Consider the following 112,605-nt stretch of genomic DNA (forward strand, 5'->3'; position numbering starts at 1 on the left):
AAGACGATAGGCTGAGTAAATCGGCGCAATTCTTCTTCACGATCTCGAACGTGCATGGAAGATCCTGAATGCCAGAGATCGGCTGGAAGAGATCGACAGCAAGACTGCCTGGTTTTCATCCGAGATTAAAAACCTTCGAAATCGCGTCGCCCGATTTAGATTTGGGCAACACTCTTTCGCTAATGTCGTCGATAACCGTAACGATGCTTCGCCGAGCGCAAAGCCATCGCGTGGTATGAAGGCAAAGCTTGTCCGCGCCAATGGTGGCGCATCCGCTTCTGCCCTGGCTTACGATAGTTGGGAAGAATTCTAATGGCCACGATCAATTCGACTAACTTCAGCGGCGATACGCTCGAAATTATTGCCTTCCGCCTGCATGACCAGGAATTCTGCGTCAAGACCACGACCATCCGCGAAATCCGCGGCTGGGCGCCGTCGACGCCGATCCCGCATGCGCCGGCCGATGTCATCGGCGTCATGAACCTGCGCGGCTCGGTGATCCCGATCATCGATCTTGCTTTCAAACTCGGCATGAAGAGCACGGTCGCCAATGAGCGCAGCGCCATCGTCGTCGCCGAAGTTCACAGCATGGTCATCGGCATGCTTGTCGACCGCGTCTCGGATATCCTCACCATCTCCTCCAGCCAGGTCCAGCCGGTGCCCGAGGTGACCGCCTCCTTCGACCGCGCCTATTGCGAAGGCATCATTGCCTCGGAAAACGGAATGATCTGCTTCCTGAACCTCGCCAAGATGTTCAAGGAAAACGAGACGGATGAACTGGCTGCCTGATCGGCCAATATAATTCTCGACAAAAACCGCCCACCCGGGCGGTTTTTTGTTGCGCATCGCAAGCAAGCCTCGGCCGCCACCATCCACCTTGGCGCCTCTTGATTAGAAACAGCTTCTATACCGGAAATTAACCACGTTCCGTTATCATGGGATACTCAAGGATGACACGATTTCCGCCAATCTGGGAATGACAGCCAGTACCGTTTGTCTTCTCATCACCGGCATTCCTTGTCCGATCGGCTTCGCTTTACCAGACGAAGCAGCAGAGAACTGTGCATTTCAGAGGGACGGGATGTTTGGTCTATCTTCCGATTCGAAATATATTCTCAATGCCATTTCCAAATCGCAGGCGATCATCGAATTCGACCTCAAGGGAAATATCCTCACGGCGAACGAGAATTTCTGCAATGCACTTGGTTATCGCCTGAGCGAGATCGTCGGCAAGCATCACAGCATGTTCTGCGAGCCGGCCTATACGATAACCTCTGAATATCGCGCCTTCTGGGCGCGGCTCGGGCGCGGCGAATATGATGCCGGTGCTTACAAGCGTCTCGCCAAGGGCAACAGCGAGATATGGATCCAGGCTTCCTACAATCCTGTTCTCAAGGGCGGAAAGCCATTCAAGGTGGTGAAATTCGCGGCCGACATCACGGCCGCCAAGAAGCAGGCGGTCGAGGATTCCGGCAAGCTGGAGGCGATCTCGCGTTCGCAGGCGGCGATTGAATTCACCCCGAAGGGCGAAATCCTGACCGCGAATGAGAATTTCTGCAAAGCCATGGGATATTCCCTGGCCGAGATCACCGGCAAGCATCACAGCATGTTCTGCGATCCGGCCTATGTCAGCACCGAGGATTACGGCAACTTCTGGCGCCGTCTGGCCAATGGCGAATTCATTGCCAACGAATTCGTCCGCTTCGGCAAGGACGGCCGCGAAATCTGGATCCAGGCCGCCTATAACCCGATCGTCGATGCCGACGGCAAGGTCTACAAGGTCGTGAAGTTCGCAACCGACGTCACCCAGCGCATGAGCGCGATTTCTCTGCTTGGCGGCGCGCTGCGTCAGCTGTCCGAAGGTGATCTGACAAGGACGGTGGACACGCCCTTCGTCCCGTCGATGGAACAATTGCGCCACGATTTCAACACCGCGATCAAGGGTCTTGCCGAGACGATGAAGACCATCGGCGAGAATGCCAGTGCAATCGCCAGCGGCTCACGCGAGATCGGCGCATCGGCGGATTCCTTCTCCAAGCGGACGGAACAGCAAGCCGCATCCATCGAAGAAACCGCAGCCGCGCTGGAAGAGATCACCACCACTGTCAACGATTCCAGCCGTCGCGCCGATGAGGCCGGCCGCCTTGTCGCTCAGACCAAGCAGGGCGCCGAGCAGTCCGGTATCGTGGTCCGCAATGCCGTCGCCGCCATGGGCCAGATCGAACAGTCCTCCCGCGAAATCACCAACATCATCGGCGTCATCGACGATATCGCCTTCCAGACCAACCTCCTGGCATTGAATGCCGGCGTCGAGGCGGCCCGCGCCGGCGAAGCCGGCAAGGGCTTCGCCGTGGTGGCCCAGGAGGTCCGAGAGCTCGCCCAGCGCTCCGCCACCGCCGCCAAAGAGATCAAGTGATCAACACGTCGGGCGAGCATGTCAGGAACGGCGTCGGCCTGGTCGGCCAGACGGGTAAGGCGCTCGAGGAGATCGTCACCCAGGTCGGCGATATCGACGGCAACGTCGTCGCCATCGTCGAAGCCTCCAAGGAGCAGGCAACCGGCCTCAAGGAAATCAACCAGGCGGTCAATACGCTGGATCAGGCAACCCAGCAGAATGCCGCCATGGTCGAGGAGAGCACCGCTGCCAGCCATAGCCTTGCCAAGGAAGCCGAAACGCTGCGTGTCCTGCTGACGAGGTTCCGTCTGCCAGGCCAGACCCAGACCGTCAGGCATGAGGCAAAACAGACGGGCTCACCGGCGCTGCATCTCGTTTCACGTGTCGCAAAGGCGCAGGGCGCCGCCGCAGCAACCGCCCAGAGCTGGGAAGAGTTCTGATCTCAGGCTCCCCGCACAACGTCATTCTACCGTGCCGCCGCCAGGCGGCACTTTGATCAGATTGCGCTGTATACGAAGATAAACGCGTCGCATGAACACCCATGCGACCCGCTTTGATGGTTCACGCGAACAGCGCGAAAGTCGCCCGCAGCGTCACCCAGACACCCCAGAGCAACGGCACGCCGACGACGGCCCAGGCAAGCATAGCCCTGGCGTCCAGCCCGCCTGTGCCGATGCCGAAGGAACCGGTCGGGCCGGCATTGACGGCCGCCGACTTCGCCTGCAGTGCAGCGACCTCGCCATCGGACATGAACCACTTGTCCGAAAGCGGCCTGATCAGCGCATTGGCAATGAGCCCGAGCGCCAGCATGCCGGCGAGGATATACATGGTGCCGGTATAGAGGGTTGGCCCGGGCGCAACGCCGGCGGCGATCTGCGCTTCGCGGATGTAGTTGACGACGACGGGACCGACGATACCGGCCGTTGCCCAGGCGGTCAGCAGCCGGCCGTGGATGGCGCCGACGAACTGCGTGCCGAAGATATCGGCAAGATAGGCCGGGATGGTCGCGAAGCCTCCACCATACATCGACAGGATGATGCCGAAGGAAAGAACGAACAGCGCCTTGTTGCCCATGCCCGCGAAGGTCGGCGCCAACGCATAGAGCACGATGCCGAGGACGAAGAAGCAATAATAGGTATTCTTGCGGCCGATCTTGTCGGACAGCGACGCCCAGAAGAATCGTCCGCCGATGTTGAAGAGCGACAGCAAACCGGCAAAACCGGCGGCGATCGTGGCGATCGATGCCTTCTGGCCGGCGTCGAGCTGGGCGAAGCCAACGTCCGGCAGGCCGATCAGCGAGCCGGCGAAGATTTCCTGCAGCATCGGCGAGGCCATGCCGAGAACGCCGATACCGGCCGAAACGTTGAGGCAAAGCACGGCCCAGATCAGCCAGAACTGTTTGGTCTTGTGGGCATCGCGCAGGTCCACATGTTTGGTGGTGATCATCGTGCTCTTGGCCACAGGCGGCGTCCAACCCTCAGGACGCCAGCCGGCCGGCGGAATGCGATAGCCGAAGGCACCGCCCATCATGAAGACGAAATAAATCGCCGCCATGACGATGAAGGTCTGCCAGACGCCGACCGAACTGTCGGTCTTGAAAGTATTCATCAGCAGGTTGGCAAGCGGGGCGCCGATCATCGCACCGCCACCGAAGCCCATGATCGCCATGCCGGTCGCCATGCCGCGCCGGTCGGGAAACCACTTGATCAGTGTCGAGACCGGCGAGATGTAACCGAGGCCGAGACCGATGCCGCCGATAACGCCCGCACCGAGCCACATCATCCAGAGCTGATGAGTGATGACGCCGATAGCGGCAAGAATGATGCCGCCGCACCAACAGCAAGCGGAAACGACGCCCGCCTTGCGCGGACCGGCCCGCTCGAGCCAGCCGCCCCAGATGGCGGCGGACGAACCAAGCAGAACGAAGAACAGCGTATAAATCCAGCCGAGATCGGCAACACGCCAGTCGCAGGTCGTGGTGAACAGCGCCGAGGCGAGTGTCAGATCGGGGCAGGCCGTCGAGGCCGTGATCCCGAGCGACTTGGAAAGCGGCAACCAGAAGACGCTGAAACCATAGGCCATGCCGATGCAGAGATGGATGGCGAGCGCTGCCGGCGGCACCAGCCACCGATTGAACCCGGGCCTTGCGACGATCCTTTCACGATCAAGCAGGCCTACCCCCGCCAACGCCCCATCTGTACGTGTTTCCGCTGCAGCCATAAACAACTCCTCCTTGATTCAGACCTGGCTTGATTCAGACTTATCGTCACCGGCGCATGCGCAGGCAACTTGCTGCTGCCTCCCCTCCCGCATCGGCCGATACTGGTTACCGTACCTAAAGCAATTCCAGGAAAAGTGTGAAACGGTTTTCCGTCCGGAATTGCGTAAAAACAAAAGGTTAAGAGCGGTTCTGCGCTTCCGTGAAAAGCTGAACCGCTCTAAAGCACGTCGCGCAAAACTGTGCAGCGGTTTTGCGGTAACGACATGCGTTGGAAATAAAGACCTAAAGCGCGAGAAGCCAATCTGAAAGATTGCGACGCGCTTTAGTGTGTCACCGGCTCCGGCTTTCGGATCAGAGGAGCAGCCTGAAGCACGAGCGCATCCAGACCATTTTCCTCATTCTCCAGAATTTCGAACAACTGCCGCCGCATGCGCGGGTCCCAGAATTTGTTGATATGGGTGGCGACCCCCTGCGCGGCCTCGCTTTCCGGCTGGCTCTTGAAGAAGGTGGCGATCTGGTTTGCCATATAGACGAGCTTGGTCTTGGTATCATGCGACATCGGCAATGCTTCCGGGCGAGATGCGGTGCGGGTGGGTGAAGATCTCGAAATCCTCGCCGCGCACCAGCGCGACGAGCGTCATGCCGGCCTCTTCGGCCGTGCGGATGGCGAGAGCCGTCGGCGCTGAAATGGCGATGAGCACCGGGCTGCCGAGGATCGCCGCCTTCTGCACCATCTCGAGGGAAAGCCGGCTGGTGACGACGACGGCACCGTCCCCACCTCTTTCGCTGGCGCGGATGACGGCGCCGCAGAGCTTGTCCAGCGCATTGTGCCGGCCGACATCTTCGCGCACGGCAATCAGCCCCCTGCCGGGAAGATAGAACCCGGCGCCATGCACCGCCCGTGTCTCACGATGCAGCGGCTGTGCCTCGTTCAGAAGCGAAACGGCGCGGACGATATCCGCATGCGACAGCGCCAACGGCAATGTCGAGACATCAGGAACCGGCCGCACCGCCTGTTCGATCGATTCGATGCCGCAGAGCCCGCAGCCGACCGGCCCCGCCATGCTGCGGCGCCGTGCCCGCAACCGATCGGCGACGTCGTCGACCAGGCTCACCTGCACATCGATCCCCTGCTCACCCTCGATGACCTCGACGGCCGATATCTCCGCCGGCCCGGCAATGATTCCTTCGGTCAGACTGAATCCGACGGCAAAATCCTCGAGGTCCGCAGGTGTCGCCATCATCACCGCATGCGAACTGCCGCCATAGGAAAAGGCGATCGGCACCTCTTCCGGCACGATGCGAGAGCTGGTGTGCATAATGCCGTTGCGGCGGGCGGTTTCGAGAGCACGGGCGGTGACGGTGAAGCTCATGATGCGCGTTCCCCCTTCTCCCCCGCGGGGGTTCGAAGGACGGGTCGAGACCCGTGGCTCGACCCCGTTTGATGCCCGTCAGGGCAGATGAGGGGGTGAGCGACGATAGGAGCGAACGAACGAGCCGAAGCGAGTTCGCACTCGTCGAGCCGCCCCCTCATCCGCCCTCCGGGCACCTTCTCCCCGAGGGGAGAAGGGGAAGCCACACCAGACCGCTCCCGCATCGTCACTCCGCTGCCTCGAGCTTGCCGGCGATGCGGCGTGATTGCCGCGCCTGCTCGTCATATTCCAGCTGCCATTCACTCGGCCCGTTGGAGGGCGAGACCTGCACCGCCGTCACCTTGTATTCCGGGCAGTTCGTCGCCCAGTCGGAGAAATCGGTGGTGATGACGTTCGCCTGCGTCGTGGGATGATGGAAGGTCGTATAGACGACACCCGGCGCGACGCGATCGGTGATCAGCGCCCTGAGCGTAGTGTCGCCGGAGCGGCTGCCGAGCTTCACCCAGTCGCCATCGCGAACGCCACGCTGCTCGGCATCGTGTGGATGGATTTCCAGCCGGTCTTCCGCATGCCAGACGACATTCTCGGTCCGCCGCGTCTGCGCCCCGACATTGTACTGGCTGAGGATGCGGCCGGTTGTCAGCAGCAGCGGGAAGCGCGGACCGGTACGCTCGTCGGTCGCCACATATTCGGTGCGGATGAACTTGCCCTTGCCACGCACGAAGCCGTTGACGTGCATGATCGGCGAGCCGAGCGGGTTCTTCTCGTTGCAGGGCCACTGCACCGAGCCCATTTTATCGAGATAGTCGTAGGAGACCATCGCGAAGCTCGGCGTCGTCGCGGCGATCTCGTCCATGATCTCAGACGGATGGGTATAATTCCAACCGAGCCCCATCGCCTGGGCAAGCTTCTGCGTCACTTCCCAGTCGCCATAGCCGTTGCGCGGTGACATCACCTTGCGCACGCGATTGATGCGGCGTTCCGCATTGGTGAAGGTGCCGTCCTTCTCGAGGAAGGTCGAGCCCGGCAGGAAGACATGGGCGTAATTGGCGGTCTCGTTGAGGAACAGATCCTGCACGACGACGCATTCCATCGCCGCAAGCCCGGCCGCGACATGTTTGGTATCGGGATCGGACTGGAGGATGTCTTCGCCCTGGATGTAGATGCCTTTGAAGGAGCCGTCGACTGCTGCATCCAGCATGTTCGGAATACGCAGGCCCGGCTCGTTGTTGAGCTTCACGCCCCAGAGTTTTTCGAAGATGTCACGCGTCGCATCGTCGGAAATGTGCCGGTAGCCCGGCAATTCGTGCGGGAAGGAACCCATGTCGCAGGAGCCCTGCACATTGTTCTGGCCGCGCAGCGGGTTCACGCCGACGCCGGGACGGCCGATATTGCCGGTCGCCATCGCCAGGTTGGCGATCGCGATGACCGTGGTCGAGCCCTGGCTGTGTTCGGTGACGCCGAGGCCGTAGTAGATCGCACCGTTGCCACCCTTGGCATAGAGCCTTGCCGCGCCGCGCAGATCCGCCGCCGGCACGCCGGTGAAGATCTCGGTCTCTTCGGGACTGTGCTGCGGCTCGGCGACGAAGGCCGCCCAGTCCTCGAACTCCGACCAGTCGCAGCGCTCGCGGATGAACGCCTCGTCAAACAGCCCTTCGGTGACGATCACATGCGCCAGCGCCGTCATGACCGCGACATTGGTGCCGGGCTTCAGCGGCAGGTGATAGGAGGCCTCGATATGCGGCGAGCGGACGATATCGGTGCGGCGCGGATCGATGACGATGAGCTTGGCGCCCTGGCGCAGCCGCTTCTTCAGCCGCGAGCCGAACACCGGATGCCCGTCGGTCGGATTGGCGCCGATGACGACGACGACATCCGAATGCTCGACGCTGTCGAAATCCTGCGTACCCGCCGACGTGCCGAAGGTCTGGCCGAGGCCGTAGCCGGTCGGCGAATGGCAGACGCGGGCGCAGGTATCGACATTGTTGTTGCCGAAGCCGGCGCGGATCAGCTTCTGCACCAGATAAGTTTCCTCATTGGTGCAGCGCGACGAGGTGATGCCGCCAATCGCCTCGCGGCCGTATTGATACTGGATGCGGCGGAACTCCAGCGCCACATGCGCGAAGGCTTCGTCCCAGCTCACTTCCCGCCAGGGATCGCTGACCTTTTCGCGGATCATCGGATTGAGGATGCGGTCCTTGTGGGTCGAATAGCCATAGGCGAAGCGCCCCTTGACGCAGGAATGGCCGCGATTGGCCTGACCGTCCTTCCACGGCACCATGCGCACCAGTTCCTCGCCGCGCATCTCCGCCTTGAAAGAACAGCCGACGCCGCAATAGGCGCAGGTGGTCACTGCCGAATGCTCCGGCTGGCCGATCTGGATCACCGATTTCTCCGTCAGCGTCGCCGTCGGGCAGGCCTGGACGCAGGCGCCGCAGGAAACGCATTCGGAATCGATGAAATGTTCGTGCATGCCGGGCGAAACGCGCGAGCCGAAGCCGCGGCCCTCGATCGTCAGCGCGAAGGTGCCCTGCACTTCCTCGCAGGCGCGCACACAGCGCGAACAGACGATGCACTTGGAGGGATCATAGGTGAAATAGGGATTGGATTCGTCCTTCGGCATCCATTTCAGATTGATGCCGCCATTGCTGCGCGCCTTGACGTGGTTGTCGCCCTCATAGCCGTAGCGCACATCGCGCAGGCCGACGGCGCCCGCCATGTCCTGCAATTCGCAATCGCCGTTGGCCGCGCAGGTGAGACAGTCGAGCGGATGGTCGGAAATATAGAGTTCCATCACGCCGCGGCGGATATCCTTCAGCCGTCTCGTCTGCGTGTGCACCACCATGTTTGCCGCCACCGGCGTCGTGCAGGAGGAGGGCGTGCCGTTGCGGCCCTCGATCTCGACGAGGCAGAGCCGGCAGGAGCCGAAAGCGTCGACCATGTCGGTGGCACAGAGCTTCGGCACCTTGATGCCGGCCTCCATCGAGGCGCGCATGATGGAGGTGCCCTCCGGCACGCTGATCTGCTGTCCGTCGATGGTGAGCCTCACCATGGCCTCGGATTTCGAAGCCGGGGTCCCGTAGTCGATTTCATGGATGAGAGACATGATGGGTCTCCTTGCTTGAGATGGTGAGGTCAGCGCAGGCGTTCCATGAAAAACTCGTCATTCCGCCGCCTCCACCAGAGGTGCCGGCGAAAAATCCTCCGGGAAATGCGTCATGGCGCTCATGACCGGATAGGGCGTGAAACCACCCAGCGCACAGAGCGAGCCGAACTTCATCGTGTTGCAGAGATCGGCAAGCAGCACCCGGTTCTTCTCCGGTTCGATGCCGTGAGCGATCTTGTCGGCCGTCTCCACGCCGCGCGTCGAGCCGATGCGGCAGGGCGTGCACTTGCCGCAGCTTTCGACGGCGCAGAATTCCATCGCGAAACGCGCCTGCTTCAGCATATCGGCTGTGTCGTCGAAGACGACGATGCCGGCATGGCCGATAAGCCCGTCCTTGGCGGCGAAGGATTCGTAATCGAACGGCGTGTCGAACAGCGCCCGCGGGAAATAGGCGCCGAGCGGTCCGCCGACCTGCACGGCTTTGACCGGCCGTCCCGTCACTGTACCGCCACCGATCCTGTCGACGATATCTCCGAGCGAAAGACCGAAGGCCGTCTCAAAGAGGCCGCCATATCTGACATTGCCGGCGATCTGCAGCGGGATGGTGCCGCGTGAACGGCCCATGCCGAAATCGCGGTAGAAGGCCGCACCCTTTTCCATGATGACGGGCACCGAAGCCAGCGAGATCACGTTGTTGATGACGGTCGGACAGTTAAACAGCCCCTTATGCGCCGGCAGCGGCGGCTTGGCACGCACGATGCCGCGCCTGCCCTCGAGGCTGTTGAGCAGAGCCGTCTCCTCGCCGCAGACATAGGCGCCGGCGCCGGTGCGCACTTCGATATCGAAGGCGCGGCCGGATCCGAGCACAGATGGTCCGAGAATACCGGCCTGGCGCGCGAGGCCGACGGCCTCGGTCATGACAGCGATCGCATGCGGATATTCCGAACGCGTATAGACGAAACCCTTGGTCGCCCCGGTCGCGAGCCCTGATATCGCCATGCCCTCGATCAACACGAAGGGATCGCCCTCCATGATCATCCGGTCGGCAAAGGTGCCGCTGTCGCCCTCATCGGCATTGCAGACGATATATTTGCGTTCGCCGGCGGCATCGAGAACGGTCTTCCACTTGATGCCTGTGGGAAAGCCGGCGCCGCCGCGTCCGCGCAAGCCGGAATCGGTGACTTCCTTGACGACTTCGGCTGATGTCATCGAAATGGCGCGGCGAAGCCCGGCAAGACCGCCATGCGCCTCGTAATCGCCAAGCGAAAGCGGATCGGTGACGCCGCAGCGGACAAAGGTCAGGCGAGTTTGTTCCTTGAGGAACGGGAGGTCTTCAACCTCCCCGAGACAGAGCCGATGCTCGCCTCCATCAATCATCCCGGCATCAAACAGATCAGCCACATCCTTGGACTTCACCGGTCCGTAACCGATGCGCTTGCCGGCAACCTCGATCTCGACCAGCGGCTCCAGCCAGAACATTCCGCGCGAGCCGTTGCGCACGATCTCGGCATCGAAGCCGTGGGCGGCGATCTCCTGGGCAATCGCCTTTGCCACCTTTTCGGCCCCGAGCGCCAGCGCTGCGGCATCGCGCGGAACATATATCCTGACGGTCATCGGCGTGCCTCCGCGATGAGTTCCGCCGCCGTCTGATCGTCGACCCGGCCATAGACCTCGCCGTCGAGCATCACCGCCGGCGCGCAGGCGCAGAGCCCGAGACAGTAGACCGGCTCCAGCGTCACGCCGCCATCGAGCGTCGTCTGATGAAAATCGATGCCAAGCAGCGCCTTGACGCGTTCGGCCAGCGCATCGCCACCCATCGATTGACAGGCTTCGGCGCGACAGAGCTTCAGCACGTGCCGGCCGGCGGGATGGTCGCGATAATCGTGATAGAAGGTCACCACGCCATGCACCTCGGCACGGGAGAGGTTCAATTCCTCCGCGATGACGGGCATGGCTTCCTGCGGCACATAGCCGAACTCCTGCTGAACCTCGTGCAGAATGGGAAGCAACGGCCCTTCGAGAAAGCGAAGATCGGCGACGATGGCTCGGGTGCGCGCTGCAATATCGCCTTCGGCGATATGAATGGTCATAAGGCAGCCCTCCCGGCAGCTTGCTCGTTGCGGAATAGCGGGCCTCCCCCGGCCGAGTGCTATTCCACAACCACCATTTCAGGGAAGCAGCCGGTGATCAATAAAGCTATCTCGTTGCTTGATAGGTTTTTTCTATCAGAGTTCTTCGTCTTGCACGAGCACCCTCGCCTCGTGCAGCAAGGCCGATACAAGCGGCGTGAAGGGCTCGCGATAAGGCGCAACAAGGCCGACCAGATGATGCGCCTCCGGCTCGACGATCGGGATCATGCGGATTTCCACTGGAAATCCAAAGGATTTGGCGACGTTGCGCGGCATGATGCTCGCCCAGCGTCCAGTCCTGACATGCGAGAACAGCACGATCATCGAGTTGGATTCGAGCGTCGGATGCGCAGTGGCGCCTGCTTCCGTCAAGTGGCGGTTGATGATCCGACGGTTCTGCATGTCGGCAGTCAATAGACAAAGCCGAAGATCGCCGATCTCCCGCCAGGTCACGTTGTCGCGATCGGATAGCGGGCTGCCTGCAGCCGTGATCAGATTATAGCGCTCGGCATAGAGGGGAACGGTCGTGACGCGGCCGAGCGGCTCGTTTTCGAGATAGGTGATGCCGGCATCGATTTCGAGGTTTTCGAGCATGCTCAGCACCTGCAGCGAATTCCGCGAGACGATCGAGAAGGTCACGCCGGGATGCCGCTCCTGAAAAGGCGTGGTGATGCGCGAAAGCATGGCGAGCGCGGTCGGAATGGCGGCGAGGCGGATATGGCCGGAAAGGCCGCGGCGCGCGGCACGCATCTCCTCGCGCATGGTGCGGGCATCGCCGACGATGCGTCGAGCCCATTCGAGCACGCGCTGCCCCTCAGGCGTCAGCCCCTGGAACCGCGAACCGCGCTGCACCAGCATGACGCCAAGCTGATCCTCGAGCTGCCGGATCGCAGCCGAAAGCGTCGGCTGCGAGATCCCGCACTCCTCCGCGGCGCGGCCAAAATGCTTTTCATTGGCAAGGGCGATGAAGAATTCCAGCTTGTCGATCATCCGGTCTCCCGATCCGGCATGACATCATCCGGGTCAGTTCATCTTTGACGCAGCAGCCGTGCTCCGCAAGGGCGATCTCTAGATCAGGATGATTTTAGGCGCGATCGGCCTAAAATCTGAATCCTGATCTAAATCAAAGAAATAGAGCATGATGTCGTCCGAAAACCGCGCACACTTTTCGGCATCATGCTCTAACTGTTTTCAGCAGCCGGAAAAAGATCGAACAGCGATTCGAGGAAGGCAAGCACGCTGACATTGCCGATGCTGTAATAAACCAGCCTGCCCTGACGGCGCGTATGGACCAGGCCTTCGAGCCTTAAACGCGCCAGCTGCTGCGAGACCATTGCCTGCTGGATGCCGAGGATATTTTCGATTTCACTCACCGTCCGCTCCTCGTTCGCCAATATGCAGAGGATCAGAAGTCGGGTCTGGTGCGCTAGCGCTTTCAGCAGATCGCTCGCTTCGTGGGCTTTTCCAGCGAGTTTGTGCAATTCCTGGCCGGTCATCCCCGGCTCGGGTTTGGGCAACGGCATGCGGTATCTCGGAAGGGAGGCGATGAGGTAGATCAGCACAATAGCATATTCGCACAAGCGAATTGGTCAAAAGTGATGAAATGCCAAAAAAGGTCCAAACAAATCAGCAGATAAGCTGACCGCCGTTGATCTCGATCACCTGTCCGGTGATGTAGCCCGAGAGCGAGGGAGCCGCCAGGAACAGATAGGCGGGAGCGCAGTCCTCCGCCGTGCCGAGTCGCTGCAGGGGGATGGATTTTCTCGTCTGCTCAAGCTTTTCGCGGGAGGAATAGCGCTCATGGAATTCCGTCTCGATCGTACCTGGCGACACGCAATTGACGCGGATTCCGTCCGGTGCAAGCTCACGGGCAAGCGCCTTGGAATAGGTCGCAACGAAGGCTTTCGAAGCCGAATAGATCGAGGAACCGGGGCTGCCGCCGGTCAGCGCCGAAATCGAAACCGTGTTGACGATGGCAGCGCCCTCGGCCGCCTTCAATGCCGGCAGCAGCGCGCGCGTCAGCGCCACCACCGATGTCTGGTTGAGCCGCACGACCGCCTCATATTCTGCGTCGGTGAGCGTGGCAGCGGGAAAACGGCCAAGCATGGTACCGGCATTGTTGACGAGCACATCGACCTTGTCGAAGAAGGCGAGAGCATCTTCAGCAAATTGCGCTGCCCCACCGACTGCAGAGAAATCAGCATGCAGCAGCAGCGCCCGTCTTTCGGATTCGGCCGTCAGCAGGAAATCCGGCAGATCGCGTCCCGGCTTGCGCCCGGTATGGACGATCACTTTCGCGCCGCAGTCCAGGAACTGCCGGGCCACTTCGAGGCCGATGCCACGACCGGCGCCGGTTACGACGACATTGCGATTTTCGAACAGTCTGGGGTGGAACACGAAGCCGTCCTCCTCGCGGACAGTGCCGCCGGTTGCGTCACTCGCCCTTAACATATGAGCGCGCCGACCGAAAGAAAGGCAGGCGTCAATCTTTCCGGGAGAGACTTGGTCTCGCCCCGGAGAGACTGGTCTCCCCGAGAAGGTCCAGCCTTTTAGTTTTCGGTCTCCAGAAGCCGCGCGCCTGGCCCCTCCTTGCCGAGCCGGTCGCAGGGATTGCGCAACGGACAGCTTTCGATCGACAGGCAGCCGCAGCCGATGCATCCGGTCAGACGGTCGCGCAGCAGGCTAAGCCGCCTGATTCGCGCGTCGAGATCATCTTTCCAGCGCGCCGACAGCGTCTGCCAGTCGGCGACGGTCGGCGTGCGCCCCTGCGGCAGGGACTCGAACGCCGCCTGGATTTCCGAAAGCGGAATGCCGACACGCTGCGCCACCTTGATGATGCCGAGCCGGCGAAGCACATCGCGCCCATAGCGCCGCTGATTGCCGCGGGAGCGAATGCTCGAGATCAGCCCCTTGGTCTCGTAAAAATGCAGCGCCGAGACGGCCAGGCCGCTGCGCTCCGCCACTTCACCGACCGTCAGGAGCTTGCCGAGCGGCGCTGCAGGAATTGTATCCATCACCTCTTGACCTCAATATTAGTTGAGGTTTTATAACCTTGGCTCCTGCAATCGTAAAGTCCAATCGCAACAAGGAGCGACGCATGAAAACATCCACCAGGCTGGCTGTCATCTATGGGAGCACGAGAGAGGGCCGCATCTGCGACCGGGTGGTCAAATGGCTGACGCAGGAGCTCGTCCGCTTCCCGCAATTTGATATCGACATCATCGACCCGCTCGATTTCGCGCTGCCGGCCAACCGCGATATGACGCACCCCGAAATCGACAGGCTCGCCGGACGGCTTGGCATGGCCGACGCCTTCATCATCGTCACGCCGGAATACAATCACAGCTTCACCGCCCCGTTGAAGTCGATCATCGATCTCTTCTTCGAGCCCTGGCAGGGCAAGCCGGTCGCCTTCGTTTCCTATGGCGGCATCTCTGGCGGCCTGCGCGCCGTCGAACAACTGCGGCTCGTCTTTGCCGAACTGCACGCCGTGACGATCCGCGATTCGGTGAGCTTTGCCGCACCTTGGAACCGCTTCGACACGGACGGGCGGCTCGACAACCCCGCCGACGCAATGCGTTCGCTCGATCGGATGATGACGAGGCTGGAATGGTGGACGCAGGCGCTCGTCGCTGCCCGCAGCGATCGTCCCTATACGGACATCGCCGCCTGAGGCAGCAAGCTGCGGTTCCGTTCCCGGCAGGTACGGAACCATTGGAAACACCCGGACAGGACCTCCGTCCGGGTGTTTCCCGTCACATCAGGCTCATCCCGACCGCGCGGACGGGTTCGCAATTTTGCTGTTGCGGGGAGAAAACCCCGGTGATAGTTTCCGCGCAAATAACAGGGGAGCTCCGTATCGCCGGGGCTGAGATGTGAGGTGCAAGCCTCTGGACCCTTCAAAGCTGATCTGGGTAATGCCAGCGGAGCGAGGTTCAGATGTTCTCAGGCGCACAAGTGTCACTCTATCCGATGTCCGGCAATTTTGTCGGCATTATTCTTGATGCCGTCAAGGCGCTCGATCCTTATCGCGACCGGCTGCGCATCGAGACCGATGACATCTCCACACTGCTGGTCGGCCCGCCTGACATTCTTTTCGCCGCCATGCACGATCTTTTCGCCGCCGCCGCCAAGACCGGCGAGCATTGCGTGCTATCTGCTGCCGTTTCACGCGGCTGCCCCGGCGAGCCCGACGACGCCATCTGCGGCGTCAACCCTTCCCTCGGTCAGGCGGAGCCGCTTGCCGAGCGTATAACAGCTGCACTTGCCGCTGTTGAAATCACCGCCGAGACCGGACAGCCGGCCGCTGCGCAATTCTCGCTCTACGTCATGGGCACCGGTACCCATATGGACGAGATCTATGGCTGCATCGACTTCCTGAAGCGCTCCGGCACTTTCGACCGCGCCAAGAATTTCTGCACCAGGCTTTCTGGCGATGCCGGCCCCGTCTTCGCAACCATTCGGGAGGCCTTCTATTGCTTCGGCGACCCCGAAGGGCATGTGACCCTCGACATCACGGTGTCAGCCAATAGCCCAACGAAAGCCTGATCGAACGCCGATGACACCGTCACAACCATCGGATTCGCGCCTTGCCGCGTTCCGCGCCGCTCTCTACCGGGGCATACCCGCCTTGCTGGCCGGCTGCGCCTTTTTGGCGGCATGGGAACTCTATGTCGATCTCTCCGGTATCAAACCTTCCATCCTGCCGGCGCCTTCGCGCATCGTCATCCAGGGCTGGCTGAACCGCGAGGCGCTGATATCAAACACCTGGCCAACGCTCGGCGCGACACTCGGAGGTTTCGCCCTGTCGCTTGCCTTCGCCTTCGCCGCCTCGATCCTCATGGATTTCGTGCCCTTCATGCGCCGGGCATTGCTGCCGATCTTCATCGCCAGCCAGACCCTGCCGCTGGTGGCGATCGCGCCTCTCGTCGTCCTCTGGTTCGGCTTCGGCCTGTTGCCGAAGGTCCTGCTGGTGGCGCTCGTCACCTTCTTCCCGCTGCTCGTCGCCTTGCTGCAGGGCTATGAATCAACCGACCGCGACATCGCAGAATTGCTGAATTCGATGAAGGCGAGCCGCTGGCGCATTTTCCGCCTGGCGCGGCTTCCCTCCTCGTTGCCCTATTTCTTCGCCGGCCTCAGAATCTCGATCACCTATGCCGTCGTCGGCGCGATCTTTGCCGAATATGCCGGCGCCGCCCGCGGCCTCGGCATCTATATCCTCAACGCCAAGAACAATTTCCGTCCCGATCTCGTGCTCGCCGCCGTCGTCGTCAGCGCCGTGCTGACACTCTGCCTCTTCGGAGCGACGCTGATGATCCAGCGCCTCGTCATGCCCTGGCAGCCAACCGCGGAGCAGCGCCGATGAACGATGGTATGGTCGAATTGCGCAACATCTCGAAGTCCTTCGACGGTATGAAGGTGCTGGGCGATATTTCGCTCACCGTCGCAGACGGCGAGTTCGTTTCGATCGTCGGCCCCTCCGGCTCCGGAAAATCGACGGTGCTGCGACTGCTGACCCAGGCGCTTCGACCCGATTCCGGCACCATGCTTTTTAAGGGCGTGCCGCTGGAACAGGCGCCGCATTCCTTCGCCTTCATGCCGCAACGCGATGCGCTGATGCCCTGGCGCCGGATCATCGACAATGCGGCACTCGGTCTCGAGGTAAAAGGCATGAGCCGTCGCGCGGCCCGCGCCGCCGTCGCACCGCTGTTCGAGAGCTTCGGCCTTGCCGGCTTCGAACATCACTATCCCTCCGAACTGTCAGGCGGCATGCGCCAGCGCGCCGCGCTGCTGCGCACCGTCGTCCAGACCCAGGACATGCTGCTGCTCGACGAGCCTTTCGGCGCGCTCGACGCGCTGACGCGTACGCAGATCCAGGAATGGCTGCAGGGCATGTGGACCGAGCACCGCTGGACGGCGCTGCTGATCACCCATGATGTTCGCGAGGCCGTGTTCCTCTCCGACCGGATCTACGTGCTTTCGGCCCGTCCGGCGCGTATCATCCGTGAATTCCGCGTTCCCCTGCCCCGTCCGAGAAGCATCGCCGATCTCGGCTCGCCGGCGGCCCAGGCGATCGAAACCGAAATCCTGCAAACCCTGCTTCATCCGCAAGAGACCTGAGGAGGTCACCATGCTGCTTCTCACCCGTCGCCAGACGATCTTCGCCGCCATCGCGGCAAGCCTCGCCGGCCGCACTGCCTTCGCCCAATCGGCACCCGCAAAGGTTCGCATCGCGCTCGACTGGACGCCCAACACCAACCATATCGGCATCTATGTCGCCAAGGCGAAGGGCTTCTATGCCGATGCCGGGCTCGATGTCGAGATTCTTCCCTTCACCGATACCAGCGCCGGAACGCTGGTGTCCAACGGCGTTGCCGATTTCGGCATCAGCAGCGAGATCGAGACCCTGACGCAGCGCGCTGGCGGCGGTGACGTGAAGATGGTCTACGGCGTCGTCCAGACGGAAACCGCACGTCTGATCTTCAAGGGCGGACGCGACGACATCAAGAGCCCGAAAGACCTCGACGGCAAGACCTATGGCGGCTTTGGCGGCACCTGGGAGAGCGCGCTGATCTCCGCGATGATCCGCAATGACGGCGGCAAGGGCGACGTCAAGACCGTCACCCTCGGCACCTCGGCTTACGAGGCGCTGGACAATGGCTCGATCGATTTCACGCTGGAGATCTACACCTGGGAAGGCATCGCCGCCGAACTGGAAAACCGGAAGATCGGCCGCTTCCACTATTCCGATTATGGCATTCCCGACGAGCAGACGACGGTCATCGTCTCCAGCGACGCCTATCTCGCCGCAAGTCGGGACCACGCCCGCGCCTTCATCCAGGCGACACGAAAGGGTTATGCCTACTCCGTCGACCATCCCGACGAAGCCTGCGACCTGCTGATCTCTGGAAGCAACGGCGCACTGATGAATACGGAACTGGTAAAGGCTTCTCAGAAGGCATTGATCGAGGGACACTTCCTGAAATCCGAGGCCGGCGTGATCGGTGCGCTCGACCCGGCAAAGGCCGAGGCCCTCGGCGGCTTCCTGATGGAGAATGGCATTCTGGTCGATGCGAATGGCGCCGCACTCAAGGAGAAGCCGGACTTTTCCACCTATTATACCAACGAACTTCTCGACTGAGCCCACCCCCTGCCTTGCCCGTCGCGGCTTTCCGCTGCAAAATCCGAGATACGAATTCAGATCTTGGGCCGACCCGGCCTAAGATCTGAATCAGTAGTCCGAAAACCGCTCACACTTTTCGGCATCATGCTCTGGGCAAGGTGGGGAGGCAGGATGCGACAACAGGAGAGACTGGCCGGAGCGGACTTTCTGCGGGCGACGGCCTGTCTGCTGGTGCTCGCCCACCACTTCGCGCTGCGGCTGGATATGCGCAGAATCCCCGACGAACTCGGACCGACTGCAAATATCCTCCGCTTCGGCAATTTCGGCGTCGCCATCTTCTTCGTGCTCAGCGGCTTTCTTCTTGCCCATCCCTTCTGGCGCGCGCTCGACGCCGGTAGCGCCATGCCGAGCCTCCGCCATTATGCGATCCGCAGGGCGGCGCGCATCGCTCCGGGCTTCTGGTTCGCCGCCACCATCGGCTTCGCTCTCAGCCTGACGCTGCTTGACCTGCCGCTGACCCCGGAGCTTGTGCTCCGCTACGTCTCCGGGCTGCTGTTCATGAGCCAGTGGCATTGGCGCACCTTGTTTCCTGTCGAAGCCGACGGGCCGCTCTGGTCCATTGCCTTCGAGGTCACCAGCTATGTGCTCCTGCCGATCTGCTTTCTCCTGCTGTTTCGTTTGCCCGTGCTGAGGCGGCGCCCGTTGCCTGCCCGCTTCGCCTGGCTTTGCGTCATCACAGCCGTACTTCTCGCCCATCTGCTGATCCTGGCCTTCTTTCCGCTCGACGACATCGGACGCGGCTGGCAGTACGGTCTGCAGGGTGGCGCGAAGGAGTGGATGCCGAGATATAATCCGATCGGCTTCTTCGCCGTCTTCGCGCTCGGCGCACTCGCCGCCGGCGTCGAGGTCATGCTCCCCGCAAAGCGCTCCTCCTGGTTCGATGCCGCAGCGGCCCTGGCCATCGCCGTTGCCGGCTACCGCCTCGTCATATCGCCCGGCGGCTCCGACGCGGCTTACGGCTGGCTCGAAATCCCCTATGGTTTTCCGGTCTTTCCGCTGGCGGCCGCAACGGCGCTCGTTTCGCTCAGCCATTCGCAACGCCTGGGCAGGCTGCTCGACAACGCTCCTGTCCGCTACATCGCAAAGATCTCCTTCGGCATCTATATCTGGCAGGAGATCATCCTGATATTGATCCAGAGGCTCGACCCGGGCTCGTTTGGCTTTTCCTCGGAAAATGTCGTCACCGGCTGGCTGCAATCTTGCGGGCTGGCGGCGGCGCTCATCCTTCTGGTCGCGAGCCTCAGCTACTTCCTGCTGGAAAAGCCGGCAATCGATTTCGGCAACCGGCTGACATCTCACCAACCCAATCGGGCTACTCCTTTCAAAGTATAAATTTCCCAGAAGTGCAACTACAGGCATTAAGGTTAACGCGAAATACTCCCATTTTTGGCGTCTTTAGGGTTATCAAATTCCTATTTATACCGATGACAAACGATACGTGACCATGTATCTGTCTCACTGCTGTTCAGTACCGCATCTAAACTTGTGGACCTTGCGTAATGAATGCTTTTACTTCGAAGACGAATTCACGCTTCGATCCGTCTCAGCGTCAGGACAAAACCAAGACCCTGGTTGTAGCGAACTCCAACATTCGCCAGCCGGATAGCTTTTCCCGTGTAGAAAGAAAAATGGCGTTGCGGCTGGCCATGAAGCGCTTGATCGACATCGTCGCCTCAGTCAGCGCCCTCCTCGTGCTGGCGCCGCTTTTTCTGGCAATCGCTCTTTTCATCAAACTCGACGATGGCGGTCCGGTGTTTTTCCGCCAGATCCGCTGGGGGCTGAACGGCCGGAAGATCACGGTCTTCAAGTTCCGGTCGATGCGCGCCGAAGCTTGTGATCCGAGCGGCGTTCAACAGACCGTCAAGGGCGACAGCCGGGTGACAGGCATCGGCGCGGTGCTCCGCAAGACCAATATCGACGAGCTGCCGCAGCTTTTCAACGTCCTCAGGGGCGAGATGTCGCTGGTCGGCCCGCGCTGCCACGCCATCAACATGCGGGCAGCCGGCAAGCTCTACGAAGAATTGGTGCCGGACTACCATCAACGCCACATCATGCGCCCCGGCATTACCGGTCTTGCGCAGACACGCGGTTGGCGGGGCCCGACGGCGCGATCGCTGGAAGCCCGCGCCCGCATCGCTTGTGATATCTATTATGTCAGGAATTTCAGCCTGCTGCTCGACCTGAGGATACTGCTCAGGACGGTCGTCATAGAGCTGCGCGGCGGCACGGGCTTCTGAGATGATCCGGCATCACTGCCGGAGTTAGACGATCCTGCAGCGCCACGCGTCTTTTCAGACGCGCAAAGATCGCATTCGCACTTTGAATTGCTGCTGCCGCTTCTTCATTTCAGCTCTGCCGACAGCCCGGTCTTTCCGCATACCGACAGATGAAGGCAGAAACAAAAAAGCGGCCATCGCGGCCGCTTTTCATTGATCTCACCGATTGCAATCAATCCTGTTGAACGACGCCGCGCAGATGCGTCAGTTCCATGATGAAGTGCTCGAGCTTCGACTTATGCTCGTGCAATTCGGCATGTTCGAGTTCCGTGCGGGCGGCCTCGATACGACGGGTCAGCTCGTCCTTGTGGAGTTCCTCGACCGGAACCGCGGATTCGGCAAGCAATGTGCAGCCGGTCGGCAGGATATCGGCAAAACCGCCGAACACCACGTAGTCCTGCTTCTTACCCGAGGCCGAACGCACGCTCACGACACCCGGCTTGATCGTCGTCATCGTCGGCGCATGGTTTGCCATGACCGTCATCTCGCCTTCAGTCGCGGGGATGACGACCTCGGTCACCATCTCCGACAGCAGCAGACGCTCCGGCGAAACGAGCTCAAAGTTGAAATTGTCAGCCATCAGTGACTTACCTTCTCGGCTATGGCTTTCGCATCTTGCAATTTGGTCCCGCAGAACGGGCAGTGCATTATCGCTTGATCGAGATAACCGAGGCCTTCCTCGCTCTGGACCAGCCCCACCACCATCATCAGCACGCCGTTATCGGCACGATAGATGGTCGGCGCTGCTGGTTCCGGAAGATCCGCCACGACTCCTTTCAGGGAGTCGCAGCAGAATATCTCGTCTAGCGCGTCGCTCATTAAGCAGCTGCGAGCTTCTTGGCCTTTTCGACCGCTTCTTCCATCGAGCCGACCATGTAGAAGGCAGCTTCCGGCAGGTGATCGTATTCGCCGTTGACGAGGCCCTTGAAGCCCTTGATCGTGTCTTCGAGCGCAACCAGCTTGCCCGGCGAGCCGGTGAAGACTTCGGCCACGAAGAACGGCTGTGACAGAAAACGCTCGATCTTGCGGGCGCGGGCGACAGCAATCTTGTCCTCTTCGGACAGTTCGTCCATGCCAAGGATCGCGATGATGTCCTGCAGGGCCTTGTAGCGCTGCAGCGTCGACTGGACCTTGCGGGCGACGTCGTAATGTTCTTCACCGACGACCATCGGGTCGAGCATGCGCGACGTGGAGTCGAGCGGATCGACAGCCGGGTAGATGCCCTTTTCAGCGATCGAGCGCGACAGAACCGTCGTTGCATCAAGGTGAGCAAACGAAGTCGCCGGCGCCGGGTCGGTCAAGTCGTCGGCCGGAACGTAGATGGCCTGAACCGAGGTGATCGAGCCGGTTGTCGTCGTGGTGATGCGCTCCTGCATCTGACCCATGTCAGTTGCGAGCGTCGGCTGATAACCGACGGCCGACGGGATGCGGCCGAGCAGAGCCGACACTTCGGAACCTGCCTGCGTGAAGCGGAAGATGTTGTCGACGAAGAACAGAACGTCCTGGCCCTGGTCGCGGAAGTGCTCGGCAACCGTCAGGCCGGTCAGGGCGACGCGGGCGCGGGCGCCCGGCGGTTCGTTCATCTGCCCGTAAACCAGCGCAGCCTTCGAGCCTTCGCCGCCGCCATGCTTGTTGACGTTCGATTCGATCATTTCGTGGTAGAGGTCGTTGCCTTCGCGGGTGCGTTCACCGACGCCTGCGAAAACCGAGTAACCACCATGCGCCTTGGCGACGTTGTTGATCAGTTCCATGATCAGAACGGTCTTGCCAACGCCGGCGCCGCCGAAGAGGCCGATCTTGCCGCCGCGTGCATAGGGAGCCAGAAGATCGACGACCTTGATGCCGGTGACCAGAATCTGCGATTCCGTCGACTGCTCGACATAGGACGGCGCATCCTGGTGGATGGCGCGCTTGTGAGCGGTGACCAGCGGCCCGGCTTCGTCGACCGGCTCGCCGATGACGTTCATGATGCGGCCGAGCGTCTCGTTGCCGACCGGAACCATGATCGGAGCGCCGGTATCGGCGACTTCCTGGCCGCGGACGAGACCTTCGCTCGAGTCCATCGCGATGGTACGGACGACGTTTTCGCCAAGGTGCTGCGCAACTTCGAGAACCAGGCGGTTGCCGTTGTTGCTGGTTTCCAGGGCGTTCAGGATCTTCGGCAGTTCGCCTTCGAAAGCAACGTCGACGACGGCGCCGATAACCTGGGTGACTCTGCCGACAGAGCCGATCTTGGGGGTAGCTGCCTCAGCCATTTTCTGACCCTCTTTTCCTAGCCTCAGAGCGCTTCCGCGCCCGAAATGATTTCAATGAGTTCCTTGGTGATCTGCGCCTGACGCTGGCGGTTGTAGCTCAGCGTCAGCTTGTTGATCATCTCACCGGCATTACGCGTCGCATTGTCCATAGCGCTCATCTTGGCGCCCATCTCACCTGCGACGTTCTCAAGGAGCGCGCGGAAGATCTGGACGGAGATGTTACGCGGGATCAGATCTTCAAGGATCGATGCCGGATCCGGCTCGTATTCGTAGACAGCGCCTGCATGGGCGGCATCTTCGGCCTGCACAGCTCCCGTTGAAGCCGGGATGAGCCGCTGCGCCGTCGGAATCTGGCTGATCACCGACTTGAACTCGGAATAGAACAGCGTGCAGACGTCGAACTCGCCGGCAGCATACATCTCGATGATGCGCTTGCCGATCTGGTCCGCATTCTCGAAGCCGACGCGCTTGACGTCGCGCAATTCCTTGCGCTCGATGATCAGCGACGCGAATTCGCGGCGAAGGATGTCGTGACCCTTCTTGCCGACGGTGAAGATCTTCACCGTCTTGCCTTCGGCAAGCAGCTTGCGGACATGTTCGCGTGCAAAGCGTGCGATCTGCGAGTTGAAACCGCCGCAAAGACCACGTTCGGCCGTGCAGACCACCAGCAGATGGACCTTGTCCTGGCCAGTGCCGGTCATCAGCGTCGGAGCGCCATCGGCATCGGTGACGGCCTTGGCAATGTTCGCCAGAACCGCACCCATGCGCTGCGAATAAGGCCGGGCGGCCTCGGCCGCCTCCTGCGCACGCCGAAGCTTCGCCGCGGCGACCATTTTCATCGCCTTGGTGATCTTCTGCGTCGCCTTGACGGAGGCGATCCGGTTTTTCAGATCCTTAAGTGAAGGCATCCGTGATCCGTCCTAACTTAGGGCCTGATTACGAGAAAGACTTTGCGAAGCTATCGAGAGCAGCGGTGAGCTTGCCCTTGGTATCGTCGCTGATTGCCTTTTCCGTGCGGATCGCGTCGAGGATGGCGGAGCCTTCCGAACGCAGATATGAGAGGAAGCCCTGCTCGAACTTGCCGACCGAAGCGACCGGCAGCTTGTCGAGATAGCCGTTGACGCCAGCAAAGATCACGGCGACCTGCTCTTCCGTCTTCAGCGGCGAGAACTGCGGCTGCTTCAGGAGTTCGGTCAGGCGTGCGCCACGGTTCAGCAGGCGCTGCGTCGCAGCGTCAAGGTCCGAACCGAACTGGGCGAAGGCGGCCATTTCGCGATACTGGGCGAGCTCGCCCTTGATCGAGCCGGCAACCTGCTTCATCGCCTTGATCTGCGCCGACGAGCCGACGCGGGAAACCGACAGACCGACGTTCACGGCCGGGCGGATACCCTGGTAGAACAGGTCGGTTTCAAGGAAGATCTGGCCGTCGGTGATCGAGATGACGTTGGTCGGAATGAAGGCCGACACGTCGTTGCCCTGCGTTTCGATGACCGGCAGAGCGGTCAGCGAACCGGCGCCCTTGTCGTCGTTCATCTTCGCAGCGCGCTCGAGCAGGCGCGAGTGCAGGTAGAAAACGTCGCCCGGATAGGCTTCGCGGCCCGGCGGGCGGCGCAGCAGCAGGGACATCTGGCGGTAGGACACGGCCTGCTTGGACAGGTCGTCGTAACCGATCAGCGCATGCATGCCGTTATCACGGAAATATTCACCCATGGCGCAGCCGGCAAACGGTGCCAGGAACTGCATCGGCGCCGGATCGGAAGCGGTGGCGGCAACGATGATCGAATACTTCAGCGCGCCGCGCTCTTCGAGCACCTTGACGAACTGGGCAACGGTCGAACGCTTCTGGCCGACGGCGACGTAGACGCAATAAAGCTTTTCGCCTTCCGGACCGTTGTCGTGGATGGCCTTCTGGTTGAGGAAGGCATCGAGAAGGATCGCGGTCTTGCCGGTCTGGCGGTCACCGATGACCAGCTCGCGCTGGCCGCGGCCGACCGGGATCAGCGCGTCGATGGCCTTGAGGCCGGTCGACATCGGCTCATGAACCGACTTGCGCGGAATGATGCCCGGAGCCTTGACGTCGACCCGCGAACGGCGCGTCGCATTGATCGGGCCCTTGCCGTCGATCGGATTGCCGAGCGCGTCGACAACGCGGCCAAGCAGTTCCGGACCAACCGGAACGTCAACGATGGCGCCGGTCCGCTTGACGGTGTCGCCTTCCTTGATGTCGCGGTCGGAGCCGAAGATGACGACGCCGACATTGTCGGATTCGAGGTTCAGCGCCATGCCGCGGATGCCGCCCGGGAACTCGACCATTTCACCGGCCTGGACATTGTCCAGACCATAGACACGAGCGATACCGTCACCGACGGAGAGAACCTGGCCGACTTCCGAGACTTCTGCCTCTTTGCCGAAATTTTTAATCTGGTCTTTGAGAATTGCGGAAATTTCCGCGGCGCGGATATCCATCAGCCAACCTCTTTCAATGCGAGCTTAAGGGTAGAGAGTTTGGTACGAAGAGACGTATCAATCTGACGGGACCCGACCTTCACGATCAGACCACCAAGAATTGACGGATCAACCGTGACGGCAATCATCACGTCTTTGCCGGTAACGCTCTTGAGTGCCACCTTCAATTCGGTTTCCTGCGCTTGCGAAAGCGCATGTGCCGAGGTGACCTCGGCGGAGATTTCACCGCGATGGTTCGCGGCGATGATGCGGAAGGCCTTGATCATGCCCGGTAGGGCAAACAGGCGGCGGTTGCGCGCCACGACCTTCAGGAAATTGGCGAAGAAACCGCTGATGCCAGCCTTCTCGCTGATGGCGACGATCGCCTTCAACTGGTCCTCGGCGGAGAAAACCGGGCTTGCGACGAAGCGCTTCAGATCGGCGCTCTCATCCAGCATCGCCTGGAAACGGTCAAGATCGGCGGTTACGCCGTCTACGACGCCCTGCTCGAGCGCCAGTTCGAAGAGCGACGAGGCATAGCGCTCGGCAACACCAGAAGTAAGCTGGGACGTGTCTGCCACTGGCACAAATTTCCCTGATTTCAACCCAAAATCCGGCTCTCGGCGGGCGCCGAACCTATGATCTTGAATTCGTTTTGATTTCCCCCAGAAATCACAAGAGAAGCCTCTTGCTTCTTCCGAAATTCGGGGTCCGTCTAACATAGGATGTTCGGACTCGCAACACGCGTAATGCCCGAATACGCCTTTCCCATGAATTTCTGTCTGCAAAATCGCGCAATGGCCTGAAAGCAGGCCGAAGAAGCCGTCTGCCGGCAGCGAGAGTCACGTCTGGGTGAAGCCGAAAACGTAGAGCAGCGGTAGCGCGGCCAACGCAATCTGCACAACCAGGAGTAAATAGTTGACGAGATTACTCCCCTTATCGGACAGGATCGAGATGACACGGGCAAAGGCCGCCATCGTAAAGGCGGCGCCTAACGCCATATAGATCGTGGTCTGGGCGAGCATGATCGCCGACAGCCCGAAACCGAGATAGAAACCGCCCATCGAGCGTCCCTCGCCGAAGCCTTCCGGCCGCCCCTCCTGCGCCTGCAGACCGAGAAGACGGAAAGTCTGGCCCGGCGCGAACATCATGATGAAGCCGGCCAGCGCCGTGAAAGCGGCGGAGCAAAAAGCAAGCTGCTCGCCAAGCTCGGTCGGAAAATAAAACTCCATGCGTCAGCCCCAAATCACCCGGATGAATCAGTGTTTTATGACATGGGCTGAAAACGGAGGGAATGGCGGCGCCATTTGATTTAGAGAAAACTCTGCGGATCGATATCCAGTTGCACCTGCACCGATCCACGCTCCTTGGGCGATTGCGACAGCATCGCCCGCAGGAACCCCTGCATGTCCGAGTTCCGCCGGCCGTGGACCAAAAGACGGAAGCGATGGCGGCCGCGCACCAGCGCAAGCGGCGCTTCGGCCGGGCCGAGCACCGAGATGCCCGACACCTGCGGTGCGGCGTTGCGCATGCCGCGCGCATGGTTTTCAGCATCATGGCGGGTTTCGGCCGAAACGATGATCGAGGCGAGCCTGCCGAAGGGCGGCAATAGGGCACGTTCGCGTTCGGTGATCTCGCGCTCGTAGAAGGCTTCGGAATCGCCGGAGACAATTGCCTGCATCACAGGATGCTGCGGCTGGTAGGTCTGCAGCAGCCCATGGCTCTTGAGGCCGGTGCGCCCGGCCCGGCCCGTCACCTGCGACAAAAGCTGGAAGGTGCGCTCGGCCGCGCGCGGATCGCCATTGGCAAGGCCGAGATCGGCATCGACGATGCCGACCAGCGTCATCAGCGGAAAATTATGTCCCTTGGCGACAAGCTGGGTGCCGATGACGATATCGGCCTCGCCCTTGGCGATCGCTTCCAGCTCCAGCCGCAGCCGCTTCACCCCGCCCATGATATCCGAGGAGAGAACGATCGTCCGCGCCTCCGGAAAATGCCGTTCCACCTCTTCGGCGATGCGCTCGACGCCTGGCCCGCAGGCGACGAGATGATCCAGCGTGCCGCATTCCGGGCAGGCCTCCGGCGTGCGTTCGGCATGGCCGCATTGATGGCATTGCAGCTGCTTGCGGAAACGATGCTCCACCAGCCAGCTCGAACATTGCGGGCATTGGAACCGATGGCCGCAGACCCGGCAGAGCGTCAACGGCGCATAACCGCGCCGGTTGAGAAACAGCAGCGCCTGTTCGCGCTTCTCCACCGTCTTGCCGATCGCCCGGATCAGCACCGGCGACAGGAAGCCGCCCCGCTCCGGCGCGTGCCTGCGCATATCGACCAGATGCAGGTCCGGCATCGCCGCATCGCCGAAACGCGTCGGCAGGTGGACGGTGCTGTAGCGTCCGCTCTGCCCGTTGACCTGGCTTTCGACCGACGGCGTCGCCGACACCAGGATGACCGGAAAATCGCCGATGCGGCCGCGCACGACAGCCATGTCGCGGGCATTGTAGAAGACGCGATCCTCCTGCTTGTAGGCGGGATCGTGCTCCTCGTCGACGATGATCAGGCCGAGATCCTCGAAGGGCAGGAAGAGCGCCGAGCGGGCGCCCGCCACCACCCGCACTTCGCCGGTCACCGCCTGGCGCCAGACCTTTTCGCGCATGCGCGGCGCAAGATCGGAATGCCATTCGGCCGGCTTTGCCCCGAAGCGGTCCTGGAAGCGCTCCATGAAACTGGCCGTCAGCGCGATCTCCGGCAGCAGGATCAGCACCTGCTTACCGCGTTTCAGCGTCTCGGCAATCGCCTCGAAATAGACCTCGGTCTTGCCGGAGCCGGTTACCCCGTCGATCAGCGACACCGAAAAGTCGCCCTTGCAGACATCGGTAACGATCTCTTCGGCCGCCTGCTTTTGCGGCCCTTCGAGACGTGCGGCGGCGAAATCCGGATCCGGCATCGCAACGACCGGCGGCGGCGGCAGGAATACAGTCTCGAAGATGCCGAGCGTGATTAGCCCGTCGACGACGCTCGTCGAGACACCCGCCGCATGCGCAAGGCCGCTGCGCGTCCAGGAAAAGCCGTCGGAGGCCGTATCGAGCACCCGGGCGCGCGCCGGCGTCATCCGCTCCGGTTCGCCGCCGACGAGCTTCAGCCCCTCCACCATCGGTTCCGGCTCGAAGGCGTTCGGCGCCCGGAGCGCCATGCGGGCGACGAGACCGGGCGGCGAGAGCGTATAGGTCGCCACCCAATCGATGAAATCCCGCATCTCCCTGGCAAGCGGCGGGCAGTCGAAGACATGGCTGATCGGCCGAAGCTTCTTCGGATCGACGCCGTCCTCGCCGCCGTCCCAGACGACGCCGATCACCTGCCGCGGACCGAGCGGCACCTGCACGACCGAGCCGGGCTCGACCGCCATGCCATCCGGCACCGAATAGGAATAGGGTTTTGGCGCCGGCATCGGCACCAGCACGGGAACCGTTCGGTTCGCGGGCGGTGCCTCGAAAAGCGCGCCAAAGAGATCGGACGAATCTGTGCTCATCGCGCGAGACCATGCCCGCAAATCGATGGAATTGGAACCGCAAAGACGGAGCCACGCATTGCGGGTCGCCGCAGCGATTTAAACAGTGAAGCTCAGAAATTGCGCTTCACTGGGCCAGGCGGTCGCCACTGCCGGAAGTGGCTTCATTTGTCCCGGCATTGCGCTGCCGCAGGCGAATGATCGCCGACGCCTCGCGAGGATTGGGCGGCAGAACGGCGTTCTTCAACGCGATCGAATAGGCGTGTTTCGGATGTTCGAGCACATCCCTGGCATCGCCGCTCTCCACCACCACACCCTTGCGCATGATCACCACGCGGTCGGAAATGTAATAGGCGGTCGCAAGGTCATGGGTGATGTAGACGATCGAAACGTTGAGCGCGTCGCGCAGATCGCGGAAGAGATTGACGATCGACATGCGAAGCGATGCGTCGACCATCGAGACCGGCTCGTCCGCCACGATCAGCTTCGGCTCGGGTATCAGCGCACGGGCGACGGCGATGCGCTGCAATTGGCCGCCTGAAAGCTCGTGCGAGAAGCGGCCCTTTATCTCCGCCATCGACAGGCCGACGCGTTGGAGGGCAACGTCGGCAAGCGCCTCTTTCTCGGTGCGGCTCTTTGCGCCCTTGAAGCGATGGGCGGTGGCGAGCAGATACTCGTCGATCCGGGTCAGCGGATTGAAGGCCTCGAACGGATTTTGGAAGACTGGCTGGACCTTGGCCATGAAAGCCTCGCGATCCCTGCGGGACCGGACCGCCTTCACATCCGTGCCGTCGAAATGAATACTGCCCCGATCGGCCTTTTCGTTGCCGAGGATCATCTTCGCCAACGTCGACTTTCCGGAGCCGGATTCGCCGACGATCGTGAATATCTCGGGCTTGTCGGCGCTGAGCGCGAAGCTGACATCGTCGACCGCCTTCATCTTTTCGCGCGAGAAGAAGCCGCCGATCGGAAAGAGCTTGGTCACATGGTCGAGTTCGAGGAGATTGCTGCTCATTGGATCTGGTACTCCCCGGCACGGAAGCATGCGACCCGCCCTCCCGTCGCGCTCGGCAGCATGGCCGGCGCCTCGCGTGCGCATTTGTCGATCGCGATCGGACAGCGTGGATGGAAACGGCATCCCGAAGGCGGATCCGAAAGTGCCGGCGGCTTGCCCTTGAGGCTTTTCCGCGTCGAGACATCACCGATGCGTGGCAGGCTGCCGATCAGGTGAACGGTATAGGGATGCTGGGGATTGTCGAACATCGCCTGCGTCGGCCCCTCCTCCGCCAGCCGTCCCGCATACATGATGGCCAGCCGGTCGGTGATGGCGGCATGCACCGACATGTCGTGGGTCACGAAGATGACCGAGGACTGCAGGCGGGCCTGCACTTCCTTGATCAGCGCCAGAACGTCCTGCTGGACGAGCACGTCGAGCGCCGTCGTCGGCTCGTCGGCGATGATGAATTCCGGCTCGCAGACAGTGGCGAGAGCAATGGTCAGGCGCTGGCGCATGCCGCCCGAAAGCTGATGCGGAAAAGCCTCGAGCACATGCGGATCGAGATGCAGCCTGGCAAGATGCGCCTCGACGCGCGCGCGGAAGGCATCTGGATCGAGGTTCATGTGGCGGGAGGCGAAATCGGTGAAGGCGTGTTTGACCCTTCTGACCGGGTTCAGCACGTTCATCGAGCCCTGCATGATGTAGGAAAGGTGACGCCAGCGTGCCGCCTTCATCTTCGCCGGTTCGCCATAGACATCGATCGGCCCGTCGGCAAAATTGAATTTCACCGTTCCGCCGACGACGCGCATCGGCGGGCGGATGGCGCCGGCAAGCGTCTTGATCAGCGATGTCTTGCCGCTCGAGGATTCGCCGGCAATCCCGTAGATCTCGTTCCTGCGGATGGTCAGGCTGATATCGTCGACCGCGCGGATCTCCCGCCGCACACCGAAATAATCGTTGACGTAGTAGCATTTCAGCCCGTCGATCGTCAGTGCGTCCATGGCGTTTTCGGCAAGGGTCAAAGGCTGCGTCCTCATCAGGTTCTGCATCTCCTCAAGCTCCCATGCGGGCGAGCCGCGAGCGCGGGTCGATATATTCGTTCACCGACATGGCGAGCATGAACAGACCAAGGAACAGGATGACGACGAAGAGCATCGGAAAGGCGACCCACCACCATATGCCCGATACCATCGCGGAATGCGCATTGGCCCAGTAGATCATGCCGCCGATCGTCGGCCGGTTGATGTCGGAAAATCCGAGCACCGAGAGCGTCACTTCGAGACCGATCGCCCAGATCATGTTGTTCATCGTCGTGAAGAAGACGATCGGCATGACATAGGGCAGGTGTTCGCGGATGAGGATCTGCCGTGTGCGCATGCCCGAGAAGACCGCGTGCCGGGTGAATTCCCGCTGACGGAGAGACAGGGCGACGGAACGGATCAGGCGGCTGTCGTGCGTCCAGCCGAGCAGCGCTGCGGTGATCGCCAGCATGAACCACGTCATCTGGTCGCGAAGCACGAAGACTAGAAGCAGCAGGATCGGAATGTTCGGCAGTGCGCCGAGTGTATCGTTGACCGCCATGATGATCTGGTCGGTCCGCCCACCGATATAACCGGAGATCAGCCCGACGGCGATGGCGATGATGCGGCTGACGAAGGCGACGATGATGCCGAAGAACAGCGTATTGCGCATCGAGGCGGCAATCTGCCAGAAAACCTCCTGGCCGCGCGAGGTGGTGCCCAGCCAGAATTCGGCCGAAGGCGGCATGTCGGGCGCAACGACATAGATGGCATTCTCGTCATAGGGCGAGAAGAACGACGCCACGATCAACGCCAGAATGATAGCGATCAGGAGGGTTCCGACCAGGAACTCCTTGTTGTAGCGCAGCAGGTCTCTGAGGACTTTGAACATCACGGATTACCCCAGTTTCACGCGTGGATCGATCAGCGGATAGATGATGTCGATCACGAAGACCGCGGCCGCAACCGCGATGATGGCGATGGTGGTGACGCCGAGCACGAGGCTGTAATCGCCGGAATAGATGCCGGAGATCAGAAGCTTGCCGATCCCGGGATAATTGAAGACGAACTCGACGATGACGGCGCCGCCGAAGACATTTCCGAGACTGAGTGCCAGGCCGGTGACCTGCGGCAGCATGGCGTTGCGCGCCACATATTGCGAAAAGATGCTGCGCGAGCGCACGCCGCCAAGTTCTGCATAGACGACGTGGTCGTCGGTAACGATGTTGGAAACCAGCGAACGCATCGAGATGAACCAGCCGCCGATGCCGACGAGCACGAGGGTCAGGGCCGGCAGGATGCCGTGTTCGATCACCGAGCTGATGAAGGCCCAGTTGAAGGCCGGCGCGAGATTGACCTGCGCGCCGTCGCTGATCGGCAGGATCGGCCAGATAAAACCGAAGAGGATCACCAGGCTGAGACCGATGATATAGGTCGGGATCGGCTGCAGCGCCATGATGACGATGCCGGCAACCTTCAGCAGCTTGCTGCTGCGGAAATAGCCGGCAAGCGCGCCGAGAAAATTGCCGATGATCCAGGAAATGATCGTTGCAAGCGTCAGAAGCCCGACCGTCCAGGGCAGTGCACGGCCGATAACGGTCATGACGGGGGTCGGGAAAGACGAAAGCGACGGGCCGAAATCGCCGGTCAGGACACGGCCCCAGAAGGTGAAATACTGCTCCAGCAGCGGGCCGCCGGTGCCGTAGAGCTCGCGCAGCGATTCGCGGAGGATTTCGACGGCCTGCGGATCGGTGGAGCCGAAGCTCGTCAACAGCGACACGGTCTGCTCGATCGGATCGACCGGCGAAAAATGCGCGATCAGGAAGGCCAGCGTGATGCCGGTGAAGACCACGAAGAGAAATTGCAGAAAGCGTTTTGCCGCATAGATCAGAAAGCCGTTCATGACATCGACCTTTCAATAGCAGAACGGGAACAGCCGGCGGCCGGCTGCTCCCACGATATTGCCTCGATCAAGGCTTCGGCGCGTCCGGATTGGCCTTCAGCCCGACCACCATGTAGCGGATGTTCGACCAGTTCGGACCCGAGGCCGAATAGGGATTGTCCGCGCTCGGATAGTTGGTCCAATAGGTCGTATCGAGCGGCGCGAACTTGTTGTAGGCCATCAGCGGGATCATCGGCATTTCCTCGACGGCGAGCTTCAGGAAGTCCTGGCCGAGCTTAGCGACATCGGGCGAATCGAAGGCGATCGATCGATTGCGCTCGATGATCTGGTCGAGACGCGGATCCTGCCAGCGCTGCAGATTGCGCGGCGGCTGGATCTGCCCGACCGGCTTGATGAACTCCGAATGATAGCTGTCGAGGAAGAAGGAAAGGTCGGGATGACCGCCCCAGGTCTCGATGCTCCAGTAGATCGCCGTCTCGAAATCGCCGGTGCCGAGGCGTTGGCCATTGGTCGGGCCGGCGACATCGACCTTGGTGGCGATGCCGGCTTGCGACCATTGCTGGGCGATCACCGTGCCGGCGCGGGCAAGCGTCGGGATGGCATCGCCTTCCACCTGCAGCCGGATCGTAAAGGGCGTGCCGTCAGGCTTCACCCACTGGCGGCCACTTTTCTTGAAGCCTGCCTTCTGCAGCAGCTCGGTTGCAGCCTGAACGTCCTTCTTCCACCAGCCGAAGCCGAATGTGCGCTGCAGCTTGGCCGGATCGGTCGGGATCTGATCGGCCCATTGACTACGCACCATATTGGCGATCTGCGCCGAGATGTTGGGATCGTAGGGCTTGATCTTGCGATATCCGGTGTCGAGCTCGAAATTCGTCAGCCAGTCCTGCATCGGTGCGTAATAGTCGTCCGGGGCAGAACCCGTCGGCGGCGTGGCAAGGGCGGCGATATTGGCCGCGCCGCGGTAGGAGCCGAGCGCCACTTCGCGGATGTCGATCAGCAGAGCGAGAGCCCAGCGCACGTCTTTATTGTCGAAGGGCGCCTTCTTCGTATTGAAGAGAACGGAAGGCAGCGTCGGGTCCGGATGCGCAAACGGGAAGCCCTTCAGCCAGGAGGCTGTGCTCTTGCTGTCACGCATGATCGAGAACATGCCCTCGGGCGCCATGTCGTTAATGACGTCGAGATTGTGGTTGCGTTGCTCGATGACGCGGGCCTCCGGATTGCCGGCGGCGCGATAGACGACGTATTTCACCTCGGGCGGTTGTGCCGCAGCCAGGCCGATCGACGTGCGCTGCCAGTCGTCGCGCAGCTTCCAGATCGTCCAGTTGCCGCCCTTGTCATAATTCTGCAGCTGGTAGGGCCCGAGTGAAACCGGCGGGTTGTTGTTGAAGGACAGCGGATCTGCGGCCTTCTCGAAGACGTGTTTCGGCATGATCCAGGCGGCATTCCAGCGCACGGTGAACAGCGTATGGAAGCGCGAGTTCGGCTTTTTCAGATGGAAGACGACAGTCTGTGGATCCGGATTTTCGATGCTCGCGACATTGACGGTGAAGGGCGCGCTCCAGGCCATGCCGGGATGGTCGATCTGCGTCTGCACGGTATAGACCACGTCGTCGCTGGTGAATTCGACACCGTCGCTCCAGAAGATGCCCTTGCGCAGCTTTACCGTCATCTCGGTGAAATCGGCGTTGTAGCGCGGCGGTTCGCTGGCAAGCGCATTCTGCCAGGCATCCTTGCCACCTTCGGGATTGATGAACCACAGCGTATCGGTGGTCAGCTGCTGCAGGCCGTTGAGGTTTGCCGCCGCCCCGCCGCCCGGAGCCCAGAGGTTGAACCAGTCGGCATTCTGCTGCGGCGTACCCTGGATGATCAGCGTTTCATTGCGCGGTATGCCGGCAATGAAATCCTGCGCAAATGCCGGAAGGGCTATGAGCGACAATAAGGCAATGGCTGCATATTTACGGAACTTCATCGGATGTTCCTCCTCCTCAGCTCGCCGCGGCGAGCGCTTCCCGTAATCAATTGACGATGGCGTCCAGCGAACCCCTGCCTGCGCGTGCCGCAGGGCACATGCACTCCTCGGCGGCGGGCGAACTCACGCCGTAGTTATCGACAATTTTTTGAGAAACGGCAACTGATAATTTTGCAGACTATAAAAAATAGCGCGTTTTCAGGCGTTTTTGACGCATGGCAGCGATGTACTTTTTTATATTATTGACAAAGTGAGCGTTTGGCTTAGCTTTTGCGGCGAGCGCGGCGCCCTCCCAAGAGGCCGTGCTTCATCACCAGACAGGTCGGCTGCTTTCGGGAGGAGGCTTTGGCATGACCGTTCAAGAGGACACCAGGATGAGCAGCCCCTATGACGTGACAATCTCCGTTCACGCCAACCGGCCAACCGGCAAATACCAACCTTTGTGGAACTGGTTCGGATACGACGAGCCGAACTACACCTACTCCCCGCACGGCAGGAAGCTGCTCAAGGAACTCACCGAGCTCAGCCCCGAGCCGCCCCGTATCCGCGCGCACAATCTTCTGACCAGCGGCGATGGCCTGCCTGCCCTCAAATGGGGTTCGACCAATGCCTATACCGAGGATGCGAACGGCAATCCGGTCTACGATTGGACAATCATCGACAAGATCTTCGACACCTATGTCGAAGCCGGCAATATTCCGCTGATTCAGATCGGCTTCACGCCCGAAGCGCTCTCCGATTTCGACGGTCCTTATCGCCATCAATGGGAGCCGGCCGACAAATACGCAACGATCACCACCGGCTGGACGGCCCCGCCGACGGACCTGAAGAAATGGGGCGACCTGATCGAAGCATGGGCGCGCCATCTCACCGAAAGATATGGTGAGGCCGTCGTTTCAAGCTGGCCGTGGGAAGTGTGGAACGAGCCGGACGGCCACTACTGGACCGGCACCATCCCGCAATTTTGCGAAATGTATGACGTCAGCGCCAAGGCCTTGAAGCGCGCGCTTCCGAAGGCCCGCGTCGGCGGGCCGCACACCTGCGGCGCCTTTGCCAATGAAAAGGCCCAGACCTTTCTGCGCGCCTTCCTCAAGCATGTGGTCGAGAACAAGTCGCCGATCGATTTTCTCGCCTTCCACGCCAAGGGCAATCCCGTGATCTATGAGGGTCACGTCCGGATGGGCCTGCACAAGCAGCTCCGCGACATCGAGACGAACCTTGCCATCATCAACGAGTTTCCCGAACTCCGCCACCTGCACGTGGTGATCGGCGAATCCGATCCGGAAGGCTGTGCGGCCTGCTCTGCACGCGTCCATCCCCAGAACGGCTATCGCAACGGCCCGCTTTACGGTGTCTATGTCGTCGAGAGCATGATGCGCACTTACGAACTGGCAAGACGCGCCAACATCCATATCGAAGGTGCAGTGACCTGGGCCTTCCTTTTTGACGACCAGCCCTATTTCGACGGCTTCCGCGATCTTGCCACCAACGGCGTCGACAAGGCTGTTCTCAACGGCTTCCGCATGCTCGGCAAACTCGGCGGCGAATGGCTGGAATCGGAAAGCGATTATCGCCGCGATATCGAAGATATCATGAGCCATGGCGTGCGCGGCAAGCCCGATGTCAATGTCGTGGCGACCCGCGACGACAAGGGCGTTTCCATTCTCCTCTGGCACTACCACGACGATGATGAAGTCGGCCCCGCCGCCGACATTGTGGTCAATCTCGACGGCTGGGACGCCAAGTCCGCCTCGCTCAAGCATTTCAGGATGGACGAGGAGCATTCCAACGCTTTCGGCGTCTGGAAAGCGATGGGCAAGCCGCAGAATCCGGCCGGCGAAGATTATGCCAGGCTGGAAGCCTCGGGAAAACTCGCCGAGATCGAAGGTGAGGCATCGGCTAAGGTCGATGACGGCAAGATCGCCCTCAAAGTCTCCCTACCGCGCCAGGGCGTGTCTCTCCTGCGCCTCGATTGGTGAGCCGGTAGGCGAAGGGAGCGCAATCGAAAGATTGTGCTCCCTTTCACGTGGCCGGTCGCGTCAGTTGTCACTGACATAGGCAAGATAGCGTTTCTTGCTCGGCTGCAGATGGTCGACGCAGAGCTGGGCGAGAACCCAGTTATCCCCACCGCGCAGCATCTCGATCATCAGCCGGTGATGTTCGTGCGAGATGCGCAGCGATTCCTTGCTCGACATCGAATTGGCGCGCACCGGCAGGCTGAGCCGCATATAGAGCTCGATCGATTGCACCAGATGCGCATTGCCGCAGGCGCCGAAGAGCGTCAGGTGGAATTTGTCGTTGGCCTCGTGCACACCCCTAAGATAGCCGGATTCGATGTGGCGGCCATGCTCCTCGTGCAGCGCCAGCAGTTCCTCGATCAATGCCTCGGGTGCCGGCAGCTTTATCCACAGCGCCGCCTGCCGTTGCAGCAGTTCCCGAACGTCGTAGATTTCCTGAACCTGGCGGGCAGTCAGCGAACGGACCGTCGCGCCCTTGTTGCGCTCCCGAACCACGATGCCCATCGTCTCGAGCTGCACGATCGCCTGCCGGGCGAAATGGCGCGTGACGTGAAAGCGGGCAAGGAGCGTGTCTTCGGTCAGACGGGTTCCAGGCGCCAGCCGCCCGAAGATGATGTCCTCCTCCAGCGCGCGGGCAATACTTAGATCATCATGCTCGATGCCGTCTTCGCGGCTTTCGTTGAGCGTCTGCAATGTCATCTCCTCTGAAGCATAACCCCGAAAATCGAAGATTTTCGGAAAGGGATTATGCGCCAATTTAATGTGGTAGAGCGTCCTTAGCGCGTCCTGTCGGACGCGCGGCGCTCTAACGGCGAGCCATGTTACAGTGGATTGCGTTCCGGGTCGAACCGGCTCAAGCGATAGATATCCTCGACGAGAGCAAGCGTTTTGATGTTATCGTCCGGCGATGTCTCCATCGCCACCTTTCCATCGAGGCTGTCGAGGAAATGCGCGATGGTCGCGTCATAGGCACCCTGATAGGTCTCGTCAGGATCGAAGCTTTCCCGGCACTGCTGCGCCCCCTCGGCCGAGAGCAGATTGCCGTTAAGTTCGAGCGTGCCGCGCGTCCCGAAGATGCGCAAGTGATCGCGCGGCGTCGGCGGCGCGCCATGTACGGCGAGATTGGCATTGATGGTGACGAGAACACCGTCGCTCGTCCGGCGCAGGACGACGCTTGCGACATCCTCCGCGACGATATCGCGATTGCTCCTCTCAAGCCGCGCACTCACCACATCCATCTCGCCCAGAAGATATCTCAACGAATCGAGATGATGGATCATGACTTCCATGACCAGCAGGCGCTCCTGCGTCCGGAAGAAGGGCTGGCGCACCAGCGCCGGCCTTCTTCCTTCCGCATCCGCTATCATGCCGCTGGACAGGAATTCGAACTGCACCTGGCGGATCTCGCCGGCAAGCCCCTCGTCGAGCCACGCCTTCAGCCGCCGATAATAGGCGCGGAACCGCCAGTTCTCGTGGATCATCAGCCTGCCCGCGCCGGAAAGCCCTGCCAGCAGCTCGACCGCCTCGCCGTAGGAGGGAGCGAGCGGCTTCTGGCAGATGATGTCGAGGTCCTTTGCCGCCGCCAGCCGCACCAGTTCGACGTGGAACTCCCGCGGCGCGCAGATATCCACGGCATCGAGCTGCTCGGCATCCAGCATCGCCTGCGCACTTGTATAGTGGCGCGCGACATTGAAGGCGGCACGCCGGGCTGCGATCGCACGCGGCGACGGGTCGGCAATCGCCACGACCTCGGCTCTTTCCGATTGCCGCATCCATGCAGGCAGATGGTAGGCGCTGACCCAGCCGGCACCGATAATGCCGATACGCCGTCGTCTCGTTCCCGTCATGGCGTTTCCTCTGCATTCAGTCCAATTTTATCAATAATCTATCCGGCTTCGTCGTAAAAGCCAATCGTTTGATTGTCGAACAAAGGTGCTAATTTCGCAGATTACCATTGTATTTTATGGTGATCGTCGAAGAAATCCAAAAATGCGATACAGTGGCGCCATCTTATTTATTGACAATCCTCCGTATCCCTCTACCCTGACGCCACGGCCATGGATCAATTTGGCGAGGGAGGAACAGGTTTGTCGAACGGTCTTCGCCGCAAGCTGACGAGTTATGGCGATCAGGGATTCTCCCTTTTCCTGCGCAAGGCATTCATCAAGGCCATGGGTTATTCGGACGACGCGCTCGACCGTCCGATCGTCGGCATCGCCAATACCTACAGTGATTTCAATCCCTGTCACGGCAATGTGCCGCAACTCATCGAGGCGACCAAGCGCGGCGTGATGCTGACGGGTGCATTGCCGATGGTGTTTCCGACGATCTCGATCCACGAGAGCTTTGCCTCGCCGACCTCGATGTATCTGCGCAACTTGATGGCGATGGAAACGGAAGAGATGATCCGTGCCCAGCCGATGGATGCCGTGGTCCTGATCGGCGGTTGCGACAAGACCCTGCCGGCCCAGATCATGGCGGCCGCCAGCAGCGAGATACCGGCGATCTTCCTTCCGACCGGCCCGATGGCCGTCGGCCACCACAAGGGCGAACGGCTTGGCGCCTGTACCGATTGTCGCCGTTTCTGGGGCCGCTTCCGCGCCGGAGAGATCGACGAGGCCGAGATCGCCGAGGTCAACAACAAGCTGGCCAGCTCGATCGGCACCTGCACGGTGATGGGCACGGCGAGCACCATGGCGAACCTGACCGAAGTCATGGGGCTCTGCCTACCCCGCGCGGCTTCGGCACCTGCCGTCGAATCCGAACGGGTTCGCCTTGCCGAGGAAACGGGCCGTGTCGCCGCGCGTCTCGCCATGGATGAGGCAGCGCCGACGGTGCGCGATATCCTGACGCCGCAGGCAATACGCAACGGCCTCGTCGCGCTGCAGGCGATGGGCGGCTCGACCAATGCCGTCGTCCATCTTGCCGCGATAACCGGCCGCCTCGGCCTGCGCCTCGACATGGCCGAACTCGACCGGCTGGGCCGGAGCATTCCGCTACTCGTCGACCTGCAGCCCTCAGGCCAGCATTATATGGAGCAGTTCCACGAGGCGGGCGGCGTGCCGGCGCTGTTGAAGGCGGTGCGCCATGAAATCGACGGCAGCGCCCCGACGGTCTACGGCAGGACGATCGGCGAAATCATCGACGCTGTCGTCGATGAGCCGGGCCAGACCATCATCCGCACCGTCGAGAAACCGTTGAAGCCGATCGGAACGATCGCCGTCCTGCACGGCAATCTTGCGCCGCGCGGCGCCGTCATCAAACAATCCGCAGCCTCCAAGGATCTGCTCCAGCATATCGGGCGCGCCGTAGTCTTCGATTCCGTCGAGGATATGACGCTGCGCATCGACAGCGACGAGCTCGACGTCCATGCCGATGACGTTCTGGTTCTGCGCAATGCCGGGCCGAAAGGTGCGCCCGGCATGCCGGAAGCCGGCTATCTACCCATCCCCCGCAAGCTCGCACGGCAGGGCGTGAAGGACATGGTGCGGATTTCCGATGCCCGAATGAGCGGCACGGCCTTCGGCACGATCATCCTCCATATCGCGCCTGAAGCCGCCGATGGCGGCCCGCTGGCGATCATCCGCACCGGCGATCGCATTCGCCTCGACGTCGAGGGCCGGCGCATCGATCTCGATATCGACCAGGCGGAATTCGATCGCCGCATGCTTGATGTCGTCAATCGGCCTTCCCCTGCCCCGTCGCGCGGCTATGCCAAGCTCTATCAGGAGCGCGTGCTCCAGGCTGACGAAGGCGCCGACTTCGATTTCCTGCAAAGCGAGGAGCTCGATGCGCGATGAGCGCCGCTGATATGGAGGCACCGCTTTGCCTGCCCCACCGGCCGCTGACGCGGCTGCCGTGGGCGCCACTGCCGCAAGGCACGGTCGATACGCATTTCCACGTCTTTCGCGCCGGCGCTCCGCTCAACACTCCACGCAGCTACACGCCTGACATCGCGACGATTTCCGACTGGATCGAATTCTCCGGCAGCCTTGGCATCGCCAGGGGCGTATTGGTGCAGCCAAGCGTCTATGGCCTCGACAACAGGGTGCTGCTGGAGGCGCTTGCCGCCTATCCAGATCGTCTGCGCGGTATCGTCGTCATCGATCCCGAAACCGCAAAGACCGAGATAGAGCGGCTCGACCGGTTCGGCGTGCGCGGCGTGCGGATCAATACACGCAACAAGGGCGGCCTCCCGCTCGCCGCCGCCAGGACACTGGCGGAGAGCATTGCTCCTTTCGGCTGGTCGCTGCAATTGCAGATCAATCCCGAACAACTTCCCGATATTGCGGCAACCCTGGCCGGCATCCGCCTGCCCATCGTCATCGATCATCTTGGCTTCATTCCGCTTGCCACGGAGACGAGATCACGGCATGTCGATGCGCTGAGAAGGCTGATGGACGCGGCTGATACCTATGTCAAAGTGACCGCACCCTACCGTTTGACGAAGGACGTGAATGACCAAGGTTTCGCCGAGGTCGGCCGCGCGCTTGCCGCCAGCCACGCGGAAAGGCTGCTCTGGGGCAGCGATTGGCCGCATACCGAATTGTGGGACGGCATGCCCGATGACACCGAGCTGATCGAGACCATGCAAGCCGCCATCGACGATCCCGCGATTGCCGACAAGATTTTTGTTCGAAATGCCGAAGCGCTGTTCTTCGGCCGCTGAATTGGAGAGTACCAATGGCCAGACTGACCGAAGATGCCAAGGGCGTCTATGTGATCGCCGTAACCCCCTTCACCGATGACGGCGCGCTCGATCTCGCCAGTATCGACAGCATGGTCGATTTCTACGAGGGCGCCGGCGTCACCGGCCTGACGGTGCTTGGCCAACTCGGCGAGGCTCCGAAGCTGACCGCCGAGGAATCGCGGACAGTCGTCCAACGGGTGCTGAAGCGTCTCGACGGGCGCCTCCCCGTCGTCGTCGGCGTTTCGGCGCCAGGGCTTGCGCCGATGAGCGAACTCGCCGAAGCCGTCATGGGTGAGGGTGCGGCCGGTGTCATGGTCGCGCCGCCCTGGACCGTCAAGACCGACGATCAGGCTTTCGCCTTCTACCAGTCGGTCGGCGAGGCCCTGGGCGATACGCCCTTCGTGCTGCAGGATTATCCGCTCACCACCAATGTGACGATTGCGCCCAAGGTCATCGAGCGCATCGTCAACGAGGTGCCCAATTGCGTCATGCTCAAGCACGAGGATTGGCCGGGTCTTTCGAAAATCTCAGCACTTCGCGCCGCCAGCGACAAGGGCACCATGCGGCGTATCTCCATCCTCTGCGGCAATGGCGGGCTTTTCCTGCCCGAAGAGATGGGCCGCGGCGCCGATGGCGCAATGACCGGCTTTTGTTATCCGGAGATGATGGTTGGCGTCGTCGAGGCCTATGCAGCCGGAAATCCCGATCGCGCCCATGCGATCTTCGATGCCTATCTGCCGCTCGCCCGCTACGAACAGCAGCAGGGCATCGGCCTTGCCTCGCGCAAATATGTGCTTGCCAAGCGCGGCGTGATCAAGTCCGCCACCCTGCGCAAGCCGGGCGCCAAGCTCTCAACGCTCGATATTACGGATGTCGAGCGGCTGCTGGCGCGCCAGGCCATCCGCCTCAAGGAGATCGGGGCGTAACGCACCGGCGCAAATCCGAAGCCGCTGGATCATCGCTATGGCGCTGCAGCGCGAGCATATGGGTATGCCCATCTCGTCCGTGAGGCTGAAACCCGAGCGACTCCCAGAACCTCGCCGCACCATCGTTTCCCGCATGAACGGTGACGACGTTGCAGCAGGACCGCGCATGATCGAGCAGAGCCAGGGCAAGCATCCGGCCGATGCCGCGCCCGCGCATTGCGGGACGAATATAGAAACGCCGCATCCGCAGCGCCCCTGACATGGCCGTTTCGACAGTCATGCCGCCGATGCCGGCGAGCACCTCATCGGCATAGGCGCCAAGCAGCCTTTCGCCGTCACGATCGAACCTGACGGCGCCGGTCGACCATTCGTCGATAAGGCGGGCGACATGGCGATGGCCTTCTTGCCGGGCCTCGCTTTCGAGATCTGCGATCTCCTGTGGCAATCGATCCCGGAACCTGCGGATGTCGATTGTCATGGCAATGCCGAGCTATCTAGATTGCAGGAACCGGGGTCTCGCGGCGCATCGCCGCGGCCGGCAGGCCGACCGGCACGAAACTCGCGTCGCCATCGGCGGCCATGTCACGCACCGTATGTTTCTCCAGCGCCTTGGTCACCTCGTTGAGGTCGCCGTCCAGCTGTTCGGCCGGAATAAGATTGCCGATGACGAAATCGAAGCGGTCGCCGCGTTTGTTCAGCAGTTCGTGGAACACGGTCATGTCGCGAAGCTCTGTCGACCATTTGGCCAGCCAGTAGAACAGGCCGGAATTGCGTGCCGTCATATGGACGGGAAGGATCGGCAGATTGTATTTGCGCGCCAGCCCGACGGCCGAGGTCTTCCACGGACGTTCGTTCAGCCGGCCGTTCGCCCAATAGGCGATACGGCCTGAGGGAAAGAGCACTGTCGCCTTGCCTTCCTTCACCGCATGGTTGGTCAGCTGCAGCGTTTCGCGCGCTTTCAGCTTGCTCTTATGCTCCTCCCGCCATTCGACGGGAATGATCATCTCGGCAAAACGCGGATTGACGCGGATGGCATCGCGATTGGCGAAGAACATCATGTCCGGCCGGCGGGCTTTCAAGAGATCGAACACGGCAACGCCGTCGGCGATGCCGGTCGGATGGTTGCTGACGAGGATGAAGCCGCCGGTATCAGGGATGCGTTCGCCATTGGTGATGCCGATGTCGAGCCTCAGCACATCGCTCAGATATTCGAACGACTGGAAGCCCGGCATTTTGCCGACCGCATTGGCGAATTCGAGCGCCTTATTGTAGCGCAGCAGCGTGTAGAGGAACGGCCGCATGACCGGCCAGAGCGGATTCTTCACGATCCTCTGGCCGCGTTCGGCAATCAGCGTATCGACGATATGACCGGGCTTTCCCTGTGAAACGAGAGCGATCGCTTCCGCGAGCTGTCCGAAAGCCGTCATGGAATCGCGCCGTGCCATGAAAGATCCTGTCTATGGGGTATAAGCTATCGCAGTACAATATGATCGAAGGATGACAAAGGCTTGGCCGGCATTAGCAATTCCATAACTGTTCCTGCTCCAAATTGGCGGACTTGAAGGCAAAATCAAGGCCAGCAACGTGAACGAACTGCTTGTTATCGCCGATCCGCGCCTGATGGCGGAGCGCGCCGCATGGCTTGAAAACCTCGCCCACGAGCGCCGTCTTTCCGAGCATACGCTCGACGCTTACGAGCGCGACACCCGCCAGTTTCTGACCTTTATGACCGGCCATCTCGCCGGCCCGGTGACGCTCCGCGACATCAGGGAATTGCGCCCCGCCGATTTCCGCGCCTTCCTGGCGGCCCGGCGCAAGCAGGGCTCCGGCGCCCGCTCGCTCGGCCGCAATCTCGCCGGTCTCCGTTCGCTGCTGCGCCATCTCGAAAAGAAAGGCCTGGTCAATGCCGCCGGCGCCGGCGCAGTGCGCTCACCGAAACAACCGAAATCGCTGCCCAAGCCGCTGTCGGATACGCAGGCGATCACCGTCGTCAGCGACGACGCCCAACTCCATGACGAACCCTGGATTGCGGCGCGCGATGCGGCTGTCATGACGCTGCTCTACGGCTGCGGCCTGCGCATCTCCGAAGCGCTTGATCTTACTCCCGCCGACCTGCAGAAGGGCGCGACGGTGCTGCGCATCACCGGCAAGGGCAACAAGACGCGGCTGGTGCCATTGCTCTCTGTGGTTTTCGACGCGGTCGAGAAATACCGTGCGCTCTGCCCATACCATCTCGAAAGCGGCGAACCGCTGTTTCGCGGCGCCCGCGGCGGCAAGCTGCAGGCGGCGATCATCCAGCGCACCATGCAGAAGATGCGCAGCGCCTTCGGTCTGCCGGAGACGGCGACACCGCATGCACTGCGCCATTCCTTCGCCACTCACCTGCTTGCCGGCGGCGGCGATCTGCGCACCATTCAGGAACTGCTCGGCCATGCCAGCCTTTCCACAACGCAGGTCTATACCGGCGTCGATGCATCGCGGCTGCTCGAGGTGTATGATCGGGCGCATCCGCGCGCCTAGCGCATCGGCCCGAAAATCGGAATCGATTTTCGGAAAGCTCGATGCGTAGATTGAAAGTGTTACAGCGTCCTTGCGCGACTGAAAGACGCGCGGCGCTGTAATGCATGTCGCCCAAAAGTGTGCAGCGGTTTTGGGGCAACGACATGCATAAACGATAGGCTTAAAGCGCATCGCTTGGATCCGATTGAATGTCAGGCGCTTTAAGCTCTCGTTAAGGCATTCTCTTAAAGGAATATGCGCAAGCCGGGCGTAGAGCATGAAGCCTATGGAGCATGTGATCGGAACACCCATCATGACGACATCAATCGGCCGCCGGACGTCTTACCTCGCAGTGCCGGCCAATCTGTTGCTCTGGCTGATCGCAGCCTTTCACATGCTGCTTCTTGCCGCGCTGTTTGTCGCCTTCCTGACGGCAAGGCCGGCGGCGGCCGAAGACGTGGCCTGCACCGGCCGCAACCTGATGGTCGAGCTGCGGCAGAACGACCCTGCCCGCTATGCCGAGGCGCTGAAGGAAGCCGACGCCACGCCGAACGGCAAGGGCATCTTCTGGAAGGTCGAAAAGCCGGGACTTGCACCCTCGTGGCTGCTCGGCAGCATGCATGTCACCGATCCGCGCGTGCTCGCCCTGCCACCGCGCGCCCAGGCCGCCCATGACGCTGCCGACACGATTGTCATCGAATCCGACGAGATCCTCGATGAGCGGAAGGCGACCGCCGCCCTGCTCGCAAAGCCGGAGCTGACGATGTTCACCGACGGCACGACGATCGACAAGCTGCTTTCTCCCGAGGACTACAAGCGCCTCGAAACCGGCCTCAAGCAGCGCGGTATCCCGCTCAGCGCCGTTTCCCGCATGCGGCCCTGGATGATCTCGAGCGCCGTCGCCCTGCCGGCCTGCGAAATCGCCCGCAAGGCAAAAGGCGTGCAATTCCTCGACCAGAAGATCGCCACCGATGCTGTTGCTCAGGGCAAACAGGTCAAGGGGCTGGAAACCCTTGCCGAACAGATCCAGGCCATGGCCGATCTGCCGGTCGAATTCCATCTGAAATCGCTGATCGAGACGCTGGAACTCGGCGACAAGATGAGCGATGTCGTCGAGACGATGACCGACCTGTACCTCTCCGGTGATATCGGCATGACCATGCCGATGTTGAAAACCGTGACACCGGAGGATGAAGGCGACAACAGCGACTATGCCGCCTTCGAACAGCGCGTCATCCTCGACCGCAACAAGGTGATGGCCGAGCGCGCCGCCCCCATCCTCGACGGTGGCAACGTCTTCATGGCCGTCGGCGCCCTGCATCTGCCCGGCAAGGACGGCGTTATCGAACTGCTACGCCAGCAGGGCTTCACCGTGACCGCGGTAAACTGAACCCGCCGGTCAGCCGAGCGTCATGCGACGCAGAACATTGCTTTTCCAATAGAACTGATGGACGAGGGCGCCGGCGACATGCGCCGCGATCAGCGCCCAGAGAATGATCTTCAGGACATCCGCGTGGAACGAACCGGCGGGATCGATACCGAAATAGTAGGCGGCGATGCCCGAAACCGGCATTGCGAAGATCAGGATGTAGAGGCCGGCATGGGCAAGCCTCGCTGCAAGACGGAAGATCGCCGGCTCCTGTGCGACCTCGTCCGGAACGCCCTTGGTAAAACGCAGCCCGAGCCTGAGGACGGCAAGCAGCAGGATGGCGATGCCGACATAGGCATGGATATTCGCCGACGAAATCTGCTCCGGCGTCGGTACCTGGCCTCTGCGCATCAGCCGATGCCAGATATTCATGCCGTCGGGAAACAGCAGGTTGAAGAAAATCAGCAGCGCCACGGCCCAGTGAAGAAAACGCTGGCTCAGGCTGTAATTCACGATGGACGGCTGCTGCATTTCTGGACCTTCACGAATGCTCAACTCAACGATACGCAACAACTAAAACAGCCGCCTGCCTTCCGGCAAGCGGCTGTATGCTTTGTTACGAATATGTAAGATTACATATGGATCGGCTTGAAGAAGGTTGCGAGCGCAGCCTCTTTCAGCGCCTCCGACATTGTAGGATGCGCGTGGCAGGTACGGCCGAGATCTTCCGAGGAACCGCCGAACTCCATCAGCACGGCGATCTCGTGGATCATTTCGCCGGCGCCGAAGCCGACGATATGGCCGCCGAGCACCCGGTCGGTTTCCTTGTCGGCAAGGATCTTGACGAAGCCGTCCGTTGCCAGCATCGCGCGAGCGCGGCCATTCGCCGTGAAGGGGAACTTGCCGACCTTGTAGGCGACGCCTGCCGCCTTCAGCTCTTCCTCGGTCTTGCCGACGGAAGCGATTTCCGGCTGGGTGTAGACGACGCTCGGAATGACCTCGTAGTTCACATGGCCGTGCTGTCCGGCGAGGATTTCGGCAAGCGCCACGCCCTCATCTTCCGCCTTGTGCGCCAGCATCGGACCCTTGACCACATCGCCGATCGCATAGATGCCGGCGACATTGGTCTTGAAGTGACCGTCGATCTCGACGCGGCCGCGATTGTCGAGCGTAACACCGGCTTCTTCGAGGCCGAGGCCCGCCGTATAGGGCTTGCGGCCGGTGGCGATCAGCACGACTTCGGCGTCGAGCGTCACCTTGTCGCCGCCCTTGACGGGCTCGAAAGTGACCTTGGCGCCCTTGTCGCCCTTTTCGACGCCTGTGACCTTGGCGCTGAGATTGAAATCGATACCCTGCTTGGCAAGCATACGCTGGAATTGCTTGGAGACTTCGCCGTCCATGCCGCCAAGGATGGTATCGAGATATTCGACGACGGTGACTTTGGCGCCGAGGCGAGACCAGACGGAACCGAGCTCGAGGCCGATGACGCCGCCGCCGACGACGATCAGCGTTTCCGGCACCTTATCCAGCGCGATGCCGCCGGTGGACGAGATGATGGTCTTTTCATCGATCTCGACCTGCACGCCGGGAATGCCGGCGACGTCGGAGCCGGTGGCGATGACGATGTTCTTGCCTTCGATCTCCTGCACCTTGCCGTCATCGGCGGTGACGGAAACCTTGCCGGCCGAGACGATCTTGCCGATGCCCTGGAAGGTATCGATCTTATTCTTCTTGAAGAGGAAGGCGACGCCGTCGACATTCGACTTCACCGTCGCATCCTTGTGGGCCATCATATTGCCGAGATTGAGCGTCGGCGCCGGGACGTCGATACCGAGCGCGCTCATCCCGTGGCCGGCCTGATGGAACATTTCGGAGGCATGCAGCAGCGCCTTCGATGGAATGCAGCCGACGTTCAGGCAGGTGCCGCCATAGGTCGCCCGCTTTTCGACGACGGCGACCTTGAGGCCGAGCTGCGCCGCCTTGACGGCGCAAACATAGCCGCCCGGGCCGGTTCCGATAATGATCACATCGTAGGACATTGCTTCTTTCCCTTTGGATTTTTCGTCTGGAGCATGATGCCGAAAAGTGTGAGCGGTTTTCGGACGACATCATGCTCTAACTATTTAATTTAGAACAGGATTCAGATTTTAGGCCGACCCGGCCTAAATCATCCTGTTCTAGGCGGCCGCGCGCGACATCAGGCCGAGGAATTCGAGAATATATTGCATGCTGTTTTTCCCAGTCGTTCTAGCGGCCGCCGCTCACATTGAGGATCGCGCCGGTTATATAGGAAGCCGACGGAGACAGAAGGTAGAGGATCGCATCGGCCACTTCCTCGGGCGTGCCCGCGCGCTGCATCGGGATCGACGGCGCCAGCTCGCGCGGCCGATCCGGCAGACCGCCGGAGGCATGGAGGTCGGTTTCGATGACGCCGGGCCTTATCGCATTCACGCGGATGCCCTCGGCAGCGACCTCGCGCGCCAGCCCGACGGTGAAGGTGTCGATCGCCGCCTTCGAAGCGGCATAATCGACATACTGCGTCGCCGAACCGAGGATCGCCGCCATCGACGAGATATTGACGATCGCCCCGCCCTGCCCGCCATGCCGGCTCGACATGCGGCGTATGGCCTCTGCGGCGCAGAGTATGGAGCCGGTCACATTGACGCGCAGCATGCGCTCGATTCGCTCCGCCGACATCTCGTCGATACGCTGCGGATAGTCGACGATGCCGGCATTGTTGACGAGCCCGTCGAGCCGGCCGAAATGCCGGTCGACCGCCGTAAACATCGAGACGATATCCGCTGCCTTGCCGACATCGCCTTGGACTGCCACGGCCTCGCCGCCGCTTGCGGCGATCGAAGCCACAACGGCATCCGCGGCTTGACGGTTGGCGGCGTAGTTCACCGCGACACGCCAGCCCTGGCGCGCGGCAAGCCGTGAAGCCGCAGCGCCGATGCCTCGGCTTCCGCCGGTAATGAGAACAACAGGTGTATCGCTCATGTCGCACACTCCTTAAATGTCAGCACGTCCCACGGTGCTACCACGGCCTTGCCCTCACCCCAGGCGCTGGATTCGCGGATGGCGGGACCAAGGCCGGGAAGCACGAGCTTTTCGGCCGCTTCGGCGCCTTCGGGCTGCAGATTGTCCATCTCGCCCTCGGCATCCATGCCGTAGACAGCGCCCTGCCAGACCGTGCAGGCATTGAGATCGGCGCCGGTCGCATCGCCTTCCGGGCAATTGAACATCAGGATGCCGATGGCGCGCACCGGATCTTCCGATGGCATGACATAACCTTCCATCACGACAGGTGTCTTAAGCGCGCTGACCTTGAATTGGTTGCTGGCGGCGGCCGACGGAGAATTCAGCGGTGCAAAGCGCAATTCATAGGCACCATCGCGATCGACGTAGACGGCCTGCTCCTGCTTGCATGCGGCACCGAACGTGGATGCCGGAACGACGAAAAACGCGGCGGCTGCGATTGCGGCCACGCCTATCCGTCTCGCCGTGATCCTGATCCTTCCGCTCATTGCAGCTTCGGCTCCCTCCGCCCGTCGGCATTCTCGACAACGCTGAAATCCGTCAGCAGCACCAGTGCACGGCCGTCCTTGTCGAGCCCCCAGAAGACCGGATAGAAACCGTCACCCCAGCCGCTCCAGAACACCGCGACATTGCCTCGTCTGCCGGCGACCGGCCGGTGCAGCGCATAAGTGCCCTTGTTGGCCTCAAGCTCCGACGCCAGCACGTCGTCGTAATAGTTGACGTCGGAACCCGCTTTCTGCGCCTGCACCTGCTCTTCACGTTCTCCGATCAAATCAAGCGTATCGGCATCCATGTAGCATCCGAGGCCGGCATCGACGGCGTAGCCGAAGATCTCGCCGTCCTTCAGCGTCGCCGTGTCCTGCCCGGGCAGGACCGCAAGCTCCCAATGATCCGGCTTGCCCTCGGCAAACCGCATGCTGGCGGCGGCGATGCGCCCGAAGGCCTGGTAGAGCGTCACCGGATAATCGCCCGGCGCAACCTTTCTTGCGAGCGCCGGACGATCAGGCTGGGCGAGCGGATCGGCGGCAATGATGTGCCCCGAGGTCAGCGCGACATTGCCCATATGGATCGCGCCGATCGACCGGCCGGAGAGTTCGGCATCGCTCAGCGCCACCAGCTCGAAATTGCTGCTTGCCTTGCTGATGTCCCAGCCGGCAGCCGATGCGGAGACCGGAATATGCGCGGCGGCAGCGCAAAGAAGAAGGCGCGCCGCTCGCATGATCCGGTTCCGCATCGAAAGCGCTCCCTTAGAGATCGAGAACCAGACGTTCCGGATCTTCCAGGCTTTCCTTGACGCGCACGAGGAAGGTGACCGCTTCCTTGCCGTCGACGATGCGGTGATCGTAGGACAGCGCCAGATACATCATCGGACGGATGACCACCTGACCGCCGATCGCGACCGGCCGCTCCTGGATCTTGTGCATGCCGAGAATGCCGGACTGCGGCGCGTTGAGGATCGGCGAAGACATCAGCGAACCGTAGACGCCGCCATTGGTGATCGTGAAGGTGCCGCCCTGCATATCGGCCATGGAGAGCGAGCCATCACGGGCTGCCTTGGCAAGACGGCCGAGCTCCTTCTCGATTTCGGCGATCGACATCTGGTCGGCGTCGCGGATGACAGGAACGACGAGGCCCTTGTCCGTGCCGACGGCCATGCCGACATGGCAGTAGTTCTTGTAGATGACGTCGGTGCCGTCGATTTCGGCGTTGACGGCCGGCAATTCCTTCAGTGCATGCGTCACCGCCTTGGTGAAGAAGCCCATGAAGCCGAGCTTGACGCCGTGCTTCTTCTCGAAAATGTCCTTGTACTTGTTGCGCAGATCCATGACTGCCTTCATGTCCACCTCGTTGTAGGTGGTCAGCATGGCGGCGGTGTTCTGCGCATCCTTGAGGCGCTTGGCGATCGTCTGGCGCAGGCGCGTCATCTTCACGCGCTCTTCGCGCGAGGCATCCTCGACCGTCGACGGGCCACGCGCGGCGGCAGGCGTTGCTGCGGGTGCGGCCGCCGGAGCGGAAATTCCCTTGGCGACGGCGGCGATGACGTCGCCTTTCAGCACCTGGCCGCGCTTGCCGCTACCGTCGACCTGATCGGCGGAAAGGTTGTTTTCGGCAAGCATCTTCGAAGCCGCCGGTGCCGGCGGCATGGTGGAGACGGAAGCGCTCGATGACGACGATGCAGCGGCGGCAACTGGCGCTGGCTGGGCAGCCGCCGCCGGGGCTGGCTGGGCAGGCGCGGCGGCCGGTGCAGCAGCAGCCGGCGCGGCAGCAGCGGCAGCACCTTCGGCGATCTGGCCGAGCAGCGCGCCGAGGCCGACGGTCTCGCCGGCGGCAACGACGATTTCCGAAAGCGTGCCGGAGGCGGGTGCTGGAACTTCGATGGTCACCTTGTCGGTTTCAAGCTCGAGAATCGGCTCGTCGGCCTTGATGACGTCGCCGACCTTCTTGAACCAGGTGCCGACGGTTGCCTCGCTGACGGATTCACCGAGAGTTGGAACGCGGATTTCTGTGGCCATTGTTCAGATCCTGATTTCGTGTGTTTTCGTTTATGTGTTTCAGACGGCGGGCGGCCGCGAGATGATCGAAGGCATCGGCAGGATATCGAAACGGAAGCCGAAACCGGAAGTAATGATCGGATCGCCGTCGGCAAGAACCTGTGCCGCCGCCTGATCCTCGACTTCGACGATCGCCATGCCCCAAGCGCCTTCACCCTCGAAGACAGGACCGACTATTATCGCCGATCCCGCAAGGGCGTGCCGATGCCAGTATTCGACATGGCGTTTCATCGCCGCCATTTCCTCCCCGGTCCCGTCATGCGGGAAAGTGGGGCGCGGCGGCTGCAGTCTCAGAAAGAAATAAGCCATTGCGCCCCCCCGTGTTTTAACCGCCCAATGCATCCTCGAGGAATGCGGCGAGCTGCGACAGATGCTTGGACATCAGACCCGTCGCCGGCGAGGCGGCGGCCGGACGGCCGGTATAACGGACGCGCTGGTATTTTGCGTCGATATGGGCGAGCACCCATTCGAGGAAGGGGTCGATGAACGACCAGGCGCCCATGTTCTTCGGCTCTTCCTGGCACCAGACCATCTCGGCATTGCGGAAGCGCGACAGCTCGTTGATGAGCGCCTTTGCCGGGAACGGATAGAGCTGCTCGACGCGTAAGAGATAGATGTCGTCGATGCCACGCTTTTCACGCTCTTCGAGAAGATCGTAATAGACCTTGCCGGAGCACATGACGACGCGGCGGATCTTGTTGTCCTTCTGCAGCTTGATCGGGCCGTCCTTGATCACCTCGGCATCGTCCCAGAGCAGGCGATGGAAGGCGGATTCGCCGGCCATTTCGGCAAGCGTGGAGACCGCCCGCTTGTGGCGCAGCAGCGATTTCGGCGTCATCAGGATCAGCGGCTTGCGGAAGTCGCGCTTCACCTGCCGGCGCAGGATGTGGAAGTAGTTCGCCGGCGTCGTGACGTTGGCGACCTGCATGTTATCCTCAGCGCAAAGCTGGAGGAAACGCTCGAGGCGGGCCGAGGAATGTTCCGGACCTTGACCTTCATAGCCGTGCGGCAGAAGGCAGACGAGGCCCGACATGCGCAGCCACTTGCGTTCGCCCGACGAGATGAACTGGTCGAAAACCACCTGTGCGCCGTTGGCGAAATCGCCGAACTGCGCTTCCCAGAGCGTCAGCGCATTCGGGCGGGCGAGCGAATAGCCATATTCGAAACCGAGCACGGCCTCTTCCGAAAGCATCGAATTGATGACTTCGTAGCGCCCCTGCGTCGGCGAAAGATTGGCGAGCGGGATGTAGCGCTCTTCGGTTTCCTGATCATAGAGAACCGAGTGGCGCTGCGAGAAGGTGCCGCGTTCGCAATCCTGGCCGGACAGGCGGATCTTGCTGCCTTCGACGCAGAGCGCACCGAAGGAGAGCGCTTCGGCCATCGCCCAGTCAATACCCTCGCCGGTGGCGATCATGTTGGCGCGGTTTTCCATGAAGCGCTGGATCGTCCGGTGCGCATTGAAGCCCGCCGGGATCTCAGAGAGCTTGCGGCCGATATCCTTCAGCGTCTTCATCGGCACGGCGGTCTTGCCACGGCGCTGCTCGTCGGCATTGTCGGCCGTGCGCAGGCCCGACCACTCGCCGTCCAGCCAGTCGGCCTTGTTCGGCTTGTAGTGCTGGCCAGCCTCGAACTCCTGTTCGAGATGGGCGCGCCAATCGGCCTTCATCTTCTCGACTTCGCCGTCGGTGAGCAGGCCCTCGGCGACGAGCCGGGCCGCATAGAGCTGCAGCACAGTCTTGTGGGCGCGGATCACCTTGTACATCTTCGGCTGCGTGAAGGACGGTTCGTCGCCTTCATTGTGGCCGTAGCGGCGGTAGCAGAACAGGTCGAGCACAACCGGCTTGTGGAACTTCATGCGGAATTCAGTGGCGATCTTGGCCCCATAAACCACCGCTTCCGGATCGTCGCCGTTGACGTGCAGGATCGGCGCCTCGATCATCTTGGCGACGTCGGACGGGTAGGGCGACGAGCGCGAGAAGGCCGGGTTTGTGGTGAAGCCGATCTGGTTGTTGATGATCACATGCATGGTGCCGGCAACGCGGTGGCCGCGCAGACCGGAAAGGCCGAGGATTTCGGCAATGACACCCTGGCCGGCAAAAGCCGCGTCGCCATGGATCAGCAGCGGCAGAACCTTGGCGCGTTCGGAAAGCGGGATGATGTCGCCGTCCCAGACGGTGGCGTTCATATCCTGCTTGGCGCGGGCCTTGCCCATGACGACGGGATCGACGATTTCGAGATGCGAGGGGTTCGCCGTCAGCGAAACGTGGATCTTGTTGCCGTCGAATTCGCGGTCGGAGGAGGCACCGAGATGGTACTTGACGTCACCCGAGCCCTCGACCTCGTCGGGAGCGGCCGAGCCGCCCTTGAACTCGTGGAAGATCGCCCGGTGCGGCTTACCCATGACCTGGGAGAGCACGTTCAGACGGCCGCGATGGGCCATGCCGAACACGGCTTCCTTGAGGCCGAGATGACCGCCTCGCTTGAGGATCTGCTCCAGCGCCGGGATCAGCGATTCGCCGCCGTCGAGACCGAAACGCTTCGTGCCTTTGAACTTGACGTCGAGGAACTGCTCGTAGCCTTCGGCTTCGACCAGCTTGGCAAGGATCGCCTTCTTGCCTTCCGGCGTGAAGGCCACACCCTTGTCCGGTCCTTCGATGCGCTCCTGGATCCAGGCCTTCTCTTCAGGATTGGAGATATGCATGAATTCGACGCCGAGCGTCGAGCAATAGGTGCGCTCGAGGATTTCGATCATCTCGCGGATGGTCGCGTATTCGAGGCCGAGCACGTTGTCGATGAAGATCTTGCGATCGTAATCTGCGGCCGTGAAACCGTAATTCTCCGCCGACAGCTCGTGGTAGTCGTCGACGGGAGCGGCGATGCCGAGCGGGTCGAGCTTGGCATGCAGGTGGCCGCGCATGCGGTAGGCGCGGATCATCATGATGGCGCGCACGGAATCGCGCGTCGCCTGTAGCACCTCGGTGCTGTCGGCAGGCTTGCCCTGAGCTTCGGCCTTGGCCTTGACCTTGGTCTCGATCACCTTCTCGACGATGCCCCAGTCGCCATCCAGAGCCGACACCAGATCGCCGCTTGCCTGAAGCGGCCAGTTCTTCTTGCGCCAGGAAGGCCCTTTGGCCGCCCTCTTCACATCGCTGGGATCCTCCTCCAGCGCCTTGAAGAAAGACCGCCACTGATCGTCGACCGATGCGGGATCTTCTTCGTACCGCGCGTAGAGCTGCTCGATATAGGCAGCGTTGGCGCCATCCAGAAACGAGGTGATCTGAAACTGCTCGTTGGCTTCTTGCCGTGCCATGGTGATATGCGGACGCTTCCGTCCGCCTCCTGACTTTGATGAATTTGCCGGCTTGATGGCCGGCTGCCGCATTCGATTGCCGCCTGTCCGCGGCGCATCTGCTGGTTTCGTGTTGTCGAGGCCGGGCGGAAGGCGCAGATGCCGTTCCTCCGCCCGGTCTATATAGGTGGCTTAGCCCTTGAGGACTTCAACCAGCGTCTTGCCGAGGCGGGCCGGAGAGGGCGACACCTTGATGCCTGCCGATTCCATCGCCGCGATCTTCGATTCCGCATCGCCCTTGCCGCCGGAAACCACAGCGCCGGCGTGGCCCATGGTGCGGCCCTTCGGCGCCGTACGGCCGGCAATGAAGCCAGCCATCGGCTTCTTGCGGCCCTTCTTGGCTTCGTCCTTGAGGAACTGGGCCGCGTCTTCTTCAGCCGCACCGCCGATTTCGCCGATCATGATGATCGACTGGGTGGCTTTGTCGGCCAGGAACATTTCCAGGACGTCGATGAACTCGGTGCCCTTGACCGGGTCGCCGCCGATGCCGACGGCCGTCGTCTGGCCGAGACCTTCATTGGAGGTCTGGAACACGGCTTCATAGGTCAGCGTGCCCGAGCGGGAAACGATACCGACCGAACCCTTGCGGAAGATCGAGCCCGGCATGATGCCGATCTTGCATTCTTCCGGCGTCAGGATACCCGGGCAGTTCGGGCCGAGCAGGCGCGACTTGGAGCGGTCGAGGCGAGCCTTGACCCGCACCATGTCCATGACCGGGATGCCTTCGGTGATGCAGGTGATGAACGGGATCTCGGCGTCGATCGCCTCGATGATCGCGTCGGCAGCACCAGCCGGCGGAACATAGATGACGGACGCGTTGGCGCCGGTCTTTTCCTTGCCTTCGGCAACGGTTGCAAAGATCGGCAGGCTTTCGCCCTTCGCGCCGGTCCAGGTTTCGCCACCCTTCTTCGGGTGGATACCACCGACCATCTGGGTGCCGTAGTAAGCGAGCGCCTGTTCGGTGTGGAACGTGCCGGTCTTGCCGGTTAGGCCCTGAACGAGAACCTTGGTGTCTTTGTTGACGAGAATGGACATGCGAGGCCTTTGTTTAGGAGAGGTTGGAAGACGTGGGGGACGCACGACGATAGACGCCGCTGACGACCTCCTGCCAAGTATCGCTGCCTGCAGGCGAAAAGCTGACGCCCATCCGGTAGCAGTCTTCATTTTCAAATGTGAATACGGTGCGCTGGCTGCCGCGCGGCGAAGTCTTCATCAGCACAAGCTCATTGCCGTTCCACTCGCCGGACGCCGGCACAGGCGGCGCAAAACCTGCGGTGTCGAACTGGTAGAGCTTGTAGGTCTTGTCCGAAGCATCGAAGCCGAAAACATTTCGCGCCTCGAACGAAACAGCACCATCGCGCGTCTGGCGATAGCGCTGCTCGAGGAAGAACCCGCCGAACAACGCCTCGCCGGAAAACTCAGCACTGGCCTTGCCTTCACTCGTCCACGCCGACGCCGCGACACGCTCATCCCCTTCCCACACGCCGGCGAAGGCGTTGAGGCGGAAATGAGCAGCGGAGGGCGTGGACTGAAAGGCCATGATCGTTCTCAGCCGTTGATCGCCGCGACGATCTTCTTGGCCGCATCGTCCAAGTCGTCGGCAGCCGTGATCGCCAGACCCGACTCGTTCAGGATCTTCTTGCCGAGCTCGACATTGGTGCCTTCAAGGCGCACGACGAGCGGAACCTTGAGACCGACTTCCTTGACCGCAGCAATGACGCCCTCGGCAATGACATCGCACTTCATGATGCCGCCGAAGATGTTGACGAGAATGCCTTCGACCTTGGGATCTGCGGTGATGATCTTGAAAGCCGCAGCAACCTTCTCCTTGCCGGCGCCACCGCCGACGTCGCAGAAGTTAGCCGGCTCCTTGCCGTAGAGCTTGATGATGTCCATCGTCGCCATGGCAAGGCCTGCACCATTGACCATGCAGCCGATATTGCCGTCGAGCGCGACATAGGCGAGGTCCCACTTCGAGGCCTCGATTTCCTTGGCGTCTTCTTCGGTCTCGTCGCGCAACGTCTTGACGTCGTCGTGACGGAAGAGCGCATTGCCATCGAAAGACATCTTGGCATCGAGGACGCGCAGGTGGCCATCCTTCATGACGATCAGCGGATTGACCTCCAGCAGAGCCATGTCCTTCTCGCCGAAAGCCTTATAGAGCGTCGGGAAAAGCGTCTTGGCGTCTTCGGCAGCAGCACCATCGAGCTGAAGTGCCCTAGAGATCGCAGCAACGTCGGCAGCCGTCACGCCGGCTTCCGGATCGATGGCGATCGTCTGGATCTTCTCAGGCGTGTCGTGGGCGACAGCTTCGATGTCCATGCCGCCTTCGGTCGATACGACGAAGGCCACGCGACCGACCGAGCGGTCGACAAGGATCGAGCAATAGAGTTCGCGAGCAATGTCGGCGCCGTCTTCGATATACAGACGGTTGACCTGCTTACCGGCTTCGCCGGTCTGGGCGGTCACCAGCGTATTTCCGAGCATTTCCTTGGCGTGGGAAACGACTTCCTCGATCGACTTGGCGAGGCGAACGCCGCCCTTGGCGTCAGGGCCGAGTTCCTTGAACTTGCCCTTGCCGCGGCCGCCGGCATGGATCTGGCTCTTGACCACGTAAAGCGGACCGGGAAGCGACTTGGCGGCAGCCTCGGCTTCTTCAACCTTGAGAATAGCCACACCTTCGGCAACCGGCGCGCCATAGCCCTTCAGCAGAGCCTTGGCCTGATATTCATGAATGTTCATGGGTCTATCCCTATTTCGATTACTTCAGCGCCAATCACTTCAGCGCAGGCGCGATGTTGATGCAGGCTTCGCAGAGACCGGCGACGGCGCCGACGGACTTGTCGAAGGCTTCCTTCTCGGTCTTGTTGAGATCAATCTCGATGATCCGCTCGACGCCGCCGGCGCCGATGACGGTGGGAACGCCGACATACATGTCCTTGACGCCGTACTGGCCGGAGAGGTGGGCAGCACAGGGCAGAACACGCTTCTTGTCCTTGAGGTAGGATTCGGCCATCTCGATCGCCGAGGCGGCCGGCGCGTAATAGGCCGAGCCGGTCTTCAGCAGGCCGACGATTTCGGCGCCGCCATCACGGGTGCGCTGGATGATCTCTTCGAGGCGCTCCTTGGTGACCCAGCCCATGGTGACGAGATCGGTGAGCGGAATGCCGCCGACCGTCGAGTAGCGGGCGAGCGGTACCATCGTGTCGCCGTGGCCGCCGAGAACGAAGGCCGTGACGTCCTGGACGGACACGTTGAATTCCTTGGCGAGGAAGAGGCGGAAGCGCGAGGAGTCGAGAACGCCGGCCATGCCGACGACCTTGTTGGCCGGAAGGCCGGAAAACTTCTGCAGCGCCCAGACCATGGCGTCGAGCGGGTTGGTAATGCAGATCACGAAGGCGTTCGGCGCATACTTCTTGATGCCGGCGCCAACCTGCTCCATGACCTTGAGGTTGATGCCGAGAAGATCGTCGCGGCTCATGCCGGGCTTGCGGGCGACGCCTGCGGTGACGATGCAGACGTCAGCGCCTTCGATCGCGGAATAGTCGCTGGCACCGGTCAGATTGACGTCGAAACCTTCGACGGGCGACGACTGGGAGATATCGAGACCTTTGCCCTGGGGAATGCCGTCCGCGATGTCGAAGAGAACGATGTCGCCCAGTTCCTTCAGGCCGGCGAGGTGCGCCAGCGTGCCACCAATCATGCCAGAACCAATGAGTGCGATCTTGTTACGCGCCATTTTCGCTGTTTCCTTTGCGATCAAATTCGTCGAACGGACGCGCAAGGCACCGCCCAATGACGCAATCGCATAGACCCAAAGGCAAAAAATGGCAATTCATTATTTTTGATGCAGCGTTTTCAATCGTTTAGATACAAAAATTCTTACGTAAACGTAAAAGATTCTGTCACTGAAATGTTACTCTGCGGCGCGCCTCTCATGGTGCAGTGCAAGATATTCCGCACTGCGCATCTCAAACAGGCGCGACACCGTGCGGTCGAATTCGAAGCCTTCGGTGCCGCGACGCTGCAACAGCAGTTCCTCCGGCATCGCCGCCGCGGAAATGTAAAGCCGCACGGCATGATCGTAGAACGTATCGACCATAATGATGAACCGTTTGATCTGGTTCCGCTTTTCCGGTCCGAGCAACGGAATGTGATCGACAAAGACCATATCGAAGCGTTCGGCGATGGCGAGGAAGTCGACCGCGCCTAGCGGTTTGTCGCAAAGATCGGTGAAAGAGAACCGCGCCATGCGGTCGATGGCGAGCGGCACATGGATGTGGCGCCCCTTCATCGGAATATCCAGCGGCTGCGCCTTGCGCCCATGCAGCGCCTGTGTCCAGGACGCATCCATCGCCATGTCGTTATGCTCGTTGATCGGCACCAGATAGACCGGCTGGCTGCTCAGCTTCTCCATCCGGTAGTCGGTCGGCGAATCCAGGGTGACGACATCGACATGCTGCTTGAGCAGGCCGACGAACGGCAGGAAGAGGCCGCGATTGAGACCATCCGTGTAGAGATTGTCGGGCTCGACGTTCGAGGTCGCGACCAGCACGCATCCGCGCGCGAAAAGCTCGGAGAACAACCGCGACAGGATCATCGCATCGGCGATGTCGGTGACCGTGAACTCGTCGAAGCAGAGCAGCTCGGCCTCGTCGTAAAGCGCTGCGGCGACCGGCGGCATCGGATCGGCCTGCTTCGTCTCGCCGTTCTTGAGCTTCAGCCGGTGCGCCGCGATGCGGTTGTGCACATCCGCCATGAATTCGTGGAAATGCGCCCGCCGTTTTTTCCTGCACGGCGCCATCGCGAAGAACATATCCATCAGCATGGTCTTGCCGCGCCCGACGCTGCCGTGGATATAAAGCCCCTTGATGCCGTCGGCGGATTTCTTCCTGGCGGCAAACAGCCAGCCGAGCGCACTCGATTTTGCCGCCGGCCGCAGCTGCTTCAGGCCGGCAAGCACCCGATCGAGGCTCTTTGCCACGTCCATCTGGGCGGAATCGACCTGAAGGGCGCCCGATGCGGTCAGCGCTTTAAGCTGTTCGCAGACGCTGAGCGCATAATCCGGCATTGGTTGCATGAGGGCATATCCGCCTGTCAGTCAACGGCGGAGACCCGCCGGACCATTTACCGGCTGAGACTGATCGACTGGCCTGTGCTCGTCTGTCCCTGGAAGCGGTTGTCGGCCGTCTTGTAGACGCTGCCGAGCTGGTTGCCGGAGCGGTCCTTGAGCAGCACCTGCTTGCCGGCGACCTCCCAGGAGCCCATCGCCGTCAGCTCGCCGACACAGCCACGCGTTCCACCGCGCGAACCGCTGCCGAGATTGGTGAGCGTCAGGAACATGTCGCAGCTACCGTTGACGCGCCAGCTTCCGACCATCGATTCCTTGGTGATATCGAGCGCATTCGCGGCCATTGCACCAGGTTCAGCGCCCGGCATCGGCGCCGTCGTCGTCGGCGCGGCCGGAAACTGCGAGCCGCCGGTCGGCGGCGGAAGCTGCCCGCCCTGCACCGAGGGCACCGGCTGCGCCGTCAACGGCGCCGGGCCGGCACTGGCGTTGGAGCTGTAATCATATGCCGTACGCTGACAACCGGCTAGCGACAGAACCACCACCAGACCTGTCATCGCATATCGCAACTGCATCATCATACTCCTGAATTCGGCCATCGCCGTAGAGAAACGGGCGTGAGACAAGTCCGATTATCGTAATTCGATTTGGTTAATCAAGTCGTGCTGCATAAATTGCCCGTGACAACAACTAACCGAAAAACGATACAGTTCAATTGTCCCGCTGCAAAACTTCCTGCACATAGAATTTGTCAGCAAGGTGTTGCGCGCGTTCATCTCTGTCAGGATCCCTGTCGAACTCGCGCAATGTCTCGGAATAGCGCTCCAGTGCACCCTGCAGGAACACTTGCACCAGGCCCGGTGGCAGGCCTACACCCATTTCGCGCGTCTGCTTCTTGACATGCACGAGATCGAGTATCGCTGCTCGAAGTTCCGGCGCGACGGAGATCGTCTCAAGGCATTCCAGCATATTCATCGGCGGCAGCACGCGATATGAACGCTGGCGCATCCATTCGAGCGCGATGGCCGGACGCAGGGCGTAGAGCAGCGTCTTCAGCTTGATCACGTCTTCGCCATGGCTTTGAAAATGCCGCCGCATAAGTCCGACATAATGCGCAGCGACCTTTTCCGGCACCATGACGCGATCAAGAAACGCGCCGAGACGAGAGCGAAAACCGGCTTCCTCTTCGTAGGCGATCGGCGATTTCAGCCATTCGACCACCACCGCGTTTCCCTTGAGCGCAAGCCGCAAAGCCTTTCTGAGATCCCAGCCGCCGGTATCGATATCGCCAATGATCGGGAACTCGATGACGTCGCGCGCCGAAACAAGAGCAAGATGATGTTCGACGGGTCGGATGTAGACAAAGCGACAATCATAATCGCTGTCGGGAGATGGAAAGCCCCAGGCGCGGCTACCACTTTCGATAGCAAAACCGATGCGGATGCCCTGTTCGCGCACCGAGGCAAGCCGCGACCTGATCTCTGTGACGGCGTCGGGATCGAAGCCGTCTATTCCGCCATCGGTATGCACCTGATCAAACCCGGCGCTCGACCATCATCTTCTTGATTTCGGCGATCGCCTTGGCCGGGTTGAGGCCCTTCGGGCAGGTCTGCGCACAGTTCATGATCGTGTGGCAGCGATAGAGGCGGAACGGATCCTCGAGATTGTCGAGGCGCTCGCCGGTCGCCTCGTCTCTGGAATCGATCAGCCAGCGATAGGCCTGCAGCAGAACGGCCGGACCGAGATAACGGTCGCCGTTCCACCAGTAGCTCGGACAGGAGGTCGAGCAGCAGGCGCAAAGGATGCATTCATAGAGGCCGTCCAGCTTCTGCCGGTCCTCATGGCTCTGCTTCCATTCCTTGGCCGGCGCCGGCGACACCGTCTTCAGCCATGGCTCGATCGAACGATGCTGGGCATAGAAGTTGGTGAGGTCGGGAACCAGATCCTTGACGACGGGCAGATGCGGCAGCGGATAGATCTTCACCGCGCCCTTGATATCGTCGAGGCCCTTGGTGCAGGCGAGCGTGTTCGTGCCGTCGATATTCATCGCGCAGGAGCCGCAGATGCCCTCGCGACAGGAGCGACGCAGCGTCAGCGTCGGGTCGATCTTGTTCTTGATGTAGAGCAGACCGTCGAGCACCATCGGCCCGCAATCGTCGACGTCGATATAGAAGGTATCGATAGACGGGTTCTGACCGTCATCGGGGCTCCAGCGGTAGACGCGGAATTCGCGGGTGTTCGTCGCACCCGCCGGCTTCGGCCAGACCTTGCCTTCGCGCATCTGGGAGTTTTTGGGGAGAGCGAGTTCAACCATAGTAAGATCCTAGTTTGCCGACAGGAATTCTGTCTTCACATAACCCTTGCAACCACCGAACGCAGCGTTGCTGGCACGAACGAAGGCCACTGCACCAGAACGTTCTAAAACCTCTGCTTTGGTCCCGGGTCGAACCACACAAGCGAGATCCTTGGACATGAACTGATTGCCGACAACCAGGGAATCGTGGGCAGCCTTAGCCGCTTTGGCCGAATTCCAAACTCCAACTTCGTTACTTACGGCGGCACCGACACCGCCCGGAGCTCGCAACTTGTAGCGATCGGCCGGCAAGGCAGAGGACGACACCATCAAGGTAACCGCGACAATTGAGAGAAAGACAGCCTTCCTCATCTTAGTATACACGCGCCTTCGGCTCGATCTTGTGCGGATCGATGCCTTCGGCAATGAGCTCGGTGTGAACAGGCCGGTAATCGAGTTTCACGTCGCCTGCCTCGTTCACCCAGGCGAGCGTGTGTTTGCGCCAGTTGACATCGTCGCGGCCGGCGAATGCACCCTCGGTATAGTCTTCGCGTGCATGCGAACCGCGGCTCTCCTTGCGGGCTTCGGCGCCGTAGATCGTCGTGATGGCGTTGGCCATCAGGTTCTGCAGCTCAAGCGTTTCCACGAGGTCGGAGTTCCAGATCATCGAGCGGTCGGTGACCTTGATGTCCTTCATCTCGCCCCAGATTGCCGAGATGCGCTGGCAGCCCGATTCCAACGATTCCTGCGTGCGGAAGACGGCGGCGTCTTCCTGCATGGCGCGCTGCATCTTCTCACGCAGTTCCGCCGTCGGCGTGCCGCCGCTGGCATGACGCAGACCGTCGAAGCGGTCCATGATCTTGTCGCAGGCTGCGACATTGAGATGCGGGATCGGCGCTGCGCGGTCGATGACCTCGCCGGCGCGGATCGCAGCGGCGCGGCCGAAGACCACGAGGTCGATCAGCGAGTTGGAGCCGAGACGGTTGGCGCCGTGCACCGAGGCGCAGCCGGCTTCACCCACAGCCATCAGGCCAGGGATGATCCGTTCCGGATTGGCACCGTCGGCGTTCAGCACTTCGCCCCAGTAATTCGTGGGAATGCCGCCCATATTGTAGTGAACGGTCGGCAGAACCGGGATCGGTTCGCGCGTGACGTCGACGCCGGCGAAGATCTTGGCGCTCTCGGAAATCCCCGGCAGGCGTTCATGAAGAACCGCCGGATCGAGATGGTCGAGATGCAGGAAGATGTGGTCCTTGTTTTTGCCGACACCGCGGCCTTCACGGATTTCCAGCGTCATGCAGCGCGAAACGACGTCGCGCGAGGCAAGGTCCTTGGCCGAAGGGGCGTAGCGCTCCATGAAGCGCTCGCCCTCGGAGTTGACGAGGTAGCCGCCTTCACCGCGAGCGCCTTCGGTGATCAGACAGCCTGAACCGTAGATGCCGGTCGGATGGAATTGAACGAATTCCATGTCCTGCAGCGGCAGGCCGGCACGCGCCACCATGCCGCCGCCGTCGCCGGTGCAGGTATGGGCTGATGTTGCCGAGAAATAGGCGCGGCCGTAGCCGCCGGTCGCCAGCACCACCATCTTGGCGGCGAAGCGATGGATCGTACCGTCATCGAGGCACCAGGCGACGACGCCGGTGCAGCGGCTGCCGTCTTCCGACATGATCAGGTCGAGCGCGAAGTACTCGATGAAGAATTCGGCATTGTTGCGCAGCGACTGGCCGTAGAGCGTATGCAGGATGGCGTGGCCGGTACGGTCGGCAACGGCGCAGGTGCGCTGCACCGGCGGGCCTTCGCCGTAATTCTGCATGTGGCCGCCGAACGGGCGCTGATAGATCTTGCCTTCCTCGTTGCGCGAGAACGGCACGCCGTAATGCTCGAGCTCATAGACCGCCTTCGGCGCTTCCATGGTGAGATACTGCATGGCGTCGACGTCGCCGAGCCAGTCGGAACCCTTGACGGTGTCATAGAGGTGCCACTGCCAGCTATCCGGCGTCATGTTGCGCAGCGAGGCAGCAATGCCGCCCTGGGCCGCGACCGTGTGCGAGCGGGTCGGGAATACCTTGGTGATGCAGGCCGTGCGGAAACCCTGCTCGGCCATGCCGAGTGTGGCGCGCAGCCCGGCGCCGCCGGCGCCGACGACGATTACGTCGTAGGAGTGGTCGACATACTTGTAGGCCTTGCCATTCTGGGCGGGTGAAGTCGGTGCCATATCAGCTTATCCTACGAATGCGATTTTCAGAATGGCGAAGAGACAGAGGCCGGCAATCAGGATCGCAAAGAACGTGTTCAGCATCAGGAGAACGATCTTGCCGAATTCGCCGTGCACGTAATCCTCGATGATGACCTGCATGCCGAGCTTCATATGAATGACACCGGAGATCACCATCAGCCCCATGACCACGGCGACAAAGGGGTTCGACAGCGCGCGAACCACATCCGCATAAGGCGCGCCGGCATAGGCGAGCATGAAGAAGACGAAGAAGAGGATCAGCGGAACATTGGCGACGGCCGTCAGCCGCTGGCGCCAGAAATGATCCGTTCCGTCCTTGGCGGAGCCGAGCCCGCGAACCTTGCCGAGGGGGGTGCGCATATCCATGAGAGGACCTTCAGAAGCGAATGAGGAAGCCGATCACCCAGACCAGCACGGTCAGACAGAGCGACCCGATGATGTTGGCGATGGCGAGCTTGGTCGAGAACTCTTTCCCGAAGCCATAACCGAGATCCCACATGAAATGGCGGAAGCCGCCGAGCATGTGGTGCAGCAGCGCCCAGGTATAGCCGAGAAGCACGAGCTTGCCGAGAAGGCTGCCGAGCACCCAGTTGGCCCAGTCGTAGGAGCCCTGGCCGCTTGCCGCCGCGATCAGCCACCAGGCGACGAGCAGCGTACCGACATAGAGCGCGCCACCGGTAATGCGGTGGACGATGGACATGACCATGGTGGGAATAGGCTTGTAGATTTGCAGATGCGGCGATAGGGGCCGGTTATTTGTCACGTTCGCCATCAGAACCTCGCGGCGGCTTCTCTGCGCTCCCGGATTTCGGAGCATGCTCAGTCAACCACACGAATGACAAAATTCTCTGTGTGCGTTGCATCAATTGCGACGTTTAATCACCGGGAACGCCGACGACAAGCACAATCGCTGTCTGCTTTTAATTTAATCGATTCGCGTTACCGGGAAGTTTGCAGGCTAAAGAAACTGGTCTTTTCCGCTCAAATTTTGTGCCGGTTGTCCGACCTGAATGGACAAGCTCCGGCTTTTGGCGCAATCTGGCGTTAACGATTTGTTAGGGATCGGAATTCCGGAGGCCGGCCACCCATGTTTCGCAGTCTGTCCGCAGTCGCCCTGATTGCCCTGTCCGTGCTTGCTGCACTTCCCGCCGAAGCCGGCGACCGCCGCAACGATCATCGCTTTCCCGGCCATCGTCACGCTTTCCACGGCGGTTTACTCCTCGGCGAACGTATCGGCTGGCGCGATCGTGGCATCCGTTTCGACAATGCCTATCGATATCGGAACCGCAAAGAACGGATGCCGTACCTGAAACAGTTTTCATCGCCGGCGACAAATCGCATCGCCCGCAGCAATCTCATCGTCGTCCTGCCCCAAACGCAGGGCGGCGGCGACACCTATGCCGGCACGTCTTACGTCTATCAAGCCGATGGCGGAACCTATGTCGGCGGCGAGCGCTACGGCTTCTATCCTCCCGCGCGGCCTGAGCCGCTAGCCCCGAAAGCGAAAGTCATCGATATCGCAGTGCAGGACGATCCCTGTGCCTACGAGGCCAATGTCTGCGTCATCCGGCCTTAGAGCATGTCGCGCAAAAGTGTGCCGCGGTTTTGCGACAACGACATGCGTAAGGCAAAGACCTAAAGCGCGAGGAGCGAATCTGAAAGATCGCGACGCGCTTTAGCGCGCGATGACGAACGCAGGCGGCTCAAATTTGCCCGGCCCCACTCTTTCGCGACGCGGCTACGTCGATACGGATGGCGCACATCGGCGGGAGATTCTTGTCCTCAAACGTCGCCCGCCGTGGCGTTCCGCTATCCGGCATCCAGGCATCCCAGGCTCTGTTCATTTCCTCGAATGAAGCAAGGTCCCTGAGCCAGATGTTGACGAGAATGATCTCTGACTTGTCGGTACCTTCGCGTAGCAGCATGTCATTGATGCGTTCCAGTATTTCGTTGGTTTGCGCCGTCACGCTCGCTCCCCTCGCGAGGTTTGCGACCTGGCCGGGCAGATAGGCGGCATCTGCAAGGAGAGTTTCGTCAACTTTGGCTTGCCCCATCATCGTATTCGCAGACTTCCATGAATGCTTGAGATTGGGTCGTCGACCCTTCATCCGATCACTGTGGGGCTTCGCTCGCCACTTCGGTAGAGGGAATTAAATTGACCCGATATAATGGAAGCTGAACGCTCCTAGCTGGACAATATGGCCGTATGCCGCGAAATGAAGTCCACAAGATAGCGCGCACCTTCGGCCGTCTCGGATTGAGCATACAGACCGATTTCGATGCGCACTGGACCGGGCAGGTCCGCCGATCGGTCAAGCGTCCGGCAGCCCTCCGGTTTCGTGTTGAGCATCATTGGCGCGATACCGATACCGACGCGAACCGCGGTCGCCATGGCCACCAGCGTCGATGCGACGCACGCCGTCTTCCACTTGACGTTCCGCTGGGACAGGGCAGCAAGCGTCGGGAGCGTCCAGGGACACTCCTCCTCGAACATAATGATCGGAAGCGGTTTTTCGGCATCCGCCACAAAGTCGGATCTGACCGTCCACATCAAATATTCGGTCCAGATCAGGGTCGGTTTTCGCGCGAGGCAGGTGATGTCGCAAACCACGAGATCCAGCTTCCCGTCTTCAAACAGGCTGGCCAGGCGGCGATTCGGCTCGACAATGATGTCGATATCGACCTTCGGGTTCTGGGCTCTGAAGTCACTAAGAATGTCGATCAGGTGGCCGGCTGCGAAGTCCTCAACGACGCCGAGGCGAATGCGGTCCTCGATCATCTTGCCTGTCAGCCTTTTCTCGACCTCGTCGCTGAGGGCGACCATTTCGCGGGCATAAGCCAGCATGATCTGCCCATGGCTCGTGAGCTCGAGGCCTTTTGACGAACGCGAAAACAGCGTAACGCCGACAAGCTCCTCCAGCTTGCGGATCTGCATGCTCACGGCGGCCTGCGTTCTGTTCAGCTTGAAGGCTGCTCCATTGACGGTGCCGATCTCCGCGACGGTCAGAAATGCACGAAGCAGATAGGAATCAAGATCAAGCATCAGAAGCCGCATTCCATACTTTGTGGCGCTCGAGAGCCGAGGGCCTCTCCGCCTATAAGCGGATATTGGACGAACCATGTGCTTCCGGCAACTGGTGACCCTTAGCCCCCGGGCGCAGCGCAAGCTGCGCCCGGTCAATGCCAGCTTATCGCGCGAACAGAACGCATGCCTCGGGGGGAATGGAAACGCTGATCTCCTGCCCGCGCGCGAAGGCTATGTCCGGACGGTTCGGGCAAGCCGAGATTATGCGGTCGCCACTGACGAGGTCCAGAACGATATGCCTGAAGGCACCGAGTGTCACAACGTCGGCAACGCGTCCGGGCATGGCCCCGGCACCCGGAGCGCCGGACGATATCTCGACGCTTTCCGGCCTCACGCAAATCTCGGCGGCACCTGAAAGACTTCCGGTGAATGCGACCGGAAACTCCCAGCCGGATTCGGAGCGAAATTTGCCGGCCGTTCCGTCCGCGGCCGAAATCGAGCCATGAATCCAATTCGTCCGACCCATGAAATCCGCGACGAAATGCGAGTCTGGACGCCAATACACATCATCCGGCCGGCCGGATTGCATGATGGCCCCACGATTCATCACGAATATGCGCTCTCCCAGGCTCATCGCCTCCTCCTGGTCGTGGGTTACCACGATGGCGGTCGAGCCGACCGCGGCGAGCACATCCTTCAATTCGGTGCGCAGCTCATGGCGAAGTTTGGCGTCGAGGGCCGACAGGGGCTCATCCAGAAGAACAAGGCTCGGATGGGTGGCGAGCGCCCGCGCAAGGGCAACACGCTGCTGCTGGCCGCCGCTCAACTGGTGCGGCCGCCGCTGTCCGAAACCGGTGAGCCGGACGAGCTCAAGCATCTCGGCAATGCGGCGCGGTATTTGCCCCGGCGGATGGTTGCGATGGCGAAGTCCGTAACCGATGTTCTGTTCGACGGTCATATGCGGGAAAAGTGCATAGTGCTGGAACAGCAGCCCGACATTGCGCTCATAGGGTTTCAATCCGGCCATCGGCTCGCCGTCGATCAGGATCGAGCCTTTGTCGGGCCGCTCGAATCCGGCAATGAGCCGAAGAATGGTGGTCTTGCCGCAGCCGCTCGGTCCAAGCAGTGCGATTGTTTCACCTGGGTTCACCGAGAAGGAGATATCACCGAGGGCGACCGTTTCGCCGAAGCGCTTGCTGACCCCTTGAAATTCCACGGCAGAAATCATCGTATTGTCCTCATGAACGAAACAAACCCTGACCGACGACGGTGTCGAAGCCGACGACACGGTCCAGCACAACGATCAGCAACGCGGTGACGGCAATCAGGACCACGGCCGCCGCGGCGATCGTCAGATCGAAAGCCGCGCGCATGTTGCTGACCAGCGTAACAGGCAAGGTCGTGGCGGACGGATCGCTCAGAAAAAGACTGATCGATACGTCATCTATCGAAATTGCGAAGGCGAAGATTGCGCCGGTGACGACGCCGGTCCGCATGAGCGGTAGGGTAATGGTCCAGAAGGCCTGGCGCTCGGTGGCGCCGAGAACCATTGCGGCTTCCGTCAACCGTTGGTCGCTGCCGAGAAGGCTGGCGAGGCTGGTCCTTATGCAATAGGGCAACGTGATGATCACGTGGCCGAGGAGCAGGCGCGCCATGCCATTTGTGATACCGGCCTTGGAAAGGAAAAGCAGCAGGCCGAATCCGATGACAACAGGCGGAACGATGAGTGGCGAGAGAAAGGCCGAAGTCAGCGCTGCCTTTCCTGGAAAATTGCCACGGGCAAGGCCGACAGCCGCCGCAGTTCCGATCGTGACGGACAGAACCGTCGTGAGTACCGCCAAGATGAGGCTGGTGCGTAGGCTGGTAAGGATATCCGCCTGAGAGACCAGCCGTTCGAACCAGTGAAGCGACAAGGCAGGTGGCGGCAGCGGACCGAGGTAGGTCCTGGCGTCGAAGGCCATGAGGCATGTTATCACCAACGGGATGGCGAGGAACGCCAATCCAAGGCCGATGACACCGTAGGCGAGGGAAAGGGCGATCCGGTCTCCGGTTCGCGCTGTAAGAGACTGTCTGCTCATCGGGAAACCTTCCAGGCCTGCGCAAACGTTATGACAGCGACGACCGCCAAGGCCGCGGCAAGCATGACGAGCGAGATCGCCGCGCCGCTCGGATAGTTGGCGATATCGCTGAACCGGGTGTAGATGACGTTCGATATGAAAAGCACCCGGCCCCTCCCGAGCACCATGGGAATGACGAAGGCGCTGATTGCGAAAGTCAGCGAGACAAGCGTGCTTGAGATCAGAGCCGGGAAGCTCAGGGGAAGCGTGATCGACAGGTGGGCTTTCCATCCCGGCGCGCCGAGCGACTGGGCTGCATCGAGCAGACGCGGATCGATCGATTGCATCGCGCCAATCAGCGTTAGCGTTGCGACCGGTATGATCGAGTGAACCAGACCCGCAGTAACGACGATATTGATATATTCGCGGCTGTTGGGCGAAAGGCCAAGTGTCAAGAGGAGGGGTCGGAGGATGCCGACCGACCCGAAGGTCAGTTCGATCGCGTATGTCTTGATCAGGACGCTGGATAGAACGAGCGTAATCAAAAAGCCGAGGGTGAGCGCCCGCATCCGCGGGGAAATGCGCCGCACGATGAAGTAGGCCAGCGGGAATGCCACAAGCTGGCCGATGATCGCGGCAACTCCACCGATCCAGAAGGTCGTCAGCAGGACACTCGCAAACGCCTGGTTTACAAGCTCGTAATAGTTTTGGACCGTTGCCGCGGCATTTTCAACGGAACCGACGCGCCCCGGCGTAAACTCCTTCAAGCTTTCGATTGCCAGATTGATTAATGGTGACAGAAAACCGAATGCGAACACCAGGAGGGCTGGCCCGAGCGTCAAGGCCGCATCTCGGCGATCAGGTATTGAAATGGCAACGGGTTGCCGCCTTACCTTGGACATGGTGGAACAGCCTTTTCCTCGCCCTTACGGGCCATGAGAAAGGGAGGTTATCGAAGCCCGCGTGGCGCCTTAGAGCATGTCGCGCAAAAGCGTGCAGCGGTTTTGCGATAACGACATGCGTAAAAACAAAGACTTAAAGCGCAAGGAGCGAGCCTGAAAGATCGCGACGCGCTTTAGAGCAACGGGGCGATGTCCTGCTCCCAGCGTTTGGACCAGGCATCCTGCTGTTCGAGAACGACATTGTAGTCCGGCACATAGACGAAGCTCGAAAACTCGTCCGACGTGAAGGACAGATGCTTGAGATTGTCGGGCGTGACCGCCTTGCTGTTCAACGGCGCTTCGCCCGCCACCTTGGCGTAGAGCGAGTTCATGTCCGGGCTGATCGCGAAGTTGACGAAATCGAGGGTCGCCTTGGTGTTCGGTCTATTCTTCAGTACGCCGAAACCGCTCTGGTAGAGGAAGGCCTTGAAATTGCTATCCTTGGTGAAACGAGTAACCGGGAAGTTCTTCGCCACGGCCGCCCAGCCGGGCTCAGCGAAGAAGCCGATGGAGGTCTCGCCCGACGTCAGCGAATTGGTGAAATCGATATCGGTGATGGCGACGCGGCCGATATTACCGGATTTCGCCAATTCCGTCATGAGCTTCCATCCGGGTTCCATATTCGTTTCACTGCCGCCAGCGTGAAGGGCGAGCGCGACAATCTGGAGCATCATGCTCTGTGTCGGGCCCGGCCAGCAGATCGCGCCCTTAAGATCGGGGCTCAGCAGATCATCGATGGTCTTCACAGCGATAGGAGCCGTGTCGGTTCGCGCACCGAAATACATGCCGCCAACTGCGCGTGGGACCGCTTTGATATTGCCCTTGCCATCACGAATGATGATTTTCTCGGGAATATTCGCAAGGTTGGGAACATCGGCAGGATTGATGGTCTCGAGCCAATCCTCCTTCACCATGCTATTGAATGAGCCTTCCCAGCCGGCGACGTAGTCGTAGTCGACATTCGGCCAGACGGCCTTGATCTTTGGCAGGATCGCGCCCGCGCCGCCCTGATGAAGAACCCAGTTGAATGTCGCCGTATTCTGGTCGGCGGCAATCTGCTTCATGGCTTCGACGACATCGCCGCCCCATTCGACAGCGGTCAGATTGCCGCTGCCGGCTGCGGCGGATCTCGCAAACCCGGTCATCGTGCCGGCAATCCCCGCGGCAGCGGCGGATCCGAGGAAGCGGCGGCGTGTCATATCGTGCAACATGGTAGGTCCCCTTTGTTGTCGGCCCTCTGCCGGACCGTTCGCATCGGAGACTGCTTGGAGGTTGCCAACCGCGGTAGTGGGAAAATTCTCGCCGGGTTATAAAGTTTTCTGAACGTCCGGATGAGCGCACTAACAGCTTCGCGGAGCCTCGGCAGACCTGGTCTATCAAGAATCGTTATATCCCCTCTCGAATTTTCGCGGTTCCAAGAGAAGCGGGCGGCGCTGATGATGATCGCAGCATCAATACCGTGGGAGCCTGCCTTGACCATTGACCGGGATTTTCTGGAAGACTTGAGAAAGCGCTTCGGCAGCGCTGCAGGCGGAGAGATGGAAGATCCGCACTTCCGCGCCGTGGCGGCGAGCGTATTCAAGGACGGCGACAGCCGCAAATGGCCCTTCGCCGATCCCGCCACCTTTCTGGATGCCCGTTTCATCGAGAACGGCTTGCGGCCCGAGGTGCTTGAGGCGCTTGACGTGGCTTTGATCGGCGTGCCGATGGACCTCGGCGTCACCAATCGCGCCGGCGCACGGCTGGGGCCGCGGGCCGTCCGGGCGGTCGAGCGTGTAGGCCCCTACGAACATGTTCTGCGTGTCGCGCCGATGGGAGGGCTAAAGGTCGCCGATGTCGGCGACGTGCCGATGCGCAGCCGGTTCGGCCTGGCCGAGTGCCATGCCGACATCGAGGCCTGCTACCGGATGATCGCGGCAACCGGGGTCATCCCGCTATCGGTCGGGGGCGACCATTCGATCTCGGGCGCCATCCTCAAGGGCCTGGCAGCCAGCCAGCCGGTAGGCATGATCCACATCGACGCTCATTGCGACACCGCTGGTCCCTATGAGGGCTCCAAGTTCCATCACGGCGCGCCCTTCCGCGAGGCGGTTCTGGCGGGCGTGCTCGATCCGAAGCGTACGATCCAGATCGGCATCCGCGGCGGCGGCGAATATCTCTGGGAGTTCTCCTTTGCCTCCGGCATGACCGTCATTCACGCCGAAGAGGTGGCCGAGATGGGCCTCAAGGCCGTGATCGCAAAGGCTCTGGAGGTTGTCGGCGCCGGTCCAACCTATCTCAGTTTCGACGTGGACAGCCTCGATCCGGCCTTCGCGCCGGGAACCGGCACGCCGGAAGTCGGCGGGCTTCAGCCGAGGGAGGCCTTGACCCTGCTGCGCGGCTTCAAGGGCATCAACCTCGTCGGCGGCGACGTCGTGGAAATCGCGCCGCAATACGACAACACCACCAACACCGCGCAGATCGCCGCGCAGGTCCTGTTCGAACTCCTGTGCCTCGCGATGTTCAGTCCCGCGGTCAGGACAAAGCTGACCTGAGAACCAGCTCCACAATGGCAGCGGGCCTCGCGCCCGCTGCCATCCATCACCTGTCGCACAACACGTCTCAAAAAGGGGAACGACATGACTGCTCTTATGAAATTGCGCTACACCGCCACCGCTGCAATTGCCGTATTCGGCATCCTGGCGGGGGCCGCGCAGGCCGACGAACTTGCCGATATCAAAGCCGCAGGCGAGATCAACATCGGCATCTTCTCCGATTTCCCGCCATTCTCTTCGGCAAGCGCCGATATGAGCATCAAGGGCTATGACGTCGACGTCGCCCAGAAGATCGCCGACGGGCTCGGCGTGAAACTCAATCTCGTGAGCGTTACTGGCCAGAACAGGATCGCCTACCTGAACGACGACCGCGTCGACCTTCTGATGAGCGTCGGCTATTCGAAGGAGCGCGCCGAGGTTATCGATTATGCGGCCCCGTACGCCCCCTATTATATCGCCGTCATCGGTCCGGCAGCACTGAAGGTGAGCGGTAAGGAAGACCTCGCCGACAAGACCGTTGCCGTCAATCGTGGGACGCTCGAAGACACGTCGCTGACGGCTGCCGCCCCCGGATCGGCAGCGATCCAGCGTTTCGAGAACTACAATTCGGTCATCCAGGCCTTCATATCCGGCCAGACGCAGCTGATGGTGGTCGGCAACGATGTCGGTGCACAGGTTCTGGCACGACAGGACGAGCTGAAGCCGGAGCAGAAGTTCCAGCTCCTCAGCTCCCCCTCGCACATCGCGCTCCGCAAAGGCGAGGAAGGCCTGAAGAAGGCTGTCAATGACAGCGTCGCCGCAATGATCTCTGATGGTTCGCTCGACGCAAGCTCGAAGAGCTGGCTGAAAGCGCCGCTCAACCCTGAAAACCTGAAGGACTGACGAAGACGGCCTCCCACTCACCAGAGCATGATGCCGAAAACTGCAAGCGATTGCGGTGGCATCATGCTCCAATTCTTTGGTTGAGAGGCGGATCGAGATTTCGGGCCGACCCGGCCCAGATCATCCGGCTCCAAAGGACAAGCGATGAGATACAGCCTCGATTTCAATTGGCTTTGGGACGGAATGGGAGCTCTGGCTTATGGCGCAGGCACGACGCTTGCACTGACGGCCTCCACATCGGTCCTCGGGATCGTTCTCAGCGTTCTCGGCGCGGCCGCGCGCCGGGGACCTTATCCATGGTTGCGCAAGGTCGTCGGCCTGTATGTGGAAATCATGCGCAATACGCCATTCCTGGTGCAGCTGTTCTTCATCTTCTTTGGCTTGCCTAGCCTCGGCATTCGCCTCGATCCGATCTCTGCCGCAGTCCTTGCCATGACCCTCAATATGGCGGCCTACACGATCGAGGTGGTCGGGGCCGGGCTCGATGCCATACCGAGAGGCCAGAAGGAGGCGGCGCAGGCACTCGGCCTGAGGCCCCGGCTGGTGTTCTTCAAAATCATCCTGCCGCAAGCGATCGCCATCATTTTCCCGGCGCTGACGAGCCAGATCATCATCATGATGCTGGAATCGGCGGTGGTTTCGCAAATATCCGTCCGCGAGCTGGCGCAGGAGGCCGATCTGCTTCAGTCGCGCACCTTCCGCTCCTTCGAGACCTATCTGGTGGCAACGTTGATCTACCTTTCGATGTCCGCCGCACTTCGCCGGCTCCTTTTCGCCGGGAAACGCCGTTTTCTGGGAGCCGGTCTGACATGATTGAGTTCACCTTCTGGGACATTCTGCGCAATCTTGTCTTCGCGACACGCTGGACCCTGCTGCTTTCGCTCGCAGCCTTTGCCGGCGGCGCCATCGTTGGCCTGGCGATCCTGTCTGCACGGATATCGAAAACGCGCTGGCCGCGCAGCTTCGCGTCCGGCTACATTGCCCTGTTTCAGGGAACGCCGCTGCTCATGCAGCTGTTTCTGATGTTCTTCGGCCTGCCGATGCTCGGCTTTCGGATCGAGTCATGGACCGCCGCCGTCTGCGGTCTGACGTTCTACGCCAGCGCTTATCTTGCCGAAATCTGGCGGAGCGGCGTCGAGGCGGTGCCGCGCGGGCAATGGGACGCCGCAGCCAGCCTGGGCTTGCATCGTCTCCTCGAACTTCGCCTTGTCATCCTGCCGCAGGCTTTCCGGATCACGCGCGCGCCGACTGTCGGGTTCTTGGTCCAGTTGATCAAGAGCACCGCACTGGCCTCGATCCTCGGCTTCGAAGAACTATTGAAAACCGCGAACGCCATCAACAACGCGACCTTCGAACCTTTCAAGGTCTACGGTCTCGTCGCGGTGATCTTCTTCGCCCTGTGCTATCCGCTTACGCAATACGCCAGAATTCTGGAGAAGAAAGCGGCGTTTGGCTGAGCGGTGCCGAGTTGCTCCGCATTCCCTCGCAACGGAGCGTCGAAAGGGCCGATGCCGGTTGAAAAGCCGGTGCGCCGCGCAGCGGCGACGCGGCTCTCGTTCAATCACACAGCAGTCAGAACTTCCTGAGAGATCGCTTCAATGACCGACACACAAATCCGTATTCTCGATGCCCGGACAACGGGCGATTTCCTGCCGTTCGGCGCGCTGGTCGCGACCCTGCGGCAAGCATTTGCCGAAGGCTGTGTTGTGCCGGTACGGCATCACCACACGATGTCCAATCGCGGCGAGCCGGATGCGACGCTGCTTCTGATGCCGGCCTGGCATGAAACGCACCGGTCGGAGCGCTACCTTGGCATCAAGATCGTCACCGTCTTTCCCGGCAACACGGTACGCGGCATTCCCGGTTTGACCTCGACTTACATGCTCTATGATGGCCGGACCGGGATGCAGCTTGCGCTCCTTGACGGAAACACGATCACGACGCGCCGCACCGTAGCGGCATCGGCCCTTGCTGCGGACTATCTTGCCCGACAGGACGCCCGCCGTCTGCTGGTGATCGGCGCAGGCCGCGTCGCGAGCCTCATACCCGATGCCTACCGCGCCGTCCGGCCGATCGCGCATGTCGATATCTGGGATATCGATCCGGCCAGTGCGGAACGGCTGGCGCAGAGCCTCCGGCAACAGGGGCTCCAGGCCGCTGCCGTCCCGGATCTGGAAGCCGCGGCGCGGCAAGCCGATATCGTCAGCGCGGCGACGTTGGCGACAGCACCGCTTATCCGGGGCGAATGGCTGCGGCCGGGCACCCATGTCGATCTGATCGGCGGCTTCACCCCGGCGATGCGCGAGGCGGATGACGAGACGCTTCGGCGCTCCTCGGTCTATATCGACACTCACGAAGCCCTTCACGAAGCGGGCGATCTGGTTCAGCCGATCAGAGCCGGCGTCATTGCTGCAGATGCGGTGCGCGCGACACTCGACGAGCTGTGCCGCCGGGATGTTCCAGCGCGGACGTCCAACGACGAGATCACTCTCTACAAGGCAGTCGGAACGGCGTTGGCCGATCTTGCCGCCGCGACGATGGTGTATGAAGCCGCTTTGATCGCCGGCTGACGTCTTCTGGTCCGGGCGATGCCCAGCGAAAAGAAGATGGCTGATCGAGGCATCGAGGACTTTGACTCGAACAAAAAGCCTCTGACTGAGGCTCCATCATCGCTTCACCGGCCCCTACGGTCCACTCGATCGCTAGAGGTCAGCGACGTGTAGATGCATTCGCGTAAATGCGATTAAGCTTTCGATGTGATGGGCGACAGCTCGGCGAGTTTCCTCGACATCGCCTCGGTCGATCGCCTCGATAATAACGAGGTGTTCCGTGGAGTCCGGCTTCAGGCGATCTTTCAGGCGGTCGATTTCGAAGAGACGGGTGGTCGCCCGGAGCTCCCGCAATACCTTGGCCATTACCGCGTTGCCGCAATGATCGATGATCATATTGTGGAGATTGTCATCCGAGAACCAGTGCGCGTCTGTGTGATACGCCGTCGCGTCCAGAAGGTCGTGGATTTCTTGCCGGACGCTCATCAAAAGTCGTCGCGGAATAGCGTTGATCGACAGTACTGCTGCGTCAGGTTCGATCAACAACCTCAGTTTCAAGCTTTGAAGATACTCGCCGACATCCACCTGTCGCACGACGTAGTTTCGGCCGTCGCCCTTGCGAACCAGGCCTTCGCCCTCCAACCTCTGCAACGCTTCCCGCAGCGGCGTCCTTGAAATCCCGAGTGTCTCGGCAAGCCTTGCCTCAACGATGACATGCCCGCCTTTCAGCCGGCGATGCCGGATCATGTCGGACACGGCCTTGTAGGTCAGTGATGCAAGATTATGCTGCCCTTTCTCGGCAATTTTCCGACCCGGGGCCTCTAAGGCGTCTGTCACCGTTTGCCATTTCCTTGTTCTTTAAGGCGTTGGCCGCTCGACGCGGCACCGCGCTTTCCTTACGCGATCACTTGTTACATATGATAGCCGATTTGGAAAAGGACTGGAACGAGTGCAGATGGACGATGGTCTGAATGAAGTTGGCGACTCCAGCCTTGCTGACGAAACCTACCGTTCCCTGCTGGCCGATATTCTATCAGCCAGGCTCGCGGGGGGATCGGTCGTCCAGCAACGCCGCCTGGCGACGAAACATGCCGTTTCGCGTTCTCCCATGCGCCACGCGCTGGGACGTCTCGAAGGAGAGGGACTACTTGTCAGAAACGAAAAAGGCGTTCTCTCGGTCAGGGTCATCAGTCTCAAGGACTACCTTGACAGCCTCACCATGAGGATGCTGCTCGAACCAACTGCGGCCGCGCTCGCCAGTCCCCACGTTTCGCGACTTGAACTGGACCATTTGACAAGGATGCTTGACGAGATCGAGGCCGACCCCGAACCTGACCCGGAGGTGGTCTGGGCGTTTGACGATGCGCTTCACAACTATATCGCAAGCGAGAGCCGCAACCCCTTTATGGCAACCACTATCGGGGAGATGCGACGCTACACAACGATCTTCGAGCGACAGCTGCCTGTCGTACGCGCGAAGCCGGGCGTGCGAGAACATCGAGCGATCCTGCTTGCCTTAGCCGCCAACGATGCCGAGGCGGCTCGCCGAGCCATGACCGATCATCTCGAAGTCGTCCGTCAGGGCGTCCTTGCGAACTACTGAATCGATCAATTGAGAATGCACTTGCATCTACGGGGAACTTTTGTATAAAAATGGGATCCCACTTGAATGCATTATCGGGATCCAACGATAAAGAACCGAACTCCAGAGGCTCTCCATGCTCCGTTCACACTTCTCTCGCAGCGTTCTTGCCGCGTCCTTCCTGTCGGTCACAGCGTCTTTTGCCTTCGCTCAATCCTGCGAACCCAAAGTCGCGGCAGGCGAGTTGATCAAGCCCGGCACGCTCGTCATGTCGACCAATCCAACGCTTCCGCCGCTCCAGTTCATCGACTCCACGGGCGATCTGAAGGGCATGCGCATCGACCTCGGCAAAGAGATCGCCAAGCGCCTTTGCCTTGAACCCGAATATGTCCGCATCGAATTCTCCGCGATGGTTCCGGGTCTGCAGGCTGGCCGTTGGGACATGATCAATACGGGCATTTTCTTCACCGAGGAACGCGCCAAGATCATGCAGATGATCCCCTATGAAGATCAGGCCATCAGCGTCTCCGTGGCACCAGATTCGAAGAAAAACGTCGCCGCAAAAGATGATCTGGCCGGCATGACGATCGGTGTCGAAATCGGTGGTTTCGAGGAAACAAAGACACGCCTTCTCGACAAGGAGCTGCGTGACGCGGGCAAAGAAGGCCTGACCATCCAGACGTTCGATAATTTCGCCCTCGCCTACCAGGCTCTGCGGGCAGGCCAGGTGCAGGGTGTCGTGTCGATCGACGCCGTCGCCAAGGAGTACGATTCTCGCGGGGACTTCAAACGGGCAATCAGCGGCCTCTACCCCGCTCCGGTTTCTGTCGCATTCAAAAGCCCGGCTTTGGCTGATGCCGTGTCTGCGACGTTGAAAGACATGAAGGCGGATGGGTCTCTGAAGGCGCTCTTTGACAAATACGGTCTGCCGATGGTCGCGGGTGACTATTCGGTCAAGGGCCCCGGTCGCTGAACTGATTTCAAAGATCGTTTAGAGATGAGGCGGGGCGCGACCACGTCGCGCCAAACCTCTTGCAGAAAGTCGTCTTCATGTCGCTTTGGAACTGGTCTGGCTTTTTCGGTTATCTGTTCAACCCCTTTATACTTGGCGGGGTGTTCACGACCGTTTGGCTCACCGTCGTCTCGTTGGTTGCGGGGCTAATTCTTGGTTTTGCCCTTGCATTGATGCGGCGATCGTCGCGGCGGGTGCCATACTACATTGCCAAGGCGTATATCTGGCTTTTCCGCGGCACGCCGCTTCTTGTACAGTTGATTGCGATCTACACCGCGCTTCCACTGTTCGGCATCAAGTTCACCGTCATAGAGGCGGCGTTGCTCGGATTGGCTCTCAACGAGGCGGCTTATCTCGCGGAGATCATTCGTGCCGGTATCGAAGCCGTGCCGGAAGGCCAGACCAGGGCAGCGCGCGCGCTCGGCATGACGGAGCGCCAGATCATGCGCTACATCGTGATGCCGCAAGCCTTCAAAGTTATCGTTCCGCCTCTCGGCAATTCGGTGAACGGTCTCTTGAAAACGACCTCTGTCACCTCCGTCATCTCGGTCGAAGAACTCCTTCGCCGGACCCAGGTTCTCATCCAGGAGCGGTTCATGGTGCTCGAACTGTTTGCTGTCGCGGCGATCTATTACCTCCTCCTCACAACACTCTGGGACTTCTTCCAGAGCCATATCGAAAAGCGTCTCGGTCAAGCCGGATCTCGGCTTTCCATTAACGAGAAGCGCTAGAACCAGGATTTTCAAATGCAGAAGACGTTCCGCGGTGTCTACACCGTGATGATTACTCCCTTGGATCCCAGCGGCGCGGTCGATCTGAAGGGGCTGGCTGCCTTTACCGACTGGCAGGTCAAGGAAGGTATCCATGGCCTGATCCCTCTTGGATCGACGGGTGAGTTTCTATCGCTCAGCGAGGAAGAGCGCGATAGTGTGGCGAGGACCGTCATCGAAACTGTCGCGGGACGGGTGCCTGTTCTGATCGGCACGGGAGCGGAAGATACGCGGGAGTCCATTCGCCTTAGCGTCAAGGCCGAGGCAATGGGAGCTGACGGTGTCATGATCATTCCGCCGTTCTATTCCACCCCAACGGATGACGAACTCGTTCACCACTACAAGAGCATTGCGTCTGCCGTGGCCATCCCGATTATGGTCTACAACAATCCCGCGACCGCAAACGTCGACCTGACGCCGGAGCTGGTCAAGCGCATCGCCGAAATCGACGGCTGCGACTATATCAAGGAGTCCACCCTCGAAGTGACGCGCGTGCGCGATATCATCCGGCTGGCTGGCGACGATATGACTGTGTTCGGGGGTATTCTCGGGTTCGAGTCTTTCGTTATGGGTGCGCAGGGCTGGGTGGCAGTGGCTTCAAATGTTGCGCCAGGACCGATGGCGCGGATCTTCGAACTTGTCGCAAATGAGAAAAAGTTCGATGAGGCAAGAGAGCTCTACCTCAAATGGCTGCCCGTCATTCAGGCGGTCGGGGGCCAGGCCTATGTCGCAGGAACGAAGTCACTGCTGACCCACATGGGATTTGGCGCAGGCCTGCCGCGTCCGCCGCGCCTGCCGTTGCCGCCCGCGCAGGATGCCGCCATGAAGAAGCTGGTGGCCGATTTCGGTCTGACGTTCGGCGCCTGAGGAATTCCATGATGCCCGTCGCTTCCATAAACCAGAGCTTGAGGCCCGACGATGCACGGGTCAGGCTCTCGGTCGACGGTCTGCAGATATCTGCCGAAAAAGGCATGTCTGTTGCCGCCGCCATCGTGGCGACGGGGCGGCATGAATTTTCCCGAGGCATCAAAGGCGAGGGCCGTGGCCTCTTCTGCGGAATGGGTGTCTGTCACGATTGTCTCGTGACGATCGACGGAAAAGTCAGCCAGCGGGCCTGCATGACCATTGTCGACGATGACATGCAGGTTCTGCGTCCTGCTGCGCGGCCCGACCTCGCCACTGGCCAGATTGCCGATCTCTGCAGTGTGCCGCATTCCTTGACGACAAGGACGATGGACGTTCTCATTGTCGGAGCAGGGCCCGCGGGGCTTGCCGCAGCGCAGCTCCTTGCTGCGGCCGGCGCCAAGGTGACCGTCATTGATGAACGGCCGTCTGCCGGCGGGCAGTATTTCAAACAACCCTCGACACGGAGCGCCGCCGAGCAATTGAGTGGAGACGAGCAGGCTTTATCCGGCGCAGCGCTTATAGGGGAAGTGCACGACCACGGCGTGACATTTCTAAGTGCTACAGTGGTGTGGGGTGCCGCACGTGACGACGACGGTTCGCTTATTATCGCCTGCTATGGGTCCGGCCATGCGTTTTACTGCAAGCCGAAAATACTCATCATCGCGACGGGGGCCTACGAACGCCCAACGCCGGTGAGGGGTTGGACACTTCCTGGTGCGATGACAACAGGGGCCGCCCAGACGTTGCTGAGGAGCTACGGAACTGTGCCCGGCCGAAGGATCGTTATTGCCGGAAATGGTCCTTTGAATATGCAGGTCGCAAATGAGCTTCGAAAGGCAGGAGCCTCCATAGTCGCTTTGCTGGAAGCAGCACCGCCACCCTGGTCTCGGCCTGTGGCCGCCCTCAGCCTTCTGACAACGGATCCCGCTCTCGCCCGTCACGGATTGCACCAGATATCGACGCTCAGGTCCGCGGGCGTCAAGATAGGCTGGAATAGCGTACTCACCTCGATCAACGGTTCGCAGCGTGTGGAGAGCGTCACGTTCGCCGGACCAGGCGGTGAGACCAATCTCGATGCTGACACGGTCCTTATCGGCGGCAATTTCACATCCTCCAATGAGCTGTCGCGGCTACTCGGATGCGGCCATGAGGTCGTTGGCGGCGATCTGCGGGCAGTGCGAGATCTCGACGGTCAGACAACGCTTGCGAACGTGCATATTGTCGGTGAAGCGGCGCGTTTCGGCGGCGCGCATGTTGCGATGGCAGAAGGGCAGATCGCCGCCGCGGCGATTGCTCGAAAATTGGGCCTCCTTGTCCAAACCGACGAAAGCCCAATGAAACGGCTTGCCCGCCATAGACGGTTTCAAGAAGCCCTTTGGCAGGTCTTTGCGCCGAAGGACGATGCAAAGACAAAGACGGCAATTCTGCCAGATGATGCATTGATCTGCCGTTGCGAGGGCGTGACTTACGGTGTCTTGAGGACGCTCAGCGCAGATAGTGCGCAGGACGTTTCGACATTAAAGCGCCTGTCGCGTGCAGGCATGGGGCGGTGTCAGAGCCGCTACTGCGGCAAAGCGATCGCTGACGTCGCGAAAGAACGGCACCTCGCTGGCGAAACGAGCGGTTTTCTGGCTCCGCAAATGCCACTTCGACCTATTCCGCTGGCGGCGCTTGCGGTCGAAAAGCCGGAATGGGGCGGCCACAAGCGCGCACTTTTGCCGGAAAAACCCCCAGTGGCGAATCCTCAAGCTTTGCCGGTGACGGAAACGTCGACGCTGGTAATCGGCGCAGGCATTGCAGGCCTTTCGGCGGCGCTCTTCCTTGCCAGGGAAGGCGAAGACGTTGTGGTGGTGGAGCGCGCTTTTGCGAACTCGCTGGCGTCTGGAGGGAATGCAGGAAGCCTTCACGCCCAGCTGCTTTCCTTCGACCACGGTGCCCGTGCCGAAGGTGGCGGCGGAGCGGCCGCACAAACACTTCCCCTCCAGCGCGATTCAATCGCTCTTTGGGCCGCGCTGCAAAGCGAGCTTGGACAGGATTTCGAGATGAAGGTCACAGGCGGCCTCATGGTGGCCGAAACCGATGACCACATGCGTTTTCTGTCGGAAAAGGTCGGGGTGGAGTGCGCGGCCGGGATCGATTGCCGTTTGATCGGGCAAGAGGAACTGCGCTCCCTGGAGCCTGCTCTGTCTTCTCACTTCGTCGGCGCTGCCTACTGCTCCCAGGAGGGCAAGATCAATCCTCTCGTCGCTACGCAATATATATTGGAGGCCGCACGGCGAGACGGCGCTCAAGTCTTCGAAAATTGCGAGGTCACCGGAATAAGGACCTCGGACGACGGGTTCGAGGTCAAGACATCGAGGGGCATAGTGCGGGCAAAACGGATCGTCAATGCAGCCGGTGCCTTCGCTTCAAGGATCGGCGCGATGCTCGGTGTCCATGTGCCGGTATTTGGAGCTCCGCTGCAGATGGTAGTTACCGAGGCCGCAGCACCTTTGATCTCGTGTCTCGTCGCCCATGCCGACCGCCATTTGACACTCAAGCAGGCGGCAAACGGGAACTTCATCATCGGCGGCGGCTGGACCGCAGGCCTCGATCCCGTCCATCAACATCCACGCCCGCTACTGTCGAGCCTTGAGGGGAACCTTTGGGTTGCCCAGCACGTCGTTCCCGCTCTGCGCAAACTTCACGTCATCCGAAGCTGGGCGGCGATGAACATCAACATCGACGGTGCGCCGATCCTCGGCGAACACCCGTCAATGCCCGGCTTCTTCAACGCCGTCACTTCAAACGGCTATACGCTCGGCCCGATCGTCGGCCAGTTGACATCTCGGCTCGTTCTCGGTCGCGAGACCGATAGAGCCTTGCAACCCTTTTCCATCGCGCGTTTCCAGAAAGGCCGGGCATGATTGAGATCACTGGCGTTACCAAATATTATGGTCAGTTCGCTGTCCTTAAGAACTGCTCGGTGAACGTCGAGCGCGGTGAGGTCGTGGTTGTCTGCGGCCCCTCGGGGTCGGGCAAATCGACATTGATCAAATGCGTCAACGGGCTCGAGCTGTTTCAGGAAGGTTCGATCCGGGTGCATGGTATCGAAGTTGGTGACCCGAAGACCGACCTGCCGAACCTTCGCACACGGGTAGGCATGGTCTTCCAGAATTTCGAATTGTTTCCACATCTGACGATCATCGACAATATCATGCTGGCGCAGAAGATTGTCATTGGCCGCAGCGAAACGGCAGCCCATGCGAAGGCCATGGCGCTTCTTGATCGCGTCGGGCTGACGGACCACGCGAAAAAATATCCAAGCCAACTCTCCGGCGGGCAGCAGCAGCGTGTGGCGATCGCGCGGGCGCTCGCGATGGATCCGCTCGCCATGCTCTTCGACGAGCCGACGTCCGCGCTTGATCCAGAGATGATTTCCGAAGTGCTCGACGTCATGACCGGACTGGCAAAGGACGGCATGACGATGATGGTCGTCACCCATGAGATGGGATTTGCCCGCCGGGTGGCGACACGCGTGATTTTCATCGATCAGGGCGAGATCGTCGAGGATCGTCCGAGCGAGGAGTTTTTCGCGGGAAAACACAACCCACGAACAGAAGCTTTCCTTGGCAAAATCCTGCAACACTGAAGGTTAGGCTTGTGAGCAACTACGATCTCATCATCCAGAACGGCACGGTGGCGAGGGGCGGATGCGGACATCGCGATCTGGGATCCAGCCATCGAACGGACCATCCGTCATGCGGAACTGCATGATGGCGCAGACTATTCGCTTTACGAGGGGATCGAGATCACCGGCTGGCCGATAACGACAATTGTCGCCGGAAAGCCTGTCGTCGAAAACGGCGTCCTGGTGGGTACCAAGGGCCACGGGCAATATCGGAAAGCCGTGGCGAGACAAATCAACAAGCAGTCAAATCTAACAAGAGCGACATCATGAAACTGAAAATTACAGCAGGGCCATTCATCTTCGACGCTGTCCTGGAAACTGCCAGAGCGCCCAAAACCTGTGAAGCATTCATCAAGCAGATGCCGTTCGATGGTAAAATCGTGCACGTTCGCTGGTCTGGCGAGGGCGTTTGGATCCCGCTTGGCGACCATGATTTCGGCGTCGGTTATGAGAACCATACAAGCCATCCGGCCCCCGGTCATATCATCCTTTACCCGGGAGGCATTAGCGAAACGGAAATCCTGCTTGCCTACGGAGGCGTCGATTTTTCATCGAAAATGGGCCAACTGGCTGGCAATCATTTCATCACAATCACATCCAATCTCGACCAACTCGCCGAAATAGGGCGCCTCACGCTGTGGGAAGGCGCGCAATCCATTCGATTTGAGGCCGTATCCTAGAGCAGGATTCTAGGCCGGGTCGGCCTAAAATCTGAATCCTATTCTAAATTAAATAGTTAGAGCATGATGTCGTCCGAACACCGCTCACACTTTTCGGCATCATGCTCTAGGCGCGACAGCGCGAGGCGACAGGGTTGACGCCGGCGTGCCAACCGCCTAACGCCGCGGTTGGCACGTTTCCTGCATTCTGGTCTACGAGATTTTCTTCGAGATTTCCAAATAGTAGACGAGGCCCGAAATGTCTTTTGATTTTGACTTCGAACTTGCGAAAAGAGCGGCGCAAGAACTGCCTCCGTCGCAGAAGCAGCCCAAAACGCGTAAGATGTCTCTTCTACAGAGGCTCATGGCTTCGCCGCCAATTCCTCCTCGTCCGCCTCTCAGCATTCTGCGCCCATATAGAGGTGGTGATGCGCAATGACGCTGTGATACCCTTGTCGAACAAGGCGGTGCTGTGCCGACGGTTATATTTCCGTCGAGGCGGCGTCATTCCCACGGATACGGTGCGAGCGACACTTGACGAGCTGTGTCGCAGGGATAGTCCTGCGCCGACGTCCAACGACGAGATCACTCTCTACAAGGCACTCGGAACGGCGTTGGCTGATCTTGCCGCCGCGACGATGGTGTATGAAGCCGCTTTGATCGCCGGCTGACGTCTCTTGGTTCGGGCGATCGCAAATGACGGACGCGCCTGTTGCCCCGTTCCAATAGGCTGGCAGCCTCTGCTCCCAACGACTTCAATAGCGCGCATCTTCAAGGCCACAGAAAGGGTCTACCGGGTTGGTGCCGAGGAAGGGCTTGCGACCGAGCATACAATCAACGACGGCTTCCTGGACGCTGTCCATGGTGGAGTACGCATTGATATAGGCCGGTACGCGCGGCGCGTCGTAAAGGTGATAGGGATGCCCAAAGGAGATCATTACGGAGGGAATATTCGTCCAAGGTCGGTACATGGCCTTGAAAAGGCCCCCACCACCCATCCTATGCCAGTCGACGAATATCCGGCCTCGTACGAGCAGCGACTCGTCGCCTAGCGCGTAGAGGACGAGGTCGAAGTCGTCGGGGGTCGGCACGATGTCCGGTCGGTCGATCGTGACTTCGAAACCTTCCTTCCGCAACAGCGCGGGTAGCAAGAATTCCAGTGGCTGCGGCATGAGCGGATGAATGATGCCGCCATCGACCAGCAGCACGCGCTTTGTTTTCGCCGGATCGAGCGGAAAGATGCCATTGACGTCCTTCACAAGTGTAGGCGAGCGGCCGATGTATTCCCTTGATGCAGTGACATTGTCTGGATGCGCAAGCAGGTGGCGCGCTTCCGCCGCATCGGGGAGGACGTCTGACGGTTGAAAAAGTTTGAGATGGGCCTTGAGCGCCAGCACACGAAGAACCGCTTCCTCAAGTCGTTCCGGCGTAATTCGCCCATCTTCGACGGCAGCCTTGACCGCCGCCATATCCTCCTCAGGTTCATCGCTGAAGAGGATCATGTCGCAGCCATTTGCGATGATATCAGGCAGCGTATCGAGGTGGTGGCCCCAGGCGGACAACCCTCCCATGGGTGTCGCGTCAGAGACGATGATGCCATTGAAGCCGAGTTCGTCTCGGAGAAGATCAACGTTCAGCAATCGGGAAACCGAGGCCGGTCGGAAAGCCTCAAGCCCGGCATCTGGCATCTTCGATCGAATGTAGGCCGGAAGGGAAATGTGCCCGCTCATGATTGCCAACACGCCTTCGGTGATCAGCGTTCCATAGAGCCGGCCGAAGGTTTCCTTCCACTCGTCCATGGAAAGCGGGTTGGTCGTCGTAACGAGGTGCTGATCGCGGTCGTCATATCCCTCGCCCGGCCAGTGCTTTGCCGTGGCGGCAACGCCATTTCGTTGGAGACCGTGAACATGGGCAACCGCGTGCCGCTCGATCTTGTTGACATCGGAGCCGTATGAGCGCGTACCGACAATCGGCGATCGGAACGCGGCATTTATGTCGATGACTGGCGTGAAGGACCAGCGCACCCCCATCGCGCGGCCCTCGCGCGCCAAGATTTCTGAACTTTTCTCGGTCGCCTGAACGTCGTCGACGGCGGCAAGGCCAAGTTGGCCCAGCACCGGAGTGCCGAAAGCGAAGGAATGACGGCTGCCTTCGAGGTCTGCGCTGATGATGGGCGGGACTTTGCTCTTGGCCACGAGGTCAGAGATGACCCGCCGCTCGAACTCGAGGTCAGCCGTGAAGAAGCGGGTTACGCCGCCCGGCCTTAGTGAAGCAATGCGTTTGAAATCCTCCTCATCCGTCCCGATGATGATCAAGGTGAAGAGTTGGCCGATCTTGTCATCGAGATCGAGCGAGGCATAGACGTCGCGGATCCAGGATATCGCAGCGTCGTCGAGGTTGAACGGCGCTTTGCGAAGCTCGTCGTAGATCGTCATAAGTTCCCCCGTTGATCAACGCTCTGCGGATAGCCCGTGTGAATATGCACGCTATCCCGTCATAAGCCAGCGCGGTGATGTCAGGTTAAGTTCGTCGGGAACATTTTGGATATCGAGGGTCGGCTTGAGCAGTCGCTTGAGCAGCGGGCGGCGAAGCGACGGCCGCTTTAGTTCCCCCTGAATGGCCTGGGACATCCGGCTCTCATTTTTGATCTAGGAAGCGAAGCGCCACACCGTCGTCTTCTTGATTTCGCTGTCCTCCAGCGCCCGCGTTACCGGCACCTCATAAACCGCGCAGAATTCCAGCCGATCCCGCGGCAGGTAACTGCGTCCGGGGTCTCCGACCAGCACCCATTTGCCATCAGCTGCCAGCTTCGCGAGCCAGGGAACGAGCGCATCGGCGAAAGCGCGGTCGTAGAAGACGTCGCCGGCAAGCACGACATCCGCATCGACCGCCTGCCCGATCAGATCGGCGCCGGTAAATCCGAGTGAAACGTGATTGGCCTCGGCATTCAGCCGGACTGCCGTCTCCGCCCAGGGATCGATATCGCTAGCCATGACCTCCCGGGCACCGGCCATCACAGCCGCAATGCCGACAAGGCCGGAACCGCTGGCGAAATCCAGCACCCGCTTGCCGCGCACGGTCTCGGGATGATCGAGAACGTAGCGCGCCAGTCCCTGCCCGCCTGCCCAGGCAAAAGCCCAGAAGGGCGGCGGCAGGCCGATCGCCTCCAGCTCCTCCTCCGTCTTCAACCAGAGCTCATGCGCCTCGCTTGCCAGATAGAGCGAAATCTCCGGCACATGCGGCGGCGGCATCAGGCTGGTATTGGCGCGGATGAAGGCTTGTGGATCAGTCTTCAACGCGGCGGATTGTCCAGTCCACCCATCCGGCAGACTTCGAGATATTCTTCCTCGGTCACCGGCTGCACCGAAAGCCGCATCGAGGTGACGAGCGCCATCTTGGCGAGCTTCTCGCTCGCCTTGACATCCTTCAGCGTCACCGACTTCGGCACGTCCATGACGGCGCGGATATCGACGCAATCCCACTTCGGATCGCCCTTGGCGGAAGAATCGGGATGCGACAGGGCGCAGACTTCGACGATGCCGACGATCTCCAGCCCGTCATTGGAATGATAGAAGAACCCTTTGTCGCCGATCTGCATCGCCCGCATGTTGTTGCGCGCCAGATAGTTGCGGACGCCGGTCCATTCTGTGCCCTTTTCGCCGGCAGCCTTCTGCTGCTCCCAGGACCAGGAGGCAGGTTCGGATTTATAGAGCCAGTGCGCCATGCTCACGCCTCCGGTTTGTTGAAGACCCAGTTGTAGGCCTTCACCTCGACGCTTTCGAATAGCCCGGCCTTGGCATAGGGATCGGCATCGGCAAGCGCACGCGCCGCCTCTTTCGATTCCGCTTCGACGATGATCAGGCTGCCGCAGGGCTTGCCGTCGTCATCGAGAAATGGGCCGGCGATCTTCAGCGTTCCCTCGGCATTCAGCTTGTTCAGATGCTCGATATGCGTCGGACGCGTATCCATGCGCACGTTCAGGTGTCCCGGTTTGTCCTTGCAGAGAAGGGCGAAAAGCATGTCTATCTCCTATTCGGTGGTGATCGGACGCGTCATCAGCTGCTCTATCGCCTCTGATATATCGAGCTTGCCGTCGATGATGGCGGAAATGGCATCGGTGATCGGCATGCTGACCTTCAACTCCGCCGCAAGCCGCGAGGCGACGGAGGCTGCAAACGCGCCTTCCACCAGCGCACCCTGCAGGGGATCGGTCTTTTCGCCGCGCCCGAGCGCGATGCCGAAGCGCAGGTTTCGCGATTGATGGCTCGTTGCCGTCAGCACCAGATCGCCGAGGCCGGAAAGTCCGCGCACCGTATCCGCCTGCCCGCCCTTGGCGACGACGAAACGCGACATCTCGGCAAGACCGCGTGCAATCAGCGCCGCACGCGCGGAATCGCCGATGCCACGGCCTTCGACGATGCCGCAGGCGATCGCCAGCACATTCTTCAGCGCGCCGCCGAGCTGCACGCCGATCCGGTCGTTGGAAGCGTAAAGCCGGAAGGTCCGCCCGGAAATCGCCTGAGCGAGCCGCTCCGCGATTTCCATGTCGGCTGCGGCAATCGCCATCGCCGTCGGCAGGCCTTTGGCGATATCGGCGGCAAAACCCGGGCCGGAGAGCACGGCGACGGGATGGTCCGGCAGTTCCCGTTCCAGCATGTCGGTCAAAAGGTTGCCGGTCGCCCGTTCGATACCCTTGGCACAGGTAACGACCACAGCATCCTTGGAAAGATAAGGTCCGTATTGTCGCGCCGCATCGGCCTGCGCCTGCGACGGCATTGCAAAAAGCACGATGGAGGCACCAGTGATCGCATCCGCCTCGGCGGAAAATTCCAGCGTATCGGGCAGGAGAATGCCGGGCAGCACCGCATCATGCAGCCGTTCGGTCTTCAGATCGGCAATCAGGGACGGATCGCGCCCGACGAGTGTCACGGTGCTGCGGCCGGCAAGCGCGATGACAGCGGCAAGCGCCGTGCCGAAAGCCCCCGATCCGACGACGGCGATGTTTTCGCTCATGCCTTGGCCCCTCGTTTTCCGAAGCCGATCAGCGTTTCCGCATTGGAATCGAGCGGCCAGCGCGAACGTGGTTGTACGTCGAGCGTATCCGGCGCGGCACCGGTCGCCATCCGTTCCAGTCCTGCCCAGGCGATCATCACGGCGTTGTCGGTGCAGAGGTGCAGCGGCGGCGCGACAAAGCGGAAGCCGTTCTTGTCGCACAGCGCCTGCAGCGTGCCGCGCAGTTCGAGATTGGCGGCGACACCGCCGGCAACGACGAGCGCCGGCTTTTCGCCAGTAGCAGGGCCAGTAGCAGGGAATGTCGTCGAAAATTCCGTCTTGAACCGCTGCAGGCCACGGCCGATACGGTCCTTCAGCGTCCGCGAAACTGCCTTCTGGAACGAGGCGCAGATATCCGCCACGTCCTGATCGCTAAGCGGCGCGATATCCTGCGCCGCCTGCCGCACCGCTGTCTTCAGGCCGGAGAAGGAGAAGTCGAGCCTCGCCTCACCGACCAGCGGCCGCGGAAAGTCGAACCGATCGGGATTGCCGTCCCGCGCCATCCGTTCTACCGCCGGTCCGCCGGGATAGGGCAGGCCCAGCAACTTTGCAGTCTTGTCGAAGGCTTCGCCCAGCGCATCGTCGATCGTCGTGCCCCAGCGCTCATACTGTCCGACGCCGCGCACCAGGATGAGCTGGGTATGGCCGCCGGAGACGAGCAGCATCAGATAGGGAAAGGAAAGCCCATCCGTCAGCCGCGCCGTCAGCGCATGGCCTTCGAGATGGTTGACCGCATAGAGTGGCTTGCCGGCGGCTCTGGCAATCGCCTTGCCGGTCATCAACCCCACAAGCAACCCGCCGATCAGCCCCGGCCCCGACGTGGCGGCGATGGCGTCGACATCGTTGAGCGACACATTGGCGCGCTTCAGCGCCTCCTCGATCAGCTCGTCCAGCGCCTCGACATGGGCGCGTGCGGCGATCTCTGGCACCACGCCGCCATAGGCGCTATGCTCGTCGAGCTGGGAAAGCACCACGTCCGACAGCACGTTGGAACGCCCCTCGGCATCGCGCTCGACGACCGCGGCGGCGGTCTCATCGCAGCTCGTTTCGATGCCAAGGATGCGCAGAAAGGGAACCATGAAGCCTGTTCGTTGATTGCGATGGGATGGAAACCCGTTTACGAGAACTCCGGTAACAACGGAATAGAGCGGATGCAAACAAAACCTTTCCGGATCGGCACGCGAGGCAGCCCGCTGGCACTTGCCCAGGCGCATGAGGCCCGCGACAGGCTGATGGCGGCGCATCATCTGCCCGAGGACATGTTCGAGATCGTCGTGCTGACCACCAAGGGCGACCGCATCACTGACCGGTCGCTGGCCGAGATCGGCGGCAAGGGCCTGTTCACCGAGGAGCTTGAACAGAAGCTTACCGCCGGCGAGCTCGATTTCGCCGTGCATTCCGCCAAGGACATGGCGACGAAGCTGCCCGAGGGGCTTTATCTCTCCGCCTATCTGCCGCGTGAAGATATCCGCGACGCCGTCATCGGCCGCACCGCGCGCAAACTGATCGACCTGCCGCATGGCGCAACCGTCGGTTCCTCATCGCTCCGCCGCCAGGCGCTGATCCGCCGTATGCGGCCTGACATCAACGTCATTACCTTCCGTGGCCTCGTCGAAACCCGCCTGCGCAAGCTCGAACAGGGCGAGGTGGATGCGACCCTGCTGGCGCTTGCCGGCCTGAAACGCCTCGGCAAGGTCGACGTACTGACCGATATCCTTGATCCCGACACCTTCCCGCCGGCGCCGGCGCAGGGAGCGATCTGCATCGAAAGCCGCATCGGCGATGCCAGGGTCGACGATCTGCTGGCGCCGGTCAACGACGCGCCGACTTTCGACACCGTCTCCTGCGAACGCGCCTTCCTCGCCGCACTCGACGGTTCCTGCCGCACGCCGATCGGCGGTTATGCCGTCTGCGAAGGCGACCTGATCCGGTTCTCCGGCCTCATCATCACCCCCGACGGCCGCAGCCAGCATGCGGTGACCACCGATGGCCACCGCCGCGATGCGGCAGCACTCGGCACCCGCGCCGGCCAGGACGTGCGTGCAAGAGCTGGCAGCGCCTTTTTCGACGACTGGCACTGAAGCGGCCATGCGTGTGCTCGTCACCCGCCCCGCGCATTCGGCGACGAGAACCGCACAACGTTTGCGCGATATGGGCCACGAGCCCCTGCTGCTGCCGCTGCGTCAGCCGCTGCACGACAGCGCCGCCGCCCTAGCCGCGCTTGCAAACACCAGCAGCGCAATCGCCGTGACCAGCGCCGAGGCCATCAGGGTCCTCTCCGCTCTCGGGGAGAAACTTCGTCCGCATCTTGCCCGCCCGCTTTTTGCCGTCGGCGAAACGACGGCCGAAGAAGCGCGCAGCCTTGGTTTCCGATCCGTCGCCTCATCCCAGGGCAACGGCCGCGATCTCGCCGATCTCGTCTCGGCGGAGAAACCGGGCACGCTGCTCTACCTCGCCGGCACCCCGCGCGCCGAGACTTTTGAAGCAAGATTGCGCGAACTCGGCATCCATGTTTCCGTCGCCGAATGTTATCGTATGCAACCGGTCGTCCCCGATCCCGCCGAGATCGATGCGATCTTCGCTAACGGTTACCCGGACGCCATCCTCTTCTATTCCCGGCAGACGGCCGAGGATTTCTTTCGCGCGCCGGAACTGCAATCGGCCGTGCCGAAACACAGCGGAATCCGCCTTCTCTGCCTCAGCGAGGCGGTGGCGCAAGCCATCCCGACCGCTTTCAAAAAAAACGTAACGATTTCGCCGATGCCGGATGAGAAAAGCCTTTTGTCGCTGCTTTGAAGGCTTTAGCTGCCCAAATTTGATCTAACCTCTTCCCTTAACTGGCATCACTGTCTAGTTTCGTTGCAATGCAGAATAAAGAGGACCTCATGGTATCGGGAAACCCGCCACGCCATTCGAAGAGCGCCGACGAGCCGGTCACGATCGACCTCGATGCACAGGAATTCGCCGCTGCAGCCGATACCGAAAAACCGGTCGACAACGAAACTGCCGACGCCGACAGCACCGCTGCCGCCGATGTCGGCCTGCCGCCCGAAACCGAGACTGCGTCGCATGCCGAAGATGAAGAGAAGCCTGTGATGGACGCGCCGGAGGAGGAACCGGCAGCTCCGGAACCTTCCTTCACCCCTCCTCCCGAACAGCCTGCGCCGAAGAGCGCCGGCACCTCCGGTCTCATTGCCGCCGGCATTTTCGGCGGCCTCGTGGCGCTGCTTGGCGCCGGCGCTATCCAGTATGCCGGCTACCTCCCGGGCTCCTCCGCGCCGCAGACGACCTCGCCGGAAATTGCCGATCTTTCCGGTGAGATCGATGGCCTGAAACAGACCGTCGCCAACCTTGCCGCCAATCCGGCGAGCGCGGATATTGGTGAGCTTGAGAAGCGCATCGCTGCGCTGGAAACGGCTGCAAGGGCCCCCGCGGCCGGCGCGCCAGCCGATTCTGGCAACGTCGATGCACTCAACCAGAGGATTGCGGAACTGACCGGCCAGGTCGACCAGCTGCGCTCGACGCTTGCCCAGTCATCCGAGCAGCAGACGACGAACGGCGCCGATATCGCCAAGCGCCTGGAAGAGGCAGAAAAAAAGCTGAACGAGCCGCGCGAGGACGTCGCCGTTGCCCGGGCGATCACCGCTGCCGCCCTGAAGGCGGCGATCGATCGCGGTGGCCCGTTCCTGGCCGAACTCGACACCTTCGCCGGCGTCGCACCCGACGATCCAGCCGTTGCCGATCTCCGAGCCTTTGCCGAGACCGGCATTCCCTCACGCGCCGAGCTGGTGGGCGAGGTTGCCGATGTCGCCACCGCGATCGTCGAAGCCGTCAACCAGCCGGATCCGAACCAGAGCTGGTCGGACCGGTTGATGTCGAGCGCCAAATCGCTGGTGAGTGTCCGTCCCGTCGGCAATATCGAGGGCGAAAGCGTCGAAGCCATCGCCGCCCGCATGGAGGACAAGGTGAAAAGCGGCGACCTGCCCGGCGCATCCGCCGAATGGAACAATCTGCCGGCTCTCGGCAAGCAGGCGTCCAGCGCCTTCAAGCAATCGCTCGAAGCGCGCATCCGCGTCGAGGAACTGGTCGGCGGGGCGCTGTCGAAAGCGGTTTCCGGAACCGGCAAGGAAGGATGAGACCATGCTGATCCGCCTTGTCGCCTTCGCCCTCTTCGTGCTGCTTCTTGCCTATGGCTTCTCCTGGCTCGCCGATCGTCCCGGCGACCTCTCGCTGATCTGGGAGGGCCAGATCTATCAGACGAAGCTGATCGTCGCCGCCAGCGCGATCATCGCTCTCATCGCCGCCGTAATGATCGCCTGGTGGTTCGTCCGCCTGGTCTGGACCTCGCCGCATTCGGTGACGCGTTATTTCCGCGCCCGCAAGCGGGACCGCGGTTATCAGGCACTGTCGACCGGCCTGATCGCCGCCGGCGCCGGCAATGCGCTGCTCGCCCGCAAGATGGCCGCCCGCTCGCGTGGCCTCATCCGCGCCGATCAGGAGCCACTGATCAACCTGCTCGAGGCCCAAGCCGCCCTGATCGAAGGCCGGCATGACGAGGCGCGCGCCAAGTTCGAGGCCATGGCCAACGATCCCGAAACGCGCGAACTCGGTCTGCGCGGCCTCTATCTGGAAGCCCGCCGTCTCGGAGCCAACGAGGCCGCCCGCCAATATGCCGAAAGGGCTGCCGACAACGCGCCATATCTTCCCTGGGCCGCACAGGCGACGCTCGAATATCGCAGCCAGGCCGGCCGCTGGGACGATGCGATCCGCCTGCTCGAACAGCAAAAGGCTGCCCGCGTCGTCGAAAAGGCCGAAGCCAACCGTCTGCACGCCGTCCTCCTGACGGCGCGCGCCGGCGAGAAGCTGGAAAGCAACCCGACGGGTGCCCGCGACGACGCCCTGCAGGCGCTGAAGCTTGCCGCCGATTTCATTCCGGCGGCCCTCATTGCCGCAAAGGCGCTGTTTCGCGAAGGCGGCGTGCGCAAGGCCGCCTCGATCCTCGAACAGGCCTGGAAATCGGCACCGCATCCCGAGATCGGCCAAGCCTATGTCCGGGCCCGCAGCGGCGATTCCACGCTCGACCGGCTGAAGCGCGCCGAGCGGCTGGAAGGGCAGCGCCCGAACAACGTCGAATCCCTTCTCGTCGTCGCCCAGGCAGCACTCGACGCGCAGGAATTCGCCAAGGCCCGTGCCAAGGCGGAAGCGGCGGCCCGCATGCAGCCGCGTGAAGCCGCCTACCTGCTGTTGGCCGACATCGAAGAAGCCGAGACCGGAGATCAGGGTCGCGTGCGCCATTGGCTGGCCCAGGCGCTCAAGGCGCCGCGCGATCCGGCCTGGGTGGCAGACGGCTTCGTCTCGGACAAGTGGCTGCCGGTATCGCCGGTGACCGGCCGTCTCGACGCCTTCGAATGGAAGGCGCCCTTCGGCCAGATCGAGGGTCCGCTCGAAGATGGTTCGGCGCCGGCCTCGATCGAAACGGCTTTGAAGACACTGCCGCCGCTGCGTGACGTCAGGCCGGAAAGCCCGGTTAACGACCATCGCATCATTGAGCTGGAACGCGCCGCGACGATTGCCGAGGCTGTGCGCCCCACGCCGGCACCGGCACCGACATCGGCAAAACCGAAACCCGTCGAACCGGCCGCCGGCGATAAAGCGCCCGCGCCGAGCGAGACGAAACCTTTCTTTGGCGGACTGCCGGATGATCCCGGCGTTCGCGATCCCAGGGTGGAACCGGAACCCAAGACACGGCTCCGCCTTTTCTGAAATGGAACGAAAACCGCATGTTCGAACGCTTTCAGGCATTCTTCCAGAATCTCACCGCCGACCACCCGAAAAAAGGTTTTGCCCCTGATGATCCCCGCATCGCAGTGGCCGCGCTCTGCATGCAGGTCATGGAGGCCGACGGTCAGATCAAAGCCAGCGAGAAGAAGCGGCTGCGCAAGCTCCTGAAGGAGCAGTATGCACTCGACGGCAAGCAGCTCGATGCTCTGATAGCCGCCGGCCTTGAGGCCGAAAGCTCCGCCGTCGACTATTATCGCTTCACCGCCGACCTGAAACGTCATCTCAATACCGAGCAACGCCTCGAGCTGATCGGCATCCTCTGGGACATCGTCTATGCCGATGGCGAGCGCAGCGAGATGGAAGACCATGTGATCTGGCGTATCGCCGATCTGCTCGGCGTCTCCTCGCGCGAGCGCATCCAGAAGCGGCAGGAGGCCGCCGCCCGGGTGACAGATGTCCAGGTTGCGCAAGATGATACCGACTGAGCAAAACCCGAACCGCGACGGGCGCCCGATCCTCATCGTCCTGCATCAGGAGCGGTCGAGCCCCGGCCGTGTCGGCCAATTGCTCGTCGAAAAGGGCTATCGCCTCGATATCCGTCGCCCGGTTCTCGGCCAGCCGCTTCCGACAACACTGAAAGACCATGCCGGCGCCGTCGTCTTCGGCGGGCCGATGAGCGCCAACGATCCCGATGACTTCATCAAGAAGGAAATCGACTGGATCGACGTTCCCCTGCGGGAAAAACGCCCCTACCTCGGTATCTGCCTCGGCGCGCAGATGCTGGTGCATCATCTCGGCGGCAAGGTGCAGCCGAATGCCGACGGCTCGACGGAGATCGGCTGGTATCCGCTGCACCCGACCGAGAAGGGCCGCCTGCTGATGCACTGGCCGAGGATGGTCTATCATTTCCACCGCGAGGGCTTCGAACTGCCGCGCGGCGCCGACCTCCTGGCCGAAGGCGATGCCTATCCGAACCAGGCCTTCCGCTACGAGGACAACGCCTGGGGCCTGCAGTTCCACGCCGAACTGACCCGGGTGATGATGCATCGCTGGGTCGTGCATGGCGCCCATCGCTTCATCCTGCCGAACGCCCAGCAGGGGCGCGAACATCTCGAAGGCCGCATGCTGTTCGACGCGCCGCTGAAAGCCTGGCTGACCGAATTTCTCGACATCGTCTTCGAGGGAAAGACGGCGATGGCGACGTCCTCTATCGCCCTTCGCGCATAGTCGATTCCGACTATGTGCTGGGCGCGTCCAGCGTATCGATCCTGCGCAGCTTGGGGAAACTCGAAGCCCAGATCGCCGCCACGACAAGCGTTCCGATTCCGCCGATGACGACCGCCGGCACCGCGCCGAAGATCGCCGCCATCGTGCCCGCCCTGAATTCCCCGAGCTCGTTCGAAGCGCCGACGAAGACCATGTTGACCGCATTGACGCGGCCGCGCAGCTGATCCGGCGTCCAGAGCGCAATCAGGCTCTCGCGGACATAGACCGACACCATGTCGGCCGCCCCCATCAGCGCCAGCGCCGCAATCGAGACCTCGGTATTGGTCGAGACGCCGAAGATGATCGTTCCGACGCCGAACAGGGCGACGCCGATGAACATGTAGATGCCGGCGCGATGTTTCAGCGGATAGGCGGCGAGAAAGATCGCCATGACGATGGCACCAAGGCCGGGTGCGGCGCGCAGCAGTCCGAGGCCCCAGGGCCCGAGGGTAAGGATATCACGTGCAAAAATCGGCATCAGCGCCGTTGCGCCGCCGAGCAGCACGGCAAAGAGATCGAGCGAGATCGCCCCGAGCACCACCTTTTCGGCACGGATGAAACTGAAGCCGCCGAGGATCATCGCCCAGCTCTTGGTTTCGCCAGTCGTCTTCTGCACCGGTTTCGGAATCGTGTAGAGAAGGGCGGCACCGAGCACGGAAAAGATCACCGCCACCGTATAGGCGGTCGTCGCGCTGACGCCGTAGAGCAGACCGCCGAGCACCGGGCCGGTGATAGCCGCGAGCTGCCAGGACGACGAATTCCAGGCGATGGCGTTGGAGAGTGCCTGCTCCGGCACGAGATTGGGTGCCAGCGACTGCACCGCCGGCGACATGAAGGCGCGTTCGATGCCGAAGATCAAAAGCACCGCGAAAACAGGCAAGGGCGTGAAGGTTCCCATGACAGTCATAACCAGCAGCGCCAGCGTGCAGAGCGCGCTCACCAGCGAGCAGAGGGCCGCGATCGCCCGGCGATTGTACCGGTCGGCCACCGAACCGGTGACGAGGATGAGCAGCAGCGACGGCAGGAACTGCACAAGACCGATCAATCCGAGATAGATCGCGCTGCCCGTCTGATCGTACATCTGCCAGCCGACGGCGACGCTGACGATCTGCTGCGAGAAGGAAAGCAGGAAGCGCGCGAAGAAGAAACGCGTGTAGGACGGATGCCGGAACGCGGCAAAACGGTCTCCGGTGGGCGAAAACGACATGGATGTTTTCCGAGGAGACGGGCGCCGGAATAGCGGCAAAGCCGCCCGTTAAACATGATTCACCGCGCGTTTCCACACGGCACTTGCCCGTTTAGTCGCCAATGTCTACATGTCTGTCAACAACGAATTGGAGACGATGATGTTTGCGCTGTTTCAAACCATTGATTTGGCTTTGAATATTTACACCTGGATCCTGATTGCCAGTGCCATTTTTTCCTGGCTCTATGCCTTCAATGTTATCAATTCCAGCAATCAGTTCGTCAATTCGGTCGGCACATTCCTCTATAATGTCACCGAACCAGTGCTGAAGCCGATCCGTCGCCTGCTGCCGAACCTTGGCGGCATCGACATTTCGCCGATCATCCTGCTGCTGATCATCTTCTTCCTGCGCACCTTGCTTTGGACCACGCTGTACCCGCTGGTCGCTTGAGCCGTCCCTGGAGCCTTTTCGATGACCATCTGCGCCTCGCCGTCCGGCTGACGCCGAATGGCGGGCGTGACGCGATCGATGGCATCGAGGCCGACGGCGAGGGTGAAGCGTTGCTGAAGGCACGCGTCACTGCCGTGCCCGAGAAAGGCAAGGCCAACAAGGCACTCATCCTTTTGATCGCAAAATCCCTGCGCATTCCCAAATCCAGCGTCAGTCTCGTCTCGGGTGAGACCGCGCGCAAAAAAATCCTCCGAATCGACGGCGATCCGGAGGATTTGGTAAAAAAGCTCGAGATATTTTTAGGCTGAACAATCAGCCTTTCTTCTTGGCTCGCTCGACGGCTTCGAGGATGAGTTCGCCGGCTTCCTTGGAGTCGCCCCAGCCGAAGATCTTCACCCACTTGCCGGGCTCCAGATCCTTGTAGTGCTCGAAGAAGTGCTCGATCTGCTTCAGCGTGATCTCGGGAAGATCGGTATAGTCCTTCACCTTCTCATAGCGCAGCGTCAGCTTCGGCGACGGCACGGCAATGATCTTCTCGTCCTTGCCGGAATTGTCTTCCATCTTCAGGACGCCGATCGGCCGCACATTGATGACGCAGCCGGGAACCAGCGGGCGGGTGCTGGCGATCAGTACGTCGATCGGGTCGCCGTCTTCCGACAGCGTGTGCGGCACGAAACCATAATTGCCCGGATAGGTCATCGGCGTATAGAGGAAACGATCGACCACCAGCGTGCCGGCTTCCTTGTCCATCTCATACTTGATGGGGTGACCGCCGACCGGAACCTCGACGATAACGTTGACGTCCTCAGGTGGATTATTACCGATTGAAATGGCGTCGATGCGCATAAGAAACTCCCGCGAGGTTGAATGTGCTGGCAGCCAGATAATCAGTTTCATGTGGCAACGCAACATGGCAGAGCGTCAATGCTTAACTGCACCGGCGCACATTCACATCAAAAGTTTCTAATAGGAGATAGTCGTACGCTGACTCCAGCGCCGCGCATTTTTTCAGACGCGCAAAAGACTCTGCAGCATTTTGAAGTGCATAATTTAGGGAATGATGCAGCAGGCCGTTCAGCTCCAGATGAAGCCGATCTTCTTCAATTGCCTGTGGTCGAAACTTTCCATGCCTTCGCAGAAGTCGACTCCGCCATGATTGCGGTAGAAGTCGCTGGCGTTCTCGTTTTCCTCGAGGCACCAGACAACCAGCCCGTTGCAGCCGAGCGACTTCAAGAGCCGGCGCGCCTCGCCGAACAGCATCCTGCCGAGGCCGATGCCCTGATACTCAGGCCGAAGATAAAGCTCGTAAATCTCGCCTTCCTGCGGCAGGGCGCGGGCGCGGTTGAGGCCGAGTGTCGCGTAGCCGGCAACTGTTCCGGCAACATCGAGAACCAGCAGCGTTGCCGGTCCGCGCGTCGCCTTGCGCCACCAGCTTTCGCCGCGCCGCTCGATCATCTGCGTCAGCGCGCGATGCGGAATGATGCCCGCGTAGGTGTGTTGCCAGGCAAGCCTGTGTGTTTCCGATATGGCTCGGGCATCTTGCGGCTCGGCCCGCCGGACATCGATCGACAACGTCTTCATAACGTTTACTCTGGTCCCGCCGAAGGCAATTAACCATATGCACTGAGGCATTGTGATCGATTGCCCACAGACTTGATATGTGGACGACGATCAAAAGTTAACGCTTTTTTAACGATTGTCACAAGATGGAATCGACGCGGCGCACAATAAAAAACCCCGGCGCGAAGGCCGGGGTTTCTAAGGATTTCTGAAAGATTGCGACGCGCTCTAGGCTCTCAGAGAGCGGCCTTCGACTTTTCGAAACGCTTGCGATCGTTTGCGTCGAGATACATCTTGCGCAGACGAATATTCTTCGGTGTCACTTCCATCAGCTCGTCATCCTGGATCCAGGAGAGAGCGCGATCGAGCGTCATGCGGATCGGCGGCGTCAGCTTCACCGCTTCGTCCTTGCCGGCGGCGCGGATGTTGGTGAGCTGCTTGCCCTTCAGGACGTTGACTTCAAGGTCGTTGTCGCGCGAATGGATGCCGATGATCATGCCGGCATAGACCTTTTCGCCCGGCTCGATGATCATCGGGCCACGATCTTCCAGGTTGAACATCGCATAGGCGACGGCTTCGCCGGGAGCGTTGGCGAGCAGCACGCCGTTGACGCGGCCACCGATCACACCCTTGTAGGGCTGGTAGTCGTGGAACAGGCGGTTCATGATCGCCGTGCCGCGCGTATCCGTCAGCAGCTCCGACTGGTAGCCGATCAGGCCACGGGTCGGTGCGTAGAAACGCAGGCGAAGACGGTTGCCGCCCGACGGACGCAGCTCGACCATTTCGGCCTTGCGCTCGGACATCTTCTGCACGACGACACCGGAATGTTCTTCGTCGACGTCGATGACGACCTCTTCGACCGGCTCCAGAAGCTGGCCGCTTTCGTCCTTGTGCATCACGACGCGCGGACGCGACACGGCAAGCTCGAAGCCTTCGCGACGCATGGTTTCGATGAGAACGGCGAGCTGAAGTTCGCCGCGGCCGGACACGTAGAACGAATCCTTGCCTTCGGCTTCTTCGATCTTCAGGGCGACGTTGCCTTCTGCTTCCTTGAAGAGGCGGTCGCGGATGACGCGGCTCGTCACCTTGTCACCTTCGGTGCCCGCCAGCGGGCTATCGTTGACGATGAAGGACATGGTGACGGTCGGCGGATCGATCGGCTGCGCCGGCAGCGGTGCTGTGATCGAAGGATCGCAGAAGGTGTCGGCGACCGTGCCCTTGGAAAGGCCGGCGATTGCAATGATATCACCTTGATGCGCTTCTTCGATCGGCTGGCGTTCGATGCCGCGGAAGGCGAGGATCTTGGAAATACGGCCGGTTTCGATCGTCTTGCCGTCGGCGTGGAGAACCTTCACCGCCTGGTTCGGCTTGATGGAACCGGAATTGATGCGGCCGGTGATGATGCGACCGAGGAAGGGGTTGGCTTCGAGGATCGTACCGATCATCGTAAACGGACCTTCGTGGACGGTCGGCTCCGGAACATGCTTGAGCACCAGGTCGAGAAGCGGGGTAAGACCCTGATCCTTCGGACCTTCCGGATTGACGTTCATCCAGCCATCGCGGCCCGAACCGTAGAGGATCGGGAAGTCGAGCTGCTCGTCGGTCGCGTCAAGGTTCGCAAAGAGGTCGAAGACTTCGTTGATGACTTCTTCGTGGCGGCCATCCGGACGGTCGATCTTGTTGATCGCGACGATCGGGCGAAGGCCAACCTTCAGGGCCTTGCCGACCACGAACTTGGTCTGCGGCATCGGGCCTTCGGACGCATCGACGAGAACGATCGCGCCATCCACCATCGAGAGAATGCGCTCGACTTCACCACCGAAGTCGGCGTGGCCGGGGGTGTCGACGATGTTGATGCGGACACCCTTCCATTCCACCGAGGTCGCCTTGGCGAGAATGGTGATACCGCGTTCCTTTTCGAGATCGTTCGAGTCCATCACGCGTTCAGCGACACGCTGATTTTCGCGGAACGAGCCGGACTGCTTGAGAAGCTCATCCACCAGGGTCGTTTTGCCATGGTCAACGTGCGCGATGATCGCGATATTGCGAAGTGCCATATGTGAAATCTCTGAAGCTGGGGCGCACGCTCTAGAGGGCGCGCCTATTAGTTTGGGGCGTCCATACAGTTTTTTTTGCGTTTGCGAAAGGGGGGAACGCGCAAAAGCTGCAGCAAGGCTGTCGCCCCGCCGCATCATGGCATGTCATCAAATTGTCTTAGGCGTCGCTGCCTGTCAATTCCTCGAAGGTCGAAAGTCCCTTTTTGACGAGCATCGCATCCGGGCTCGGCAGCTTGCCGCGGAAGGCCTTGTAGGCGTCCTCCGGATCGACCGAGCCGCCGACGGAATAGATATTGTCCTTGAGCTTGCGCGCCATCTCGCCGTTGAAGGCATCTCCCGTCTCCTCGAAGGCGGCGAAGGCGTCGGCGTCGAGCACCTCAGACCACATGTAGGAGTAATAGCCGGCCGAATACCCGCCGGAAAAGATGTGCTGGAAGTGCGGCGTCGCATGGCGCATGACGATCGACTTCGGCATGCCGATCTCGGCCAGCACCTCACCCTGTACCGCCATCGGGTCCTCGACGGTCGTTCTCGTGTGAAACGCCATGTCGACCAGCGCCGACGAGGTGAACTCGACCGTATTGAAGCCGGCATTGAAAGTGCGGGCTGCAAGCACCTTATCGAGCAGAACCTGCGGCATCGGCTCGCCGGTTTCGACATGCACGGCATAGCGCTTCAGAATAGCGGGCACCGTCAGCCAGTGCTCATAGAGCTGCGACGGCAGCTCGACGAAATCGCGCGAAACGCCGGTGCCCGAAACCGAGGGATAGGTGACGTTCGACAGCATGCCGTGCAGCGCATGGCCGAATTCGTGAAACAGCGTGCGGGCATCGTCGAGCGACAGCAGCGCCGGCTTGCCTTCCGCCGGCTTGGCGAAGTTGCAGACATTATAGATGATCGGCAATTCGCCGTGGCGGCCGTCCTTCAGCTCCAGCTTGTGCTGCGATTGCAACGAGCTCATCCAGGCGCCTGAGCGTTTCGAGCTGCGGGCGAAATAATCGCCGAGGAAGAGGGCGACGAGCTTGTCCTCGCGGTCCCTGATTTCGAACACCCTGACATCCGGATGATAGGCGGCCACGCCCTTCTTCTCGACGGCCCGGATGCCGAACAGCCGGCCGGCCACGTCGAAGCAGGCTTCGATGATCTTCTCGAGCTGCAGATAAGGCTTGAGCTCGGCTTCGGAGAAATCGAACTTCCGTGCGCGGATCTTTTCGGCATAGTGGCGCCAGTCCCAGGGCATCACCTCGTGGTTCCGGCCTTCCTCGGCGATCAGTGCCGCGATATCGGTCTCCTCCTCGCCGGCGCGTTTCACCGCCCGTGCCCAGACGGCCTTGAGCAGGCCGTTCACCGCATCCGCTGTCTTCGCCATCGTGTTGTCGAGCTTCAGCTCGGCGAAATTGCCGTAGCCAAGCAGCGTCGCCACCTGATGGCGCAGCGCCAGCGTTTCCCTGATGACCGCACGGTTGTCCGTCTCCCCGTCATTTTCGCCGCGCGCCACCCACGCCTTGAAAGCCTGCTCGCGCAGATCGCGGCGCTCCGAAAAGGTGAGGAACGGCTCGATGATCGAGCGTGACAGCGTCACCGCATATTTGCCCTCTTCTCCGCGTTCGCGCGCTGCCGCCGCCATCGCGTCACGAAGGAATTCCGGCAGGCCCTCGAGCTCGGCGCTGTCCGAAAGGACCAGTACCCAGGCCTTCTCGTCGGCCAGCACGTTCTGGCCGAATTGCGTCCCGAGGCCGGCAAGCTTTTCATCGATCGCGGCGAGTTTTTCCTGCTCGGTCTTGTCAAGCTTGGCGCCCGATTTGACGAAGCCTTTCCAGTGACGTTCCAGCACGCGTGTCTGTTCGAGCGTCAGACCAAGCGTCTCGCGATTCTCCCAGAGCGTATCGATGCGGGCAAAAAGCGCTGCATTCATCCCGATCTTCGAATAGTGGCGCGACATCTTCGGCGAGATCTCCCGCTCCAGCGCCTGGATCACATCATTGGTATGCGCGCCTGCCTTGTTCCAGAACAGCGCCGAAACGCGCGACAGTGCGTCGCCGGCAATCTCCAGCGCCACGACCGTATTGTCGAATGTCGGCGCATCGCCGTTTCCGGCAATTTCGTCGATCTCCCTTTCATGCGCGGCAAGTGCGGCTTCGAAGGCGGCGGCAAAATCACCGTCATCAAGGGCATCGAAACGCGGCAGGCCGTGAAGACCGTCCCAGGTCACCAGCGCCGGATTGAAATCATGTGGAGAAGGCATCGGAGAATTCCTTTTGGCATGCAGATGGATCGTCAATATAGGAGGGCTGTCGTAGAATTGGTATGTTGCCGGCAAGGACCTTTTGCCTCGCCTGCCGAATTTGGCGGGCGCCTGCCAAATCTCGTGGACAACAATTGATACGTGAAAATTAACCAATCGTTAACGATTGACGCGAATCACACGCAGGCGCTAGTTTTCCGATGTTCTTCTTGTAAGGGGACATGCGCCATGGAAATTTTTTCTGTGCGGTCTTCTCAGAGTTTGCTTTTTAAAAACAATCCCAATAACGCAAAAAGTTCGAAGACCTCTGATATTGAAATCGAGACCAGAGCTCCCGCCCCGGCCTCGTTCCAGATCGAAGACGAAGTTGGCGAAGGCCCGGATTTCACCGCGGTCAGCCCTGGAGAGTTGCGCAATTACGCACGCCAGAGTTTCGATAGCGGCCTGATCGATCAGAATACCTACGCCGCGATCTCCGAACCGCTGCCGATGCATGCGATCGATCCGCTCGGCAATGTCATCGATCTCTCCAGCGTCACCGACGGCACCAGCTTCAATTTTCTCGATTATTACAAGAGCCAGCTGCAGATCGCCATGTCGATCGGCGATGCTGACGAGGTCCAGACGCTGAAATCGATCGTCAATTTCCTCGATGGCTGATCGGAGCATGTCACGCAAAAGTGTGCAGCGGTTTTGCGATAACGACATGCGTAAAAACAAAGAGCTAAAGCATAGGAAGCGAATCTGAAAGATCGCGACGCGCTTCAATCAGGCCTTGCGCCAGCCGAGCAGGCCGGGCGTTGCGTGCCAGAGCGCCTGGGCGGCAAATCCCATGAAGAGCACGCCGGAGCAGCGCACGATCAACCGCTCATGGGCGCGATAGAAGCGCCGCACCGTACCGGCGCCGATGATGCCGATCAGGATAATGTCGGCCGTCACGAAACCGACGAACGACACGCCGAGCAGCACCGGCAACGCCTCGAAATCGAGCGCGCCGGCCGAGCCGGCAACCAGTGCGGTGAAGGTGGCGAGCGCCACCGGATAACCCTTCGGATTGGTGACGCCGAAGATCAGACCGCGGCGAAACGGCCGCTCGACCACAACAAGCGCCTGCCCCTCGGCTTTCGGCTTGGCTTTGACGGCGCTCCAGCCGATCCAGGCGAGGTAGAAACCGCAGGCAAGGCCGAGCAGGTCGAAGACGAAGGTTCCGATCGTCTTTGCGCCGACGATCGCGAGAAGCGCCAGCGACGACCAGATGAGATCCCCTACCAGATGCCCCATCATGAAGAAGGCGCCGGCCTTGCGGCCCTGCCCGGCGCCGATGCCGAGCAGCTGCAGGAAGGCGGGTCCCGGAATGAGCACATAAAAGAGCGCCGCCAGAAAGGCGCCGAAGACCAGTGACTGCGTCATGGAAATGCTCCGAAGGATGATCGCGGCAGACTAGGCAATCGCGGGCATTCGTCAAGGGTGGTTGCATTAGCACGAAAAGCGGAGCGGCTTTCGGCCCTAAGAGAACTTTTTTCGCTATCGAAGGATAAGGCTGCTTTGCGCCTCCAAGTCGGCCATTAAAGTTAGCTGTGCCATCGCCCTAAAGCGGACATTGCCGGCGACGGCGCTGGAAGTCGCGGGTGCGCCACTACCGTGGACTCGCGCACCGTTCGTAGGCGTTGTTCCGCGATCACCGGTGTGGCAACGTCGGTGTCCGCGCTGATGCTCCGCACCGTGGCATGCGCCGGTCCTTCATTGTCACGCTTGCCCCGGCTCAGACGCCAGCGATTTTGTAAGTCGCGTCGCCAGCTGTTCTCCCGCTTGCTTGGCGGCGGCGTGCGCCTGCTTAAGATTAGACGCCGCGAGGTTCCGCAACGGGGCCATAGCGGGATTAACATCAGCGAGGGTCAGCTCGACATCGATGAGTTGGAGGTCCAATCCCCAGCTGTCTTCGAAGATGCGCCTAAGCCAGGGCGTCGCGTGGTCCCAGCCTTCCTTCGGCATGCCGGGGCCGTACGCGCCTCCACGCGCTGAGATCAGATAGGCGGGACGCTTCGAGATCGGCGACACCACCTTAACGGTGAAACGCGGTTCGGTTACCAGAAGGTCAATCCACGCCTTTGCGTGTTGCGAAACAGCGTAATTGTAGAGCGGAACCGAAAAAATGAAGGCATCTGCTGCCAGCATCTCATCGGCCAATTTGGTTGCCAGCGCTGCCGCCTCCACCTCCTCCGTCGTGCGTTCGCTGAGGGCCTTTGGACCAGCCTGCACGGCACTGGCCCAAGCTGTTGCAGGCAGGGGTGAAAGGCCAACGTCCCGCCTCACGACATCCAGCTCTGCCAGTTGCGTTCGGATAGAGTCCTCGAGCGTTGAAGCTAGAGCGCGGCTTTGAGAGCCGACGGCACGAATGCTTGCATCCAAACGAAAAATCGTCGTCACGGCTCAAGCCTTCCTCTTGTTGAGAAAGGCGACCAGCGCCTCATTCACTGCCTCAGACGCCTCGAGCTGTGGCCAGTGCCCGACGCCCTCAAGTGGTAGGAACCCCTGGAGGTTTGGCACGGCCGGCTTGAGATCTTCCTCGTTCAAAGCTCGCATATTAACCATGCTGTCTGCTGTGCCATACGCAAAGAAGGCTGGCTGTCGGATCTTCGCCCCGGCAAATGCTTTTGCTTGGTCGAAATAGGGCTGCATGCCGCGATAGATATTCAGTGGGCCGTGGAAGCCATCACGCTGGAAGCCTGCGATCATCGTCTCGGCATCCTCGCGATCAGCGAAGGGCGGGATGCCGATCGGGGATGGCCGGTGCATATCTTTGCTTGGGTCCATCGGACCCCATCCTTCGGAAGCATTGGGCAACCCCGACATCCAATAGAGAGCGCCCGGGAAAGTCGTGGCCGCATCCGCCCACTCCTGGTCGGCCTCCGGCTTCATGTGGCGGAACATATAAAAGGCTCCCTCCTTGCCGGCGGCCTTCAGCATTTCGAGCATGCTAGGCCCCGCACCCGGCAGCACCGGAGGGACACTGAGGCCGAAGACCGCGTCAAACAGATCCGGACGCATCACCGCCGCGTTCCAGCTCACCGTCGCACCGAAGTCGTGGCCGACCAGGCTAGCGCGCTCGATCCCGAGTTCCGTGAGGATGCCGACAAGGTCTCCGACATGGTAGAGAACTGTGTAAAGCGCGGCGTCTTCAGGCTTGGAGCTATCGCCATAGCCACGCGTATCGAACGATATCGCGCGGTAACCCGCGGCCGCGACTGCCGCCATCTGCCGGCGCCAGCCCCGCCATCCGTCAGGAAAGCCGTGGACGAACAGCACAGCCGGCCCCTCGCCTTCCTCGACAACGTTCAGCTTGACGCCATTGGTTTCTACAAAGGTCTGCTTCAGCGACTTATTCCGATCCACGAAATTCATCTTTCATGCTCCATTTGAATTGTGAAATTGACGCACCTGGTACGGCAACCACTGAGATCGATCTTTGAAGTACACAGTTCGATAATAGTTCGCGGGCGGTCGAGATAGTGTTCGGCTTTACTTGGGACTCTCAGTCATCCGTCTCCGATTCAGGTCGCAGACTAGCCGCTGCCTGACTCCGAGAATTGATGTCAGCACCGGATCGAGTTACTTCCCGTGGAACTGGATCTTCGGGATCGGCTCATGTTTGCGCACAGCCGCGACCGCAATGGCCATTCCCTCTGCGCCATCCTTGGTGTCGAGGATGCCAGCGCCGAGCTGGGTGGAGATTATGTCGGCAGCCGCAACGCCGCCGGTAGCCCAGGTGTGGATGAGCGTGCGCGCCTTGCCGTACGCGAGGGTCGGCCCTGTCGCGAGATGCCGCAGAAGTTCGTCGGAGACCTCCTCCAACTCGCCGTCAGGCGCTGAATGGGTTGCGATACCCAGATCGACTGCGACCTTTCCGAAAATTGGCTCCGAAAGCAGGACGAAGCGAGTGGCGAGTGTTTTGCCGACGCGATCAGCGAGCCGCTGCACCCCGCCTGCCATTGGAATGCCGCCGACCGACACTTCCGGGAAGACGAGCATCGCCGACTCTGCGACGACCAGGAAATCGAACGCCAGGAGCAGTTCGAAACCGCCGCCCAAGGCCATCCCTGCTACCGAAGCAACCGTGGGGACGGGCAGTTCCTCGATGAGACGGATCGAAGCCAGGATGTCGGCCGCAAACGCTTCGAGAAATTTCGAGCCTTTGTCACCGATGGCGCCCAGATCGTCTGCCACGGCGATGTTGCCGGACGCGGACGTCAAGTGAAGGACGCGGATGTCGCTTGCATATGCCTGGCGAACGGCGGCCCGCAGCGACGAGGGAAAGTCGGACCCTGGCTCGCTGTCTGCATCACCGAGCAAGATCAGTTTGCCCACCGCACCGTGTTGCTCGAAGCGGAACGAACTCATGTTTTACCTCCTAGCTGGCTGACTATCTAGCCAGGCAGGCCTAACACCTGCTACAAAATGGCCCGTGTCTAACGTCGCGATTGGCGGATGACCAAAGCCTGTTATGTTATGTACGTTACAGAATGGAGTGCTGTCAATGGCCCGCCCCCGCGCGTTCGAAGAAAGCGAAGTGCTAGATCGCGCGGCGGACGTCTTCGGTCGCCGGGGCTACGACGGCTCAACCATGGCGGAACTGACGGCCGCAATGGGCTTGAACTCTCCCAGCATCTACGCGGCTTTCGGAAGCAAGCGCGGGCTTTTCGACGCTGTTCTCGGCCGCTGTAGTGCGCGCGAGGACGAACACTGGGAGTGGGCGCTCACAGCCCCCACGGCCGAAGAAGTCGTCAAGCGCTTGCTGACGACCTCGCCAGCGCAGGAGTCCAGCCGCATACTCGTTCATGCGGGCTTGGCGATGGGCAGTGAGAATGCCGACATTCCCGCTGCCCTGCTTCATCGCCGCCAATCGGCAGAACTGAAACTGCGAGACCGGTTCGAAGAGGCGAAACGGAGTGGCGAACTCCCTGTGGGCGCTGATGCCTCAGGGCTGGCGAGCTATGTGACGTCGGTTCTCGGCGGCCTCGCCATGAAAGCCGCCGGCGGCGCGCCGCACGACGACTTGCGAGAGGGTGCCGAACAGGCGATGGCGGCCTGGCGGGCGATCAGCGACGTTGCGGCCGCCGCGAGCGCTTCAACGAGGGGGGCGGCACCGGCAGGCGAGTTAGGCCGCGACCCGCGAAGGTTCAGCGCCGACACAGCGCTCGATGCTGCCATGAGGGTCTTTTGGACCAAGGGTTTCGCGGGCGCATCGTTGAATGATCTCACTGAGGCGATGGGAATCACTCGACCCAGTCTCTACGCCGCATTCGGCAACAAAGAAGCATTGTTTTTCAAGGCCCTCGACCTCTATCAGTCACTTCGTAAAGACTACCTAACTGAAGCGCTCCAAGCTCCGACGGCGCGAGGCGTTTTCGAAGCGCTGCTCAGGGGAGCGCTACGCGATCAACAGGCAGAGGGGCAACCGCGCGGCTGCCTCATGGTTCTTAACGCAATGCAAGGCGGTGATGAGGCGCAGCCCATTCGCAACGAAGTCCTCAGGCGCCAGGCCATCGGGCGCGACTTGCTCGCGGCCCGGTTTGAGCGGGCCAAACGCGACGGCGACCTGTTGCCGACCGTCAATGTCGAAGGTCTCGTGCGCTTTGTCCAATCCCTGATGCATGGCATCCTCATGCAGGGAGGGGCCGGCGCAAGCCAACGTGAGCTTGAGGCTTTGGTTAAGAGCAGCCTGACCATGTGGACCGCATCCGCCGAATTACCGGTCAGTAAAGATTAGGCGCAGCTAATCTGTCAAGATCTTTACCGATCGGTATATTGTCCTTCGCTGTCTGGGACCTGCCGGGGTGGGAGTAGCCATCGCGGACGCCACAATTCCCGAAGACGACCACTCGCTGCGCTCAGATTTCCGTGAACCAAGCACGCGCGCGGCGATTAGTCTGAAACACCGGTAGGCAATTTCTCGTTTGTTGACTCGAAGGACCGCTCATGGGTGCAGGCGTCCGACGCGATAGCTGGCCTTCTCGGGAAGTTCTTTGGCTTTGTGGATCGAAACTCGGAGACCGATCTCAGCGAGGCCAAAGTCGCGTTCAATGATCGACAGAAGCGCGGCCTCGAAACGCTGATCCGCTTGATTGGTCGATCGAAGAGTGTCCGGCTTTCGTTCACTATGTGGTGTCGCTGGAGGATCAACAACGACGGGCGAGCGCGCTTGGCTTCTAGCCGCCCTCACGGTGGGCTCGTGAATGACCGCTTCTGGAGTTGGCATGGAGAGCCCGGAACGGCTTACTTGAGGTCGGCTGCAGAACGGCGGCTTCTCGCATTACCCAGCCGATACCGCACAGTCCGTACCCGGCCCCAAATCGATCATTCCTTCACACCGGGCCAACGACTGCTCTTGGCCTCAATCCGGTCATCCAGAACGCTCTAAGAGTTTGGTGGCGTTTGCTACCTCACTCCACGAAAAAGCCCGCACAGCAAATTGCCGGCGGGCTGATATCCGGTTCGAAGGCGAACCGTGATTACTTCACGAGGTTGCGCTTGGCGAGCGTGCGCAGGCGCAGCGCATTGAGCTTGATGAAGCCGGCTGCATCCTTCTGGTCGTAGGCGCCCTGATCGTCCTCGAAAGTGACGAGCTTGTCGGAATAGAGCGACTTTTCGCTTTCGCGGCCGATGACCATGACATTGCCCTTGTAGAGCTTCAGCGTCACTTCGCCTTCGACATGCTCCTGGCTCTTGTCGATCAGCGCCTGCAGCATCTCGCGCTCCGGCGAGAACCAGAAACCGTAATAGATCAGCTCGGCGTAGCGCGGCATGATCTCGTCCTTGAGATGGGCGGCACCGCGGTCGAGCGTGATCGATTCAATGGCGCGGTGCGCCGTAAGCAGGATCGTGCCGCCTGGTGTCTCGTAGACGCCGCGCGACTTCATGCCGACAAAGCGGTTCTCGACGAGGTCGAGACGGCCGATACCGTTGTCGCGGCCATAATTGTTGAGCGTCGCCAGCAGCGTCGCCGGGCTCATGCGCACGCCGTTGATCGAAACCGCATCACCCTTTTCGAAGCCGACCTTGATGGTCGTTGCCTTGTCGGGTGCGGCCTCAGGCGAAATGGTGCGCATATGCACATATTCAGGCGCCTCCTGGGAGGGGTCCTCGAGAACCTTGCCCTCGGAAGAGGAGTGCAGAAGGTTGGCGTCGACCGAGAACGGCGCCTCGCCCATCTTGTCCTTGGCAACCGGGATCTGATGCTGTTCGGCAAAGGCCAGCAGGTCGGTGCGGCTCTTGAACGCCCAGTCGCGCCACGGCGCGATGATCTTGATGTCGGGGTTCAGGGCATAGGCGGACAGCTCGAAACGAACCTGGTCGTTGCCCTTGCCGGTCGCGCCGTGAGCGATCGCATCCGCACCCGTCTTCTTGGCGATATCGATCAGATGCTTGGAAATCAGAGGCCGGGCGATCGAGGTGCCGAGCAGGTAGACACCTTCGTAAACGGCATTGGCGCGGAACATCGGGAAGACGAAATCGCGCACGAATTCTTCGCGCACATCCTCGATGTAGATCTCCTTGATGCCGAGCATCTCGGCCTTCTTGCGCGCCGGCTCCAGCTCTTCGCCC

General features: G+C 61.0%; 108 protein-coding genes, 3 pseudogenes and 1 riboswitch (2 of these 112 running past the window's edge). Of the genes and pseudogenes, 41 read left to right on the forward strand and 70 right to left on the reverse strand.

The genetic code is table 11. The features are described 5' to 3' along the window. The 3 genes and pseudogenes from rocD to CUJ84_RS20565 all read left to right on the forward strand — a co-directional run. A protein-coding gene (gene rocD, locus CUJ84_RS20550; RefSeq protein ID WP_105007549.1) for an ornithine--oxo-acid transaminase crosses the window boundary here: on the forward strand, positions 1 to 15 show its 3' end. It extends 1,185 nt beyond the left edge of the window; 15 of the gene's 1,200 nt are visible here — the last part of the coding sequence; the start codon falls outside the window, past its left edge; its stop codon occupies positions 13 to 15. A gap of 297 nt (positions 16 to 312) precedes the next feature. Continuing rightward, on the forward strand, positions 313 to 789 hold the full coding sequence (locus CUJ84_RS20560) for a chemotaxis protein CheW (protein ID WP_003543427.1): 477 nt from the start codon (positions 313 to 315) through the stop codon (positions 787 to 789). A 292-nt stretch (positions 790 to 1,081) separates the two neighbouring features. Beyond that, positions 1,082 to 2,835, forward strand: a pseudogene (locus tag CUJ84_RS20565) (methyl-accepting chemotaxis protein). Between the two features lie 121 nt (positions 2,836 to 2,956). On the opposite strand, the gene CUJ84_RS20570 reads toward CUJ84_RS20565, so the two are convergent. From CUJ84_RS20570 to soxR, 10 genes are all read right to left on the reverse strand, one after another. Beyond that, positions 2,957 to 4,615, reverse strand: coding sequence for an OFA family MFS transporter (locus CUJ84_RS20570; protein WP_105007550.1), 1,659 nt, complete (start codon positions 4,613 to 4,615; stop codon positions 2,957 to 2,959). Positions 4,616 to 4,938: 323 nt separating this feature from the next. Next, a complete protein-coding gene (locus tag CUJ84_RS20575; protein WP_018243839.1) occupies positions 4,939 to 5,175 on the reverse strand; it encodes a formate dehydrogenase subunit delta in 237 nt (78 codons plus the stop codon). Continuing rightward, positions 5,165 to 5,989 (reverse strand): formate dehydrogenase accessory sulfurtransferase FdhD, encoded by an 825-nt coding sequence (gene fdhD, locus CUJ84_RS20580; protein WP_105007551.1) that lies wholly within the window; start codon positions 5,987 to 5,989, stop codon positions 5,165 to 5,167. Before fdhD ends, CUJ84_RS20575 begins: the two co-directional genes overlap by 11 nt. A 226-nt stretch (positions 5,990 to 6,215) precedes the next feature. Further along, the gene (fdhF, locus tag CUJ84_RS20585) at positions 6,216 to 9,095 is read right to left on the reverse strand and encodes a formate dehydrogenase subunit alpha (RefSeq protein ID WP_105007552.1); all 2,880 of its coding nucleotides are present in this window, start codon (positions 9,093 to 9,095) and stop codon (positions 6,216 to 6,218) included. 57 nt (positions 9,096 to 9,152) lie between these two features. Then, positions 9,153 to 10,709 (reverse strand): formate dehydrogenase beta subunit, encoded by a 1,557-nt coding sequence (locus tag CUJ84_RS20590; protein WP_105007553.1) that lies wholly within the window; start codon positions 10,707 to 10,709, stop codon positions 9,153 to 9,155. Beyond that, positions 10,706 to 11,185, reverse strand: a complete 480-nt coding sequence (locus CUJ84_RS20595; protein WP_105007554.1) for a formate dehydrogenase subunit gamma — start codon at positions 11,183 to 11,185, stop codon at positions 10,706 to 10,708. The genes CUJ84_RS20590 and CUJ84_RS20595 overlap by 4 nt, the downstream gene beginning before the upstream one ends. 135 nt (positions 11,186 to 11,320) lie before the next feature. Continuing rightward, a complete protein-coding gene (locus CUJ84_RS20600) occupies positions 11,321 to 12,214 on the reverse strand; it encodes a LysR family transcriptional regulator (protein WP_003543441.1) in 894 nt (297 codons plus the stop codon). A gap of 191 nt (positions 12,215 to 12,405) precedes the next feature. Beyond that, on the reverse strand, positions 12,406 to 12,747 hold the full coding sequence (locus CUJ84_RS20605; RefSeq protein WP_018069028.1) for an ArsR/SmtB family transcription factor: 342 nt from the start codon (positions 12,745 to 12,747) through the stop codon (positions 12,406 to 12,408). 103 nt (positions 12,748 to 12,850) lie between these two features. Continuing rightward, positions 12,851 to 13,621, reverse strand: coding sequence for an SDR family NAD(P)-dependent oxidoreductase (locus CUJ84_RS20610; protein ID WP_105008263.1), 771 nt, complete (start codon positions 13,619 to 13,621; stop codon positions 12,851 to 12,853). Positions 13,622 to 13,773: 152 nt separating this feature from the next. Beyond that, complete coding sequence (gene soxR, locus CUJ84_RS20615; RefSeq protein ID WP_017995352.1) at positions 13,774 to 14,238, reverse strand: redox-sensitive transcriptional activator SoxR; 465 nt, start codon at positions 14,236 to 14,238, stop codon at positions 13,774 to 13,776. Positions 14,239 to 14,321: 83 nt separating this feature from the next. Here soxR and CUJ84_RS20620 point away from each other — a divergent pair, with 83 nt between their 5' ends. The 7 genes from CUJ84_RS20620 (at position 14,322) to CUJ84_RS20650 (ending at position 20,644) form a co-directional block, all read left to right on the forward strand. Next, the gene (locus CUJ84_RS20620; protein ID WP_017995353.1) at positions 14,322 to 14,897 is read left to right on the forward strand and encodes an NADPH-dependent FMN reductase; all 576 of its coding nucleotides are present in this window, start codon (positions 14,322 to 14,324) and stop codon (positions 14,895 to 14,897) included. A 162-nt stretch (positions 14,898 to 15,059) separates the two neighbouring features. Continuing rightward, positions 15,060 to 15,173, forward strand: a riboswitch (TPP riboswitch). Then, positions 15,164 to 15,772, forward strand: a complete 609-nt coding sequence (locus CUJ84_RS20625) for a YkoF family thiamine/hydroxymethylpyrimidine-binding protein (RefSeq protein WP_105007555.1) — start codon at positions 15,164 to 15,166, stop codon at positions 15,770 to 15,772. Its footprint overlaps the riboswitch before it by 10 nt. 10 nt (positions 15,773 to 15,782) lie before the next feature. Then, a complete protein-coding gene (locus CUJ84_RS20630; protein ID WP_105007556.1) occupies positions 15,783 to 16,589 on the forward strand; it encodes an ABC transporter permease in 807 nt (268 codons plus the stop codon). Then, entirely contained in the window at positions 16,586 to 17,344 is a 759-nt protein-coding gene (locus CUJ84_RS20635; protein ID WP_105007557.1) for an ABC transporter ATP-binding protein, read from the forward strand. The genes CUJ84_RS20630 and CUJ84_RS20635 overlap by 4 nt, the downstream gene beginning before the upstream one ends. 10 nt (positions 17,345 to 17,354) lie before the next feature. Further along, positions 17,355 to 18,365, forward strand: coding sequence for an ABC transporter substrate-binding protein (locus CUJ84_RS20640; protein ID WP_105007558.1), 1,011 nt, complete (start codon positions 17,355 to 17,357; stop codon positions 18,363 to 18,365). 153 nt (positions 18,366 to 18,518) lie between these two features. Next, positions 18,519 to 19,739 (forward strand): acyltransferase family protein, encoded by a 1,221-nt coding sequence (locus CUJ84_RS20645; protein ID WP_105007559.1) that lies wholly within the window; start codon positions 18,519 to 18,521, stop codon positions 19,737 to 19,739. A 167-nt stretch (positions 19,740 to 19,906) separates the two neighbouring features. Then, on the forward strand, positions 19,907 to 20,644 hold the full coding sequence (locus tag CUJ84_RS20650) for a sugar transferase (RefSeq protein ID WP_105007560.1): 738 nt from the start codon (positions 19,907 to 19,909) through the stop codon (positions 20,642 to 20,644). A gap of 211 nt (positions 20,645 to 20,855) precedes the next feature. Here the strand turns inward: CUJ84_RS20650 and CUJ84_RS20655 are convergent, their stop codons facing one another. The 13 genes from CUJ84_RS20655 to CUJ84_RS20715 form a co-directional block, all read right to left on the reverse strand. Continuing rightward, on the reverse strand, positions 20,856 to 21,263 hold the full coding sequence (locus CUJ84_RS20655) for a F0F1 ATP synthase subunit epsilon (protein WP_027682593.1): 408 nt from the start codon (positions 21,261 to 21,263) through the stop codon (positions 20,856 to 20,858). Beyond that, positions 21,263 to 21,502: a hypothetical protein gene (locus tag CUJ84_RS20660; protein ID WP_027682592.1), complete on the reverse strand. Its 240-nt coding sequence runs from the start codon at positions 21,500 to 21,502 to the stop codon at positions 21,263 to 21,265. Before CUJ84_RS20660 ends, CUJ84_RS20655 begins: the two co-directional genes overlap by 1 nt. Next, complete coding sequence (gene atpD / locus CUJ84_RS20665; protein WP_025396265.1) at positions 21,502 to 22,938, reverse strand: F0F1 ATP synthase subunit beta; 1,437 nt, start codon at positions 22,936 to 22,938, stop codon at positions 21,502 to 21,504. Before atpD ends, CUJ84_RS20660 begins: the two co-directional genes overlap by 1 nt. A 23-nt stretch (positions 22,939 to 22,961) precedes the next feature. Further along, positions 22,962 to 23,846 (reverse strand): F0F1 ATP synthase subunit gamma, encoded by an 885-nt coding sequence (locus CUJ84_RS20670; protein WP_105007561.1) that lies wholly within the window; start codon positions 23,844 to 23,846, stop codon positions 22,962 to 22,964. A gap of 28 nt (positions 23,847 to 23,874) precedes the next feature. Continuing rightward, positions 23,875 to 25,404 carry a F0F1 ATP synthase subunit alpha gene (atpA, locus tag CUJ84_RS20675; protein ID WP_003589851.1) on the reverse strand — a complete coding sequence of 510 codons (1,530 nt, stop codon included), beginning with the start codon at positions 25,402 to 25,404 and terminating at the stop codon, positions 23,875 to 23,877. Continuing rightward, complete coding sequence (locus tag CUJ84_RS20680) at positions 25,404 to 25,970, reverse strand: F0F1 ATP synthase subunit delta (RefSeq protein WP_197729786.1); 567 nt, start codon at positions 25,968 to 25,970, stop codon at positions 25,404 to 25,406. Before CUJ84_RS20680 ends, atpA begins: the two co-directional genes overlap by 1 nt. Before the next feature lie 255 nt (positions 25,971 to 26,225). Further along, positions 26,226 to 26,615: a DUF4345 family protein gene (locus CUJ84_RS20685; RefSeq protein WP_105007563.1), complete on the reverse strand. Its 390-nt coding sequence runs from the start codon at positions 26,613 to 26,615 to the stop codon at positions 26,226 to 26,228. An 80-nt stretch (positions 26,616 to 26,695) separates the two neighbouring features. Beyond that, entirely contained in the window at positions 26,696 to 28,912 is a 2,217-nt protein-coding gene (locus CUJ84_RS20690) for a primosomal protein N' (RefSeq protein WP_105007564.1), read from the reverse strand. A gap of 106 nt (positions 28,913 to 29,018) precedes the next feature. Next, a complete protein-coding gene (locus tag CUJ84_RS20695) occupies positions 29,019 to 29,906 on the reverse strand; it encodes an ABC transporter ATP-binding protein (protein WP_105007565.1) in 888 nt (295 codons plus the stop codon). Then, complete coding sequence (locus CUJ84_RS20700; protein ID WP_105007566.1) at positions 29,903 to 30,937, reverse strand: ABC transporter ATP-binding protein; 1,035 nt, start codon at positions 30,935 to 30,937, stop codon at positions 29,903 to 29,905. Before CUJ84_RS20700 ends, CUJ84_RS20695 begins: the two co-directional genes overlap by 4 nt. A gap of 4 nt (positions 30,938 to 30,941) precedes the next feature. Continuing rightward, on the reverse strand, positions 30,942 to 31,799 hold the full coding sequence (locus tag CUJ84_RS20705; RefSeq protein ID WP_105007567.1) for an ABC transporter permease: 858 nt from the start codon (positions 31,797 to 31,799) through the stop codon (positions 30,942 to 30,944). Between the two features lie 6 nt (positions 31,800 to 31,805). After that, on the reverse strand, positions 31,806 to 32,810 hold the full coding sequence (locus CUJ84_RS20710; protein ID WP_003543481.1) for an ABC transporter permease: 1,005 nt from the start codon (positions 32,808 to 32,810) through the stop codon (positions 31,806 to 31,808). A gap of 67 nt (positions 32,811 to 32,877) precedes the next feature. Beyond that, entirely contained in the window at positions 32,878 to 34,779 is a 1,902-nt protein-coding gene (locus CUJ84_RS20715; protein WP_105007568.1) for an ABC transporter substrate-binding protein, read from the reverse strand. A 350-nt stretch (positions 34,780 to 35,129) separates the two neighbouring features. On the opposite strand from CUJ84_RS20715, the gene CUJ84_RS20720 reads away from it, so the two are divergent. Continuing rightward, positions 35,130 to 36,758, forward strand: a complete 1,629-nt coding sequence (locus CUJ84_RS20720) for a GH39 family glycosyl hydrolase (RefSeq protein WP_105007569.1) — start codon at positions 35,130 to 35,132, stop codon at positions 36,756 to 36,758. A 60-nt stretch (positions 36,759 to 36,818) separates the two neighbouring features. On the opposite strand, the gene CUJ84_RS20725 is transcribed toward CUJ84_RS20720, so the two are convergent. Together CUJ84_RS20725 and CUJ84_RS20730 are read right to left on the reverse strand one after the other, a co-directional pair. Beyond that, positions 36,819 to 37,490, reverse strand: a complete 672-nt coding sequence (locus CUJ84_RS20725) for a GntR family transcriptional regulator (RefSeq protein WP_105007570.1) — start codon at positions 37,488 to 37,490, stop codon at positions 36,819 to 36,821. Between the two features lie 128 nt (positions 37,491 to 37,618). Next, on the reverse strand, positions 37,619 to 38,644 hold the full coding sequence (locus CUJ84_RS20730; protein WP_105007571.1) for a Gfo/Idh/MocA family protein: 1,026 nt from the start codon (positions 38,642 to 38,644) through the stop codon (positions 37,619 to 37,621). 240 nt (positions 38,645 to 38,884) lie between these two features. On the opposite strand from CUJ84_RS20730, the gene CUJ84_RS20735 reads away from it, so the two are divergent. Genes CUJ84_RS20735 through CUJ84_RS20745 form a run of 3 tightly spaced genes read left to right on the forward strand, consistent with a single transcriptional unit; the run spans position 38,885 to position 42,413 of the window. Then, positions 38,885 to 40,597, forward strand: a complete 1,713-nt coding sequence (locus CUJ84_RS20735; RefSeq protein ID WP_105007572.1) for an IlvD/Edd family dehydratase — start codon at positions 38,885 to 38,887, stop codon at positions 40,595 to 40,597. Beyond that, positions 40,594 to 41,466 carry an amidohydrolase family protein gene (locus tag CUJ84_RS20740; RefSeq protein ID WP_105007573.1) on the forward strand — a complete coding sequence of 291 codons (873 nt, stop codon included), beginning with the start codon at positions 40,594 to 40,596 and terminating at the stop codon, positions 41,464 to 41,466. The genes CUJ84_RS20735 and CUJ84_RS20740 overlap by 4 nt, the downstream gene beginning before the upstream one ends. A 14-nt stretch (positions 41,467 to 41,480) precedes the next feature. Then, positions 41,481 to 42,413: a dihydrodipicolinate synthase family protein gene (locus CUJ84_RS20745; RefSeq protein ID WP_105007574.1), complete on the forward strand. Its 933-nt coding sequence runs from the start codon at positions 41,481 to 41,483 to the stop codon at positions 42,411 to 42,413. Here the strand turns inward: CUJ84_RS20745 and CUJ84_RS20750 are convergent. Next, positions 42,394 to 42,891 (reverse strand): GNAT family N-acetyltransferase, encoded by a 498-nt coding sequence (locus CUJ84_RS20750; protein WP_105007575.1) that lies wholly within the window; start codon positions 42,889 to 42,891, stop codon positions 42,394 to 42,396. The genes CUJ84_RS20745 and CUJ84_RS20750 overlap by 20 nt on opposite strands. Positions 42,892 to 42,907: 16 nt before the next feature. Then, a complete protein-coding gene (locus CUJ84_RS20755) occupies positions 42,908 to 43,858 on the reverse strand; it encodes a GNAT family N-acetyltransferase (protein WP_105007576.1) in 951 nt (316 codons plus the stop codon). Positions 43,859 to 43,997: 139 nt separating this feature from the next. Between CUJ84_RS20755 and CUJ84_RS20760 the strand changes: the two genes are divergently transcribed. After that, positions 43,998 to 44,933 carry a tyrosine recombinase XerC gene (locus CUJ84_RS20760; RefSeq protein ID WP_027682576.1) on the forward strand — a complete coding sequence of 312 codons (936 nt, stop codon included), beginning with the start codon at positions 43,998 to 44,000 and terminating at the stop codon, positions 44,931 to 44,933. Positions 44,934 to 45,225: 292 nt separating this feature from the next. Continuing rightward, entirely contained in the window at positions 45,226 to 46,302 is a 1,077-nt protein-coding gene (locus tag CUJ84_RS20765; protein ID WP_105008264.1) for a TraB/GumN family protein, read from the forward strand. A 9-nt stretch (positions 46,303 to 46,311) separates the two neighbouring features. On the opposite strand, the gene CUJ84_RS20770 is transcribed toward CUJ84_RS20765, so the two are convergent. The 20 genes from CUJ84_RS20770 to sdhC all read right to left on the reverse strand — a co-directional run bounded on the left by CUJ84_RS20770 (position 46,312) and on the right by sdhC (position 65,590). Then, complete coding sequence (locus CUJ84_RS20770) at positions 46,312 to 46,812, reverse strand: cytochrome b (RefSeq protein ID WP_105007577.1); 501 nt, start codon at positions 46,810 to 46,812, stop codon at positions 46,312 to 46,314. A gap of 101 nt (positions 46,813 to 46,913) precedes the next feature. Next, complete coding sequence (lpdA, locus tag CUJ84_RS20775; RefSeq protein ID WP_105007578.1) at positions 46,914 to 48,320, reverse strand: dihydrolipoyl dehydrogenase; 1,407 nt, start codon at positions 48,318 to 48,320, stop codon at positions 46,914 to 46,916. A 208-nt stretch (positions 48,321 to 48,528) separates the two neighbouring features. After that, on the reverse strand, positions 48,529 to 49,281 hold the full coding sequence (locus CUJ84_RS20780) for an SDR family oxidoreductase (protein WP_105007579.1): 753 nt from the start codon (positions 49,279 to 49,281) through the stop codon (positions 48,529 to 48,531). Then, positions 49,278 to 49,808 carry a hypothetical protein gene (locus tag CUJ84_RS20785; protein WP_105007580.1) on the reverse strand — a complete coding sequence of 177 codons (531 nt, stop codon included), beginning with the start codon at positions 49,806 to 49,808 and terminating at the stop codon, positions 49,278 to 49,280. The genes CUJ84_RS20780 and CUJ84_RS20785 overlap by 4 nt, the downstream gene beginning before the upstream one ends. Beyond that, complete coding sequence (locus CUJ84_RS20790; RefSeq protein ID WP_105007581.1) at positions 49,805 to 50,554, reverse strand: DUF4241 domain-containing protein; 750 nt, start codon at positions 50,552 to 50,554, stop codon at positions 49,805 to 49,807. The genes CUJ84_RS20785 and CUJ84_RS20790 overlap by 4 nt, the downstream gene beginning before the upstream one ends. Before the next feature lie 13 nt (positions 50,555 to 50,567). Further along, complete coding sequence (odhB, locus tag CUJ84_RS20795) at positions 50,568 to 51,833, reverse strand: 2-oxoglutarate dehydrogenase complex dihydrolipoyllysine-residue succinyltransferase (protein WP_105007582.1); 1,266 nt, start codon at positions 51,831 to 51,833, stop codon at positions 50,568 to 50,570. Positions 51,834 to 51,872: 39 nt separating this feature from the next. Then, positions 51,873 to 52,181, reverse strand: coding sequence for a YciI family protein (locus tag CUJ84_RS20800; RefSeq protein WP_026230950.1), 309 nt, complete (start codon positions 52,179 to 52,181; stop codon positions 51,873 to 51,875). A 16-nt stretch (positions 52,182 to 52,197) separates the two neighbouring features. Then, the gene (locus tag CUJ84_RS20805; protein WP_105008265.1) at positions 52,198 to 55,182 is read right to left on the reverse strand and encodes a 2-oxoglutarate dehydrogenase E1 component; all 2,985 of its coding nucleotides are present in this window, start codon (positions 55,180 to 55,182) and stop codon (positions 52,198 to 52,200) included. A 171-nt stretch (positions 55,183 to 55,353) separates the two neighbouring features. Next, positions 55,354 to 56,256 carry a succinate--CoA ligase subunit alpha gene (gene sucD / locus CUJ84_RS20810; protein ID WP_105007583.1) on the reverse strand — a complete coding sequence of 301 codons (903 nt, stop codon included), beginning with the start codon at positions 56,254 to 56,256 and terminating at the stop codon, positions 55,354 to 55,356. 13 nt (positions 56,257 to 56,269) lie between these two features. After that, positions 56,270 to 56,761 carry a DUF1579 family protein gene (locus tag CUJ84_RS20815; protein ID WP_018482679.1) on the reverse strand — a complete coding sequence of 164 codons (492 nt, stop codon included), beginning with the start codon at positions 56,759 to 56,761 and terminating at the stop codon, positions 56,270 to 56,272. A gap of 8 nt (positions 56,762 to 56,769) precedes the next feature. Further along, positions 56,770 to 57,963, reverse strand: coding sequence for an ADP-forming succinate--CoA ligase subunit beta (sucC, locus tag CUJ84_RS20820; RefSeq protein WP_105007584.1), 1,194 nt, complete (start codon positions 57,961 to 57,963; stop codon positions 56,770 to 56,772). A 34-nt stretch (positions 57,964 to 57,997) separates the two neighbouring features. Further along, a complete protein-coding gene (gene mdh, locus CUJ84_RS20825) occupies positions 57,998 to 58,960 on the reverse strand; it encodes a malate dehydrogenase (protein WP_003543522.1) in 963 nt (320 codons plus the stop codon). Between the two features lie 177 nt (positions 58,961 to 59,137). Then, entirely contained in the window at positions 59,138 to 60,301 is a 1,164-nt protein-coding gene (gene zapE, locus CUJ84_RS20830; RefSeq protein WP_105007585.1) for a cell division protein ZapE, read from the reverse strand. 47 nt (positions 60,302 to 60,348) lie between these two features. Beyond that, complete coding sequence (locus CUJ84_RS20835) at positions 60,349 to 60,864, reverse strand: protease inhibitor Inh/omp19 family protein (protein ID WP_011653815.1); 516 nt, start codon at positions 60,862 to 60,864, stop codon at positions 60,349 to 60,351. A gap of 136 nt (positions 60,865 to 61,000) precedes the next feature. After that, positions 61,001 to 61,819: a nucleotidyltransferase domain-containing protein gene (locus CUJ84_RS20840; RefSeq protein ID WP_105007586.1), complete on the reverse strand. Its 819-nt coding sequence runs from the start codon at positions 61,817 to 61,819 to the stop codon at positions 61,001 to 61,003. Positions 61,820 to 61,823: 4 nt separating this feature from the next. Further along, positions 61,824 to 62,603 (reverse strand): succinate dehydrogenase iron-sulfur subunit, encoded by a 780-nt coding sequence (locus tag CUJ84_RS20845; protein ID WP_088677571.1) that lies wholly within the window; start codon positions 62,601 to 62,603, stop codon positions 61,824 to 61,826. 9 nt (positions 62,604 to 62,612) lie between these two features. After that, the gene (locus CUJ84_RS20850; protein WP_105007587.1) at positions 62,613 to 62,954 is read right to left on the reverse strand and encodes a succinate dehydrogenase; all 342 of its coding nucleotides are present in this window, start codon (positions 62,952 to 62,954) and stop codon (positions 62,613 to 62,615) included. Position 62,955: 1 nt separating this feature from the next. After that, the gene (sdhA, locus tag CUJ84_RS20855) at positions 62,956 to 64,797 is read right to left on the reverse strand and encodes a succinate dehydrogenase flavoprotein subunit (protein WP_105007588.1); all 1,842 of its coding nucleotides are present in this window, start codon (positions 64,795 to 64,797) and stop codon (positions 62,956 to 62,958) included. Positions 64,798 to 64,803: 6 nt separating this feature from the next. Continuing rightward, complete coding sequence (gene sdhD, locus CUJ84_RS20860; protein WP_012759282.1) at positions 64,804 to 65,184, reverse strand: succinate dehydrogenase, hydrophobic membrane anchor protein; 381 nt, start codon at positions 65,182 to 65,184, stop codon at positions 64,804 to 64,806. A gap of 10 nt (positions 65,185 to 65,194) precedes the next feature. Beyond that, a complete protein-coding gene (gene sdhC, locus CUJ84_RS20865) occupies positions 65,195 to 65,590 on the reverse strand; it encodes a succinate dehydrogenase, cytochrome b556 subunit (protein WP_012559217.1) in 396 nt (131 codons plus the stop codon). Between the two features lie 315 nt (positions 65,591 to 65,905). Between sdhC and CUJ84_RS20870 the strand changes: the two genes are divergently transcribed. Continuing rightward, positions 65,906 to 66,394, forward strand: a complete 489-nt coding sequence (locus CUJ84_RS20870) for a hypothetical protein (protein ID WP_105007589.1) — start codon at positions 65,906 to 65,908, stop codon at positions 66,392 to 66,394. Positions 66,395 to 66,521: 127 nt separating this feature from the next. Here the strand turns inward: CUJ84_RS20870 and CUJ84_RS20875 are convergent, their stop codons facing one another. The 6 genes from CUJ84_RS20875 to CUJ84_RS20900 form a co-directional block, all read right to left on the reverse strand. Further along, positions 66,522 to 66,875, reverse strand: a complete 354-nt coding sequence (locus CUJ84_RS20875; protein WP_105007590.1) for a RidA family protein — start codon at positions 66,873 to 66,875, stop codon at positions 66,522 to 66,524. Positions 66,876 to 67,003: 128 nt separating this feature from the next. Beyond that, positions 67,004 to 67,873, reverse strand: a complete 870-nt coding sequence (locus CUJ84_RS20880) for a LysR substrate-binding domain-containing protein (protein WP_199788829.1) — start codon at positions 67,871 to 67,873, stop codon at positions 67,004 to 67,006. A 133-nt stretch (positions 67,874 to 68,006) separates the two neighbouring features. Further along, positions 68,007 to 69,071 carry an ABC transporter ATP-binding protein gene (locus tag CUJ84_RS20885; RefSeq protein ID WP_105007591.1) on the reverse strand — a complete coding sequence of 355 codons (1,065 nt, stop codon included), beginning with the start codon at positions 69,069 to 69,071 and terminating at the stop codon, positions 68,007 to 68,009. Between the two features lie 10 nt (positions 69,072 to 69,081). Further along, positions 69,082 to 69,921, reverse strand: a complete 840-nt coding sequence (locus tag CUJ84_RS20890) for an ABC transporter permease (protein ID WP_105007592.1) — start codon at positions 69,919 to 69,921, stop codon at positions 69,082 to 69,084. Continuing rightward, a complete protein-coding gene (locus tag CUJ84_RS20895) occupies positions 69,918 to 70,802 on the reverse strand; it encodes an ABC transporter permease (protein ID WP_105007593.1) in 885 nt (294 codons plus the stop codon). Before CUJ84_RS20895 ends, CUJ84_RS20890 begins: the two co-directional genes overlap by 4 nt. A gap of 173 nt (positions 70,803 to 70,975) precedes the next feature. Beyond that, positions 70,976 to 72,052: an extracellular solute-binding protein gene (locus CUJ84_RS20900; protein ID WP_105007594.1), complete on the reverse strand. Its 1,077-nt coding sequence runs from the start codon at positions 72,050 to 72,052 to the stop codon at positions 70,976 to 70,978. Positions 72,053 to 72,313: 261 nt separating this feature from the next. Between CUJ84_RS20900 and speB the strand changes: the two genes are divergently transcribed. The 5 genes from speB to CUJ84_RS20925 all read left to right on the forward strand — a co-directional run bounded on the left by speB (position 72,314) and on the right by CUJ84_RS20925 (position 76,827). Then, a complete protein-coding gene (gene speB, locus CUJ84_RS20905; RefSeq protein ID WP_199788740.1) occupies positions 72,314 to 73,375 on the forward strand; it encodes an agmatinase in 1,062 nt (353 codons plus the stop codon). An 84-nt stretch (positions 73,376 to 73,459) separates the two neighbouring features. Further along, entirely contained in the window at positions 73,460 to 74,257 is a 798-nt protein-coding gene (locus tag CUJ84_RS20910; RefSeq protein ID WP_105007596.1) for a transporter substrate-binding domain-containing protein, read from the forward strand. Positions 74,258 to 74,401: 144 nt separating this feature from the next. After that, positions 74,402 to 75,070, forward strand: a complete 669-nt coding sequence (locus CUJ84_RS20915) for an amino acid ABC transporter permease (RefSeq protein ID WP_105007597.1) — start codon at positions 74,402 to 74,404, stop codon at positions 75,068 to 75,070. Next, positions 75,067 to 75,714 (forward strand): amino acid ABC transporter permease, encoded by a 648-nt coding sequence (locus tag CUJ84_RS20920; protein WP_027682549.1) that lies wholly within the window; start codon positions 75,067 to 75,069, stop codon positions 75,712 to 75,714. The genes CUJ84_RS20915 and CUJ84_RS20920 overlap by 4 nt, the downstream gene beginning before the upstream one ends. 141 nt (positions 75,715 to 75,855) lie before the next feature. Then, entirely contained in the window at positions 75,856 to 76,827 is a 972-nt protein-coding gene (locus CUJ84_RS20925; protein ID WP_105007598.1) for an ornithine cyclodeaminase family protein, read from the forward strand. Between the two features lie 132 nt (positions 76,828 to 76,959). Here the strand turns inward: CUJ84_RS20925 and CUJ84_RS20930 are convergent, their stop codons facing one another. After that, positions 76,960 to 77,643 carry a GntR family transcriptional regulator gene (locus tag CUJ84_RS20930; protein ID WP_105007599.1) on the reverse strand — a complete coding sequence of 228 codons (684 nt, stop codon included), beginning with the start codon at positions 77,641 to 77,643 and terminating at the stop codon, positions 76,960 to 76,962. A 112-nt stretch (positions 77,644 to 77,755) separates the two neighbouring features. On the opposite strand from CUJ84_RS20930, the gene CUJ84_RS20935 reads away from it, so the two are divergent. From CUJ84_RS20935 to CUJ84_RS20975, 9 genes and pseudogenes are all read left to right on the forward strand, one after another. Further along, a complete protein-coding gene (locus CUJ84_RS20935; RefSeq protein WP_199788741.1) occupies positions 77,756 to 78,409 on the forward strand; it encodes a GntR family transcriptional regulator in 654 nt (217 codons plus the stop codon). Positions 78,410 to 78,524: 115 nt separating this feature from the next. Next, entirely contained in the window at positions 78,525 to 79,361 is an 837-nt protein-coding gene (locus tag CUJ84_RS20940; protein ID WP_018482713.1) for an ABC transporter substrate-binding protein, read from the forward strand. A 77-nt stretch (positions 79,362 to 79,438) separates the two neighbouring features. Beyond that, positions 79,439 to 80,131 (forward strand): amino acid ABC transporter permease, encoded by a 693-nt coding sequence (locus tag CUJ84_RS20945; RefSeq protein WP_026265491.1) that lies wholly within the window; start codon positions 79,439 to 79,441, stop codon positions 80,129 to 80,131. 15 nt (positions 80,132 to 80,146) lie between these two features. Next, positions 80,147 to 81,037 (forward strand): 4-hydroxy-tetrahydrodipicolinate synthase, encoded by an 891-nt coding sequence (dapA, locus tag CUJ84_RS20950; RefSeq protein ID WP_105007601.1) that lies wholly within the window; start codon positions 80,147 to 80,149, stop codon positions 81,035 to 81,037. Between the two features lie 11 nt (positions 81,038 to 81,048). Then, the gene (locus CUJ84_RS20955; protein WP_432444874.1) at positions 81,049 to 83,982 is read left to right on the forward strand and encodes an FAD-dependent oxidoreductase; all 2,934 of its coding nucleotides are present in this window, start codon (positions 81,049 to 81,051) and stop codon (positions 83,980 to 83,982) included. Next, positions 83,979 to 84,707, forward strand: coding sequence for an amino acid ABC transporter ATP-binding protein (locus CUJ84_RS20960; RefSeq protein WP_105007602.1), 729 nt, complete (start codon positions 83,979 to 83,981; stop codon positions 84,705 to 84,707). Before CUJ84_RS20955 ends, CUJ84_RS20960 begins: the two co-directional genes overlap by 4 nt. Positions 84,708 to 84,727: 20 nt before the next feature. Then, positions 84,728 to 85,016, forward strand: a pseudogene (locus CUJ84_RS38815) (dihydropyrimidinase); the annotation flags it as partial. Continuing rightward, positions 85,013 to 85,426 (forward strand): DUF3830 family protein, encoded by a 414-nt coding sequence (locus CUJ84_RS20970; RefSeq protein ID WP_018072093.1) that lies wholly within the window; start codon positions 85,013 to 85,015, stop codon positions 85,424 to 85,426. The pseudogene CUJ84_RS38815 and the gene CUJ84_RS20970, both read left to right, overlap by 4 nt. 473 nt (positions 85,427 to 85,899) lie before the next feature. Next, positions 85,900 to 86,076: pseudogene (locus CUJ84_RS20975) on the forward strand (ornithine cyclodeaminase family protein); the annotation flags it as partial. An 84-nt stretch (positions 86,077 to 86,160) separates the two neighbouring features. On the opposite strand, the gene CUJ84_RS20980 reads toward CUJ84_RS20975, so the two are convergent. The 6 genes from CUJ84_RS20980 to tsaD form a co-directional block, all read right to left on the reverse strand. Beyond that, positions 86,161 to 87,840, reverse strand: a complete 1,680-nt coding sequence (locus tag CUJ84_RS20980) for a glycoside hydrolase family 3 protein (RefSeq protein ID WP_105007603.1) — start codon at positions 87,838 to 87,840, stop codon at positions 86,161 to 86,163. A gap of 213 nt (positions 87,841 to 88,053) precedes the next feature. Continuing rightward, positions 88,054 to 88,701, reverse strand: a complete 648-nt coding sequence (locus CUJ84_RS20985; protein WP_105007604.1) for a class I SAM-dependent methyltransferase — start codon at positions 88,699 to 88,701, stop codon at positions 88,054 to 88,056. Continuing rightward, positions 88,698 to 89,129 carry an EVE domain-containing protein gene (locus tag CUJ84_RS20990; protein ID WP_105007605.1) on the reverse strand — a complete coding sequence of 144 codons (432 nt, stop codon included), beginning with the start codon at positions 89,127 to 89,129 and terminating at the stop codon, positions 88,698 to 88,700. The genes CUJ84_RS20985 and CUJ84_RS20990 overlap by 4 nt, the downstream gene beginning before the upstream one ends. A gap of 2 nt (positions 89,130 to 89,131) precedes the next feature. Then, complete coding sequence (locus CUJ84_RS20995; protein ID WP_011653856.1) at positions 89,132 to 89,425, reverse strand: YciI-like protein; 294 nt, start codon at positions 89,423 to 89,425, stop codon at positions 89,132 to 89,134. Positions 89,426 to 89,434: 9 nt separating this feature from the next. Continuing rightward, positions 89,435 to 90,418: an NAD(P)H-dependent glycerol-3-phosphate dehydrogenase gene (locus CUJ84_RS21000; protein WP_105007606.1), complete on the reverse strand. Its 984-nt coding sequence runs from the start codon at positions 90,416 to 90,418 to the stop codon at positions 89,435 to 89,437. Beyond that, positions 90,415 to 91,536, reverse strand: a complete 1,122-nt coding sequence (gene tsaD / locus CUJ84_RS21005; protein WP_105007607.1) for a tRNA (adenosine(37)-N6)-threonylcarbamoyltransferase complex transferase subunit TsaD — start codon at positions 91,534 to 91,536, stop codon at positions 90,415 to 90,417. Before tsaD ends, CUJ84_RS21000 begins: the two co-directional genes overlap by 4 nt. A 72-nt stretch (positions 91,537 to 91,608) precedes the next feature. Between tsaD and hemC the strand changes: the two genes are divergently transcribed. From hemC to CUJ84_RS21035, 6 genes are all read left to right on the forward strand, one after another. Further along, the gene (hemC, locus tag CUJ84_RS21010) at positions 91,609 to 92,538 is read left to right on the forward strand and encodes a hydroxymethylbilane synthase (protein ID WP_062941297.1); all 930 of its coding nucleotides are present in this window, start codon (positions 91,609 to 91,611) and stop codon (positions 92,536 to 92,538) included. Positions 92,539 to 92,545: 7 nt separating this feature from the next. Further along, the gene (locus CUJ84_RS21015) at positions 92,546 to 93,253 is read left to right on the forward strand and encodes a uroporphyrinogen-III synthase (RefSeq protein WP_105007608.1); all 708 of its coding nucleotides are present in this window, start codon (positions 92,546 to 92,548) and stop codon (positions 93,251 to 93,253) included. Positions 93,254 to 93,321: 68 nt separating this feature from the next. Then, positions 93,322 to 94,593 (forward strand): COG4223 family protein, encoded by a 1,272-nt coding sequence (locus tag CUJ84_RS21020; RefSeq protein ID WP_199788742.1) that lies wholly within the window; start codon positions 93,322 to 93,324, stop codon positions 94,591 to 94,593. A gap of 4 nt (positions 94,594 to 94,597) precedes the next feature. Next, positions 94,598 to 96,220 carry a heme biosynthesis protein HemY gene (locus tag CUJ84_RS21025; RefSeq protein WP_105007610.1) on the forward strand — a complete coding sequence of 541 codons (1,623 nt, stop codon included), beginning with the start codon at positions 94,598 to 94,600 and terminating at the stop codon, positions 96,218 to 96,220. A gap of 17 nt (positions 96,221 to 96,237) precedes the next feature. Next, the gene (locus CUJ84_RS21030) at positions 96,238 to 96,723 is read left to right on the forward strand and encodes a TerB family tellurite resistance protein (RefSeq protein ID WP_105007611.1); all 486 of its coding nucleotides are present in this window, start codon (positions 96,238 to 96,240) and stop codon (positions 96,721 to 96,723) included. Continuing rightward, positions 96,692 to 97,465, forward strand: a complete 774-nt coding sequence (locus CUJ84_RS21035) for a glutamine amidotransferase (protein ID WP_105007612.1) — start codon at positions 96,692 to 96,694, stop codon at positions 97,463 to 97,465. The genes CUJ84_RS21030 and CUJ84_RS21035 overlap by 32 nt, the downstream gene beginning before the upstream one ends. 10 nt (positions 97,466 to 97,475) lie before the next feature. Here CUJ84_RS21035 and CUJ84_RS21040 read toward each other — a convergent pair whose 3' ends face one another. Then, positions 97,476 to 98,711, reverse strand: coding sequence for an MFS transporter (locus tag CUJ84_RS21040; protein ID WP_105007613.1), 1,236 nt, complete (start codon positions 98,709 to 98,711; stop codon positions 97,476 to 97,478). Between the two features lie 139 nt (positions 98,712 to 98,850). Here CUJ84_RS21040 and CUJ84_RS21045 point away from each other — a divergent pair, with 139 nt between their 5' ends. Next, on the forward strand, positions 98,851 to 99,141 hold the full coding sequence (locus tag CUJ84_RS21045; RefSeq protein ID WP_018448228.1) for a YggT family protein: 291 nt from the start codon (positions 98,851 to 98,853) through the stop codon (positions 99,139 to 99,141). Next, positions 99,138 to 99,449, forward strand: a complete 312-nt coding sequence (locus CUJ84_RS21050) for a DUF167 domain-containing protein (protein WP_105007614.1) — start codon at positions 99,138 to 99,140, stop codon at positions 99,447 to 99,449. Before CUJ84_RS21045 ends, CUJ84_RS21050 begins: the two co-directional genes overlap by 4 nt. 4 nt (positions 99,450 to 99,453) lie before the next feature. On the opposite strand, the gene ppa is transcribed toward CUJ84_RS21050, so the two are convergent. The 4 genes from ppa to CUJ84_RS21070 all read right to left on the reverse strand — a co-directional run bounded on the left by ppa (position 99,454) and on the right by CUJ84_RS21070 (position 105,003). Further along, positions 99,454 to 99,987: an inorganic diphosphatase gene (gene ppa, locus CUJ84_RS21055; RefSeq protein ID WP_011653868.1), complete on the reverse strand. Its 534-nt coding sequence runs from the start codon at positions 99,985 to 99,987 to the stop codon at positions 99,454 to 99,456. Positions 99,988 to 100,215: 228 nt separating this feature from the next. Continuing rightward, the gene (locus CUJ84_RS21060; RefSeq protein ID WP_018243937.1) at positions 100,216 to 100,722 is read right to left on the reverse strand and encodes a GNAT family N-acetyltransferase; all 507 of its coding nucleotides are present in this window, start codon (positions 100,720 to 100,722) and stop codon (positions 100,216 to 100,218) included. Between the two features lie 215 nt (positions 100,723 to 100,937). Further along, positions 100,938 to 102,758, reverse strand: coding sequence for a translational GTPase TypA (gene typA / locus CUJ84_RS21065; RefSeq protein ID WP_018243938.1), 1,821 nt, complete (start codon positions 102,756 to 102,758; stop codon positions 100,938 to 100,940). Positions 102,759 to 102,915: 157 nt separating this feature from the next. Next, positions 102,916 to 105,003: a M3 family metallopeptidase gene (locus CUJ84_RS21070; RefSeq protein WP_105007615.1), complete on the reverse strand. Its 2,088-nt coding sequence runs from the start codon at positions 105,001 to 105,003 to the stop codon at positions 102,916 to 102,918. A 228-nt stretch (positions 105,004 to 105,231) separates the two neighbouring features. Between CUJ84_RS21070 and CUJ84_RS21075 the strand changes: the two genes are divergently transcribed. Next, a complete protein-coding gene (locus CUJ84_RS21075) occupies positions 105,232 to 105,663 on the forward strand; it encodes a hypothetical protein (protein ID WP_105007616.1) in 432 nt (143 codons plus the stop codon). A 108-nt stretch (positions 105,664 to 105,771) separates the two neighbouring features. Here the strand turns inward: CUJ84_RS21075 and CUJ84_RS21080 are convergent, their stop codons facing one another. The 4 genes from CUJ84_RS21080 to CUJ84_RS21095 form a co-directional block, all read right to left on the reverse strand. Next, positions 105,772 to 106,413: a LysE family translocator gene (locus CUJ84_RS21080; protein WP_105007617.1), complete on the reverse strand. Its 642-nt coding sequence runs from the start codon at positions 106,411 to 106,413 to the stop codon at positions 105,772 to 105,774. A 336-nt stretch (positions 106,414 to 106,749) separates the two neighbouring features. Then, positions 106,750 to 107,430, reverse strand: coding sequence for an FMN-dependent NADH-azoreductase (locus CUJ84_RS21085; RefSeq protein ID WP_105007618.1), 681 nt, complete (start codon positions 107,428 to 107,430; stop codon positions 106,750 to 106,752). A gap of 3 nt (positions 107,431 to 107,433) precedes the next feature. Then, positions 107,434 to 108,405 (reverse strand): alpha/beta fold hydrolase, encoded by a 972-nt coding sequence (locus CUJ84_RS21090; protein ID WP_105007619.1) that lies wholly within the window; start codon positions 108,403 to 108,405, stop codon positions 107,434 to 107,436. A 207-nt stretch (positions 108,406 to 108,612) separates the two neighbouring features. Beyond that, positions 108,613 to 109,401 (reverse strand): enoyl-CoA hydratase/isomerase family protein, encoded by a 789-nt coding sequence (locus CUJ84_RS21095; protein WP_105007620.1) that lies wholly within the window; start codon positions 109,399 to 109,401, stop codon positions 108,613 to 108,615. A gap of 136 nt (positions 109,402 to 109,537) precedes the next feature. Here CUJ84_RS21095 and CUJ84_RS21100 point away from each other — a divergent pair, with 136 nt between their 5' ends. Continuing rightward, positions 109,538 to 110,770, forward strand: coding sequence for a TetR/AcrR family transcriptional regulator (locus tag CUJ84_RS21100; protein WP_105007621.1), 1,233 nt, complete (start codon positions 109,538 to 109,540; stop codon positions 110,768 to 110,770). Between the two features lie 742 nt (positions 110,771 to 111,512). On the opposite strand, the gene CUJ84_RS21105 is transcribed toward CUJ84_RS21100, so the two are convergent. Beyond that, positions 111,513 to 112,605 carry the 3' portion of an argininosuccinate synthase gene (locus tag CUJ84_RS21105; RefSeq protein WP_105008268.1) on the reverse strand. It continues 131 nt past the right edge of the window, so only the last 1,093 of its 1,224 coding nucleotides appear in the window; its start codon lies off the right edge, out of view — the gene reads right to left on this strand; its stop codon occupies positions 111,513 to 111,515.

It is taken from the genome of Rhizobium leguminosarum (genome assembly GCF_002953715.1).
GTDB classification, from domain to species: domain Bacteria; phylum Pseudomonadota; class Alphaproteobacteria; order Rhizobiales; family Rhizobiaceae; genus Rhizobium; species Rhizobium leguminosarum_V.

Excerpts from the sequence above, each read along its gene's own strand:
- tsaD (WP_105007607.1), bottom strand. The coding sequence starts at position 91,536 with ATGGTTCCCTTTCTGCGCATCCTTGGCATCGAAACGAGCTGCGATGAG.
- CUJ84_RS20890 (WP_105007592.1), bottom strand. The coding sequence starts at position 69,921 with ATGAGCAGACAGTCTCTTACAGCGCGAACCGGAGACCGGATCGCCCTT.
- CUJ84_RS20750 (WP_105007575.1), bottom strand. The coding sequence starts at position 42,891 with ATGACAATCGACATCCGCAGGTTCCGGGATCGATTGCCACAGGAGATC.
- CUJ84_RS20870 (WP_105007589.1), top strand. The coding sequence starts at position 65,906 with ATGTTTCGCAGTCTGTCCGCAGTCGCCCTGATTGCCCTGTCCGTGCTT.
- CUJ84_RS20835 (WP_011653815.1), bottom strand. The coding sequence starts at position 60,864 with ATGCAGTTGCGATATGCGATGACAGGTCTGGTGGTGGTTCTGTCGCTA.
- CUJ84_RS20705 (WP_105007567.1), bottom strand. The coding sequence starts at position 31,799 with ATGTTCAAAGTCCTCAGAGACCTGCTGCGCTACAACAAGGAGTTCCTG.
- CUJ84_RS20770 (WP_105007577.1), bottom strand. The coding sequence starts at position 46,812 with ATGCAGCAGCCGTCCATCGTGAATTACAGCCTGAGCCAGCGTTTTCTT.
- CUJ84_RS20710 (WP_003543481.1), bottom strand. The coding sequence starts at position 32,810 with ATGAACGGCTTTCTGATCTATGCGGCAAAACGCTTTCTGCAATTTCTC.
- CUJ84_RS20780 (WP_105007579.1), bottom strand. The coding sequence starts at position 49,281 with ATGAGCGATACACCTGTTGTTCTCATTACCGGCGGAAGCCGAGGCATC.
- CUJ84_RS20700 (WP_105007566.1), bottom strand. The coding sequence starts at position 30,937 with ATGCAGAACCTGATGAGGACGCAGCCTTTGACCCTTGCCGAAAACGCC.
- CUJ84_RS20845 (WP_088677571.1), bottom strand. The coding sequence starts at position 62,603 with ATGGTTGAACTCGCTCTCCCCAAAAACTCCCAGATGCGCGAAGGCAAG.
- CUJ84_RS20720 (WP_105007569.1), top strand. The coding sequence starts at position 35,130 with ATGACCGTTCAAGAGGACACCAGGATGAGCAGCCCCTATGACGTGACA.
- CUJ84_RS21015 (WP_105007608.1), top strand. The coding sequence starts at position 92,546 with ATGCGTGTGCTCGTCACCCGCCCCGCGCATTCGGCGACGAGAACCGCA.
- CUJ84_RS21100 (WP_105007621.1), top strand. The coding sequence starts at position 109,538 with ATGGCCCGCCCCCGCGCGTTCGAAGAAAGCGAAGTGCTAGATCGCGCG.
- CUJ84_RS20695 (WP_105007565.1), bottom strand. The coding sequence starts at position 29,906 with ATGAGCAGCAATCTCCTCGAACTCGACCATGTGACCAAGCTCTTTCCG.
- CUJ84_RS20880 (WP_199788829.1), bottom strand. The coding sequence starts at position 67,873 with ATGCGGCTTCTGATGCTTGATCTTGATTCCTATCTGCTTCGTGCATTT.
- CUJ84_RS20640 (WP_105007558.1), top strand. The coding sequence starts at position 17,355 with ATGCTGCTTCTCACCCGTCGCCAGACGATCTTCGCCGCCATCGCGGCA.
- CUJ84_RS20655 (WP_027682593.1), bottom strand. The coding sequence starts at position 21,263 with ATGGCTGACAATTTCAACTTTGAGCTCGTTTCGCCGGAGCGTCTGCTG.
- CUJ84_RS20995 (WP_011653856.1), bottom strand. The coding sequence starts at position 89,425 with ATGCTTTTCGCCCTTCTCTGCAAGGACAAACCGGGACACCTGAACGTG.
- CUJ84_RS20900 (WP_105007594.1), bottom strand. The coding sequence starts at position 72,052 with ATGTTGCACGATATGACACGCCGCCGCTTCCTCGGATCCGCCGCTGCC.
- CUJ84_RS20895 (WP_105007593.1), bottom strand. The coding sequence starts at position 70,802 with ATGTCCAAGGTAAGGCGGCAACCCGTTGCCATTTCAATACCTGATCGC.
- CUJ84_RS21075 (WP_105007616.1), top strand. The coding sequence starts at position 105,232 with ATGGAAATTTTTTCTGTGCGGTCTTCTCAGAGTTTGCTTTTTAAAAAC.
- CUJ84_RS21090 (WP_105007619.1), bottom strand. The coding sequence starts at position 108,405 with ATGAATTTCGTGGATCGGAATAAGTCGCTGAAGCAGACCTTTGTAGAA.
- sucC (WP_105007584.1), bottom strand. The coding sequence starts at position 57,963 with ATGAACATTCATGAATATCAGGCCAAGGCTCTGCTGAAGGGCTATGGC.
- typA (WP_018243938.1), bottom strand. The coding sequence starts at position 102,758 with ATGGCACTTCGCAATATCGCGATCATCGCGCACGTTGACCATGGCAAA.
- CUJ84_RS20955 (WP_432444874.1), top strand. The coding sequence starts at position 81,049 with ATGCCCGTCGCTTCCATAAACCAGAGCTTGAGGCCCGACGATGCACGG.
- CUJ84_RS20805 (WP_105008265.1), bottom strand. The coding sequence starts at position 55,182 with ATGGCACGGCAAGAAGCCAACGAGCAGTTTCAGATCACCTCGTTTCTG.
- CUJ84_RS20990 (WP_105007605.1), bottom strand. The coding sequence starts at position 89,129 with ATGGCGCACTGGCTCTATAAATCCGAACCTGCCTCCTGGTCCTGGGAG.
- atpA (WP_003589851.1), bottom strand. The coding sequence starts at position 25,404 with ATGGATATCCGCGCCGCGGAAATTTCCGCAATTCTCAAAGACCAGATT.
- CUJ84_RS21095 (WP_105007620.1), bottom strand. The coding sequence starts at position 109,401 with ATGAGTTCGTTCCGCTTCGAGCAACACGGTGCGGTGGGCAAACTGATC.
- sdhD (WP_012759282.1), bottom strand. The coding sequence starts at position 65,184 with ATGGATATGCGCACCCCCCTCGGCAAGGTTCGCGGGCTCGGCTCCGCC.
- lpdA (WP_105007578.1), bottom strand. The coding sequence starts at position 48,320 with ATGTCCTACGATGTGATCATTATCGGAACCGGCCCGGGCGGCTATGTT.
- CUJ84_RS20915 (WP_105007597.1), top strand. The coding sequence starts at position 74,402 with ATGAGATACAGCCTCGATTTCAATTGGCTTTGGGACGGAATGGGAGCT.
- CUJ84_RS20800 (WP_026230950.1), bottom strand. The coding sequence starts at position 52,181 with ATGGCTTATTTCTTTCTGAGACTGCAGCCGCCGCGCCCCACTTTCCCG.
- CUJ84_RS20605 (WP_018069028.1), bottom strand. The coding sequence starts at position 12,747 with ATGCCGTTGCCCAAACCCGAGCCGGGGATGACCGGCCAGGAATTGCAC.
- zapE (WP_105007585.1), bottom strand. The coding sequence starts at position 60,301 with ATGCAACCAATGCCGGATTATGCGCTCAGCGTCTGCGAACAGCTTAAA.
- CUJ84_RS21040 (WP_105007613.1), bottom strand. The coding sequence starts at position 98,711 with ATGTCGTTTTCGCCCACCGGAGACCGTTTTGCCGCGTTCCGGCATCCG.
- CUJ84_RS20980 (WP_105007603.1), bottom strand. The coding sequence starts at position 87,840 with ATGACGATCTACGACGAGCTTCGCAAAGCGCCGTTCAACCTCGACGAC.
- CUJ84_RS20740 (WP_105007573.1), top strand. The coding sequence starts at position 40,594 with ATGAGCGCCGCTGATATGGAGGCACCGCTTTGCCTGCCCCACCGGCCG.
- CUJ84_RS20960 (WP_105007602.1), top strand. The coding sequence starts at position 83,979 with ATGATTGAGATCACTGGCGTTACCAAATATTATGGTCAGTTCGCTGTC.
- CUJ84_RS20970 (WP_018072093.1), top strand. The coding sequence starts at position 85,013 with ATGAAACTGAAAATTACAGCAGGGCCATTCATCTTCGACGCTGTCCTG.
- CUJ84_RS20560 (WP_003543427.1), top strand. The coding sequence starts at position 313 with ATGGCCACGATCAATTCGACTAACTTCAGCGGCGATACGCTCGAAATT.
- CUJ84_RS20730 (WP_105007571.1), bottom strand. The coding sequence starts at position 38,644 with ATGACGGGAACGAGACGACGGCGTATCGGCATTATCGGTGCCGGCTGG.
- CUJ84_RS20910 (WP_105007596.1), top strand. The coding sequence starts at position 73,460 with ATGACTGCTCTTATGAAATTGCGCTACACCGCCACCGCTGCAATTGCC.
- CUJ84_RS20600 (WP_003543441.1), bottom strand. The coding sequence starts at position 12,214 with ATGATCGACAAGCTGGAATTCTTCATCGCCCTTGCCAATGAAAAGCAT.
- fdhF (WP_105007552.1), bottom strand. The coding sequence starts at position 9,095 with ATGTCTCTCATCCATGAAATCGACTACGGGACCCCGGCTTCGAAATCC.
- CUJ84_RS20765 (WP_105008264.1), top strand. The coding sequence starts at position 45,226 with ATGACGACATCAATCGGCCGCCGGACGTCTTACCTCGCAGTGCCGGCC.
- CUJ84_RS20885 (WP_105007591.1), bottom strand. The coding sequence starts at position 69,071 with ATGATTTCTGCCGTGGAATTTCAAGGGGTCAGCAAGCGCTTCGGCGAA.
- sdhC (WP_012559217.1), bottom strand. The coding sequence starts at position 65,590 with ATGGCGAACGTGACAAATAACCGGCCCCTATCGCCGCATCTGCAAATC.
- CUJ84_RS21060 (WP_018243937.1), bottom strand. The coding sequence starts at position 100,722 with ATGAAGACGTTGTCGATCGATGTCCGGCGGGCCGAGCCGCAAGATGCC.
- sdhA (WP_105007588.1), bottom strand. The coding sequence starts at position 64,797 with ATGGCACCGACTTCACCCGCCCAGAATGGCAAGGCCTACAAGTATGTC.
- CUJ84_RS20685 (WP_105007563.1), bottom strand. The coding sequence starts at position 26,615 with ATGGAGTTTTATTTTCCGACCGAGCTTGGCGAGCAGCTTGCTTTTTGC.
- CUJ84_RS20590 (WP_105007553.1), bottom strand. The coding sequence starts at position 10,709 with ATGACCGTCAGGATATATGTTCCGCGCGATGCCGCAGCGCTGGCGCTC.
- odhB (WP_105007582.1), bottom strand. The coding sequence starts at position 51,833 with ATGGCCACAGAAATCCGCGTTCCAACTCTCGGTGAATCCGTCAGCGAG.
- atpD (WP_025396265.1), bottom strand. The coding sequence starts at position 22,938 with ATGGCTGAGGCAGCTACCCCCAAGATCGGCTCTGTCGGCAGAGTCACC.
- CUJ84_RS20745 (WP_105007574.1), top strand. The coding sequence starts at position 41,481 with ATGGCCAGACTGACCGAAGATGCCAAGGGCGTCTATGTGATCGCCGTA.
- CUJ84_RS20620 (WP_017995353.1), top strand. The coding sequence starts at position 14,322 with ATGAAAACATCCACCAGGCTGGCTGTCATCTATGGGAGCACGAGAGAG.
- dapA (WP_105007601.1), top strand. The coding sequence starts at position 80,147 with ATGCAGAAGACGTTCCGCGGTGTCTACACCGTGATGATTACTCCCTTG.
- CUJ84_RS21025 (WP_105007610.1), top strand. The coding sequence starts at position 94,598 with ATGCTGATCCGCCTTGTCGCCTTCGCCCTCTTCGTGCTGCTTCTTGCC.
- CUJ84_RS20850 (WP_105007587.1), bottom strand. The coding sequence starts at position 62,954 with ATGAGGAAGGCTGTCTTTCTCTCAATTGTCGCGGTTACCTTGATGGTG.
- CUJ84_RS20625 (WP_105007555.1), top strand. The coding sequence starts at position 15,164 with ATGTTCTCAGGCGCACAAGTGTCACTCTATCCGATGTCCGGCAATTTT.
- CUJ84_RS21080 (WP_105007617.1), bottom strand. The coding sequence starts at position 106,413 with ATGACGCAGTCACTGGTCTTCGGCGCCTTTCTGGCGGCGCTCTTTTAT.
- CUJ84_RS21020 (WP_199788742.1), top strand. The coding sequence starts at position 93,322 with ATGCAGAATAAAGAGGACCTCATGGTATCGGGAAACCCGCCACGCCAT.
- CUJ84_RS21070 (WP_105007615.1), bottom strand. The coding sequence starts at position 105,003 with ATGCCTTCTCCACATGATTTCAATCCGGCGCTGGTGACCTGGGACGGT.
- CUJ84_RS20920 (WP_027682549.1), top strand. The coding sequence starts at position 75,067 with ATGATTGAGTTCACCTTCTGGGACATTCTGCGCAATCTTGTCTTCGCG.
- CUJ84_RS21030 (WP_105007611.1), top strand. The coding sequence starts at position 96,238 with ATGTTCGAACGCTTTCAGGCATTCTTCCAGAATCTCACCGCCGACCAC.
- CUJ84_RS21045 (WP_018448228.1), top strand. The coding sequence starts at position 98,851 with ATGTTTGCGCTGTTTCAAACCATTGATTTGGCTTTGAATATTTACACC.
- CUJ84_RS20575 (WP_018243839.1), bottom strand. The coding sequence starts at position 5,175 with ATGTCGCATGATACCAAGACCAAGCTCGTCTATATGGCAAACCAGATC.
- CUJ84_RS20755 (WP_105007576.1), bottom strand. The coding sequence starts at position 43,858 with ATGGCACGGCGCGATTCCATGACGGCTTTCGGACAGCTCGCGGAAGCG.
- CUJ84_RS20875 (WP_105007590.1), bottom strand. The coding sequence starts at position 66,875 with ATGATGGGGCAAGCCAAAGTTGACGAAACTCTCCTTGCAGATGCCGCC.
- CUJ84_RS20630 (WP_105007556.1), top strand. The coding sequence starts at position 15,783 with ATGACACCGTCACAACCATCGGATTCGCGCCTTGCCGCGTTCCGCGCC.
- CUJ84_RS20690 (WP_105007564.1), bottom strand. The coding sequence starts at position 28,912 with ATGAGCACAGATTCGTCCGATCTCTTTGGCGCGCTTTTCGAGGCACCG.
- CUJ84_RS20715 (WP_105007568.1), bottom strand. The coding sequence starts at position 34,779 with ATGAAGTTCCGTAAATATGCAGCCATTGCCTTATTGTCGCTCATAGCC.
- CUJ84_RS20815 (WP_018482679.1), bottom strand. The coding sequence starts at position 56,761 with ATGGCCTTTCAGTCCACGCCCTCCGCTGCTCATTTCCGCCTCAACGCC.
- CUJ84_RS20570 (WP_105007550.1), bottom strand. The coding sequence starts at position 4,615 with ATGGCTGCAGCGGAAACACGTACAGATGGGGCGTTGGCGGGGGTAGGC.
- mdh (WP_003543522.1), bottom strand. The coding sequence starts at position 58,960 with ATGGCGCGTAACAAGATCGCACTCATTGGTTCTGGCATGATTGGTGGC.
- sucD (WP_105007583.1), bottom strand. The coding sequence starts at position 56,256 with ATGTCCATTCTCGTCAACAAAGACACCAAGGTTCTCGTTCAGGGCCTA.
- CUJ84_RS20650 (WP_105007560.1), top strand. The coding sequence starts at position 19,907 with ATGAATGCTTTTACTTCGAAGACGAATTCACGCTTCGATCCGTCTCAG.
- CUJ84_RS21000 (WP_105007606.1), bottom strand. The coding sequence starts at position 90,418 with ATGAGCGAAAACATCGCCGTCGTCGGATCGGGGGCTTTCGGCACGGCG.
- CUJ84_RS20945 (WP_026265491.1), top strand. The coding sequence starts at position 79,439 with ATGTCGCTTTGGAACTGGTCTGGCTTTTTCGGTTATCTGTTCAACCCC.
- ppa (WP_011653868.1), bottom strand. The coding sequence starts at position 99,987 with ATGCGCATCGACGCCATTTCAATCGGTAATAATCCACCTGAGGACGTC.
- CUJ84_RS20940 (WP_018482713.1), top strand. The coding sequence starts at position 78,525 with ATGCTCCGTTCACACTTCTCTCGCAGCGTTCTTGCCGCGTCCTTCCTG.
- CUJ84_RS20595 (WP_105007554.1), bottom strand. The coding sequence starts at position 11,185 with ATGACCATTCATATCGCCGAAGGCGATATTGCAGCGCGCACCCGAGCC.
- fdhD (WP_105007551.1), bottom strand. The coding sequence starts at position 5,989 with ATGAGCTTCACCGTCACCGCCCGTGCTCTCGAAACCGCCCGCCGCAAC.
- CUJ84_RS20785 (WP_105007580.1), bottom strand. The coding sequence starts at position 49,808 with ATGAGCGGAAGGATCAGGATCACGGCGAGACGGATAGGCGTGGCCGCA.
- CUJ84_RS20645 (WP_105007559.1), top strand. The coding sequence starts at position 18,519 with ATGCGACAACAGGAGAGACTGGCCGGAGCGGACTTTCTGCGGGCGACG.
- CUJ84_RS20670 (WP_105007561.1), bottom strand. The coding sequence starts at position 23,846 with ATGCCTTCACTTAAGGATCTGAAAAACCGGATCGCCTCCGTCAAGGCG.
- soxR (WP_017995352.1), bottom strand. The coding sequence starts at position 14,238 with ATGGATACAATTCCTGCAGCGCCGCTCGGCAAGCTCCTGACGGTCGGT.
- CUJ84_RS20925 (WP_105007598.1), top strand. The coding sequence starts at position 75,856 with ATGACCGACACACAAATCCGTATTCTCGATGCCCGGACAACGGGCGAT.
- CUJ84_RS20660 (WP_027682592.1), bottom strand. The coding sequence starts at position 21,502 with ATGAGCGACGCGCTAGACGAGATATTCTGCTGCGACTCCCTGAAAGGA.
- hemC (WP_062941297.1), top strand. The coding sequence starts at position 91,609 with ATGCAAACAAAACCTTTCCGGATCGGCACGCGAGGCAGCCCGCTGGCA.
- CUJ84_RS21035 (WP_105007612.1), top strand. The coding sequence starts at position 96,692 with ATGTCCAGGTTGCGCAAGATGATACCGACTGAGCAAAACCCGAACCGC.
- CUJ84_RS20790 (WP_105007581.1), bottom strand. The coding sequence starts at position 50,554 with ATGCGGAACCGGATCATGCGAGCGGCGCGCCTTCTTCTTTGCGCTGCC.
- CUJ84_RS20635 (WP_105007557.1), top strand. The coding sequence starts at position 16,586 with ATGAACGATGGTATGGTCGAATTGCGCAACATCTCGAAGTCCTTCGAC.